The 85,180-nt window shown below is 37.9% G+C and carries 84 protein-coding genes (1 of these 84 running past the window's edge); 40 read left to right on the top strand and 44 right to left on the bottom strand.

Annotated elements, in window-relative coordinates; genetic code table 11:
- The 7 genes in view from AC4IFE_RS08380 to AC4IFE_RS08410 are tightly spaced (at most 7 nt apart) and all read left to right on the top strand, a layout consistent with a single transcriptional unit that may run on beyond the window.
- Positions 1–20, top strand: the end of a protein-coding gene (locus AC4IFE_RS08380; RefSeq protein ID WP_490756298.1) for a lysine N(6)-hydroxylase/L-ornithine N(5)-oxygenase family protein. It extends 1,297 nt beyond the left edge of the window; the window shows 20 of its 1,317 coding nt (coding positions 1,298–1,317); its start codon lies off the left edge, out of view; its stop codon occupies positions 18–20.
- 7 nt (positions 21–27) lie between these two features.
- Positions 28–1,842 (top strand): IucA/IucC family protein, encoded by a 1,815-nt coding sequence (locus AC4IFE_RS08385; protein ID WP_490756300.1) that lies wholly within the window; start codon positions 28–30, stop codon positions 1,840–1,842.
- Positions 1,839–3,242, top strand: a complete 1,404-nt coding sequence (locus tag AC4IFE_RS08390; protein WP_490756302.1) for an MATE family efflux transporter — start codon at positions 1,839–1,841, stop codon at positions 3,240–3,242. Before AC4IFE_RS08385 ends, AC4IFE_RS08390 begins: the two co-directional genes overlap by 4 nt.
- Before the next feature lies 1 nt (position 3,243).
- Positions 3,244–3,489 (top strand): acyl carrier protein, encoded by a 246-nt coding sequence (locus AC4IFE_RS08395; protein ID WP_062646915.1) that lies wholly within the window; start codon positions 3,244–3,246, stop codon positions 3,487–3,489.
- Between the two features lie 4 nt (positions 3,490–3,493).
- Complete coding sequence (locus AC4IFE_RS08400) at positions 3,494–4,882, top strand: AMP-binding protein (RefSeq protein ID WP_490756304.1); 1,389 nt, start codon at positions 3,494–3,496, stop codon at positions 4,880–4,882.
- Positions 4,869–7,331 carry a TonB-dependent siderophore receptor gene (locus AC4IFE_RS08405; protein WP_490756306.1) on the top strand — a complete coding sequence of 821 codons (2,463 nt, stop codon included), beginning with the start codon at positions 4,869–4,871 and terminating at the stop codon, positions 7,329–7,331. Before AC4IFE_RS08400 ends, AC4IFE_RS08405 begins: the two co-directional genes overlap by 14 nt.
- Position 7,332: 1 nt before the next feature.
- A complete protein-coding gene (locus AC4IFE_RS08410; protein WP_490756308.1) occupies positions 7,333–8,517 on the top strand; it encodes a PepSY-associated TM helix domain-containing protein in 1,185 nt (394 codons plus the stop codon).
- Positions 8,518–9,923: 1,406 nt separating this feature from the next.
- Here the strand turns inward: AC4IFE_RS08410 and pdxR are convergent.
- The gene (gene pdxR, locus AC4IFE_RS08415; RefSeq protein WP_490756309.1) at positions 9,924–11,411 is read right to left on the bottom strand and encodes a MocR-like pyridoxine biosynthesis transcription factor PdxR; all 1,488 of its coding nucleotides are present in this window, start codon (positions 11,409–11,411) and stop codon (positions 9,924–9,926) included.
- A 173-nt stretch (positions 11,412–11,584) separates the two neighbouring features.
- On the opposite strand from pdxR, the gene AC4IFE_RS08420 reads away from it, so the two are divergent.
- The 5 genes from AC4IFE_RS08420 (at position 11,585) to bioA (ending at position 16,357) form a co-directional block, all read left to right on the top strand.
- On the top strand, positions 11,585–12,208 hold the full coding sequence (locus AC4IFE_RS08420) for a hypothetical protein (RefSeq protein WP_490756311.1): 624 nt from the start codon (positions 11,585–11,587) through the stop codon (positions 12,206–12,208).
- Positions 12,201–13,301 (top strand): aminotransferase class I/II-fold pyridoxal phosphate-dependent enzyme, encoded by a 1,101-nt coding sequence (locus tag AC4IFE_RS08425; protein WP_490756313.1) that lies wholly within the window; start codon positions 12,201–12,203, stop codon positions 13,299–13,301. Before AC4IFE_RS08420 ends, AC4IFE_RS08425 begins: the two co-directional genes overlap by 8 nt.
- 3 nt (positions 13,302–13,304) lie before the next feature.
- A complete protein-coding gene (gene bioD / locus AC4IFE_RS08430; RefSeq protein WP_490756315.1) occupies positions 13,305–13,919 on the top strand; it encodes a dethiobiotin synthase in 615 nt (204 codons plus the stop codon).
- A gap of 2 nt (positions 13,920–13,921) precedes the next feature.
- Complete coding sequence (gene bioB, locus AC4IFE_RS08435) at positions 13,922–14,908, top strand: biotin synthase BioB (protein ID WP_490756317.1); 987 nt, start codon at positions 13,922–13,924, stop codon at positions 14,906–14,908.
- 126 nt (positions 14,909–15,034) lie between these two features.
- A complete protein-coding gene (gene bioA, locus AC4IFE_RS08440; RefSeq protein WP_490756319.1) occupies positions 15,035–16,357 on the top strand; it encodes an adenosylmethionine--8-amino-7-oxononanoate transaminase in 1,323 nt (440 codons plus the stop codon).
- Here the strand turns inward: bioA and AC4IFE_RS08445 are convergent.
- Entirely contained in the window at positions 16,311–16,628 is a 318-nt protein-coding gene (locus AC4IFE_RS08445; RefSeq protein WP_490756321.1) for a winged helix-turn-helix transcriptional regulator, read from the bottom strand. The two genes, bioA and AC4IFE_RS08445, sit on opposite strands and share 47 nt — an antisense overlap.
- Positions 16,629–16,718: 90 nt before the next feature.
- On the opposite strand from AC4IFE_RS08445, the gene AC4IFE_RS08450 reads away from it, so the two are divergent.
- Complete coding sequence (locus tag AC4IFE_RS08450) at positions 16,719–17,483, top strand: MBL fold metallo-hydrolase (protein ID WP_490756323.1); 765 nt, start codon at positions 16,719–16,721, stop codon at positions 17,481–17,483.
- Positions 17,484–17,571: 88 nt separating this feature from the next.
- Positions 17,572–18,279, top strand: coding sequence for a DUF421 domain-containing protein (locus AC4IFE_RS08455; protein ID WP_490756325.1), 708 nt, complete (start codon positions 17,572–17,574; stop codon positions 18,277–18,279).
- 54 nt (positions 18,280–18,333) lie between these two features.
- Here the strand turns inward: AC4IFE_RS08455 and AC4IFE_RS08460 are convergent, their stop codons facing one another.
- Positions 18,334–19,539, bottom strand: coding sequence for a CynX/NimT family MFS transporter (locus AC4IFE_RS08460; protein WP_490756327.1), 1,206 nt, complete (start codon positions 19,537–19,539; stop codon positions 18,334–18,336).
- Positions 19,540–19,611: 72 nt separating this feature from the next.
- On the opposite strand from AC4IFE_RS08460, the gene AC4IFE_RS08465 reads away from it, so the two are divergent.
- On the top strand, positions 19,612–20,394 hold the full coding sequence (locus tag AC4IFE_RS08465; RefSeq protein WP_490756329.1) for a helix-turn-helix domain-containing protein: 783 nt from the start codon (positions 19,612–19,614) through the stop codon (positions 20,392–20,394).
- 61 nt (positions 20,395–20,455) lie between these two features.
- On the opposite strand, the gene AC4IFE_RS08470 is transcribed toward AC4IFE_RS08465, so the two are convergent.
- A complete protein-coding gene (locus tag AC4IFE_RS08470; protein WP_306842645.1) occupies positions 20,456–20,800 on the bottom strand; it encodes a mannan-binding lectin in 345 nt (114 codons plus the stop codon).
- 422 nt (positions 20,801–21,222) lie between these two features.
- Entirely contained in the window at positions 21,223–21,819 is a 597-nt protein-coding gene (locus AC4IFE_RS08475) for a Crp/Fnr family transcriptional regulator (protein WP_490756331.1), read from the bottom strand.
- Between the two features lie 322 nt (positions 21,820–22,141).
- On the opposite strand from AC4IFE_RS08475, the gene AC4IFE_RS08480 reads away from it, so the two are divergent.
- The 3 genes from AC4IFE_RS08480 to AC4IFE_RS08490 all read left to right on the top strand — a co-directional run bounded on the left by AC4IFE_RS08480 (position 22,142) and on the right by AC4IFE_RS08490 (position 26,016).
- On the top strand, positions 22,142–22,750 hold the full coding sequence (locus tag AC4IFE_RS08480) for a hypothetical protein (RefSeq protein WP_490756333.1): 609 nt from the start codon (positions 22,142–22,144) through the stop codon (positions 22,748–22,750).
- A gap of 289 nt (positions 22,751–23,039) precedes the next feature.
- Positions 23,040–24,851: a hypothetical protein gene (locus AC4IFE_RS08485; protein WP_490756335.1), complete on the top strand. Its 1,812-nt coding sequence runs from the start codon at positions 23,040–23,042 to the stop codon at positions 24,849–24,851.
- A 220-nt stretch (positions 24,852–25,071) separates the two neighbouring features.
- Positions 25,072–26,016 carry an aldo/keto reductase gene (locus AC4IFE_RS08490; RefSeq protein WP_490756337.1) on the top strand — a complete coding sequence of 315 codons (945 nt, stop codon included), beginning with the start codon at positions 25,072–25,074 and terminating at the stop codon, positions 26,014–26,016.
- A gap of 108 nt (positions 26,017–26,124) precedes the next feature.
- On the opposite strand, the gene AC4IFE_RS08495 is transcribed toward AC4IFE_RS08490, so the two are convergent.
- Positions 26,125–27,972 carry a chloride channel protein gene (locus AC4IFE_RS08495; RefSeq protein ID WP_490756339.1) on the bottom strand — a complete coding sequence of 616 codons (1,848 nt, stop codon included), beginning with the start codon at positions 27,970–27,972 and terminating at the stop codon, positions 26,125–26,127.
- 306 nt (positions 27,973–28,278) lie between these two features.
- Here AC4IFE_RS08495 and AC4IFE_RS08500 point away from each other — a divergent pair, with 306 nt between their 5' ends.
- The gene (locus AC4IFE_RS08500; protein ID WP_490756341.1) at positions 28,279–29,271 is read left to right on the top strand and encodes an aldo/keto reductase; all 993 of its coding nucleotides are present in this window, start codon (positions 28,279–28,281) and stop codon (positions 29,269–29,271) included.
- 81 nt (positions 29,272–29,352) lie between these two features.
- On the opposite strand, the gene AC4IFE_RS08505 is transcribed toward AC4IFE_RS08500, so the two are convergent.
- From AC4IFE_RS08505 to AC4IFE_RS08525, 5 genes are all read right to left on the bottom strand, one after another.
- Entirely contained in the window at positions 29,353–30,156 is an 804-nt protein-coding gene (locus tag AC4IFE_RS08505) for an SDR family oxidoreductase (RefSeq protein WP_490756343.1), read from the bottom strand.
- Positions 30,157–30,233: 77 nt separating this feature from the next.
- Positions 30,234–31,892 (bottom strand): FAD-binding dehydrogenase, encoded by a 1,659-nt coding sequence (locus AC4IFE_RS08510; protein WP_490756345.1) that lies wholly within the window; start codon positions 31,890–31,892, stop codon positions 30,234–30,236.
- A gap of 171 nt (positions 31,893–32,063) precedes the next feature.
- Entirely contained in the window at positions 32,064–32,231 is a 168-nt protein-coding gene (locus AC4IFE_RS08515; RefSeq protein ID WP_426048419.1) for a lmo0937 family membrane protein, read from the bottom strand.
- Positions 32,232–32,416: 185 nt separating this feature from the next.
- Positions 32,417–32,818, bottom strand: a complete 402-nt coding sequence (locus tag AC4IFE_RS08520) for a DoxX family protein (RefSeq protein ID WP_490756347.1) — start codon at positions 32,816–32,818, stop codon at positions 32,417–32,419.
- Between the two features lie 172 nt (positions 32,819–32,990).
- Positions 32,991–33,965, bottom strand: a complete 975-nt coding sequence (locus AC4IFE_RS08525; RefSeq protein WP_490756349.1) for a polysaccharide deacetylase family protein — start codon at positions 33,963–33,965, stop codon at positions 32,991–32,993.
- A gap of 92 nt (positions 33,966–34,057) precedes the next feature.
- Between AC4IFE_RS08525 and AC4IFE_RS08530 the strand changes: the two genes are divergently transcribed.
- Both AC4IFE_RS08530 and AC4IFE_RS08535 read left to right on the top strand, forming a co-directional pair.
- On the top strand, positions 34,058–34,897 hold the full coding sequence (locus tag AC4IFE_RS08530) for an AraC family transcriptional regulator (protein ID WP_490756351.1): 840 nt from the start codon (positions 34,058–34,060) through the stop codon (positions 34,895–34,897).
- Between the two features lie 49 nt (positions 34,898–34,946).
- Positions 34,947–35,411 (top strand): NUDIX hydrolase, encoded by a 465-nt coding sequence (locus AC4IFE_RS08535; RefSeq protein WP_490756353.1) that lies wholly within the window; start codon positions 34,947–34,949, stop codon positions 35,409–35,411.
- Positions 35,412–35,416: 5 nt separating this feature from the next.
- Here the strand turns inward: AC4IFE_RS08535 and AC4IFE_RS08540 are convergent, their stop codons facing one another.
- Both AC4IFE_RS08540 and AC4IFE_RS08545 read right to left on the bottom strand, forming a co-directional pair.
- Complete coding sequence (locus AC4IFE_RS08540) at positions 35,417–35,908, bottom strand: hypothetical protein (protein ID WP_490756354.1); 492 nt, start codon at positions 35,906–35,908, stop codon at positions 35,417–35,419.
- Positions 35,909–36,054: 146 nt separating this feature from the next.
- Entirely contained in the window at positions 36,055–36,444 is a 390-nt protein-coding gene (locus tag AC4IFE_RS08545; RefSeq protein ID WP_490756356.1) for a Fur family transcriptional regulator, read from the bottom strand.
- An 87-nt stretch (positions 36,445–36,531) separates the two neighbouring features.
- Between AC4IFE_RS08545 and AC4IFE_RS08550 the strand changes: the two genes are divergently transcribed.
- Positions 36,532–36,870: a MerC domain-containing protein gene (locus AC4IFE_RS08550; RefSeq protein ID WP_490756358.1), complete on the top strand. Its 339-nt coding sequence runs from the start codon at positions 36,532–36,534 to the stop codon at positions 36,868–36,870.
- A gap of 12 nt (positions 36,871–36,882) precedes the next feature.
- On the opposite strand, the gene AC4IFE_RS08555 is transcribed toward AC4IFE_RS08550, so the two are convergent.
- The 4 genes from AC4IFE_RS08555 to AC4IFE_RS08570 all read right to left on the bottom strand — a co-directional run bounded on the left by AC4IFE_RS08555 (position 36,883) and on the right by AC4IFE_RS08570 (position 38,848).
- Complete coding sequence (locus AC4IFE_RS08555) at positions 36,883–37,491, bottom strand: DNA-3-methyladenine glycosylase (protein ID WP_490756360.1); 609 nt, start codon at positions 37,489–37,491, stop codon at positions 36,883–36,885.
- A 171-nt stretch (positions 37,492–37,662) separates the two neighbouring features.
- Positions 37,663–38,229, bottom strand: a complete 567-nt coding sequence (locus AC4IFE_RS08560) for a YciE/YciF ferroxidase family protein (protein WP_490756362.1) — start codon at positions 38,227–38,229, stop codon at positions 37,663–37,665.
- Between the two features lie 149 nt (positions 38,230–38,378).
- On the bottom strand, positions 38,379–38,609 hold the full coding sequence (locus AC4IFE_RS08565) for a hypothetical protein (RefSeq protein ID WP_490756363.1): 231 nt from the start codon (positions 38,607–38,609) through the stop codon (positions 38,379–38,381).
- An 11-nt stretch (positions 38,610–38,620) separates the two neighbouring features.
- Positions 38,621–38,848 (bottom strand): glutathione synthase, encoded by a 228-nt coding sequence (locus AC4IFE_RS08570; RefSeq protein WP_490756365.1) that lies wholly within the window; start codon positions 38,846–38,848, stop codon positions 38,621–38,623.
- A gap of 138 nt (positions 38,849–38,986) precedes the next feature.
- Between AC4IFE_RS08570 and xth the strand changes: the two genes are divergently transcribed.
- Positions 38,987–39,760, top strand: a complete 774-nt coding sequence (gene xth / locus AC4IFE_RS08575; RefSeq protein WP_490756367.1) for an exodeoxyribonuclease III — start codon at positions 38,987–38,989, stop codon at positions 39,758–39,760.
- Between the two features lie 10 nt (positions 39,761–39,770).
- Here the strand turns inward: xth and AC4IFE_RS08580 are convergent, their stop codons facing one another.
- The 4 genes from AC4IFE_RS08580 to AC4IFE_RS08595 all read right to left on the bottom strand — a co-directional run bounded on the left by AC4IFE_RS08580 (position 39,771) and on the right by AC4IFE_RS08595 (position 45,363).
- Positions 39,771–40,382: an alpha-ketoglutarate-dependent dioxygenase AlkB family protein gene (locus tag AC4IFE_RS08580; protein ID WP_490756368.1), complete on the bottom strand. Its 612-nt coding sequence runs from the start codon at positions 40,380–40,382 to the stop codon at positions 39,771–39,773.
- Positions 40,383–40,401: 19 nt separating this feature from the next.
- Positions 40,402–41,187: an XRE family transcriptional regulator gene (locus AC4IFE_RS08585; protein WP_490756369.1), complete on the bottom strand. Its 786-nt coding sequence runs from the start codon at positions 41,185–41,187 to the stop codon at positions 40,402–40,404.
- Positions 41,188–41,305: 118 nt separating this feature from the next.
- Entirely contained in the window at positions 41,306–44,173 is a 2,868-nt protein-coding gene (locus tag AC4IFE_RS08590; protein WP_490756370.1) for an AsmA family protein, read from the bottom strand.
- Positions 44,174–44,400: 227 nt separating this feature from the next.
- Positions 44,401–45,363 (bottom strand): beta-1,6-N-acetylglucosaminyltransferase, encoded by a 963-nt coding sequence (locus AC4IFE_RS08595; RefSeq protein ID WP_490756371.1) that lies wholly within the window; start codon positions 45,361–45,363, stop codon positions 44,401–44,403.
- A 177-nt stretch (positions 45,364–45,540) separates the two neighbouring features.
- On the opposite strand from AC4IFE_RS08595, the gene AC4IFE_RS08600 reads away from it, so the two are divergent.
- From AC4IFE_RS08600 to AC4IFE_RS08645, 10 genes are all read left to right on the top strand, one after another.
- Positions 45,541–45,711, top strand: a complete 171-nt coding sequence (locus AC4IFE_RS08600) for a hypothetical protein (protein WP_490756373.1) — start codon at positions 45,541–45,543, stop codon at positions 45,709–45,711.
- 305 nt (positions 45,712–46,016) lie between these two features.
- A complete protein-coding gene (locus tag AC4IFE_RS08605) occupies positions 46,017–46,589 on the top strand; it encodes a Crp/Fnr family transcriptional regulator (protein ID WP_490756375.1) in 573 nt (190 codons plus the stop codon).
- A gap of 38 nt (positions 46,590–46,627) precedes the next feature.
- On the top strand, positions 46,628–47,101 hold the full coding sequence (locus AC4IFE_RS08610; RefSeq protein ID WP_490756377.1) for a PaaI family thioesterase: 474 nt from the start codon (positions 46,628–46,630) through the stop codon (positions 47,099–47,101).
- Positions 47,102–47,185: 84 nt separating this feature from the next.
- On the top strand, positions 47,186–47,950 hold the full coding sequence (locus tag AC4IFE_RS08615) for a creatininase family protein (protein ID WP_490756379.1): 765 nt from the start codon (positions 47,186–47,188) through the stop codon (positions 47,948–47,950).
- An 805-nt stretch (positions 47,951–48,755) separates the two neighbouring features.
- On the top strand, positions 48,756–49,151 hold the full coding sequence (locus tag AC4IFE_RS08620) for a VOC family protein (RefSeq protein ID WP_490756381.1): 396 nt from the start codon (positions 48,756–48,758) through the stop codon (positions 49,149–49,151).
- A 151-nt stretch (positions 49,152–49,302) separates the two neighbouring features.
- Positions 49,303–49,632, top strand: coding sequence for an ArsR/SmtB family transcription factor (locus AC4IFE_RS08625; RefSeq protein WP_490756383.1), 330 nt, complete (start codon positions 49,303–49,305; stop codon positions 49,630–49,632).
- A gap of 90 nt (positions 49,633–49,722) precedes the next feature.
- Positions 49,723–50,187: an SRPBCC family protein gene (locus AC4IFE_RS08630; RefSeq protein ID WP_490756385.1), complete on the top strand. Its 465-nt coding sequence runs from the start codon at positions 49,723–49,725 to the stop codon at positions 50,185–50,187.
- 84 nt (positions 50,188–50,271) lie between these two features.
- Entirely contained in the window at positions 50,272–50,850 is a 579-nt protein-coding gene (locus AC4IFE_RS08635; protein ID WP_490756386.1) for a YdeI/OmpD-associated family protein, read from the top strand.
- Positions 50,851–50,868: 18 nt separating this feature from the next.
- A complete protein-coding gene (locus AC4IFE_RS08640; protein WP_490756388.1) occupies positions 50,869–51,282 on the top strand; it encodes a DoxX family protein in 414 nt (137 codons plus the stop codon).
- 50 nt (positions 51,283–51,332) lie between these two features.
- Positions 51,333–51,890 carry a DUF4256 domain-containing protein gene (locus AC4IFE_RS08645; RefSeq protein WP_490756390.1) on the top strand — a complete coding sequence of 186 codons (558 nt, stop codon included), beginning with the start codon at positions 51,333–51,335 and terminating at the stop codon, positions 51,888–51,890.
- A 261-nt stretch (positions 51,891–52,151) separates the two neighbouring features.
- Here the strand turns inward: AC4IFE_RS08645 and AC4IFE_RS08650 are convergent, their stop codons facing one another.
- Positions 52,152–52,487, bottom strand: a complete 336-nt coding sequence (locus tag AC4IFE_RS08650; protein WP_490756392.1) for a helix-turn-helix domain-containing protein — start codon at positions 52,485–52,487, stop codon at positions 52,152–52,154.
- Complete coding sequence (locus AC4IFE_RS08655) at positions 52,460–52,891, bottom strand: transposase (protein WP_490756393.1); 432 nt, start codon at positions 52,889–52,891, stop codon at positions 52,460–52,462. The genes AC4IFE_RS08650 and AC4IFE_RS08655 overlap by 28 nt, the downstream gene beginning before the upstream one ends.
- Before the next feature lie 795 nt (positions 52,892–53,686).
- Here AC4IFE_RS08655 and AC4IFE_RS08660 point away from each other — a divergent pair.
- Positions 53,687–54,187 (top strand): hypothetical protein, encoded by a 501-nt coding sequence (locus tag AC4IFE_RS08660; RefSeq protein WP_490756394.1) that lies wholly within the window; start codon positions 53,687–53,689, stop codon positions 54,185–54,187.
- A gap of 66 nt (positions 54,188–54,253) precedes the next feature.
- Here the strand turns inward: AC4IFE_RS08660 and AC4IFE_RS08665 are convergent, their stop codons facing one another.
- Positions 54,254–55,285, bottom strand: a complete 1,032-nt coding sequence (locus AC4IFE_RS08665) for a threonine aldolase family protein (protein WP_490756395.1) — start codon at positions 55,283–55,285, stop codon at positions 54,254–54,256.
- Between the two features lie 85 nt (positions 55,286–55,370).
- On the opposite strand from AC4IFE_RS08665, the gene AC4IFE_RS08670 reads away from it, so the two are divergent.
- The gene (locus AC4IFE_RS08670) at positions 55,371–56,024 is read left to right on the top strand and encodes a metal-dependent transcriptional regulator (RefSeq protein WP_490756397.1); all 654 of its coding nucleotides are present in this window, start codon (positions 55,371–55,373) and stop codon (positions 56,022–56,024) included.
- A 119-nt stretch (positions 56,025–56,143) separates the two neighbouring features.
- Here AC4IFE_RS08670 and AC4IFE_RS08675 read toward each other — a convergent pair whose 3' ends face one another.
- From AC4IFE_RS08675 to AC4IFE_RS08730, 12 genes are all read right to left on the bottom strand, one after another.
- Entirely contained in the window at positions 56,144–56,560 is a 417-nt protein-coding gene (locus AC4IFE_RS08675) for an EamA family transporter (protein ID WP_490756398.1), read from the bottom strand.
- A gap of 22 nt (positions 56,561–56,582) precedes the next feature.
- Positions 56,583–57,314 carry a phosphatase PAP2 family protein gene (locus AC4IFE_RS08680; protein ID WP_490756401.1) on the bottom strand — a complete coding sequence of 244 codons (732 nt, stop codon included), beginning with the start codon at positions 57,312–57,314 and terminating at the stop codon, positions 56,583–56,585.
- A gap of 81 nt (positions 57,315–57,395) precedes the next feature.
- Entirely contained in the window at positions 57,396–57,986 is a 591-nt protein-coding gene (locus AC4IFE_RS08685; protein ID WP_490756403.1) for an HD domain-containing protein, read from the bottom strand.
- A 19-nt stretch (positions 57,987–58,005) separates the two neighbouring features.
- Positions 58,006–60,429 (bottom strand): TonB-dependent receptor domain-containing protein, encoded by a 2,424-nt coding sequence (locus tag AC4IFE_RS08690; RefSeq protein WP_490756405.1) that lies wholly within the window; start codon positions 60,427–60,429, stop codon positions 58,006–58,008.
- A gap of 10 nt (positions 60,430–60,439) precedes the next feature.
- Positions 60,440–60,868 carry a PepSY-like domain-containing protein gene (locus AC4IFE_RS08695; protein WP_490756407.1) on the bottom strand — a complete coding sequence of 143 codons (429 nt, stop codon included), beginning with the start codon at positions 60,866–60,868 and terminating at the stop codon, positions 60,440–60,442.
- Positions 60,869–60,931: 63 nt separating this feature from the next.
- Positions 60,932–61,678, bottom strand: a complete 747-nt coding sequence (locus AC4IFE_RS08700) for a COG4705 family protein (protein WP_490756409.1) — start codon at positions 61,676–61,678, stop codon at positions 60,932–60,934.
- A gap of 47 nt (positions 61,679–61,725) precedes the next feature.
- Entirely contained in the window at positions 61,726–63,012 is a 1,287-nt protein-coding gene (locus AC4IFE_RS08705; protein WP_490756410.1) for a sensor histidine kinase, read from the bottom strand.
- A 3-nt stretch (positions 63,013–63,015) separates the two neighbouring features.
- Positions 63,016–63,693 (bottom strand): response regulator transcription factor, encoded by a 678-nt coding sequence (locus AC4IFE_RS08710; protein ID WP_490756411.1) that lies wholly within the window; start codon positions 63,691–63,693, stop codon positions 63,016–63,018.
- Positions 63,694–63,813: 120 nt separating this feature from the next.
- Entirely contained in the window at positions 63,814–64,980 is a 1,167-nt protein-coding gene (locus AC4IFE_RS08715; protein ID WP_490756413.1) for an aminotransferase class V-fold PLP-dependent enzyme, read from the bottom strand.
- Positions 64,981–65,116: 136 nt separating this feature from the next.
- Positions 65,117–66,256, bottom strand: a complete 1,140-nt coding sequence (locus AC4IFE_RS08720) for a hypothetical protein (protein ID WP_490756415.1) — start codon at positions 66,254–66,256, stop codon at positions 65,117–65,119.
- A 27-nt stretch (positions 66,257–66,283) separates the two neighbouring features.
- Entirely contained in the window at positions 66,284–67,186 is a 903-nt protein-coding gene (locus AC4IFE_RS08725) for a TssN family type VI secretion system protein (RefSeq protein ID WP_490756416.1), read from the bottom strand.
- A gap of 53 nt (positions 67,187–67,239) precedes the next feature.
- Entirely contained in the window at positions 67,240–68,157 is a 918-nt protein-coding gene (locus AC4IFE_RS08730; protein ID WP_490756418.1) for a type VI secretion system baseplate subunit TssG, read from the bottom strand.
- Positions 68,158–68,554: 397 nt separating this feature from the next.
- Here AC4IFE_RS08730 and AC4IFE_RS08735 point away from each other — a divergent pair, with 397 nt between their 5' ends.
- From AC4IFE_RS08735 to AC4IFE_RS08755, 5 genes are all read left to right on the top strand, one after another.
- Positions 68,555–69,346 (top strand): S1/P1 nuclease, encoded by a 792-nt coding sequence (locus AC4IFE_RS08735; protein ID WP_490756420.1) that lies wholly within the window; start codon positions 68,555–68,557, stop codon positions 69,344–69,346.
- A 301-nt stretch (positions 69,347–69,647) separates the two neighbouring features.
- The gene (locus AC4IFE_RS08740; protein ID WP_002979276.1) at positions 69,648–70,514 is read left to right on the top strand and encodes a sigma-70 family RNA polymerase sigma factor; all 867 of its coding nucleotides are present in this window, start codon (positions 69,648–69,650) and stop codon (positions 70,512–70,514) included.
- Positions 70,515–70,623: 109 nt separating this feature from the next.
- Positions 70,624–71,217, top strand: coding sequence for a hypothetical protein (locus AC4IFE_RS08745; protein WP_490756421.1), 594 nt, complete (start codon positions 70,624–70,626; stop codon positions 71,215–71,217).
- 3 nt (positions 71,218–71,220) lie between these two features.
- Positions 71,221–71,718: a GNAT family N-acetyltransferase gene (locus AC4IFE_RS08750; protein ID WP_490756422.1), complete on the top strand. Its 498-nt coding sequence runs from the start codon at positions 71,221–71,223 to the stop codon at positions 71,716–71,718.
- 18 nt (positions 71,719–71,736) lie between these two features.
- Complete coding sequence (locus AC4IFE_RS08755) at positions 71,737–72,855, top strand: FAD-dependent monooxygenase (RefSeq protein WP_490756423.1); 1,119 nt, start codon at positions 71,737–71,739, stop codon at positions 72,853–72,855.
- A 113-nt stretch (positions 72,856–72,968) separates the two neighbouring features.
- On the opposite strand, the gene AC4IFE_RS08760 is transcribed toward AC4IFE_RS08755, so the two are convergent.
- The 8 genes from AC4IFE_RS08760 to AC4IFE_RS08795 all read right to left on the bottom strand — a co-directional run.
- Positions 72,969–75,734: a multicopper oxidase domain-containing protein gene (locus AC4IFE_RS08760; protein ID WP_490756424.1), complete on the bottom strand. Its 2,766-nt coding sequence runs from the start codon at positions 75,732–75,734 to the stop codon at positions 72,969–72,971.
- A gap of 89 nt (positions 75,735–75,823) precedes the next feature.
- The gene (locus AC4IFE_RS08765) at positions 75,824–76,297 is read right to left on the bottom strand and encodes a DUF3347 domain-containing protein (protein ID WP_490756425.1); all 474 of its coding nucleotides are present in this window, start codon (positions 76,295–76,297) and stop codon (positions 75,824–75,826) included.
- Between the two features lie 118 nt (positions 76,298–76,415).
- Positions 76,416–76,796, bottom strand: a complete 381-nt coding sequence (locus tag AC4IFE_RS08770) for an HYC_CC_PP family protein (protein WP_490756426.1) — start codon at positions 76,794–76,796, stop codon at positions 76,416–76,418.
- Between the two features lie 187 nt (positions 76,797–76,983).
- On the bottom strand, positions 76,984–79,188 hold the full coding sequence (locus AC4IFE_RS08775; RefSeq protein WP_490756428.1) for a TonB-dependent receptor plug domain-containing protein: 2,205 nt from the start codon (positions 79,186–79,188) through the stop codon (positions 76,984–76,986).
- Between the two features lie 178 nt (positions 79,189–79,366).
- Complete coding sequence (gene kdsA, locus AC4IFE_RS08780) at positions 79,367–80,176, bottom strand: 3-deoxy-8-phosphooctulonate synthase (protein ID WP_490756429.1); 810 nt, start codon at positions 80,174–80,176, stop codon at positions 79,367–79,369.
- Positions 80,177–80,396: 220 nt separating this feature from the next.
- The gene (locus AC4IFE_RS08785; RefSeq protein WP_490756431.1) at positions 80,397–80,927 is read right to left on the bottom strand and encodes a DUF1697 domain-containing protein; all 531 of its coding nucleotides are present in this window, start codon (positions 80,925–80,927) and stop codon (positions 80,397–80,399) included.
- A 105-nt stretch (positions 80,928–81,032) separates the two neighbouring features.
- Positions 81,033–82,514 carry a DUF8728 domain-containing protein gene (locus AC4IFE_RS08790; RefSeq protein ID WP_490756433.1) on the bottom strand — a complete coding sequence of 494 codons (1,482 nt, stop codon included), beginning with the start codon at positions 82,512–82,514 and terminating at the stop codon, positions 81,033–81,035.
- Positions 82,515–82,615: 101 nt separating this feature from the next.
- The coding region (locus AC4IFE_RS08795) for a DUF2723 domain-containing protein (RefSeq protein WP_490756434.1) at positions 82,616–85,180 on the bottom strand (2,565 nt) is incomplete at its 5' end.

The following is an 85,180-nucleotide window of genomic DNA, read 5'->3' on the forward strand; positions in this document are numbered from 1 at the left end:
TATCAACTGTCAAAATATAACAGAACAATGAACACCAACTTAAAAAATAATACCATCAGCCAGGAAATCTGGCTACAGGCCAACAGAGATCTTATGGTTAAAACGATTGCGGAGTTAATGCATGAAGAACGGCTGAAACCGGTTGCCCTTACTCAGGATGAAGCCGGATTTACGGTCTTTAAACTGGAAACCGGAATTGGAAATATAGAGTATCAATTTCGCGGACAGGAAAGAATGATGGATTACTGGCATATTGATAAAGACAGTATCGAAAAAATCGAAAACGGTTTCAAGACCTCAGCGCTGAATATTCCCCAGTTCTTCCTTGAAATGCAAACCGTATTCGATCTGGATGCCAACACGCTGGCGAGATATACCGAGGAATTATTGCATACCTTATACTGTGATGCACTCATCTTATCCAGAGGGGTGATGTCATCAAAGGAACTGGCATCAAGTAATTATCAAACGGTAGAGCATCAGATGACCGGCCATCCGTGGGTCATCGTCAACAAAAGCAGGTTAGGATTTTCTCCTACCGATCTTGAAACGTTTTCTCCTGAAGCGGGAGAGGATTTAAAAGTCTTATGGCTGGCTGCTCATAAGGACAGATCAGCCTTCCAGTCACTGGAGCATATAAATCAGGAAGGATTTTACCGCTCTGAAATTGGAGACGAATTGTATCAGTCTTTTCAACAAAGACTGATTGATTCCGGAAAGTCTCCTGAAGATTACAATTTTATTCCCGTGCATCCGTGGCAGTGGGAACATAAGTTGAAGATTCACTTTGCAGGCGATATCGCATCCGGTATCTTAATTCTTTTAGGAGAAGGAAATGATATCTACAGCCCGCAACAGAGCATCAGAACTTTGTTCAATACAGAGCATCCTGAAAAAAGATATCTGAAAACTGCTGTTTCTATTTTAAGTACAGGAAATATCAGAGGACTGTCGCCTAAACAGATGAAAATTGCCCCTTCCATTACAGATTGGGTGAAAGGACTCATCAAAGACGATACTTATCTTGAAACAAAAGGAACCATATTTTTAGGAGAAGAAGCTTCTATTGCTTATCTGCATCCTCAATATAGCTCGATTGCCGGTGTTCCTTATCAATACAATGAATTTCTTGGGGCTTTATGGCGTGAGAGTGCTTCCAATTATTTACAGGAAGACGAAGAAATGTTTACCATGGCTTCCCTGCTCTTTGTAGATCAACATGGAGTTCCTTTGGTACAGGCTTTTGCAGAACAGGCAGGAATCAGTATTCAAGAATGGATCACAGATTATCTGGATGCCTATCTTACACCGCTGCTTCACATTTATTATACCCATTCTCTTTGTGTGACCCCTCATGGAGAAAACATCATGGTCGTATTGAAAAATGGAGTCCCGCAGAGAATTGTCATCAAAGATTTTGTAGATGATATTGTCCTGACCACAGAAGCAAGGGAGAAACTTCCTGATCACCTGGCAGACGGGCTAATCCAGTCTTCCAACAAGGAAAATGTTCCGTTGTCCATTCTTCTGGGTGTTTTTGATGCGTTCTTCAGATATTTATCCAATGTTCTGCATACCCATTCCAATTTTCAGGAAGAGACCTTCTGGACGCTTGTTCATGAGTGTATAGAGAACTATAAAAACGATAATCCTCATCTGAATGAGCGTTATGAAAAATATGACTTGTATGTTCCTACATTCAAAAGATTCTACATCAACAGTCTTCGTTTGAAAAACAACGGCTACAGTGAAAATAAAGCATTTGGTATTCCAAAGAAAGACGGTGCACTGCCGAATCCTTTGTATCAGATTGCCAATAAAAACTCTGTAGCGGCGGTATGAGAAAGTTTCTGCATCTTGTAAAAGAAGGATCTGTATTTGCGTACGGAGCTTTAGCGGGAAAAAAAGTAGAACTTACCTCAGGTAGTATCAACCGTTCTATCTTCAGCCTTGCCATTCCAATGGTAATGGAACTGGTGATGGAATCTGTTTTTGTCAGCATCAATCTTTTAATCATTGCAAGATTGGGAGATAAGGTCCTTGGGCTTGTCGGAATTGCAGACAACTACATCAATTTTGCCAATGCGATTGCTATTGGTTTGGGGATCGCTGCTGCAACGCTGACAGCAAGGAGAGCCGGAGAAAAAGATCAGGAAGGGATGAGCCGGACTGCCCATTACATCATATTGCTGGCATCTGCCTTTGCATTACTGATCGGCGGCCTGTCATTTCTTTTTGCCGGTGAGATTATCAGTTTCCTAGGATTTAATACAGGGATGGTAGATAACGGTCTTCCTTTTTCCAAACTGGTTTTTCTGAGTATCGGCCTGGTAATTCTGCGTCTGTCTATCAATGGTCTTTTCAGGGGAGCGGGTGATGCGGATCTGGCAATGAAGTCGCTTTGGCTTTGTCATATCTCCAGTATGGTCTTTGCCGTGGTTCTTGTGTTCGGATTGGGTTTTATTCCTGCTTACGGATTAATGGGACTAGCGTATGCTACCATATTATCCCGGTTGCTGGCGGTTTTATATCAATTCTTCATTCTTCTTACACGCAAAACCAGCGTCAATATCCTGGTGAAATTTCATCGTGACCTGCCTTTAATTAAGAAAATACTGAAAATTACTTTTGGCGGGCTGGTTCAGTATATCATTCCTGCTTCAAGCTGGCTGATTATGGTTAAAATCATCGCCACCTTCGGGACTACTGCTCTTGCAGGATACATTATTGCGCAGAGAATTGCTTCTGTTGCCACGATGCCTGCATGGGGAATAGGAAATGCAGCAGGTGTTCTTACAGGACAGAATTTAGGAGCCGGAAACCCTGACCGCGCAGAGAAAACGGTATGGAGAGCCGGAGGAATCAATATGACCTATTTGGTAGCCGTCGCTATATTCTGGCAGTTCGCTGCAGAATATGTGGTGACGTTCTTCACCAAAGAAGCCGAGGTAGCCAGATACGCCGTACAGTACATCCATGTGGTGTCTATGGCTTATCTCTTACTGGGCTTTACAATGGTGATCAGCCGTGCCCTTAATGCGGCCGGTAATATTATACAGGTAACCCTGCTGTACATGATCATGTTCTATGTGATTCAGCTTCCTTTGGCTTACCTGCTTGGGGTGAGGCTTCAATGGGAACTGAAAGGAATATTCACCGCTATTGTTTCCTCTGAAATTGTACTGGCTGTATTGTTCCTCATGATATTCAAAAATGGTAAATGGAAAACTATAAAAATTTAAAATGCACACAACAGACGAATTTTATGAAATTATCGCATCAGCAATCGCTGTGAAAAAAGAATTGGTAGACGAAAACCTTACGTATCAGGAAATTCCTGAGTGGGATTCCATGTCGCATCTGCTAATTGTAGAAGCTTTGGAGCAGTTCTACCGTGTCAAGTTTGACTTCAACGACATCCTTGAAATGGGAACCGTCGGAAAGATCCGCGAAAAAATGAAAAAATACGATGTACTCGTAGAAAACTAAGTATATGAAAATTTTAGAAAATGTAATTGCCAACAAGAACTTGTTGTTTACAGATGCTTCCACCGGTGCTTCCACGCCGGTTGGAACACTGTACCGTTCTTTAGGCCTTAATCCTGTAGAAAAAGGATTGATCTTTTTGTACAATGACAATCAGCTGCCCAGTATTGAGGTGCTTCTCAATTTCTATGGAACGGCACATGCCATTGCTGTTTTGGGACAGAAACTGCATCCGGAATTTAAAGAACGTCTGGAAGCGGAATACCGTCCCAAATATATTTTTGACCCCTCAAGAGAGGAGGTTCAGGGATATTTATTAAAGGAGTTTTCAGAAACGGTGAAAATCTTTGCTAAAGAAGATTACCAGCCGGAAGTGAATATTCACCCCGACATCAAGATCCTGCTGAGTACTTCCGGAACCACCGGAGTTCCGAAACTGGTGAAGCTTTCGGATGAAAACCTTTATCAGAATGCAGTGAGCATTCTTCAGTATATGCCGATTTTGGAATCTGATGTAGTTCCGCTCAACGTGCCGATTAATTTCGTGTACGGGTTTTCTATTTTTACCACCAACTGTATGCGTTCAGGAAGAATAGTATGTACTGACAAAGACATTATGCAGAAAGCATTCTGGGACGAAATGGAAACGTACGGGTACAGCACGCTGGGAGGCGTTCCTTATCTGTACGAAAATCTGAAAAGAATAGGATTCTTCAGAAAAGACAGCAGCAGCCTGAGGTATATGACCCATACGGGAGGCGTGATCAATGCTGAATTGAGGAAAACCATCTTCAACTACTGTCATGAGTTTGAAAAACAGTTTTTCGCTCAGTACGGACAGACCGAAGCAGGCGGAAGAATGGCTTATCTTACCACAGACGGACTCCTTGAAGAGGAAACATCTATTGGTACTCCTGTACACGGAGGAAGCTTCCGGATCGATCCTGAAACGGATGAACTGCTCTTTTTACATTCAAGCATCAGTGGAGGTTATGCCAACAAGCTTGAAGATCTTTCTACCTACGAGCAGCCTAAGGTTCTTCATACAGGAGACACGGGCAAAAGAGGGCAGAACGGACTCTATTACATCACAGGAAGGATCAAGCGGATCATGAAGCTTTTCGGGATCCGTCTCAACCTGGATGAGGTAGAGTTTATCCTTAAAAATGAGCTGGAAGGCAATACGGTGGTCTGTCTGAACGGCAATGACAAGAAGATCATTGTTCTGTATGACAATATCCATATTAATCCCCAGACCATTACGGAAATAATCAAGAATAAACTGCGCATCAACCCGCAGTACGTACGCACTGAACACATAGAATCATTTCCATTATCACAAAACGGCAAAATAAACTATCCTCTGTTACAAAATTTACAGCATGAAAACATTTAGAACCCTTATATTACTTTTACTTCTTGTCAGCTTCCCGTTTATCGTTTCTGCCCAGCAGAGTGAACGCGTTAACGGCAAGGTCATGCTGTCTGAAAAAGTGCCCGTAAAGAATGCACTTTTAAGGTTAGTGAATACACCATATCAGGCAAAAACCAATAATTTAGGAGAATATTATTTTGATAATGTGCCACCTGGAGAGTATACGCTTCAGGTGGTTTTAAATGACATTGAGCTGATGCGTGAACCAATTCGCATTGAAAAAGATGTCTTTGAAATTCCGGTGATTTATACCTCAGTAGAGAACAACGTGATTGAAGGAATTACAGTATATGCCGTAAGCAGAAATAAATTTCTGGACAAAGACAGTACCTCGGTTGCTAAGATGCCATTGAAAAACATAGAAAATCCACAGATGTATACAAGCATCAACCAGCAGATCTTGAAAGAGCAGCTTATCTATGATGTTTCGGATGCCTTGAAAAATGCTCCGGGTATCGTAAAAATGCAGGGAAGCGCCGGTAGAGCGGGAGACGGAAGTTTCTATTACAATTTAAGAGGTTTCCCTACCAGGGTTTCTATGGTAGACGGTGTTCCTGCAACGACCAATTCAGAAATTGATCCGGCGGATATTGAACGTATCGATGTGATCAAAGGACCTTCCGGAACTTTGTACGGAGGCGCCGTGAATTCTTTTGGAGGATTAATTAATGTAGTGACGAAAAAGCCGAAAGATTATTTCGGAGGTGAGGTTTCTTACCTTTTGGGAAGCTACAACCTGAACCGTGTGACAGCTGATGTATACGGCCCGGTCACGGATTCAAGAAAGACATTATTCCGTTTGAATGCTGCGTATCAGTACCAGAACGGATTCAGGGATTCTGAGTTCAGAAAATCCATGTTTGTGGCCCCAACACTAAGCTACCAGGTAAATGACCGTTTAAAGTTTAATTTGGGGGCTCAGATTTACACGTATGAAGGAACAAATACTCCTATTATTTTCCTGTCCAGAACAAGAAAATTTTTCGCAACGACCCCTGATGAACTGGGATTTGACTGGAAAAAGTCTTATTCCAATAATGATATGACCTTAAAAGCACCTTCCATCAATGTAAAAGCTGAGGTGAATTACAAAATCTCAGATCAGTGGACTTCTCAGACTTTGATCTCAAGAAACTACAGAAAAACGGAAGGATTGTACCAGTATCAGTTTATCAGGGGGAATACCAGCGATGCCCTTTTAGAGCGTAACGTACAGTGGCAGAATGCTGAGGGAGCCTCTACAAGTATCCAGCAGAATTTTAACGGAGAATTTAGAATAGGAAAAATTAAAAATAAGGTTCTTATCGGGTTAGACTATTTAAACCAGTCATTAAACAACAATAATTCTCCGATCGTTAAGTATGACACCATCAATGGACGAAATCTGACAGCTAAATATGGTATGATTTCCAAAGATCTGGCTCTTCAGAAAATACAGACTTTTACCCAGGCCGCCATCGAAGCTGGTATCAAAACCGGTAAATCACCTTTGGAAAGAAATACATTTTCAAGTAACATCTATGGCGCTTATATTTCAGATGCTCTTTATATTACAGATCGTTTAGTTACCTTATTAAGTTTACGTCTAGACCACTACGAAAGCAACGGGCAGTTTGATCTGAACACTAACGCTCTTAATCCTTCTTCACCAAAATTCAAGCAGACAGCATTGTCTCCCAAACTGGGCGTGTCGTACCAGATCTTTAAAGACCGTTTATCAGCGTATGCCAACTACATGAACGGCTTCAGCTACACACCTCCGGCGTCTCAGCCTCTTTCAGAATACAACGGAGATTTCAAACCGCAGAAATCCAATCAGTGGGAAGTGGGAGTGAAAGGAAATCTTTGGCGAAACAGTGTGAATTTCACCGTAGGATATTATGACATTCTGGTTGATAATATGTTAAGATTAACGGAAGTAATCCGCGACGGAAAAAGCTATAATATTACCATCCAGGATGGTGAGCAGAGAAGTAAAGGGATCGAAATTGAAACCATCCTGAATCCAATTCAGGGACTAAACATTATGGCAGGATATTCTTACAACGACAGTAAGTTTGTAAAAGCTGCTGCGAATGTAGATGGTCGCCGTCCGTCATCTTCAGGTCCGGCTAATGTATTCAATTCCTGGGTAAGCTATATATTGCCGATCAAAGGACTTCAGGGACTTGGATTGGGTTTTGGTGTTAACCGTGTCGGTGAGCAGATTACTGTTGATAACACAACTACCGGACAGTTTATATTCCCGGCTTATACTTTAGTGAATGCTTCCGTATCTCTTGAAAAAGAAAGGTACAGATTAGGATTTAAAATGAATAATTTAGGAAATGTACAGTATTTCGCAGGACAGGGAGTTGTAGTAGCCCAAATGCCTCGTAACTTTGTCGCGGAGGTTAGTCTTAAGTTTTAATATGAATTCTATACTAAGAAAGACAGCATATCAAGTACATCTATGGCTCGGGCTAACGTCCGGGCTTATAGTTGTCATCATGGCAGTTACCGGATGTATTCTCGCTTTTGAGAAAGAGCTGAAACATGCCATACACCCGGAAAAATATTTCATCAAAACCATCAAAAAAGAAAAACTCCCATTTTCTGAACTTAAATTGAAAGCAGAGCAGGCTCTTCCGGACAGTTTAAAGGTAAGCAGGGTAGAAATATCCTCCGATCCAACCCGAAGCTATGCGTTCCGCTCCCTGAAAATGGATAAGGAGGCTTTGACCTATTGGGGAACTTATATTCATTATTACAGAGTGTATGTAGATCCTTACACCGGAAAAGTGCTGGCAGTTGAAAATGCAAAAAATGATTTTTTTGAGATTGTGATGGATCTTCACCGCAGGCTTTTACTGGGTGAAAAAATTGGTAAAACGATTACAGGATATTCTACACTGATATTGGCTGTTATGCTTTTTTCAGGACTGGTCATCTGGTTTCCCCGTAAGATGAATAAGAAATCCCTGAAGGGCATGTTTCTCATTAAAACATCAGCCAAATGGAAAAGGGTTAATTATGACATGCACAATGTCCTGGGATTTTATACAGTTATTCCTTTGTGTGTTATTTCCTATACAGCTTTAATATGGAATTTTGAAGGTTTCGACAAATGGATCAAAACAACACTGAACAGAAAAGCCAAAACCGAACAGAAAGCCAAAAGCACAATTCCTTTCGAAGAATCTCCGGACCATAAAAATATTTTGAATATTGTCGGAAATAGGGTAGAACAGAGTCTTGCTGATAAAAAATCTGCACTCATCAGCTTTCCAAAAACAGAGGAAGGGACTTATTATGCTGAGGTGACGTATGGTAATAAGCAATACAAGAATGAACAGTTCAATTTTGATCAGTACTCAGGGAAAATACTAAAGCATCAATCCTACAAAGATAAAAATATCGGTAATGGAACGGCTTTAAGAGAAAGAAATTATGACCTTCATACAGGAAGTATATTTGGAATGACAGGCCGGATTGTATACCTTTTTGCAGGCATGATTGCAGCTTCACTTCCCATCACAGGATTCATTATTTATCTGAACAGAAAAAAGAAGAAATCCAAGAAAAAGAAAGCGAAGAAATTGATTCTCTCCAATTAAAAAAACAAAAATTTTAGATAAGTGTAACCTAGCTGTTACACTTTTTTTATTCTCAAAATCCTCTGTATTTCATAGATTCACACAACGCAAAATCTGTGTAAATCCGTGCCATCCGTGGTGAATTCAACATCAATATTGAAAATTAACCTTTACCAAAGAGTAAAATGATAACCAACTCTCATCCTGCGCTTTCTAAAACATTAAGATAAATGAAGAGAATAAGGTCAATTAAGAAAAATCAATGATTTTTTTAAGCTGTACGCCTTAAGCAAAGCTTAAACTTAATATTCTTAAAAGCTTAATAATCCTTAATGGTTTAAAAATATTTTTTCTCGAAGATTAAAATGATCAGCCAGATCTCCCTTTTATAATAAAGAAAATCAGAGATTTTCATAAAACTTAAGTGTACTTTTTACAGTAAGTTTTTAAACTTTAAATAAACTTAAGTGTTTCAAGAAAACTTTTGTGACTTTTGTGGTTGATATTTTTGCTTAACATACAGCTTCATAAAACGCAAAATCTGTGTAAATCCGTGCCATCCGTGGTTAATTCAACATCAATATTGAAATTGACCTTACCGAATAGTATATGATAACCAACTCTCATCCTGCGCTTTCTAAAACATTAAGATAAATTAAGGTAATAAGGTTAGTTAAGAAAAATCAATGATTTTTTTAAACTGTACGCCTTAAAGCAAAGCTTAAACTTAATATTCTTAAAAACTTAATAATCCTTAATGGCTTAAAAATATTTTTTTCCGCAGATTAAAAAGATCAGCCAGATCTCCCTTTTATAATAAAGAAAATCAGAGATTTTCATAAAACTTAAGTGTACTTTTTGCAATAGAATTTTAAACTTTAAATAAACTTAAGTGTTAAAAGCTTTAGTCTTTTTGTAGTTGATATTTTTGCTTTACATACAGCTTCACACAACGCAAAATCTGTGTAAATCCGTGCCATCCGTGGTTAATTCAACATCAATATTGAAATTGACCTTACCGAATAGTATATGATAACCAACTCTCATCCTGCGCTTTCTAAAACATTAAGATAAATGAAGATAGTAAGGTTAGTTAAGAAAAATCAATGATTTTTTTAAGCTGTACGCCTTAAAGCAAAGCTTAAACTTAATATTCTTAAAAACTTAATAATCCTTAATGGTTTAAAATATTTTTTCTCGCAGATTAAAAAGATCAGCCAGATCTCCCTTTTATAATAAAGAAAATCAGAGATTTTCATAAAATTTAAGTGTACTTTTTACAGTAAGTTTTTAAACTTTAAATAAACTTAAGTGTTAAAAGCTTTAGTCTTTTTGTAGTTGATATTTTTGCTTAACATACAGCTTCATAAAACGCAAACATCTGTGAAAGTCCGTGTCATCAGTGGTTAATAATCCTAAGGTAATTTTTACACTAATTTTCTCACATGATCAGAAAGAATTTCAATACTTTTTTCCATTTCTTCAAAGTTGAGATTGCCAAACCCCAACCTTATCGCTGTAAGATCTTTAGTCTGATAGAGTAGTGTTTTAGGAATAAAGAGATTGTTCTGAGCACAGTTCCGGCTCAGCTGCATCAGATTAATCGGAATAGTCCATTCCAGCCAGAAAGCAAGACCTCCCGATGGCTTTTGGAACTTTATCAATCCGTCTAAACTTTCTTCAAGCAGTTCTGCAAAATAATCTCGTCTTTCCTGATAAACCTTTAAAGATTTTTTCAGATACCTGTGTATTTCCCCTTCCTCAATCATTTCGCCCAAAGCCCTTTCCATTAAGATATCACCCTGGCGGTCTATGATTCCGAGATATTTCCTCATCTCAACCATCAGATTTTCCGGAGCGACAATAAAACCGGTTCTGAATCCAGGTGCCAATGATTTCCCAAAAGATCCGATATAAATCACCATCCCATTCGTATCTGCACTTGCCAACGGAAGAATGGGGCTTTTATCGTAATGAAATTCATAATCATAATCATCTTCAAGAATGATAAAGCCGTACTCGTGAGCAAGTTCCAGCAGCTCAAGTCTTCGCTGGGCACTTAAGGCGACGGTAGTAGGATAGTGGTGATGCGGGGTAAGATAAAGCATCCTTATTTTCTGTTTTTTACAGGCCTCCCGGACGCTCTCTACGATAATTCCGTCTTCATCTATGGGTATTGAAACAATATTAACTCCAGCTTTTTGAAAGATCATATTGACTGAAAAATAGCTCAAAGCACCTACCAATACAGTATCTCCGGCAGAAAGCAGAATTTCGGAAACAATATAGATACTCATTTCCGTGCTTCGGGTGATGAGAAGATTATTCTTTGAAATAGGCAGTCCGCGGGACAGATTAAGGTAATGTGACAGATGTTCCTTGAAAAATTCACTACCGTCGTTATTGTAGTGGCCCAGCATTTTCTGGTTGGATTTTCTTTTCAGAATAGAACTGTAAAACCTTGAATGCTGCCCAATCTGAGTAAGTCTGATATCCGGAACACCGTCATTAAAAATATACTCACAGTCCGAATGTTCAAAAGGATTGTCTAAAATATTAGAAGTTTTAAAAGAAAATCCGGTCGTTTCAGGATAGTTCTGAAGGCTGTTTTTCTCAAAATCTTTAACCTTTACCGGATTTTGCTGATTTTCCCCGATAATAAATGTTCCTTTGTTCGGCAGGCTTTCTACCCAGCCCTGTGCTGATAATTCATCATAAACCGCAACTGCCGTATTCCTGTGGATTTCCAGAACTTCACTGAAGGCCCTCGTTCCGGGCAGCTTGGTCCCGTAAGGCAAAAAACCTCTCTGAATAGCATTGATCAGTTGATTCGCAATCTGCATATAGATCGAAGCTTCGGCATTTCTGTCAATTTCTATAAAACTTTGATAAGGAATTTTAACCGGACTATCCATAATATTAAAACTGGCACCTTTTAATGGTCCGGCAATATACTAATTTTGGTTCAAAATAAATAAAAAGTTACGGGATACGGGTTACGAGCTTTAAAATCTCTTCTATAAGTCATGATCATCACCTCGAAACCCATATCTCGAAACCCGAAACCCGAACCAAAATTGATAAACCTATGGAATTTCAACAGCTCCTTGAAAAAATTGTACAGGATGGTGTAACCCATGCCAAATGGCTGAATACCCTTTCATTCATGGAAAATGCCGGTGCCAGAAAGATCTCTAAATGTGAGCATCCGGTTTCAGTAACTCTGATCCAGCTGAAACATGCTGCTGAAGAACACCGTCATGCTTATTATCTGAAAAAACAGATCGGCAAAATAGATCCTGAATTATGTAAAACCTATGAAGCAGCTGAACTTCTGGCCCCGGTCGCCACCCGGCAGTATCTTCACTCATTAGATATTAAGGCTTGCAGGTATCTTCAGACCGCATTTAATCTGAATAAAGAAGAACTCAAATATGCAGCTTATCTTTTTGTGACTTATGCTATTGAAGTCCGTGCAGATGAGCTGTACCCCGTTTACCAGGATATTCTGACCAAAGAATCTTCAAAAATTATGGTCAAATCTATTATTCTGGAAGAAGAGGGGCATCTTGAAGAAATGATTCATCAGCTCAATGAATTTTCCGCAGACTGGAAATTGCATGCAGAAAATATCCTGACGATAGAAAAAGAACTTCATGATCAGTGGATCAATGCCATAGCAGAAGAAGTTTCCCAATTAGACTATGCTTAAAAAATTTCAGGAAGCTCTCGACAAAAGAAAGGAGGCGGGAATACTAAGAACATTAAAGCCTAAATCAGCCGGCATTGATTTTTATTCCAACGATTATCTGGGCCTGGCAGGAAATAAAGAACTTCAGGCACAACTGCTTCAGAAAGTTCTGGAGAACCCTGCGCTTCTTTCAGGAAGCTCCGGTTCCAGACTGATCAGCGGAAACAGTCATATCGTTCATGAAACGGAACACTATATTGCCCAACAGCATCAATATCCTGCCGCTCTGCTGTTTCCTTCCGGATACAGTGCGAATCTGGCTTTATTTTCTACGCTGCCGGGCCGTCATGATACGATTATTGTAGATGAACAGATTCACCGTTCCGTTCACGATGCGTGCCGGATGTCTTATGCAAAGAAATTAAAGTTCAGGCATAATGATCCGGAAGATCTGGAAAGTATTCTGAAAAAACAGAGCAGCCCCAGTTACATTGCTATAGAAAGTCTGTATTCAATGGATGGAGACTTTGCGCCCCTTCAGGAAATTGCAGTTTTAGCGCAAAAATATAATGCAGCGCTGATCGTAGATGAAGCCCATGCTTTCGGCGTTTTTGGATACGGGCTGATTGAAAAACACCAGTTGCAAAATGATGTTTTTGCAGCCGTAATGACGTACGGAAAAGCTTTAGGAGCCCATGGAGCGGCTATTCTCTGTGATGAAACGGTGAAGTCCTATTTAGTCAATTTTGCTTCTCCTTTTATCTATACCACGGCAGCTCAGGACTTTTTATGGATAGCTATTAAAAGTGGCTATGAATTTTTAAAACTAAAACCAGAACTATCAAAAAAGCTTCATCAAAATATTGAAATCTTCAGAAATCAGAATATTGAAACACCTTCTTCAGAGATAAGCCCGATACAGGCTATAATGGTTCCGGATAACAATCAATTAAGAAACTTACAGACAGCATTATCCGGCAATGGATTTTTGACCTATGCCGTTCACAGTCCGACTGTAAAAACAGGAACGGAAAGACTCAGAATATGTCTCCACAGCTTCAATACAGAAGAAGATATTGTAAAACTAACGGGAATTATTAAAGATTTTATTTAAGCTATGAATCAACTATTTATCACAGGTATTGGTACTGAAGTAGGAAAAACAGTATGTTCTGCTGTTTTAACACAATATTTTAAAGCTGATTACTGGAAACCCGTACAGTCAGGGGACCTTGATGATACGGACACCCATAAAATACAATCCTGGACAGAAAATACAGTCTGCCATCCGGAAATCTACCGTCTTCAACTGGCTGCATCTCCGCATCAGTCTGCCAGGGAAGAAAATATAGAAATCAGTTTAGATCAGTTTCAGCTTCCCAAAACAGATAATAAACTAATCGTAGAAGGAGCCGGAGGGCTTATGGTACCGCTTACGGATGATATTTTTATCATCGATCTTATAGAAAAACTTAGCCTTCCTGTAGCGCTGGTAGTCAGAAACTATTTAGGATGCATTAACCATACTTTACTTTCTATCATGGCATTAGAACAAAAAAAACTTAAACTTGAATACCTGATCCTGAACGGGCCTTTTCCTCCTGATACGGAAAGAGTGATCTGTAATTTTATTAAAAGAGAAACCAGGATCATTCACATCCCTGAAATTGACCAGCCAACTAAAGCCAGCATTAAGGCTGCCGCAGAACAATTAACAAAAACAAAATTATGATAATGGACAAAAAAACAACCATCAGAAACAACTGGACGAAAGAGGAAATAGAAGAAATTTACCACCAGCCTCTGCTGGAACTGATCTATAAGGCATCAACCGTTCACCGGGAATGGCATGACCCATCAGAAGTACAGATTTCCACCTTATTATCCATCAAAACAGGAGGATGTCCTGAAGACTGTTCCTACTGTGGCCAGGCAGCCCGCTACCATACCAATATCAAAGTACAGGCACTGCTGCCAACAGAAACCGTTATTGCCCACGCCCAAAAAGCAAAAGACAGCGGTTCATCCCGCTTCTGTATGGCTGCCGCATGGCGCGAAGTCCGTAACAACCGTGATTTCGACAGGGTAATCGATATGGTAAAAGGCGTGAACGAACTTGGACTTGAAGTATGCTGTACACTAGGAATGCTTACCGAAGAGCAGGCCATCCGTCTTCAGGAAGCAGGTTTATATGCCTACAACCACAATCTGGATACTTCCGAGCAATACTATGAAGAGATCATCTCCACCAGAACATTCGACAACAGGATCAATACCATCAATAATGTAAGAAAAGCCGGAATAACGGTATGTTCAGGAGGAATTATCGGACTGGGAGAAACCCATAAAGACAGGATTTCAATGCTTTTGACCTTAGCCACTATGCCAAAACACCCGGAATCTGTTCCCATTAATGCATTGGCAAGAGTGGCAGGAACTCCGCTTGAAGATAATGAGAAAGTAGATACCTGGGAAATGGTACGAATGATTGCCACTGCGAGAATTGTCATGCCATCCTCAATGGTCAGATTAAGTGCAGGACGAATAGAAATGAATGAAACAGAGCAGGCATGGTGCTTCATGGCCGGAGCCAATTCAATCTTTACAGGAGAAAGAGAAACACTACTGGTAACTCCTAATCCGGGAGTTTCCGAAGATATGCAGATGCTTGAAAAACTAGGTCTGAAGCCGATGAAGATGAAGGAAAATAGTTGTTGTTAACGGAATGTGGAGTACCGGTTACAGGTTGTTGCCTTATAAGTTACGGGTTACAGGCTACTGTTGGCTTATAGAACTATCATCTCCACTAACTTCTAACCTCTAATTTCTAACTTCTAATTAAAAAAAATGAAAACATTAATACAAACCCTTCAGTCAAGAGACAAAGCCGTCAACTGGCATCCTTATACCCAGATGAAAACAGCTGGAGATGCAATTCCCATTATCAAAGGAAAGGGTGCTTATTTATATGATGATGAAGGGAAAAAGTATATCGACGCGGTCTCCTCCTGGTGGGTAACTTTGCATGGCCATGCTCATCCTTATATTGCTGAATGTGTTTTCCAGCAGCTGAACACTTTGGAGCAGGTTATTTTTGCAGGCTTTACGCATGAACCGGCTGTTCAGCTTTCAGAAAATCTGTTAAGACTACTTCCGGATAACCAGAAAAAGGTTTTCTATTCGGATAATGGTTCGACAGCAGTAGAGGTGGCCTTAAAAATGAGTATTCAATACGCCTGTAATCTTGGAAAAGAGAAGACCAAAATTCTGGCTTTCAGAAACGCATACCACGGTGACACATTCGGAGCCATGTCTGTGAGCGGGAGAAGTGTCTGGACAAAACCTTTCGGAAGCATGCTGTTTGAAGTGATTTTTATCGATACACCCAACGCAGAAAATCTGGAAAGCTTAAAAATGCAGATCAAGGATGTCGCAGAAGAAACAGCCTGTTTTATCTATGAACCATTGGTACAAGGGGCTGCAGGAATGCTGATGTATGAGGCCGAACATCTTGATGAGCTGATGAAGTTCTGCAGAAGCAACGAAATCCTGATGATACAGGACGAAGTATTCACGGGATTTGGGAGAACAGGAAAATTGTTTGCTGCCAATCATCTTACGGAAATGCCGGATATGATGTGCTTCTCAAAAGGACTGACCGGCGGAACGATGCCTATGGGAATCACAACCTGCTCTCAGGAAATTTTCATTGCTTTTTTATCTGAAGACAAATACAAGACGTTGTTTCACGGACATTCCTTTACCGCCAATCCGTTAGCCTGCACTGCAGCATTAGCCAGCATGGAACTTTTATTACAGGAAGAAACGTTAACGGCGATTGACCGCATCAGCAAACAGCATTCAGATTTTTCCAAAATTCTTTCAAAACATCCGGATGTTGAAAATGTACGTCAGACCGGAACTATTCTGGCTTTTGAATATAAAACTGATCAGAATACTTCTTATTTTAACCAGATCGGAAAGGTTCTGTATGATGAATTCATTAAACGCGGGATCATTATGCGCCCACTGGGAAATGTCATGTATCTGGTTCCGCCGTATTGCATTACTGCAGAAGATCTGGGCTTTATTTACCGGAATATTTTGGAGGTACTGGATACTTTTAAGACTCAAGATCATTTCCCCATGCATGCAGCTGATCAAGAATAGGACCTAATTTCCGGGCTTTATCAGTAAGCTTGTAATACACTTCAGGAGGAAAATTATAGACTTCAATCCGTTGAATGATATGATTTTCCTCCATCTGTTTCAGCTGCTCAGAAAGCACTTTCTTTGAAACTCTCGGCATTTTTCGCCATAATTCCACAAACCGCACCTGATCTTCCTCAAAAAGATTCTGAAGGATCAGTGGTTTCCATTTTCCGGAAAGAATATCCAGGCTTCGTCTGAGCCCGCAGTTTTTAAATTCTTCAAAATTCATCGTCACATGTTTTTATCGTTAACCTTTTGGTAACCGTCTATTATTTAGCCTTGATTGAGCCATAGCTTTGCAAGCACAAAAGTATACAAAATGAAACTAGAATTATGGCGCAATGCCACATTGCTTCTCCAGATCGGAGGAAAAAAGATTTTAATCGATCCTATGCTTGGAGAAAAAGGTTCTTTAGGGAAAATTCCGATGACGGATGACGAATTGGAGAATCCTCTGGTTGATCTTCCGTTCAGTGAAAAGGAATTAAAAGATAAACTGTCTACAATAGATGCCGTGGCTGTAACTCACCTTCATCCGGATCACTGGGACGGAAAAGCTATTGAGCTTCTGGATAAAAATATTCCTGTGATCTGTCCTGAGAGTATTTCAGAACAGATCGCCCAATCCGGTTTTAAAAATGTGATTGCCATTAAAGACCATATCATTTGGGAAAATATCAGCATCTCAATTACGGAAGGACAACACGGAACCGGAGAAATAGGGGAGAAAATGGGCAAAGTAAACGGATTTGTCTTTAAAACAGAGGATAAAAGCCTATATATTGTTGGTGACAGCATCTGGTATGAAGGAATTGCGGCAGAAATCGATAAGCATCAGCCTCAGCATATTATTGTTGCCGGAGGTGCAGCCACTTTTGTGGTGGGAGATCCTATCATCATGACCAGCGAAGACATCATTAAGCTTTGTGAATATGCACCTGATGCTTCCGTGTTGGTGACTCATCTTGAAGCAGTAAGCCACAGTAAGGAAAGCCGTGAATTTATTAAGAAAAAGATCATTGAAAACGGCTTGGAGAACAGATGCTTAGTCCTGCAGGATGGAACGGAATATTCTTATGATTAATTTAAAAGAGTTTAAAATCTATTAATCTTTAAGATGAAAGCTTTGGGAGATGGCTCATTTTTTGGATGCCTTCTCTAAATTAATCTCTATGCTATCCCTATTTCTCTTAGAACTCAACTGGAAAGAATTATTCCTGGGGCACGAAGAATGGTCTTTTCTCCTGGAAATTATTCTGCGGACTATGATCATGTTCCTGGCTATTATTATTGGCTTGAGAATTTTAGGAAAAAGAGGGGTAAAGCAGCTTTCTATTTTCGAATTGGTCGTTATTATCGGGTTAGGTTCTGCAGCGGGTGATCCCATGTTCAATAAAGATGTCGGTATTATTTCCTCCATTCTCGTTTTTATAGTTATCATCCTTTTATACAGCATTGTCACTTTTTTTATAGGAAGAAGCAAAAAGTTTGAGAAACTGGTGGAAGGAAGTTCTATTTGCCTGATCAAGGACGGTGAATTTGCCATTGAAAATTTTAAAAAAGAAAATCTGGGAAGTGATGAATTTTTTGCAGAGCTCAGGCTGAAAGGTGTTTCGCAGCTTGGACAGATTGAAACAGCTATTGAAGAAATTTCCGGTGAGATCAGTGTATTTTACTATGAAGATAAAGACGTAAAGTACGGCCTTCCTATTATGCCTGATTCATTAAAAAATCCATTGAAAAGAATTCATAAAGAAAGCCAGTATTCCTGTATCTTCTGTGGACATACCGAATTGAAAGCAGAAGGAGATACGGCACAATGTCCCAAATGCAAAAAGGATGAATGGATAGAAGCCAGCAACAGAAAAAGAATAACTTAAATTAGACAAAAATATTGTTAAAAGGACTGTACCAGAAGATACAGTCCTTTTATTTTAATCTTCAACACATTTATTCCTGGCCGCTTTCATTCCGAAATAAAACATCAGAATGACAGCAAAACTTAAAAAATAAAAAGAGCTTTTCCACGAAACGTCCCAATCATGAAGCTTCCCGAAGACCGGAGGCCCGAACGCAGCAATCAGATATCCCACAGACTGTGCCATTCCCGATATTTTTACCGCATTGGCACTATTTTTTGTCCTTGTTGAAAAAAACAGAATAGACAGGCTGAAAGATAAGCCATTAGAAATACCGATAATAACAGCATTGGCATAGATCCATTGTGACTGCAGCCATACAAACATCATCGTACTCCCGAACATCAAACTGCAGATAAGAACAATAAGAATCCGTTGATCCTTCATTTTACCGGCAATAATAGGAGCACAGAAAGTAATCGGGATCATGGTAATCTGAATGAAAAACAGAACCCATCCCGCACTTTCACCTTCCATCTTACAATCAGTGAGAAATGAAGGCAGCCATGCCATCATGCAATAATAAAATAAAGACTGCAGTCCCATAAATATACTGATATTCCATGCCTGTGCAGATTTAAACATATTAAAATCAGAAACACTTAATGCCGCTTTTGCCTGTCCCGGATTCTTTTTATTGAATACCAGTTCCAGAATAAGGACAAAAAGTCCCAGTCCGGCAATGATCAACCAGATTCCCAGCGAACCCCGCCAACCCATGCCCGTCCATTCTCCTATTCTTACACTGAAGCCTGACGCTAATGCCGCTGTAAGGTTCATGGAAACTGCAAAAATACCGGTCATCAGCCCGATCTGTTTAGGAAAATTATTCTTGATATATCCCGGAGTCACCACATTTCCGATGCAGATGCCCAAACCTATGAACACAGATCCCGCAAAAAGGGTCCACAGAGATCCGGTAATCCGGAGGAAAAGTCCGAAACTTAAAATTATCAGAGAATACATCAAAAACCGGCTGATACTGAATTTATGCGAAAATCTACTCACTAAAACAGAACAGGTTGCGAACATAAACAGTGGAATAGAAGTAAGCAGGCTCACCTGGAAGCTATCCAGATTCAGGGCATTCCGTATGTCACCCAATACCGGGGAAACTGAGATTATAGGTGATCTGAGGTTGCTGGATACAAGCATCACAACCAGTACATTGATCGCCATCAGAACGTAAGAAGCATTCTTTCTTGATTCACTCTTCATCATATAATTAATATTTGATACAAAATTAATTCAGTGGTTTTATTTAATTTTGCCAAAATATTAACCTAAAACGACATGAATCCTCACGATACTATAGATATCGACCAGCTGAAGAAACCGTATTTTGTCTGGTTTGAAGAAGACTGGCGGCACGATGATATCCTTCATGCTCACCAAAAAGGCCAGCTCGTTTATGTAGAAAGCGGATTCCAGTATATTACGGTCGACGGGAAGATCTACCTTCTTCCTCAAAACCACGCAGCCTGGATTCCTCCGGGTGCCATCCATAAAACCAATTCCCATTCGGAAAAAATTAAACTGATGATTATGTTCGCTGACGTAGAAAAAAGCAGTGTTTTTCATCATAATATTAATGTTTTTTCCGTTCCTCCTGTCCTGAAGGAAATGATAAAGTATGCAGAAAAATGGTCAAAAAACATTTCAAAAGATCCGGATGAAGCGCTTTTCTTACAGGCACTTTTTAATGAGCTTCCCCATTTTGTCGAACATTCCTTACAGCTTCATATCAGCCTTCCTGAAGATAAAAGATTGTCTAAGTCTATTGAATATCTTCACAACCATTACCAGGAAGACGTAAGAATGGAAGATCTGAGTGAAATTTCCATGCTTTCCTTACGTACATTGGAACGGATTTTTAAAAAAGAGACCGGTATGACACTGGCCAAATATCAGCAGATCCTGAGAATCATTAAAAGCCTGGAGCTCCTGAGCTCTGGTGACCATACCATTTCGGAAACAGCTTATAAAGTAGGGTACAGGAGTGTTCAGGCTTTCACAAGAAGCTTTCAGGCTGTCATGCTGTCCAAACCTACAGATTTTGTAAAAATCACCCGGTAATCTGTTGTAAAACAAAAATCTCCGGGGATAACCCGGAGATTCATACATAATCTAAATTTTCCTAGAACTTAAATACACAGCCGCAAACGCTCATTTTGCCTTCAACGACTGTAGTCCATTGTCCGTTCCATGTACCTCCGTAAGAAGCACAGATTGAAGGACATATTTCTTTTGCATCCTCGTTGCTCCAGATAGGTCCTGCTAACACGTCCATAGTATATTCTGTACTTCCTGACGGTTGCGTATCATATTCAACTTCGATAACGCTCATCTGACCTTCGACAATAGTGCTCCATTGTCCGGTGAATTTTCCTAAATGTGCCGCAGCAATACGGCCCCCGATTTTTTGTGCTTCATCATTGCTCCAAAGCGGACCTGCAATAATGTTGATTTTGAATGTTGACATGGTGTAATGTTTTTAAGTTGTTTAACATTACAAAGTTGTCACTTTAAAGAGATATATTATAGCGTAGAAAGTACCAAATTTATTATGCCGTATTTCTACTTAAATTTCAAAAAAGTAATAAGCTAAAATAAAAAAGGTCCCCCACAAGAGGAGACCTTAAAAAAACACAAATGATGAAAAAAAATTATTTCGATCCACAAATATAAGCAAAAATTGTATTATGCAAAACATCAGATAAGCATAAATATTAAAAAAGTATTAATTCTAATTAAAAATAATGGCCTGTTCAATAATACTTTTCTTACCAGAATACATGAAATTTAGTGATAATAAATTATCATAAAACAAAAAATTATCAAAAATATTTTAATAGTAAAAATTAGTTCAATTGTACTAATTTTATCAATTATTCCTCAAAAGAATCAATAAAATATCTTACCGTTCTGTATTCTTACTGTTTTTTCTTTCTCCATTTTCTTTATGACTCTTATGACAGTTTCTACACATAGGCCTGTAAGAGAGGCCAAATTTTGCCTGGTAAACGGAAACTGATAAGAGTATTTATCTGTGTACCGATTATAAGATTTCAGGCAGTCCATTACACGTTTTATTTTGGTTCCCGGATCTGGCGTAGAAAGATTGTTCATCATCACATGCCTGTAATACATTCTTTCCGCAGTATAGCTGCAGAGTTTCGGAAGAAGATCAGGTGAGCTTCTGATAAGTTCCATGAATTTATTCTTATCCAGTCTTATAATCTCACAAATGCCCATTGCTATTGCATTTACCGGATAAGGTTTTTCTATGAACAAAGAACTCTCCGCAATGCAATGTCCGTCAAAAGGAACGCTGTGGATAATTTCCCGTCCATCTTCATGGTAATTATTAATTTTTACCGTTCCGGTTTTAATCTGAAAATAATATTCAGGCTGATCATTTTCTTTGAAAATAACATCACCTCCTGCATAATTTATCAGTTCCGCCCCTGAGGAAAATAAAAGTTCTTCATCAATTATCATAGATTCATACCGCTTCTGGATTATAATTTAAAAATTAATCTGCCTTTACAGCTTTTAATTTTTTATTCAAAAATAATTATTACTTTATAAAAACACAATAGATCTCTAAATTTTTAACAGGTTCACAATAACATGACTAAGATCATAAAACAGGCCATTCATCTTCATTAATTTTAATACAAATAATTAAATCCATTTCTCCCGATACATTTAAGTTTTAACATCAGCCTCTCCAACGGGAGGCTTTTATTTTGAGCCGTTATGATCGTACTCATAAAGAATACCTCCCCATTTTTATAAATTAGTACAAAATCCAGTTAAGATGAAGCCCAAGCAGATCAACAGAGTTCCACAGCAGCAATCCGGCGGATTTCATGATACAGAAAGCCAGAAGCAGTTTGAGCCCGCATTCCTTCCACTTAAATTTGACATTTTGAAACAAAGGTTTTTTTCAGTGAGCCGGTGGAAAAGCTATTGCGGTGAAGGCTTTGCAGCTTTTAAACTCTTTGACTCCGAAGGAAAGGCTGCTGAAAGGCCACCTCAGAAAGGAGATTTCATGAGAATTGATATTCCCGGACCGGGAGAACCTGAAGCCAAAGGGTATGACTGGGTAGAAGTTACTGATATCTGTTTTCAGGAAGATAACTATTCCGAAAGCATTTTGATAACATGCAGCCCGTCCAGAAATCCTCAAGATAAAACAAATCAGCATATTGCTCACTTTTACAGCTCTAAAGCGACTTCTACTTTTATGATTGCAAGAACGCCGACTCATCTGAAAGCTGCAGTCTACGGACGAAATGAAACTCCCAATTTTAACGCCGGATGTATTGATGTCCTCAGAAATCTTATGGTTGCCGCAGGAGGAATGATGGGAATCTCCAAGATACAGTGGAAAAAACTGGCGGATGGATTTCTGGATTTTGAGTAACTCCATTTATTCTTAGTCAACAAAAATGTTTTAACAATTACGTTCTTATGCATAATTGTACCCATCCCATGCCCTGATTACCCTCCAAAAATAAAAAGCTGAGTATATACTTCAAAAGGATGATATTTAGCATATTTCCGATATTACAAGTGTTATTTAATGCATAGCTAATATTAAAATGATAAATTTAGATCAATTAAAAGTTTGGACTGAAGCACTCATTTCAATATGGATACGGCATTCCGGGATTTTAATTCATTCTCATTGAAAGAATTTTTATCGAAATAAAATGACACATAAACCATTACACAACTTCCATATTCCGGTAATGGGTCTGGCGTATACCATAGACAGTCCCATCCGTGTTGCCCAATATGGAATTTCTTCCGTGATTTCCATTATCGATGATGAGATCCTGGAGAAAATGAAAAACTTTTATAATAAGAAATTCAATCTTAATTATTTAGGAATTTCAACAAAAACAGAAGATTACAGGGCAAAAAGAATTACGGCTTATCTCGATATGGTAGATGATATCGTGAATGAAAAATTTGAATCTTTCAAACAGGAAATCACTAAGAACAGGGAGGCTTTAAAGAGCTTTATGGCCATCCTGCCCAATACTTCGGATCTGAAAAGCGGTCTTCAGAATCTTATGAGTCAAACAGACAGTTTTGGCTCAAACATTAAAAATTTTATTGAAAGCAATCTGAAGCCGGGAAGTATCGACGTCAATATTATGACGAAAGTTGACAAAGACAACTATAAAAAAAATGAGCAGCTTCCTGTGATATTTAATGATGCCCATGCGTCACTGCGTGGTTTTGCCCAAAGTAAACTATCTTCTTCCATGGTGCTTTCTGCAGGAATGAACCCGCGTTTATACAGCTATATTGAAGAATTCGACGATTTCTTTCCCGATCAGAACGGCATTTTAAAAAAGAAGATCATTCTGAAAGTGAGTGATTTCCGTTCAGCCATGATTCAGGGAAATTTTCTGGCTAAAAAAGGGCTTTGGATTTCAGAATACAGAATAGAATCCGGACTGAACTGCGGAGGACATGCATTTGCTACGGAAGGAATGCTGCTGGGGCCTATCATGGAAGAGTTTAAACAGAAAAAGAATGACCTTATCCAATCTGCGCATGCCTTAATGATTACCGCTTTGGAGCAGAAAGGAAAACATCCCGTTTCTGAGCCTCTCGAAATGAAAATTACAGTTCAGGGCGGAGTAGGAACCTCCGAAGAACACGAATTTCTGCTTGAAAACTATAAGGTAGACAGCGTCGGATGGGGATCACCATTTCTATTGGTTCCAGAAGCGACTTCTGTAGATACGGAAACTAGGAATCTGCTTTTAAGATCCGGAGAAAAAGATTTCTATCTGAGTAATATTTCGCCTTTGGGAGTGCCATTCAATACGGTTAGAGGAACATCCAATGAGTTGTTGAAAGAACAAAAGGAAGCCTCCGGAAAATACGGAAGTTCTTGCCCGAAAAAGCTTCTGGCTCTAAGCAAAGAGTTTTCACCGCAGGGAACGGGAACGTGTACCGCCTCTAAGAAGTATCAGGATATTAAGCTGAAAGAACTTCAGGCCGATCCTGAGCTTACTGCTGAAGAGTTTGGTAAAAGAAAGACCGAAATTACAGATAAAGCCTGTCTGTGTGTAGGATTGGTAAATGCTGCATATATGGAACAGAATCTGGAGATAAAAGGAGAAAAGCAAGGGGTTGTTATATGCCCCGGGCCTAACCTCGCTTTTTTTGATAAGGAAGTTTCTCTTTCCGAAATGGTAAAACACATCTACGGGAATGCCAATATCCTTCCGGATAACCAACGTCCGAATATGTTCATCAATGAGTTGAAAATGTATGTTGATTATCTTAAAAAAGAAATCAGCAATTCTTCGGCACAGATTACAAATTCCCAAACCAAAAAATGGAATGCGTTCAAAAATAATATGCTGGAAGGCATTGAATATTATCATCATATGTTTCATACATCCACTTTCTTTACAAGCGGATTGGAAACCATAAAACTGCAACTGCAGGAATATAAATTGATACTTACAGCCATTGAGATTCCTCAGGCTGAAAAGTAACAGTATTTTTTTAAATTGATAGATAAGCAGCTTTCTTTGTGAAGGCTGCTTTTTTTATGCTGATTCTGATATATCAGGCCCTGATTGAAAAGTGAAAAAGTGAGATAGAATGAGCCTTTTCATTTATAATAACTATAAGCCATATGTTTATTTTGAATCTGTAATCCTACATGATAATCCCTACCTTAGATTCTTCTAAAATTTAATTTCAATTTATTTTATGGAAAAAAGAAAGATAAAAAATACGGATCTGTCGATAGCACCTGTTAATTTCGGAGGGAATGTTTTTGGATGGACATTGGACGAAAAGCAGTCTTTTGATATATTGGATCAGTTTACGGATGCCGGGTTCAATTTTATTGATACAGCAGATACTTATTCCTGGTGGGTTAATGGAAAAGGTGGCCAGTCTGAGGAAATCATCGGAAAATGGATGAAAAGCCGTTCCAACCGTCAGAATATAGTACTGGCCACCAAGGTAGGATCTGAAACCAAAGAGCATGGTTTTGACATCAGCAAGAAACATATTTTAAAGTCTGTGGATGAATCACTTCAAAGGCTTCAGACCGACCATATTGATCTTTATTATACTCATTTTGATGATCATACCACTCCGGTAGAAGAAACACTTTCTGCATACGATGAGATTATCAAAGCCGGAAAAGTGCGTTATATTGCCGCTTCCAACCTTACCCCGGAACGTCTGAAAGCATCATTTAAAGCCTCAGAAAAAAATAACCTTCCCAAATATGTAGCTCTGCAACCGCATTACAATTTAATGGAAAGAGAAGGTTTTGAAAAAAACTATGCTCCGCTGGTGGAAGAATTTGGACTGAGCGTATTTCCGTACTGGTCATTAGCAGCTGGTTTCCTCACCGGGAAATACCGTACCGAAGAGGATCTTGGCAAAAGCCAGAGAGGAGAGGGCGTCAGAAAATACCTGAACCCAAAAGGTCTTGAAGTATTAAAAGCTCTGGACCAGGTAAGTGAAAAACATAAAACCACCCAGGGAACGGTTGCCCTGGCATGGCTTCTGGCCAATCCTTTAATCACTGCACCTATTGTAAGTGCAACGAGTGCTTCCCAGCTGGATACTTTATTCAAGGCTCCTAAGCTTATTTTGGATCAGGAAGATATTGAACTGCTTGATCAGGCAAGTCATTAATTCAGATGAAGTTAATAAAAATATCCGTTCAGTAGCTGAACGGATATTTTTTGTCTTTAGATCATAATCTTATGTAAGAACAGATTTTGGACTTCAAGGTTAAAAAAATTAATCAGAATATTCTTTCAAAAGCTGTCTGTAGCTCATCAGGATAGATGATTTTGATATAAACCCTATAAAATCATTACTCTCGCTGATTACCGGAAGCTTCCATACGCCGGTATCATCAAATATCTGAAGAATTTCCAACGGTTTATTGTCCCGGTAAATAACTGCAGGCGGAGCTTTCATAATTTGTGCAACCGTCATGGAGCTGTCTGTTTCTTGATTAAAAAGATAGGGACGGATATCATCCAAAGTAAGGATACCTTTCAGTTTTCCGGCCTCATCTGTTGCTGCAAAAATGTTTTTGTTTCCATTCTTTACCTTCTCGAATAATGTAGTGACAGAAGCATTTTCATTAATCGTTTCTGAATATTTATCTATAAAATCTTCAGTTCTCAAGGCAAAAAGCAGGTTTTTATCATGTTTGCTGGTAAAAATTTTTCCCTGATCAGCCAAAGATTGCAGTTCCGGGGAGATCGGGGAGAACCATTTTGCAATAAGATAAGAGATAATGGATACGATCATCAGCGGAATAAAAAGATCATATCCAAAACTGGATTCAGCGATCAGAAATATCGCGGTAAGGGGAGCATAGAGTACGCCGCTCATTGCTCCGGCCATTCCTACCAGAACAAGATTCGTCACCGGAACATCCGTAAACCCGATTTGCTGGCAGACTAATGCAAATAAATAACCCACTGTCCCTCCGGCAAAAAGTGACGGAGCAAAATTACCGCCGTTACCCCCGCTAAATATTGTGAATGATGTGGCAAAAGCTTTTAAAAGACATACCAGAACCAGAAATATAATAATGGTCCAGTCTCCGATCTCAAAATACCGGAAAAAACTGTTTCTGATAATAGAATGAGTACTTCCGTTCGTAAAAGCCTTCACCGTATCATATCCTTCTCCGAACAAGGGTGGAAAAAGAACACACAATAATGACAGCACCAGACCTCCGAACATAGCCTTACGCATCCTTGAAAGCTTAAGCCCTTTGATGAAATGTTCCACTTTTTGAGAAATCACTACAAAATAACGGGCATACAGTCCGGTTACAACTCCCAGGATAAGATAGTAAGGAACATTTTTATAGTTAAAAGGTTCTCTGGTATAAAACCTGAAAAGCACATCTTCCTGAAGCAGAATCCTTGATAAAAGGCTTCCGCAGACAGCAGCCACTACCAAAGGAATGAAATCTGTAAAGACAACACCCGTCAAAAGGATCTCAAAAGCGAACATGATGCCCGCAATCGGAGCATTGAAAGCTGAAGCAATACCCGCCGTGGCACCTGCAGCCAACAGCAAAGTCCTTTCCTTGTAGCTAAGCCTGTAAGTCTGTGCATAATTGGACCCGATGGCAGCCCCTGTAACTGCGATAGGGCTTTCCAATCCCGCAGAACCCCCAAGACCCACCGTCACAGCACTCTGAACGATCTGTGAATACATTTTTACAGAAGCCACAATACTTGAATTCTGAGCAATTTCATACAGAATTGCACCGATCCCTTTTCTGTCCTGACCTTTAAACAGAGTAAGAACAATAGCTGTCGTAAGCACAATTCCTAAAAAAGGAAAAACAATATAAAATAAGATCTGATATTCGAAATGAACCTTATGTGTAATAAAATTATGGATGGTATGCACAAGGGTTTTCAGCACCACTCCGGCAAGACCGGCAGTACAACCCACAAGTATTCCGGAAAGCACCAGAAACTGGTTTCTGCTGAGCCTGTTATTCAGCCAATGAAGGATAAGCTCATAGCTTCGGGCTTTTTCCAGTCCGTATTCCTGGAAGTCTCTTTTAAATTTAAGAAAGCTTAAATATTTTTTTTTATTGTGAATTTTCACTGGGAACCAATTTTAAAACCTTGATGGTTTCGTAAATTTAGGAAATATCTTTATAAATGTCTGCCCATACATTGTTGTAAAACTGCTAAATCCCAACACAATACAATGAAATTCAAAACATTATAGAAATTATAAATATTTCTTATAAATTTTAATTCTGTATTGTGAATGAAAGATTCAGCCGAATCTGTACTCAAATAAATATCAGCTGTAAATCTGCCATATGGAAGCAATACTATTTTGATGGTTACTTTACTCTGCATGATGTTTGCATTCTGTTTTTAACCAACACTTAAATATACTCATATGAAAACAGACATTTTAACAGAAAAGCACAGGTTAGGAATAGGAGGAGTTGCTATAGGAACAGCCTTTGAAGATATAACTGATGAGCAGGCCCGTGAGATATTACAGCAGGCTTGGGATGTGGGAATCCGTTATTTTGATACCTCTCCGTGGTACGGTCTTACAAAAAATGAAAAAAGATTCGGTGACTTTCTGAAGGATAAAGACAGGAATGAATTCGTATTTTCAACCAAAGTAGGAAGACTGTTCCATGAAGTTCCGGAATCTGAAGTTCCGCCCACCATGTGGAAGAAACCTCTGAACTACGATTTTAAACATGATTATACGGCAGATGCCATCAAAAGATCCATTGCAGACAGTTTACAGAGAACCGGGCTGAATCATATTGATATCGTATATGTTCATGACCTTTCTGAAGATCAGGTAGGAGATCGTTATCCTTATTTCCTGAAACAGGCAAGGGAAGGGGCATTCAAAGTTCTCTCCGAACTCCGTGACCAGGGCGTGATCAAGGCATGGGGAATGGGCGTCAATAAAATTGAACCAATCTTAGACTGTATTGATTCAGCAGATCCGGATATTTGTCTCTCAGCAACACAATATTCGATCCTGGAACATGAAGATGCCGTTGACAGGCTGCTTCCGGTGGTTAAAAAAGCCGGTGTAAAACTGGTTTCCGGTGCAGGATATAATTCAGGATATATTGCAGGAAGAGAAAGGTATAACTATAAGGATGTAATTCCTAAGGGAATGGCTGAAAAACGCGCCAGAATTGGGGATATCGCCAAAAAATATAATACCGATATTGTACATGCTGCATTACATTTTGTATTGGCTTCCGACGAATTTGCTTCCATTATTCCCGGAGCCAGCAGCCCGGATCAGGTTAAAGATAATGCGGAAGGTCTTGATGCCAGCATTCCGGCTGAATTTTGGAACGAACTGAAATCCGAGGGACTGATCTATGCAAAAGCACAGGTTCCTGGGTCTTAAAATAAATAATTTTGGATTACTAACTTTATTTCCAATCTGATATAAAAAACCTCTCATAACGGGAGGTTTTTGGATTTTTTTCTATACCACTTTGGCCTTACGGACAATCTTAGCCAGAAGAGAAGGAAAGAACCTCTTCAGGTAGGTTCCTATCACTTCCTGACCGCCAATAGATGCCTGATTTTTCTTTTTTTCTATAGCCGCAAGCATTTTTCTTGCAAACACATCTGCGGGCATCCCTTTGTTTGTGGCATCATCCATAGTTCCCTGCAGAGAACCGTTACCTGTTACTGCATTAATAGAAATATTAGTGTGTACAAAGCCGGGACAGATGATGGTCACTATAATTTTCTTTGTATATAATTCGGCACGCAGCGAATCAAAAAAGCCATGCAATGCATGTTTTGCTGCTGCGTAACTGCTTCTCATAGGGGCTCCGAAAACGCCCATCAGACTGGTTACTACAGCAATCTGTCCGCCGCCATTCCTGGTCATGTAGGGAAGCACAGATTTTGTAAGGGCCACGGTGCCTATATAATCAATATCCATCAAGCGTTTATCAACTTCTATATCAGTTTCCATTGCCAAGGAACGCTGAGACAGTCCTGCGTTATTGATGAGAATATCAATCTTTCCAAATTTTTCTACAGCTTCGGCCACAACATCCGGCATTTTTTTATAGTCTTCCAAATCCAAAGGCAGTACAAAAAAACGATTCGCTTCAAGTCCTGCCTTTTGAGCAACAGTATTCAGCTGATCTTTATTTCGTGACGAAAGGATAATTTTTGCACTGCTTTTCACTGCGAGCTCATTCACCAGAGCTTCCCCTATTCCTGATGAAGCTCCCGTAACCCAAACCACTTTATGATCAAAATAATTATTCACCTTTGTTTTTTTAATATTTTACTGTCTGATTCTTAAAATTCACTATTCAGCTGTGAAAAGAGTTCACCATTTGACCTTTAAAGCCCTGCTATATATTTTCCTGCTTTCATGCCTGAAAAAATACAGCCTCCGAGAAATGTTCCTTCCAGCGCCCGGTAGCCATGCATTCCGCCTCCGCCAAAGCCTGCAACTTCTCCTGCTGCGTAAAGCCCTTCTATCACCGTATCATCATCTCTCAAAACCTGTCCGTTAAGATTCGTTTTAATACCGCCCAGGGTTTTCCGGGTAAGAATATTGAGCCGTACAGCGATCAGAGGACCATTCTTAGGATCTAATATTTTATGCGGAGCTGCCACCCGGCCGAGTCTGTCACCTAAATAATTTCTTGTATTCCTTATGTAATTCACCTGTGTATCTTTTGAATATTTATTATCCAGCTCCCTGTCTCTGGCTTCGATCTGTGCTTTAATTTTCTCATAATTCAAAAGGGGAGTGCCAGACAGTTCGTTCATCTTTTCCACCAGGGTTTTCAGATCATCCGAAACAATAAAATCTTTTCCATGTTCTTTAAAAGCCTCTACAGGTCCCGGAGCTTTTTTTCCAAAAATTCTTCTCAGAAAAAGAGCATAATCTTTATTGGTAATGTCAGGATTCTGCTCTGATCCGGAAAGAGCAAATTCTTTTTTTATGATTTTCTGGGTAAGGATAAACCAGGAATAAGAAAATCCTGTTTCCTGTATATGCTTCAGGGTTCCAAGAGTATCAAATCCCGGCAGGAAAGGAGCGGGGAAGCGGTTTCCCCGGGCATCAAACCATAGAGAGGAAGGCCCGGGCAGTATTCTGATGCCATGTTTCGGCCATATCGGGTTCCAGTTCTGTATGCCTTCTGTATAATGCCACATCCTGTCCGGATTAATAATGTGTGCTCCGGACTTTTCTGCAATACCAATCATTTTTCCGTCCACATACGAAGGCACTCCGCAAACCATATTTTCCGGGGCCTTTCCCAATCTTTCCGGCCAGTTTTTTCTGACGAGCTCATGATTGGCTCCTATACCTCCTGATGCAATAATGACATGAGAAGCATGGTATTCAAATTGTGAAATTACGTTTCTGCTGGTAGCAACACCCCTTTCTTTATTATCATTTTCGAGGATATCACCTCTCAGGCCTGTGGTTTTATTATTTTCTATGATCAGTCCGGTTACTCTATGCCTGAATTTCATCTGTAAAAGACCTTTTTCTTTTGCTTCATACGCTTTATCTACAAAAGGCTTCACAACTCCTGTTCCGGTTCCCCAGCTGACATGGAAGCGCGGTACGGAATTTCCGTGGCCGGTTGCGGATCCGTCTCCACGTTCGGCCCAACCTACCATAAACATAAACCTGATCCCCAGTTTAGAAACATAATCATATTTTTCATAAGCTGCGAATTTCAAATAGGCTTCTGCCCATTTTCTGGGCCAGTAATCTTCCGGGCGGTCGAATCCGGCCGTACCTTTCCAGTCCTGAAGTGCCAGCTCATAAGAATCTTTAATTCCCATTTTCCGCTGCTGTGGTGAATTGATGAAAAACAGACCACCGAATGACCAAAATGCCTGCCCGCCAATATTCTGTTCAGTTTCCTGATCCAGAAGAAGCACTTTTTTTCCGGCAGCAGTAATTTCCATAGCAGCAGTCAGTCCTGCTAATCCTGTTCCCACAATAATAACATCAGGCTGGAATTTTTCTTCCATTGTATAGAATTGCTTTTGGTTATACTTACATAATAATATCTATAATAAATATATAAATATTTCAGATGTAAACCTTGATGATTTTATGATCAGATATTTCATCAGGATCAAAAAAAGGTCAGAAAAATTATTTCTGACCTTTTTATTTGTTATTCAAAGATTCAATTATTATCACAACGGTCTTTTACCGGAAATGATATTATAAAGTATTACAATAATGGCAATTACTAAAAGAACATGCACTAAGTAACCGGTACTCATTCCCGGTACAATATTTAACATTCCCAGAAGCCAGACAACGATACAAATGACGGCTACTAACCATAATAAATTTCTCATGACTCAAATTTTTTAATGTTATTGTTTTTATTAAATACATATTCCATGCCTTTATGAAGAAAAGCATCAATAATATTTAAAATGTGGTATCTATACTGTATTAGAATGGAAACAAATAATAATATTTCCTAAATCCATAAAACACACCTTCATAACGTTTGCAATTCTAATAAAATCTGAAGTATTTACTTTCTATTAAATGATTTCTGCTGATCCAGGGTATAGCAGTTATCTTCTATTCTGCTGATCAGGAGATAAAAGAAAAGGATATAGATCATTTGTATTCCCATAACTTCCCAGTTTTCAACGGTACTGCTTCCGAAAAGAAGTATGATGATCAACCCGGCACCGGCAAAATTTGCTAAACGGGTCTTAAAGCCAAGAATAAGCATTCCACCAATGATAAATTCCAGAAAAGGCAGGGTAGTACTGAATAAGTAAACCAATGGCTGGGGAAGCCAACTTTTTTCGAACCCTTTTGTCATTCCTTCAGCAAAAACGGAAAGCTTTGGAATTCTGGCAAGACCATGTCCCAAAAGATTTACACCCATCGATATACGCAAAAGGAAATAAGCTGTATTTTTCATAATGTTTATTTTAAAATTAATTTTTAGAGAAAGAAAATATGAAGAGGGAAATTATATGTCTGAAATTTAATTGACAATTCTTGATTGTTTATTTAGTTTTTACAGTGAGGTATACAAATAATTTTTGTCAAAAAGCCCATCGTAGCGCTCCTTTCATCTTCGTACTTTATATCTAATTATTATATTTTTCCTCACTGTTGTCTACCGGAGTTGCGGGATCATTCATTACCATTTTCGCAATATCATCCTTACGCATAAAAACAACTCCCTGTTTTTCTCTGGTGTATTTTATAAATTCATCCATAGCATGAACCATTGCCGGAGTTCCGCCAATCCTGTCATGGAAACTGATGCTCATCATTCTTCGCTTGGAAGCTCCTTCTTCATACAGGCGGTCAAACTCGAACTTCAGCTGAGCCAGAAACTGGTCCGGACTCCAGTGTTTACCTTCTATATTCACAATATCATTATTTCTGAGCGTATAAGGCATTACCACAAAGTTTTTACCGTTTACCTTAGTAATGAAAGGTTCATCATGGCTAAGATCATCTATATGATAAAGGAAACCAAGTTCCTGCAGAATTTTTAAAGTATTCGGACTTCTTCTGAGCCAGTTACAGTTGTAGCCTACTGCTTTTTGTCCTGTAATTTTTTCCACTGCATCTACGCCATCTTTTACAAAGTGCAGTTCATCTGCGTAGTTTTTGTTCCACTGGCTGTCCCAGGAAATACCGTGCGCAGCTATTTCATGACCTCCGCCGGCAATGGCTCTGGCAATTTCAGGATATTTTTCAGCAGCAGTACCTACAACATGGGAGGTTACTTTTATATCATACTTTTTCCACAGATCCAGCATACGGTAAATTCCTTCATTCGCTCCATAACGATACCAGGTTTCTGCTGCCAGATCCGGCTGGCCTTTGGGAAGCGGAGTTCCGCTGAAAGGGCTCTCAGCTCCTTCTGGCTGTCCTCCTGTTTCAAACTGCATTGATACTGAAATGACCAGCCGTGCACCATTGGGCCAGTATTTTTTAGACGCAGTTCCGGTTGCGGACTGTTTAGCCGTACTTTTCATATTCCCGTCAAAACAGGACACCAAAAGTATTGCAGATGCGATCAGGAAGACTGATTGTTTTAAATGCTTCATTTTAAAGAGTTTTTGTACTACAAAATTGAAGAATAAACGGATGACTTATATTGTAAAAATTTATGCTAAATTTGTAAAAATCCATTCATTTTATGAAGCGTATTGTCAATTTCAGTTCTTTCAATGTTTTCAGTATTGAGAAGGAAGCATGGGATATTGAATACCATAATCATAACTTCTATGAACTGATTGTGATAGAAAGCGGAACAGGAACACATTACCTGAACGGCATTACATTTACCTATAAAAAAGGGGATGCTTTTGTGCTAAGGCCGAGCGATGCTCATGAATTTTCTATAAAAAACAAAACCAGGTTCATTTATATAAAATTTACAGAACATCATATCTGGGAAAGTCTGCAGACGGATAAAAAAGCTGAGCTTAATAAAGTAGTCCGGCTGATGCTGGAAGACAGCTCATTCGTTTATGAATCGGCAATTACGAATAAAACAGACAGGAAACACCTGCTGCAGCTTGCGAGAATTCTTCTTTATGAATTCAGCAATAAAAGCATATACAGCAAAGAAACATCGGCAGATATTTTTTCGGCCATAATTACCATTCTGATCAGAAATACGATGAACAGCGGTGGCATGGAGCAGATCTCAAAAGGGATCAACCAGGCGGAAAGAATTCTCTATTATATCAATGTCAATGCAATGGATGCCAGCAAAATGAAGCTTGAAAATCTGGCAAAGGAATTTATGCTTTCCCGGAATTATATCAGCATTTATATTAAAAAGCAGACCGGATTTTCTATACAGCAGCATGTAATGCATCAGAAAATAAAAGCTGCCGAGAAGCTCCTGAAGCAGAGTAAATATAACATCAATGAAATTGCAGACCGGCTTGGATTTAATGATGCCAGCCATTTTAACAAGATCTTCCGGGGTTATAAAAATATGTCGCCATCAGCATTCAGGAAAAACTGACAAACGCCTGTTGGTTGCATATTCTTTAAAAATATTTTATCTTAAAGCTATGAAAACAAGCGCTGGTATTTTACTGTTTAAAAGAGAAAAAAATAGTCAGTATTATTTTCTGGTTCATCCGGGCGGTCCGTTCTGGAAAAATAAAGATGCTGGGGCATGGTCTATCCCAAAAGGTGAGTTTATGCCTGATGAAGATCCGCTGGAACGGGCTTTAACTGAGTTTAAAGAGGAAACAGGCCAGACGGTACAAGGAAAATTTACCGCTTTGTCACCTGTAAAACAGAAAAGCGGTAAAACTGTTTATGCATGGGCACTGGAGGGCGATATTGAAACAACAGGACTTTACAGCAATACATTACAGGTTGAATGGCCACCAAGATCGTCTAAAATGATTGAAATTCCTGAGGTAGACCAATGGGAATGGTTTGAATCAGAGGAAGCCAAAAGAAGAATCAATCCTGCGCAGGCCGCTTTCATAGCTGAACTGGAAAAAATCCTGAGTGATGAAAAATAACCTTTTTATTTTTTGATCCCGATAGCTTTCAAAGCATTAGCCGTCAGATAAATATCATTAAAAACCGTCAGTGATTCAATATCTGGAAATGCAGTTGACATCATATCGCTTTTATTAAAAGAAAGCTCAACGGTCTCATCATAAGAAGCTACTATTCTCACTACGGAATAGCCATTGTAAGCTATGGTAAAGCCTTCGAACAGACAGTTCCGCTCTGCAGTCTGGTAGCCGGCATATTCCTCAAATCCTGCAGTATCGGTTCGTTTTACGGTATTGTGATCAAGCGATTTCCAGGAAGCATAATTTTTGGGTTCTTTCAATACATTTCCGTTTGGATCCACAGGAACAAACATTCCAAGCGTCAAAGGTCGTCTTAGAAAATTAGCATAATTTTTCATCAGACGCAATGTCTGAAGATCGGCATATCCTTCGTTAGAGTAATACTCAATAACAAAATCTGTCATCGGAATCAGCTTGTGGGAAGCTTCGGTCGGCATAATTGGTGTTTTCTTTTATAAAAATAAAAATAATACTTTTATTTGCTTTACCAAACATTAATCTGCTTCAGGTACGGGAAAACCAATACTATGGCATTAAAAACATCCGGAAGCAAACAGATAATCTGGTGGCGCCTGTACAGATGTTACACTTTGGAACATTTCGGACATATCCCGCTCACTATAAAATTATATTCCTGAGCTATAAAAGCTGGCGGCAGACTGATATCAGGAACTACATTTTCGATACAGGTCACTGAATGGCATTCTTTACAGTTGAAATGAATGTGATTATGAAAATGCTTTTCCGTACTGCACTTTCCACTGCATTTCGCAAAATTGACAACTCCGTCGACATTAACAATTTTATGAATAAGACCCTCATTTTCAAGTCTCTCAAGCACTCTATAAATCGTCACTCTATTGCATAGATCACCCAGCTGTTTCTGAATATCTGGCTGTGAAAGAGCTATATCAGAATGATTAATGATATTTAAAATTTCAGTTTTAGCCTGTGTATTTCTGGTTTGCTTCATTTTTTAATGCAACAAAGTTGCGTTATTTAAAATATTATCTATACTTTTGCAACAAAGTTACAATAAGAAATTTAAATCTCCCTATTTATGAAATCGAAAATTCTTGATGCAGTAGGAATTTCTGCAGCGGTTCTGTGTCTTATCCATTGTATTGTTTTCCCTCTGTTAATGATCATTCCGTTGGGTATTTCCCACAATCCTTACATCGATCTTGCTTTCCTTATCATTGGTGCTGTAGTAGTCTATAGAGTGACCCAAAAAATAGCCAGCAACGGGCTTAAATTTCTGTTCTGGTTTTCTATTATCCTGATCTCAATTTCTGTTTTGGCAGATTTAATCTTTGAAATTCATATTCCTTTGATTTATGCAGGAGCAGCGGGATTAATTACAGGACATATCATTAATTTTAAGAATCACAAGCATTAACCGTAATGGTTCTCAGGATCTGGGCTTGCTTACATATCTGTTGCCCCTGACATAAAACCGCCAAGGCAGCAGTGCATCTTCCTGGGCATAGGCAACTCCAATCCGCGGACCTGAAACAATCTCATCAGGAGAGTATCTAATGCCGTGGTCTTCGATCCATATTTCGCCTCCGGTTAAATCTTTTTTATTAAAGGAACGGTCAATACCCAAAGCCTTAGCTGCTGAACCGGGTCCTGATGATATCGCGGGCTTAGAAGCCGGCATATTCCTTCTGAATTCCATAATTTCAGTTCCTATCAACGGTTCTACAGCCCTTACCAATACTGCATGGGGCTCGCCTTCAACGGAGCTTACGACATTAAAGAGATGATGGATTCCGTAACATAAATAAACATACGAAACACCGCCCTGGGTATATAATGTTTCGGTACGGCCGGTACGGCGGCCTCCATAGGCGTGGGAAGCTTTATCTATGACACCGAAATAAGCCTCGGTTTCTACAATGATCCCTGCAGTGATATCACCATTTATTTCTGTAAAAAGTACTTTTCCCAAAAGGTCTTTAGCCAGGAAAATAACATCCTGATTCAAATAATAAGAAAGTGGCAGCTTCAAATCCATTTATTGGTAAGTATTAGACAAAATTATACATCTGATTTTTATTATCAAAACGAAGGTAATTTCATTTACAAGATTGTATAGATTAATATGTGTATGTAATCCTTATCTTGTTAAGGTTAAGCAACAAAAAAGAGACCTTCAACAGGTCTCTTTAAATATATTGAATTGAGTTTACTTTGCCTTGGTATTAATAGCAGTATCTGCTATTTTAGTGAGCAGTTCATCACATTTTTTTTCTTCGTTAAGAGTGGCCAAAAGGTTTTTCAGGCATACTTTTTCTTTAAGAACTTTAGCATAAGCAGCCAGTGATCCATAGGTGGCAATTTCATAATGTTCCACTTTCTGTGCAGCGGCAATTATGCCTGCATCTCTTACGGATCCCACTTCAGTTTCTTCTATGATGCTTTTACCTTCATCTAATAATCCCTGCATGGCATCACATTTTTTGGCCTGGGCTTTTTTGCCGAGAGCGGCAAAACATTCTTCCAGCCTTTTCACATGAATTTCTGTCTCGTTAAGGTGCTGTTCAATAGCTGTTTTCAGTTTTTTGTCTGTTGCATTCTTATGCATTTTAGGAAGGGCTTTTACAAGAGCTTTTTCTGCCCAGTAAATGTCTTTCAGTGAATCTTCAAACAAATCTTTCAGCTGCTTGGCTGCATCTTTTTTAGCAGGAGTTTTTCCTGTTTTTTTGGCTGCGGTTTTCGGGGCTGTTTTTCTTGTTGTTTTTTTAGTTTCCATAATAATATATTTAGTGATTAATTATTTCGATGACGTAATATCTGCAATTATAAGACCAGCCTTTATTTTCAGGGTACCTATGTGGCATACGATAACAGCTATGGCCAGGGAAATTTATTCTTGGCAATGACCTAATAGGGAAGAGGTGATTAATCTTCCGTTTCTTTTTTAAAGCTCATCACTTCGTACTCATCATTCGAGCAGTATTTCTTACAGCTGCTGTCATTAAAGTCATCAGGATTTTTCGAAAAATCTTCTATGTATTTTGCGCTTTCTCCGGTATCGGCAGGTGCAATAATGATATGAAAATTCTGGAGTACAGATTTATCAGCTTTTTTTAAGGCTTCTTTTTTATATTCTAAGGCTTCACTATATTTCATAATCTTATTTTTTATTTTTCAAAAATAAGTCTGCCGTCGAATGGCTCACTCCATTTTATAAAGATACGGTCATTCAGTCTGGTAATCATGGCCTGAACTGTTTCAAATTCTCCGTTTTCGTTTTTTCTTTCAACGATAAGGTTTGATCCCTGGCCAATCTCCTGAATGGTAAATTCTAACTGATACTGATTTTCATTATTCAATACGAATTCTGCTTTTGTAAAATTTCTATTTAACATGGGATAATGTTTTATTTTTATTGTAATGAATAAATTATGCCAATATAATTCCGAATTTTATTTTTAGTAAAAAACATTCCGGGTGATGGAATAATTATTGCCTCCTAAAACAAATAAGCAGTTCTAAATCATCTAACTATGAAAATAGCAACGTATAATGTAAACGGAATCAATGGCCGCCTGCCGGTATTGCTTCAGTGGCTGAAAGAAGCCGGACCAGATGTTGTCTGTCTTCAGGAACTAAAAGCTCCACAGGAACGTTTTCCTTTAAAAGAGATCAATGCAGCAGGATATGAAGCGATATGGAGCGGACAGAAAAGCTGGAATGGGGTAGCCATACTTGCCAAGGACCTGGAGATCACGGAAGTTCAGAGAGTCCTGCCCGGAAATCCTGAAGATGTGCAGAGCCGTTATATTGAAGCTATTATTGACCAGATGGTGATATGCTGCCTGTATCTTCCCAACGGGAATCCTTATCCGGGACCAAAATTTGATTATAAGCTAGACTGGCTCAAACGTTTTAAAAAAAGAACTAATGAGCTTATCAAGATGGAACTGCCTGCAGTACTCATCGGTGATTTTAATATTATTCCTGAGCCCCAGGACGTTTATAAACCTGAACGCTGGGAAAATGATGCATTATTCAGGACAGAAGTCAGAAAAGCCTACAAAGATCTGCTGAATAAAGGCTGGCTTGATTCCATCCGTACGCTGTATCCTGATGAGACTGTGTACACCTTCTGGGATTATCTGTACAAGGCATACGACCGTAATGCCGGCATAAGGCTGGATCATATTCTTTTAAGTCCGTATCTTCATTCAGGCTTACGGGCCGGCGGTGTCGACAGTCATGTCCGTGGCTGGACAAAAAGCAGTGATCATGCGCCTGTGTGGATTCAATTGGAGAAATAAATACGTATTGCTATATTTCATGAACCAGGCGGAAGGTAAGGTTGATCCGTGGCTTCATGGGTTTTGCAGATTTGGCAATACGATGTTCCCAGTTTACCTGCAGATCTCCTTTCATGATCAGCAGGGACCCGTGCTGAAGCGGTAAGCTGTATTTATTACTATGGTCATCTGCTTTCCGGAAATCAAAATTCCTAACCTGACCGAGACTTACGGAAGCAATGACAGGGCGGTTTCCCAGCTCACTTTCTTTGTCACGATGCCATGCTACAGAATCGTTTCCGTCACGGTATAAATTCAGCAGTACAGAATTAAACTTACAACGGGATGACTGTTCTATCTGCTGTTTTAAAGAGAATAATTCAGGCAGCCATGGATTAACGTTGAAAGAGTTGCCGCCCAGCTGATAAGTTCTGCCTGCATCTCCATACCATGCTGTGAGTCTCGGTGTCAGAACCATTTTATCATACATTTTCTGGGTTCTCTGTTTCCAGGGAGCCGTACGAAGCAAAAGCTCCTCAAGCTCCGAGGCTTCATCTTCCGGCAGAAAATGTTCAGTATATTCCAGCAATTCTTTAGGGAACCGGAAATATTCATCTGAATTAAATAAGCTTAACTGATCCATTACACTGTTTATATCAGCTTTATTTAGATTTACGGCGTCCGGAAACTTTTTTGTCCAGCTGTTTGATATCCTGCTTCAGTTCACGGAACATTTCTTTAAAATTATAATTATCATAGTCACCGGGCTCGAAGTCTTCAGGAAAAATTCCTGATGCGTACTGCCAGATTTCCACAATTTCTTCAAAAGGGATATCATAGGGTTCGTAGAATGAATTATCGGCACTTACACAGATGGTATTTCCTTTTTTTTCTTTGAAACGTTTGTAGGTAATACCATCATTTAAGGTAATAAAAATATAGGTTTTCCCTGGTTTCAGCTCATCAATTCCTTCTACATATTTTCCTACAATATAAGATCCGTCCCGAAAAGGCGGCATTGAGTCTCCATCTGCCGGAAAAGCCCTGTATTTTCCGTTGGTGAGGAAGGGGAGAGCTATTCTCTGCAGGTTTTCAATATAGCCAACATCACTGTAACCTTCAAGATAACCCATTGAGGCTTTCTGCGGAATAATTTCAATGGTATCATTTCCCAGATCATCCACAGCTACCGGAAGGACAATTCTGTTGTCCGGAAGCTTCAGCATGTCTTCAACCGGATATTTAAGAATATCTACGGAGACCAGAAGATCAATACTGACATGAAAATATTTAGATATTTTTATCAGAAGCTCAATAGGAGGTTCCGAGACTCCGTTTTCATATTTGGAATACCGTACACGGGAGATTGCCAGGTCATTGGCTACGGATTGTTGGGAGAGGTCTCTTTTATCCCTCAAAAAGCGAATATTGTTTGAAAAAATTGACATTGATACAAAATATATCAACAAAAATACAAATTCCGATTAAAAACCCTATGCTTTTACAGTACAAAACTTATAAATCCCATGGAATCAACTTATTTTTTTTCTGTAAGTATTTATTCCGTTATTTTTCCTTAAGGTCACTGCTGATCTGCTTTTCCGCATTTTTTGCTTTTTGTTCCTGAGCCCGTTTCTCTTTCCGCTGCTGGCGTCTTGTCTTTTTCTCGGCACGTCTTTCTTCGCGAATCACTTTATTGGACTTTTTATTATACAGGGCATCAATAATTCCCTGTCCCGTTTTACTGAAGATCTTAATTTTTGGGTGGGCATGGGTTCCTGTCACAACGACTGGGAAACCGATCCATCCGCCCGGCGGCAATCCAACTCTTATTCTTAAATCCAATAATCCGTTGAAGCTTGTTGTTCCGCTTATGGAAGGTCTCAGCACGGAAACTTTAAAGGTAAACGGATCAATATGGATCAGGTTGTTTTTGATATGAGATTCAATATTTACTCCTTTCATGTCAGGATTATCAAAAGCCCGGGCTCCAATATTATCACCAACAGCAGAGAGCATTTTTAAATTTTTCACCTCTACATCACGGAGATTAACAATCCCACCGCCTTCCAGTGAGGGATAAATGGGCTTCATATTCTTATCAAAATCCCCTTTCAGTTTATAGTCCAGTGATACGATCCCTTTAACATTTTTTGCTGCAGTTACCATTTCACGCACCATCTCTATTTCTTTATAAGCACGCTGAACATCAAAGTCCTGAACTTTGAGAGCAATATCGTAATTAGCAGTCAGGGGAGACTCATCCTGGTAACGGGCATCAATGTTCATGCGGCTTCCGATGATGTCGAAGGAAGCATTTTTAAGATAAACCTGGCCTGTACTGACAGAAGCATTTCCTTTAAGATGATGAAACGCCAATCCTTTGAATTCAACTTTTTTTGCATTGGCTTCCAGGGAAACATCAAGGTTTTTCGGAATAATGACAACTCCGCTGCTTTGCGGATTTTCTACTTTTGCATATTCAACTTCTATGGACTTATCGGTATTATCTCCGTTTTTAAGGGCCATAAATTCATCAATAAGGATATAATTGGAGTTTAACCCGAATTTACCGTGAAGAGTGCCTTTTCTTTCAATAAAATAGTTGATGGTATTCAAAAGATAACCGTTTAATGCAAAATCGGATTTTCCATAGGTGGCCAAGAATTTTGTGAACCACATTTTTTCATTCTCAAACCGGAAGTTTCCCTCTCTGATAAAAAATGATTTTGGGAGATATTCTGTAGTTGCTTTAATGTTCTTTAAAATCAGAGTTCCTTTGTTGTCGAGTTTATTGTACTGCCCTTTTGTGGCATAGCTTTGACGGCCATTGAGCGAGAGATCTGCCATAATAAGTCCGCTGACATCAAATCCTTCTTTGGCAAAAACTTTATAAATTCTTCCGACATTCAAAACGCCTTTTGCCCGTACTTTGTACAGCAGATCTTCAAAATCCTGCAGATCTGCATTGACGAAAACAGGATTTCCTTCAAAATCAAAACTGAAAGGATCCAGCTTCACATCAAGGCTTCTGAAAGTACCGTCTGTATTGAGAATATTGGCTACCAAATTGATATTCTGTATTGGGTTGGGGTAGTATTTTGTTTTCACCAGACCATTTTTGAGATGAAGATAGCCGTCGGTTTTCGGAAATAGTTTTTTATCCAGACTGAAAACTCCATTGGCTTTAATGTTGGTATCCATCAATCCTCTCATATCAATATCTTTCAGACCTAAAGCCTGATCAAGCGTCTGAAGGTCTACAGCGCCTCTTATATCAGCATTTACCTGCATTTCATTCATGCCTTTGGTTTTCACATAAGCCCGGAAATTATTGTTCGGACCCAGATCAAAAGTGAGCTTTTTTAAATCTACAGCAAGCTGGTCGGTATCTAATGACAGCAGATCTATATTCAGATCCATATTCAGATGGTTCATCGGGACAGGTGCTTTTCCGTTGGAGACAAATCCATTTTTAACCAAAAGACGTACTTTGACTCTTGGCTTGATATTTTTAGGCTCACTGAACCTTCCTTTGATATGAAAATACAGATCACTGTTTCCTTCAATTTGGGTATCTTTTGCCCAGTCGAGATACTGTGGCGGCAATACAGAGATCATTTCACGGATGGTCGTTTTTTCCGAAGCGGCATTGATATCCATATTATATCCATCCCTGAGAATGGTTATAAAACCTATGAATTTTAAAGGGAGATCATTAATTCTCAATTCATTTTTCTTCAGGACAAAAGTTAAGGCATTGGTATTAATTCTTGTAATCAGGTCAGCATGCAATTTTTTTTGTCTGGCATAATAAATCCTGTTGAGGCTAAAATCCACTTTATCAATATCAAGATTGGTCTGAAGGTCGAAAATATCTTCACTCAAACCACCTTTTCCGGTATAGTTCAGGCCTTTGGCATCAACCAGAACTTTTGCAGAGTGATCTCTGTATCTGATATTCCAGTTTCTGAACTTAATGAGGTCCAGTTTTACAGATGCCCCTGTTTCTGTAGTGTCTTTGGGTTTTTCGGAAGGTTTTGAAATGTAAACGTTGTAGTTTGCCTCTCCCTTACTGTTCACAAAAACATTGGCATTGGCATCGGTTACATATATTTCATCAATTCTTACTTCACTGTTGAAAATCAGATTTTTAAGATTAATTCCTACCGCAACCTCTTTCGCCGTCAGTAAGGTATCATTTTGAAAAGGTTTTGAACCCTGTAAAACAAGATCATCCACTGAAACCGTCAGAGAAGGGAAGTGCCGGAAAAAAGTAAGATGTGTTTTTTTATAGTCGAGTTGGCCCGCAAGATGTTTATTGGCAAATATTTTTACCTGCTGAGAAATTGTTCCCGGAAAGAGTAGGGGAATAATAAACATCAAAAACAAAATGGCTGCTATTGAAATTCCTGTCCACTTTAGAATTTTCAAAATTATTTTTTTAAACTTTTCCATAAATCCATAATTTTGATTGGCTACCGTTACAAATCCGATAACAATAATTACTTATCGCAATCTAAAATCAAGCCATTTGATAAAAATTTTCATCCTAAAACAAAAAAGAAAAGGTTTCATATTGGCCAATAAAAAAACCTGACTGAATCAGCCAGGTGGTCTTTGAAATTGAGAAGATTTTTAAGATCTCAGTTCATCGGTTTTTAATTGAGGTGATTTAAGTTTTTGGCAATGCTTTTTATATCACTTATTTTTATCAGCGTTTTAAAGGGCTCATCATACTGATCCTTGATACATCCAATGATTTTGCTGTCTACATTATCATCGAACTTTCGGGCAAAAATAGGATTGCCAGTCTGCAGGAAATCCAGATCTGTTTCGGTGAAGGTTTTCGGTCTCAATTTAATATCCCCGTCGGGAATCCAGATGATTGCTCTTTTATCATCATCTACCAGGATACCATCAAAAGAAGTATTCATCAACACGGTCTGAAAGAAAGATTCATCCGCAATTAAGGTATTCAGGTAATAATCTTCAAATCTTTTCACTTCGGTGCTGTTGCAAAGAAACTCACAACAGCTTCTGGTGAGGATCATCCATTGCCCGCCAATATAGGGAATAACACCTTTCATGAAATCTCTTTTATGGGTTTCCTCCGAAATTTTATCTTCTGATTCTTCAAAGTAATTTTCAATCCTGTTCATGGTTTCAGGTCTGCTTTTCTTCTGATCAATAATTTTTATATAGTTCTTCCCATTGTTTTTTGACAGAAATTCTTTGATGATTTTTTGTGATTTCAAAGGATAATCCTGACCGCTCAGGTTGATAAAATAGTCCCATTCCATCTTCATGTCCAACAGATATTTTATTCCGTCCAGCTCTGCCTGAACCATGCTATAACCTCCCCAAACAACATTCTTGCTTTTAAGAATATGTACGTTGGGATATTTCTGCAAAAAGACGCTGATTTCCTCACCGATTTCCTGATTGGCTTTCTTATCGATGTGGATAAGATAAAAATTGGAAGGATCATAAAGGGCTTTGAAGAGTCGTTTGAATTGGCCAGGCAAACGATGTACCAGGATTAGGTACGCAATATTGATGGATTTCATCGGAATATTACCGATACTATGTCCATTACTGTCTTCAGGGTAAACATTTCGCATTTTATATTATTTAAAAATTATGAATGTTTACAACTTATTTTATAAAGTATTAATAGACATTTCCGTAAATATACAAAAAATCAATGATGTTTTTTGTATAATAAGCAAATACAATGCAATAGTTTGTCCTTAAAATTAAATTGGCATAGTTTTTCATATCATTTACTAAAAAAATGTATGAAAATAATTAAAACTATCGGAGCAGCTGTATTAATCGCATTATTTGTAGCTTCTTGTGCTCCCAGATTAAAACCTAATGGAAATCATGGACTTCCACCGGGACAGGTTAAAAAGGTAACTGGTGCGAAGTCAGCCAAGCATTACGCGCCAGGGCATTATAAAAAGTAAAATCAAACTCTCAATTTTAATTGGGAGTTTTTTATTGTATCCGCAGCTCAGTTTGTAGTGGGGAGCATAAATACTATAATTAGGCATGTCTGAATGATGCAGAAGTTTATTCAATAAATATAGTCTAAAGCCCAAAGCAAAAAAATGAATAATATATTCAATTTAACAAATACACAGTGTGATTTGTTCATAGTTCCTGCGATAAAAATTTCCATACATTTGCAAAACTGTTCGGAAATGTAGCAGTTTATTTAATACAGTGTCTGCGTTTAGTTTAATGCATTTTATGCCAAAATAATTGACAAATGAAAAAAATTAAGGACATAGTAAAAAAGTTGAATCTGGATGAATCGTTTTTAATTGATTTTGAAATGGAAGCAGAAACTTTGTACCTCGCAAAGAAGGAAATGTTTGTTAAAGAAGGCAGGTCTTGTAAATATATTGGAATTGTCAAAGAGGGAGCTCTATATGCTTTTACTTCTAAAGAAGAAAATCAAGTTGTGCACGATTTATATTTACCAGATTCCTTGATTACATATTACCGAAGCTTTTTAACGCAATTGCCTGCAAATGGTTCTATTCAAGCAGCTGAAAATTCTGTTATATATGCTTTTTCATTTGAAAAATACCAGTCTTTAATAAAATCAATAGCATGGCTAAAGTTTTTCAAGTATGCAGCTGACAGCTTATTTATCCGTAAATGTGCGCGTGAAAATTCATTCATGAAACTTTCCGCCCCGGAGCGTTACAAGCAGCTGAGGGCTCTACATCCCAGGGTAGAACAAATTTTTCCGCAATACAAAATAGCGTCTTATCTGGGTATAAAAGCTGAAACACTATCCCGGATTAAAAGTCTTGACCTACATCAAGAAAAATAGAATTAAGAAGGGGTAAATTTGCAGGAAACCTTTGATTTATGAAACAGATACCTGTATTGGAATACTTACAAATGTCAATTGATGGAAAATCTATTACTGATTTTAGTACCCTCCAAAAATATCCAACCGCTATTTCAGAAACATTAAAAATTACCATTTCACATATTGCTTTAGGAGAAGCTAAAACGGAGATAGAAGCTGATCCATTATTACATGGAAACCAACAGGGTACTGTTCATGGAGGACTGCTATGTGAATTGGCTGACTCGGCTATCGGAACAGCACATTCTACATTAATAGGCGAAGGAGAAAGCTTTACTAGCCTGGAGCTAAAAATAAATTTTTTCAGACCTGTTTGGAAAGACAAATTAACGGCATATGCAAAACCAATACAATCTGGGAAAACAATAACGGTTTATCATTGTGAAATTACAAACAGTGAAGGCAAAATCATTGCCTCGATAGTCAGTACCGTAATGACATTAACAGGAGAAAAAGCAAAAGGTCGATAAGAAACCGAAAAGCGTGATGAGATCCGCTGTCCCTATAGAAGGGTACTTCAAATTCAATATTATTTTTAAATTAAATATTATAACGTGATTAGACCTTATATTTTAGCTGAAACAAATTGGAAGGATATAAAACATACAGATTATGATTTGGCCATCCTGCCATGGGGAGCAACAGAAGCACATAACTACCATTTACCCTATGCCACAGATATTATTGAAGCAGACAATATTGCTGCAGAAGCGGCTAGAATTGCATGGGAAAGCGGAGCAAAGATTATCGTTTTACCTACTATCCCATATGGAGTAAATACGGGTCAAGCTGATATAAAGCTCGATATGAATCTTTATCCAAGTACACAATTTGCAATATTATCCGATATTATTGAAGTCCTTCAAAGAGCCGGAATCAATAAACTTTTAATCTTAAATAGTCATGGTGGAAATGACTTTAAATCAATCTTGAGAGAACTGGGTTTAAAATATCCCAAAATTTTTCTAAGCACCTGCAATTGGTTTCATGCATTAAATAAAAAAGATTTTTTTGAAAACCAGGGTGACCACGCCGATGAAATGGAAACAAGCCTGATTTTATATCTTGCCCCTCATTTGGTTCTTCCTTTAGAAGAAGCAGGTGAAGGTAAAGAGAAAAAGCATAAGATAAGAGAGTTTTCAGAGGGCTGGGCCTGGGCTGAGAGAAAGTGGTCACAAATTTCTGAAGATACAGGTACCGGTAACCCAAAGGCATCTACAAGAGAGAAGGGTGAAGATTTTTTTAAGGCAGTGACAATAAAAATATCAAATCTATTAATTTCACTATCAAAAGCCGATATAAACGATCTGTATGAATAAACAAATCGGCTCCAATAAAAACATGAAGAAAAAACATAATTATTTTAGAGCATACTGAATTAATGTGCACCTTGTAAAAACTGTCTGAAACTTGATTTACATAAAAGATGAGAGAACATAATATGTTTATTTGAAAAATAGAAAAACAGAAAATAAAAGTATGTAACGCGAGTGTACCATCATCTTTTATTAATATATGCCATCACGAACAATTTAACATAATATAAATTATAGGATAAATAATATTCCAATATTAAAAGAGTATAACCTCTTCAGATTCTGATATTTTAAAATTTTTCTGTCAGATATTCTTTAACGGATTCTGAGAACTCTTCTTTATTCATAAACTTCCAAAAACTTTTCCTTTTTCAATCTCGCCCAAAATAAATTTTGTTGTCACTGATGTGCCTTGTTATATTTTTATTCTCTGTAAACCGGTTAATTATTTTCTGATCAGCTGTGCATGGCTATACAGCATAAAAAATAATCTCCGAAAAAAATAATGACCGTACGGCAGCTCATGGTCATAAAAATAATGCTTGGGCAGTTCTCCATAAATTTTCCCTGTCATAAGATGATCATTGAAGCTGATGCTCTGTCAGCTCAACAAACATTTTTCAGCACTCACCACCTCTGTATTTATCGCTATTTTTTTTATAATAACTCCGCTCACTTCATTTACTGGTTGACTTATTTTTATCAATATATTATGTTAAATTGAATCCTAAATACAAAATCTTGCCTCATGGCAATTTCAGTTACTCCAAAAAGCAATACCTTTATTCTAACCAAAAAATAAAATAATATGAAACCTAAAATGATCTGGGCCAATCTTGGGGTAACCAACCTTGAACGTACCCAAAAGTTTTATACAGAACTCGGATTCAGACCGAATAATCCTAATTCATCCAATGAACTGGTCAGCTTTTTTTTCGGCGAAAATGAATTGATTATCCACTTTTTCCTGAAAGAAATACTGGAAGCCAATGTAAAAAATGTAAAATTTGGTGACTCTCAGACACCCAATGAAATCATTTTTACCCTTTCAGCAGAAAGCCAGGAACAGGCAGATCAATGGGCTGAGGAAGTCGTAAAAGCCGGCGGCACCATTGTTTCGGAACCGGAAAGCTTCGGAGACCATTATTATGGTTTTGTCTTCGCAGATCCTGACGGGCATAAGTTTAATGTATTTCATATGTAATTATAAGTAAGGAAAATAGATAGTATCTCTCGCAGATCAAGGCGATTTTGCAGATTTTCTATGCTTGCAAAAGTTTTAAATTAAAAATATTTTACAAAAAACTTGCGTAGTCAAATAACTTCATTTAAATTTGTAGTTAAATAGCTACACAATGAATTTAAGAAGAGATGTATTCCAGGCAATAGCCGATCCTACCAGAAGATCTATCCTGATGCTGGTGGCCGCGCAGTCTATGACCGCCGGTGCTATCGCTTCCAATTTCGATACCGCCAGACCTACCGTTTCCAAACATCTTCAGATCCTTACCGAATGCGAGTTGCTGAGATCTGAACAGAACGGCCGTGAAATTATCTATCACCTAAATCCCAATAAAATGAAAGAAATAGCCGATTTCATAGAACCTTTCCGACAGATGTGGGACGAGCGCTTCAATAAGCTGGAAAGCGTGATGAAAGCCATCCAAAACATGAGTAATAAGTAATAGGTAATGAGTAATCTTTTTATACTCTAACACACTCAAACTCTCCCACTCTAATACTCTCAAACTCTCTAACCCAAAACACTTAAAATCATGGAATTAAAAACAAAAATTCACGCCGAAGACGGTAAACAGGAAATATTCATCATCAGGGAATTCGATCTTCCGGTTGAACTTCTTTTCAAAGCCTATACCGAACCGGAAATTTTTGAACAATGGATGGGCACCAAAGTTCTGAAAATGGAGAACAGACCGCACGGAGGCTATCAGTTTCAGACCTCCAATTCTCAGGGCGATGTGGTTTTTAGCGCCAACGGAACCATCCATGAGTTTGTTCCCGGCCACAAGATCACAAGGACTTTCCAGATGGAAAATACGCCCTTCCCTGTTCAGATCGAATTTTTAGAATTTGAAAAACTCACAGACAGTACCAGCAAAATTACCATCCATACGGTTTATAAATCTGTTGATTTCAGGAACCAGATGCTGAAGCTTCCTTTCGCACAGGGCATTAATATGGCGCATAATCGTCTGCAGGAAATTTTTAAAGGAATTTGAGGTTAAAAGTTAGATACTGAATGTCAAATTTCTATATCCACCATTCTAATACACTCCAACCCTCCCACTCTAAAACTCAAAAACATGAATCCAAAAGTTGATTTTTTCTTTGATAACGCCAATCAATGGCAAAAGGAATTTGAAAAACTAAGAGCAATTGCCCTAAGCACCGAACTTGTGGAAGATTTAAAATGGGGTTGCCCCTGCTATACCTACGAAGGGAAAAATATTTTCTTAATTCACGGATTTAAAGAATATTGTGCGCTCCTCTTTTTTAAAGGTGCTTTGATGAAAGACCCTGATCATATTTTGATTCAACAGACTGAAAATGTACAGGCTGCAAGACAAATCCGTTTTACAGAGCTACAGCAAATTCTTGATTTGGAAAAAAATCTTCAAGCCTATATGTTTGAAGCCGTTGAAATTGAAGAATCAGGAGCTAAAGTTGCAATGAAGAAAACCAGGGAATTTGAAATGCCTGAGGAATTTCAGAATAGACTGGATGAAAATCCGGAACTCAAAGAAGCTTTTGAAGCCCTTACTCCCGGAAGACAGAGAGCTTACCTGCTCCATTTCTCTTCTCCAAAACAGTCCAAAACAAGAGAGGCCAGAATTGAAAAACACATTCCAAACATCCTTACAGGAAAAGGCATAAACGATTAATCTACAAAAAACTATTTTATGGAAACACAGAACAAATCACAAAAAAGAAACCGGATCATCTACTGGATCTTCACACTTTGGATGGCACTGGGAATGGGATCTACAGCTATTGTCCAGCTTATGAAAAATAAGGACGAACTTGAAAATTTTACGAATCTTGGTTATCCCGCTTACCTGATGATCATACTTGGAGTATGGAAACTGCTTGGCGTTATTGCCGTACTGATCCCGAAACTTCCGTTGTTGAAAGAATGGGCCTACGCCGGATTTTTCTTTGCCATGTCTGGAGCGCTTATCTCCCATATCATTGTGGGGGACACTTTTGGAAGGACTTTTCCGGCTCTGTTATTGCTTATTTTAGTTATTATTTCATGGTATTTCAGACCTGCAGACAGAAAAACACCTGTAATAAATTATTCAGAGCATGTTTAAATGATCAATAAGAAGTAAACATTTAAAATCAAACATTAATAAAAACTGATATGAGCCAAAAGAAACTAACAGCCGAACAGAGCTCAGAGCTTTTAAAGGTATTGAAAAACCGTTTTGAGAAAAATATGAACCGTCATAAAGGCCTGAATTGGGAAAAAATCCAGGAAAAACTGGAAGCAGCTCCCGAAAAACTATGGTCACTGAACGAAATGGAAGAAACGGAAGGAGAACCCGATGTGGTAGCCTATGACAAAAAAACAGATGAATATATCTTTTTCGACTGCTCCCCGGAAAGCCCGAAACGCAGAAGTCTCTGCTACGATTACCAAGCCTGGGAGTCCCGGAAAGCCAATAAACCGGAAAGTAATGTTATTGACAAAGCCGCTGAAATGGGCATTGAATTATTAACAGAAGAGCAGTACAGACAGCTACAGGAACTCGGAAAATTTGACCTGAAAACTTCCAGCTGGGTAAAAACTCCGGCTAATATCAGGGAAATGGGCGGTGCTGTTTTCTGTGACCGTCGTTACAATACTGTTTTTATGTATCACAACGGAGCAGATTCTTATTATGCCGCAAGAGGATTTAGAGGGTTATTAAAGGTTTAAAATTTAATCATATCCTTCTATAGATGATTTTCCTACCCGGGAAAATAAATTATCATTCATTATTATCTAGAGATAATGCATGATAAGAATATACTTCAATACCAATATAAAGTTTACTCATATCCGAAAAAACGATATCCTAAAAAGAGAAAAAGTCCGAATTTCGTTCTTAAGACGAAATTCGGACTCACTAAAACTTGTCCTGATGAGCCATTCTTATAGTTTATAAAAACTGGGTAACCCATCCCTTTTTCAGATATTTTAACCATAATTTTTTTTCCATTCTGCCACAGTATTTCTGCTGAGTTTAAAATGATTAGCTACCTGACTATTACTTAAATTGTTGGTCTTTTGATAATCAAGAATCTTTTGTATAGTTTCATTATCATATGAACGGTGTCTCTGGTTGAGGGAAATATTTTTCGCATTATTTCCAAAAATAATACTATTAATTCTGATAATATCAATGCTGGATAACCGTTCTTTAGATAATATTGTTTTACATTTTTCCATCTTTTCAGGATGTTTTAATTCTATAAGATCCAAGTAGATTCTTTTATAATCCGGCCTTAGTCTTTCCTGTATTTTTCTATCCATCTATATAATGTAGTTTTAGGAATTTTGTACTCATTTACAATTTGATATTTACTTTTTTTCCCGGTTTTAATGAGCTCTAGAATGAAGTCAATAATTTCTTTGGTATAAATATTTTTCCGAAATTCAGGCAGTGATGATTTCTCTTTACCAGAGTTTTCACCGTACTTCATTGAGGACTGCGAAGAGTATAACATTAAATGATGGGAATAGATCCTAAAGAAATCGTATTCTAATAATTTGCACCATTTTAAAACTAAATCTGTCGAAAGATTTTTCTGTGTCAACATTTCTTCCAAATCAGCTTCAGTACATTTAAAAAAGTTGCAGATACGAGGGATTTCTATCTTACATTCTGCTATACGCTGGTTGATAAGACTTCCTATATGTATTTCCTTGAAGTTCATTGTTTCTTTTTAATATCACAATAGACTTGATGGTTTAGCATTTTATTCATCATTTGTGTTTGTTATATAAAATCTGTGTTTTTACTTATATATTTATTGACATATTGTTTGGCAAATCAGCAATTGCCGTATAAGATCTTCTGAGTCTAAACACAAGCTGGAGAATTATTTCCCATAACTAAAATTGTTCAGGATATATAAGATTACAAAGGTATCTTTTCTTCTATGGAAAAAATAGAACACCAAACGTAATCACTCATAAACAGCTGATAAACAATATATAAACTGATAATGAAATTCGGAATTTTATTAATTTCACTAAAAAAAGCGATATGATCAACGTTGTAATAGTTTTTAATCCTTTCCTATAGCATCGCCCTTTTACACTTTACCATATATCTGATCTTAAAATGTTTTCTGGGAAATGCAGATTTTATATCATCTTCTGTAAAGTAAGCCAGGCAGGAATAAGAATGCCAGAATAGTTTGATGTATAAGAGGTTCTTCCTCCATAAATCCGTTTGTTATGAGGAATTTCTTGGTTTAGTAAAATTTGTCTTTAAGTGTTTTTTTCCTTTTCGGGTTAAACAGAAATACTAAAATTCGGAATTTGAGTATCACTGTCAATGCTGATTATCTTTATAGAATGATTTATTATATAATGCTCAATTAAAAGAATAATTTTCTTTTTTATGTTTGAAATAAATTTGTATTTATAGTAAATAGTAGTTAATATTTAAATACTATTATTAATTTAGTACACTGAAATTTGAATTTAATAAAATAACTTTAGGTATGAAAAAATTAATCTTACTGGGGTCATTATCGGTTTTTCTGATGAATTGTAATAAAAAAACAGAAACACCGGCTCCAAAAACTGAAACTGATACGGCAGCAGTCATTGAGCCTGTGGCAGATACACTGGGGCCAAAATCATTCTGCTATATCGGTGTTACAGGAAAAGACAGTGTTTTTGCCTCTATTGATGATAACCTGGGAACAATAACCGGGAAATTAGCGTATAAAAACAGTGAAAAAGACAGTTCTAAAGGAGATGTAACCGGCTTTAAGTCAGGCGACACCCTGAGATTAACCTATGAATTTCAGTCTGAAGGAACAAAAAGCAAAAGAGATATCTTCTTTATTCAGAAAGACAATACTTTAACAGAAGGAATTGGGGATCATAAAGACGAAGACGGACAGTCTAAATATGCTGACGAGAAGAAGATCAGCTATAAGGACGGACAAAAACTGGAAGCTGCAGACTGTAAAGTGGTTTTAAAAGCTCTAAAATAATATAAAAATCCATTATACTTCCTTATTGAAAAAGGTGGCTTTGAAAATTCTCAGCCACCTTTTTTACTAAAGCTCTTTCTGGATGATGCCTATAAAACGTTCTACCGCTTCATCACCCGTATTCCAGGAAGTAATAAGACGAATGGCAGAAGAGTTTTCATCTATTTTCTTCCAGACAAAAAATTCAAAGTGTTCTGAAAGGATTTTAATAAGATCATTACTGATAACAGGAAATATTTGATTCGTGTAGGTATCGGCAAGAAACTCTACTCCCTTTTCCTTCAGAGCATTTTTAATCTTCATTGCCTGCTGGTTGGCATGTCTTGCCAGATCAAAATACAGATCGTCTTTCATCAGTTCCATAAACTGGATGCCAAGAAGACGTCCTTTGGCCAGAAGCGCTCCTTTCTGCTTGATATTAAATGCAAAATCCGGTTGTAAAACCTGATTGTTAATAACAATGGCCTCTCCTATCAATGCTCCGTTTTTTGTTCCGCCCAGGTAAAAAATATCCGTCAGTTCTGCTACCCTTTCCAGGGTAAGATCGCTGATCTCAGAAGTAAGTCCATGCCCTAGCCTGGCTCCGTCCATAAACAGGTACAGCCCGTTCTGACGGCAAAAAACCGAAAGCTCTTCCAGCTCTTCAGCCAGATAAATTGTTCCCAGTTCGGTAGAGTTTGATATGTATACCAGCTTTGGCATGACCTGATGCGGAATATTACTGTGGGCTTCCAATACCGGAACAATGTCTGAAGGCTTAAGCTTACCGTCTGGTGTCTCAATGCTTAAAACTTTGTGACCTGTAGCTTCGATAGCTCCTGTTTCATTATTCAGGATATGGCCCGGTGCTGCAGATATTACACATTGATATGGCCTTAGAACGGAAGAAATCACAATCAGGTTCGCCTGTGTTCCTCCGGAAACAAGATAAACCTCCGAATCCGGATTATTAATTTTTTCTTTGATCAGTTTTTTTGCCTGCATAGAATACTCATCTTCGCCATATCCGGCCTGCTGCTCAAAGTTAGATTTTAAAAGTGCTTGTAGAATATTCGGGTGACATCCCTCGGAATAATCGTTTTTAAAAGAAAATTTCATAGGGTAAAATTAAAAAAAGTTAAAATAACAAGGCCCGATTTTACATAATATTTTGTTAGATTTGTATTGAAAATCATCTAACATTTTGAGAACAACATTAACAGAAGAAAATTATCTGAAGGCTTTGTTTCATTTAGTTGACAATGAAGGAAAAGTGACAATCAATGAGCTTAGCAAGTTTTTGAATGTAAAAATGCCGAGTGTCAATAACATGATGAAGAAGTTTGCCGACAAAAAATGGGTTGTCTATGAAACGTACAAACCGCTGGTGGTTACAGAAAACGGAAAACGTGAAGCGGCACTGGTAGTCCGAAAGCACAGACTGACTGAAATGTTTCTGGTAAAAAAGATGAACTTCGGCTGGGAAAATGTTCACGAGATCGCAGAACAGCTGGAACATGTCCATTCACAGATCTTTTTCGATAAAATGGATGAAATTCTGGATCATCCTAAATTTGATCCGCACGGAGAACCTATTCCTGATAAAGACGGAAATATTATTGCGCAGGATCTGCAGAAGCTAAGTGCCTGCACAGTGGGAGAAACGGTAATATTTGCTTCAGTTACGCTTTCAGACGACGGCTTTTTAAGTTATTTAAATGAAAGAAAACTGCTTTTGAACACTAAGATCAAGATCGTTAAAATCGAAGATTTTGATAAATCCATGACCATTGAGATCGGAAATTCTAAAGAAATACTCAGCAGAAAAGCCACAGAAATAATACTGGTGAAGAAATAAAATATTTGGTGGCTTCGCGAGCGTCAGCCACCAGATTTTAATATCGGGTTCAAACCAAAATGGGACAAGTTGTTTGTTTCAGATTATAACTGATTGATTTTAAGTGTAGCCATTCATCACTATTTCATAGCAAACACAATAGTTCCACTGATAATTAGCAGAGCTCCGATTGCTGTTTTTAGCGTTAATGTTTCTTTAAAAAATAATACCGATAAAATGATGGCTATTGCAACACTTAGCTTATCTACAGAAGCAACCTGTGATACTTTTCCGATCTGCAATGCTTTGAAATAAAACAGCCACGATAATCCTGTTGCCACTCCTGAAAGAATCAGAAATATAAGGTTCATTTTTGATATCGACCCAATATCCTTTGCTTCACCTTTTATAAATACAATACTCCAAACCACAACAAGAATTATGATGGTTCTTATACCAGTTGCAAGATTAGAATTGATGCTGGATACTCCCATTTTGGCAAAAATGGCTGTGAATGCCGCAAACAATGCCGACAATAATGCATAATAAAACCACATGTTTTGATAATTTTAAAATTATTTAAAAAGTTTTTACGAAGCCTATCCCTACGCTTTTATCCTGATAAAATGGCATTACCATGGTTGCTGTACTTTTATTCTGACCTCCCAACAGATTATTAATCTTAGGATATAACCAATAAGCCAATTCTGTGGAAAGTATCCCAAAACCTGCGCCTGCTACTACATCTCCTACCCAATGTTTATTATTCAGCATCCTGTAAACTCCTGTAAAAACAGCAAACGAATATCCTGAAACTCCCAGCCAGAAATTCGTGTCTTTATATTCTCTGAACATAAATTGTGCAGAAGCAAATGCAATGGCTGTGTGGCCTGAAGGAAATGATAATTTATTGGATTGATCGGGTCTTTCTTCCTGAACAATATGTTTTAAAGGAATTGTAACTGCTGATGTGATCAACATTGAAGTTCCATAGATAATGCTCCTGTCTTTAAAACCATGTTTTCCCTTTACTCCGGCTGCATTTAATCCATAAACCAGAACTGCAGGTGCAAACTGAGTATAATTATCCAATCTGATATGATCAGGCTTGTGTTCATTAATTTCATCTCTGGTGGAGAAGTTCAATTGCTTAAGGCTATTAACGGACAAACTGGCGACTCCGTAACCAATAAGTGCGGCAGGAATGATTAATCTTTTATAATTTAAATGACTTTCAGTATTCAATGCAACAATACCGTCTTTCTTTGGCTCCTGAACCTGAATGGTATCATTGCTTGTTTGTGCAGTCATTTTTCCACAAGAAAAAATCAATATGGAAAGGCAGAATGCTGTTTTTTTAGTGAATTTTGACATCTTAGTAAGTAATAGATTTTAAATTTGTTCAGAACAGTTCATTAATTGAACATTCACTTCTTTAAATTTGGTAAGTATTTTTTTACCATAATCCGTATAATATTCATGATCTTTAAGAAAATTACAATTCTTTACCAACCATTCTTGATCTGTATAAGCCAGTCCAAGATATATTTCAAACTCTTGTCGTATTGCTTTTTCATACTTAGGATAATTCGGAAGTGTCAAATGATATAGATCTGCATCGCACAGCACTTTTTCAATTAAAGAAGAAGGTTTTGGCGGGTATTTTGTAGAATCAATACAGTTTAAAACAGTATCAACAAAATCTTTTTCGCATCCGAAATTTTCTAAGAAATTCTTTGCTATTTTTTTACTTTCTTCCTCATGACCAATATAGAGATTCGCATATCCGCAGTCATGAAACCATGCTGCAACCAATAAGACAGTCATACTTTCTTCCGACAGATTGCTTTGTGTACCAATTTCCCGTGCTGCATCCACTACATCATAGGTATGGCCGATACCGTGAAAAGAAAGATTTTCAGAAAGGTTTTCCGAAAGAAATAATATCATATACCTGTTTACAGACTCTAGTAAATTATTCATGTCAGCATTGAGTTTTTTATTAAAATTTATAACTATAACCTAATCTTACAACCTGCGTCTCATAATAATCATTGCTTGTATAAGCAAAACCATTTCCCTGGATTTTTTTCTTGATTGCCATAGTGTTCAGCAAATCGGTTGCATTCAAAAATATTTCCCCTTTTCCGTTTTGGATTGATTTTTTCACCCCCAGATCCATTGAAAATCTCGAACCTGTTTTCCCTTGCGGAATAATATCCGGAGCCAGGTAAACTGCAGTTAATTGTGCATCAAACCCCATAGAAAATTTAAAAATGTTATTCAGTTTTACATTTCCGGAAATAGCTGTTTCCCGCTTGGCAAAAAATATATTGGACTGCGGATAAAGGTTTTCCACCGAAAATGCATCGATCTGATTTCTGTAAATATTTCCATTGATATTAAAAGAATACGCTTTCGAAACTTTTTGATTCCAGATCATTTCCAACCCTGAATTATAACTTTTTCCGGCATTTTGAAATACAGCATAAATCAGGGTGCTTTCAGGAACAATACTTGAGATTCTGGTAATTGTTCCGTTAGCAAAACGATGGTATAACGCTGAATACAGATAGCCGTTACTCCAATTATACTTGTGCCCCAATTCAATTGAATTGGTAAACTGAGGTCTTAATTGCGGATTTCCCACCTTAATGATTTCGGCATCGTCATATTTAGGGAATATTCTGATATCAACTTCATTCGGCCGGTCCACTCTCCTGTTATAAAATACAGATAACTTGTTGTGATCGTTTAATTTATAAGCCAGTCTTAAGTTTGGAAACGGCTGTGTATAATTATAACTGTCACTTTTATATGTCGGATGATTGGGATTCACATCGTACTGAATTTTAACATATTCCAGTCTTACACCAAGTTCCGCTTCCCATTTTTCGTTTTCGAAAATATAATTGCCATAAACAGCAGGAATCAACTCTGTATAATTTGCCCAACCTCCTGCATTGGCATCCAAAACTGAGTTTGTACCGGGAATAAAGTTCATATTTGTAGGAATACTTCTGTTTCTCAGTTTAATTCCTGTTTCGATGCGTCCATATTTCAGAGGTTTCACATAATCAATATTAAAATCATAAACCTGTTCGTCAGATAATAATTTAAAGGCATCTGTCCCTGTTGAAGCCGGCAAATAATTGTCGTAAAAATATTTCTCATCCTCTCTGTGAAATGTGTAATTGAATCCGATATTCAATAAATGTCCTGCCTCTTTGAACTTATGCTGATAAGAAGCTGTTGCCATTATTGTGGTTTTCAATTCATCTTCCAAAAACTGCCAAAGTCTAAGGCGTTGAGATAGATCTCCGTTAAAAAATGGTTGGTCTCCATGATCTATAATTTTCTCACCTCCGTACAGCCCTGAAATCGTTAGTGTGTTGTGAGAATCAATATTCCAGTCGATTCCGGCTTTTGTAGTAAGATAATTTGTATTTCTGTTTCTTTTTAGTTGTGACTTAATGACCGTTCCGTCATCATAAGTTCGGGTTACAAATTCATTTTTATTAAGCGTTTCCTTATATAAATTATCTGCCTGGAGAAAAATATTAACCTTATCTTTTCTGTAATTTAATGAAACTGATGGGTTAATTTTTGGCGTAATAGTATATTGAGGCCTTATCGTTGGCAGATTTTCTTTTCTTACCCAATAAGAACCCGTACCGTACGTAAAACCAATTTTCCCGTTCCAGCCGGTCTGTTTATTTTTCTTCATCATAATATTGATGATTCCTGCATTTCCGTTGGCATCATATTTTGATGAAGGATTGTTGATGATCTCAATTTTATCAATCGCAGAAGTCGGAATATTATCCAGTCCGCTCTGACTTCCGAAGCCAGTTAAAGCTGTTTGTTTGCCGTCAATTAAAACCGTTACTTTATCATTTCCACGCAGCTGTACTTTTCCTTCCTGAATGGTCACGCCTGGTAAATTTTGCATGCTTTGCAAAACAGAACCTCCGCTTTGGCTGATATTATCGGAAACAGAATATGTTTTTTTATCGAGCTGATCGCTGACTTCATTCTTTTTAGAAGCAGTTACAACGACTTCCTCAATTTTTGTTTCTTTTTCTTCCTGCGGTTCAAGTTCGATAACCGGAATTTCCAGAAATTCTGAAAGGCTTCCTACAAAAAGTGTCTGAGTCTGCTTTCTAAATCCCGAATGTAAAAACTCCAGCTGGTAGTTTCCGGGTTTGATTCCCGTTAATGAAAATCTGCCTTCTTCATCGGTTATCGTTCCGGCAACAAATGCAGTGTCTTTTCCGGTTCTTGCAATTACATTTACATATGATAATCCTGACAGTCTCAGTTTATTTTTTACATTTCCGGAGATTGTAACAACAGCCACCTGTGCAAAGGCGATTGAAGAAAATAGCAGCATTACTAAAAACGGTAACAGCTTGATCCTATACATCTTATTCAGTTTAGTCTTTTTTTTCCTTTAAGAATTTTCCTTTATTGTCGAAAATCAGATCTTTTCCGCTTATTTCTGCTTCATAGGTAAGGATGCCTTTTGCATCTGTAATTTTCGCTGCTCCTTTTATATTCTGATTAGGGTAATTTTTGTTGATATATGCTTTAATAGGTGCAGAAAGAGAGTTACTGCCTATTTCTGATTCTGTTTCAAGAATGTTACCTGAAGGAGTGATCACAACAGAAGTCTCCGTTCCTTTTATCCTGAAGCCTGCTTCATAATTACCATCTTCCTTTTCCCATTTTATCTCTCTGGCCGTTGGAAATTGTTTCTGAAAACCTTTCTGAACAGATGCAGGAACATCTTTCTGCTGAACTTTTTGTGCATTAACCAAAGCTACAGCTGTAGCTGTTGTCAATAGGAATACTAACTTTTTCATTTTAATTAAATTTTTAATTTGTAAAGCAATATTCAGGAATGAATTAGAATAAATTTTGAATTTTTAGTTTTGACTATCTTTCTTTTGCTTTTGATGTGAAATAATAATCATCAGAAATAACAGACCTAAAGAAACTAATGAAGCATATAGTGTACTGAGATTTAATCCACCTTTTAAAATAGGCTTAGTAAGAAAATCCCCGAAAGTTGCTCCAAACGGCCTCGTAAAAACAAAAGCAACCCAAAACAGCAGAACATGATTGAACTTTGTAAAATAATGAAGCAGAACAACAATAAGTATGACAGCACCCGTGATCAAAGCTCCGTCTAAATAGCTATATCCTAAATTATCACCCAGAAAATCTCCAAACGCTGTTCCCAGACTGTTGGAGAAAAGAATAGCTATCCAGTAAAAAATTTCTTTATTTCTTTCAAAGACCGGATATACTTCAAGAGTATTATATTTTTTATACCATAAGAAAAGCGTTATCAGAAGACCGCTTACCAGTATTAAAGTCCCCAATAAATACCCGGTTTTCAAAGTTCTGTCTATAAAATCAGAAATTTCTGTCCCCAGTGTGGTCGTTCCTATAATTACCAGCCAGTAAATGACCGGAATATATTTTTTTACATTCAGCTGTATTGAAATAATGATGATGAAAAATAAGAGGGTAATTCCTATTCCAACAATATAGCCGAGGTTAAGTGTCATAGAAATAAAATCTCCCAAAGTTTCCCCCAGTGTAGTTGCTGTTATTTTCATCAGCCAGAAAAGTAGGGTTACAGCTGCTACCTTATTTAGCATTTTCATGTTTTTCTTACAAATCTGATATACAATTTTGTAGAAATTTGGAATGCTTAGAACAGGACAGAAAAAATATGCAGATTATTTTCGAATTTATAGCTGATTTTCCATTGATGAAATTTGCAAATTTCACTGATTATTGCCAATCCTAAACCACTGCCGTTATGATCAGCTGAAAGCTTGGAAAACCTCTTGAATAAAAATTTTGTATTTAATTTTTCTGTTCCGGAATTAGTAACTTCAAGCCCATAATCTGTCAGTTTCACCGAGATTGATCCGTTAGGCGAAGTATGGCGAATTGCATTCAGTATCAGATTATTAATAAGGACTTCCGTTAAACCAGTGTTTCCACTTACTTTTACATGTGATGAAATATTTTCATTAACTGCAATGTTTTTTTGATCAAAATGTTCCTGTAATATTTCCATACTTTGATGCAGTAAACCATCAAATTGAATAATTTCAGAATTATCAAACTGGCTATTGTCAATTTTGGCCAGCAACAAAAGGTTTTTATTAATTCTGGAGCTTCTTGTCAGGGCTCTGTTCATTTCTTCAGCAATGTGATATTGTTTTTCTGTGAGATCTTCGTCTTGTAGTAAAATATCAAGTTTGTTTTTAAGAATTGCCAAAGGAGTTTGCAACTCATGAGAGGCATTTTCTGTAAATTCTTTCTGTGTTTTAAATGCTGAAATATTATGATCGATCAGTTTACCTAAAGATTGATTAAGTTCTTCAAATTCTGTTGTATCAGTTTGATCAAATTCGATTTTTGTCTGGCTGTTGAGATTAAATGTTTTAAGCTTCTCCAAAGTATTTCGGAATGGTTCCCAGACTGAAGCTGAAAGTCTTTTGTTTAGAAACAATAAACCAATAACGATAAGAATAAAGAAGAAAATGGTTACCAAAGCAATAGCAGATACGGTTTCCTGAGATTCTTCAATATTGGTTTCAACGGTAAAAAGGAAAGGCTTATTATTAATATAAATCACTTTCATTAAACATCTATATCGTTCTGTTTCAGGTTCTGATGCAAACGTTTTCTGCTTTTCTACAGTAAAAAACACATCTTTTTTCAGATTATTGTATAGTATTTTTTTAATATCGGTTCCCGGTTGGATCTGATTCCAAAGCACCAGACTTTTTTCTAATTCCTGATCAGAAAGCTTCAGACTATTAAATTCATAAGCCGTTTTTTCTGCGATTGTCGCATTATGTTCATCTAATTCACCCTTCCAAATGGTATCAATTACAAAATAATATACAGGAATACTAATGACCAGAATAATAAGGACATAAATAATGAATGGCTTTGTAGTCTTGCTTAATAGTGGTTTCATAGGTTAGTTACTTTCCCATTTATATCCCGTTCCGTACACCGTTTTCAGATAATGATCACATCCGGCATCGTATAATTTCTTTTTCAGATTCTTTACATGTGCATATACAAAATCATGATTGTCCAGCATATCTGCAAAATCACCGGACAGATGCTCTGCTAAAGTGCTTTTGGAAATTACCTTATTTTTATTTCCTATAAAATAAATCAACAGATCGAACTCTTTTTTCGTAAGAGTAATTGTCTTATTATTAATTGAAACAGTTTTGGCTAAAAGATTGATCTCTATTTCATTCTGCCTTACAACATTTGAATTGTTGAATTGTTTTCTGCGGATAATAGAATAGATCCTGGCCGTTAATTCGGAAAGATGAAAAGGTTTGGTAAGATAATCATCAGCACCCAGTTGTAAGCCTCTTACTTTATCATCCAAAGCGTTTTTCGCAGATATAATAATAACACCATCCTGTTTATTTTGCTTTTTCAGTTCTTCTAAAATAGTAAGTCCGTTTCCATCAGGAAGCATAATATCAAGCAGAATACAATCATAATTAAAAGTCTCTATTTTGTCCATTGCGTCACTAAATGTCGTTGCAAACTCACATAAATAGTTTTCTCCGGAAAGATATTCGGAGATACTTTTTGCCAATTCTGTTTCGTCTTCTATTATTAAAATCTTCATTTTTACAAATCTATAGTTCAATTTTGAAGAAATTCTGAATTAATTGTTTGGGGTAGAATGTGATAAGAGATTAAAGCTCCTATACAACCAGCAACATCATGCCTGATTTTTGGCTTAAAGTCAATATTCCAACATTTTTACCACACTTTCAATTTCATCGGAAGTATTAAAATAATGCGGGGAAAGGCGAATAGCTCTATCCAGATTTTTCAATGTAAAATCTATAAGTGCATTGCTTTTATTACTTACTGAAAAATACACATTGTTCTCTTTCAGTATTTTATAAATATTTTCAATGCTGTTGTCCGGGGCACAAAAAGTAACTATACTGCATAAATTTTTGCCCTGATCCAATATTTTGAAACCCTTATTATGAAGCCCTTCCCTTAAGCTTTCCGCCAGTTTTCTGTTATAGTTCTCAATATTCTGCAGACCAATTCCGTTTGCATATTTTAAAGCTTCTGCATATCCTAAAAGCGAACTGACAGAAGTTTCCCAGTGTTCAAATCTTTTTGCCGTTTTAAGCAATTTGTAATCATCGAATTCTGTCCATTCTGCACCTGCCATATCCAAAAATACCGGAGCCATATTCTTTTCTAAAACCCTGTCCGAAACATATAAAAACCCTGTTCCTCTGGGTCCGCGCATAAATTTCCTTCCCGTGGCAGTCAGAAAATCACATCCTATTTTTTCAACATCCACAACCAGCTGGCCAACGGATTGGCAGGCATCAACGAGATACAAAACATCATACTGGCGGCAGATCTTGCCTACTCCCTCCACATTCTGGATCAACCCGGAATTGGTCGGAATATGAGTGACGGCAATGAGTTTTGGATTATGCTTTCTAATCAAATTTTCAAGATCTTCCAGGTCCAGTTCATGGTCAGAAAGCCTTTTAACCCTGATCAGCTTAACTCCCCGCTTTTTCTGCAGCGAAAAGAAAGCCATCTGATTCGAGATATAATCGTCATTGGTTGTAATAATACAATCGCCATCTTTGAATTCAATACTGGACAAAGCTTTAGCATAAGCATCGGTAGAACTGACTGTAAAAGCAATATTATCGGGTTGGGTATTGATGAGCCTGGCAGCTTCTGTATAAAACAGGGCAAGCCTTTCCGTACTCCTGTCAGCTGCTCCATAAGCACCGTGTTGCTGCTCCAAAAAAATATAATCAGTCATTGTTTTCACTACAATTTCCGTCATCAATGATCCTCCCGCACTGTTTAAAAATATTTTATCTGCACAGCCAGCCGTGTCTTTTCTTATGGTATTAAGATCCATGTTCTGTTTTATTTTGGAATTGATTATTATCTGAGTGAACTAACAAACTTACCAGTTATATTCTACAGCTTTCTATATTTTATACATAAAAAAATCCCGAAAATTTCAGTCCGGGATTTATATTCAATCATTTTTATTAATCTAAAACACTCCAGCCTCTTTTCGGATTGGTATTTGAAGAAACTTCCTGTTCATTAACAATAATGTTTTCTTTTCTCTGACCGATATAGTCAAGCTCGCTTAATTTAGAGAAAATAATTTCCAGACTGCGCAGCATCTGCTGGATATACAATAATGGTTCTCCACAATTATGATGGTCATAATTGGTTTCTGCTACGATAGAAAGCTGATTCAGTAAGGTATGCGGGGCAATTTCACTCCATTCTAAGCTGTAGTTCAGCATTTCTTCCAGCTCAGCAGGAACCAGAAGCTGGGTTGAATTGTAAAGATGAAGGGCTAATTTTGCAAATGCCTCGATCAAAAATACAGGCGGCTGCCACGGAATAATGTTTCTGAACTGGAAATACATATCTCCAAAAGTATTCACCATGGTAGTACATAAGAACTTCACGTTCTGCGCCAACGCGGTATTTTGGTTTTTGTGAGATGCTTTCTGAATGATCTTGAAAGCATACTGCTGCAGATTTCCTATTGATTTGGCATAGCTGCTGTAGTAATCTATCAAAGCAGGATGACTCTGGATAGAGGTACACGGCGGAATAAAATTAGAATCTACCTGGGCAATATTGGCTCTCAAATCTACTTTTCCGATGATAAGGTAGTTTCCTCCGGAATAACTGCTGTTCAGTGAAGTAACCGGAAGAAGCTCAATATGATGATTCGGCTGTGCGTTTGGATGGCGGGGCGGAATTTCCTCCGGGTCAATATCTCCAAAAGGTACCTTATCAAAAGGATTTACAGAAATCAGGATATAATAATCACCGTCCGCCTGCTCCTCGCTCATAGATTTTGCCAGTGATTTCACGCTTACTCTTCTGTCGCTCAGATCTATACGATACCCTGCCATGGTAACAGCGCTGCATCTTTTGATAACAAGCTGTACGTCATTGGTAGCCGTATTATGAACATCAAAGATTGTTTTGTCCGTAAACTCGTTGGAAATAGGCAAAAGCCCATAGTTATATGTAGTGATTCCCAGTGAGCTGGAATCTCTTATTGTGTCAATTAAAAAATTATCCTGATCATTAAGATGTCTCTGGGAAACTTTCATCCCGTCTACCCAATTGATCGCAAAATGCTTAATAGGCTGTATCATAGTTAATACTTTTTAAATTTTCTGTGATTATGATTTTTTCAATACTCCTTCTTCCTCATGCTGGATGACTCTTTTGCAGATCACTACTTCATTTTCTAAAATGTTGTTCGTTGAGATATCCTGGTCGAAATCAATATATTTTCTAAAGCTGAAAAATGATTTTTTAGTATAGAAAATCCAGTAATAAGGCTCTTTTTCTATATCTGAAAGATGAATAATGGAATTTGGATTTTTATGATTATAGTCGTCCACGACCCTGTAGAACCAGTCTCCAAAAGTTACTCCCGTCGGAAGCGTTTTGGCTTTAATCCTGAATCTGTTGGAATCTTCAAGGTTTTTGCTCAGCTCAACGTTCAATACCATTAATCTGTCAAAATCTGCCCCTTCAAAGTCCGGCAGTTTCTGGTCAGGAGAATATCTCCATGTTTTATAGATATCAAAAGGAATGCTTATAAACTGTACGTAACAGTAATAAAATACCATGGGAACAACAAAGATCAGCATACTTGTAGCAGCCATTACAGCATAGCCTGCGCCTTTGCTGATCCAGTTAAAGATCAGTGTAAACAGATATCCTCCAAAAGCAATACACGTTAATGAAAGTATGGATTCAAACAAAATACTCATACCTACAGAGTCAATATGCTTTCTGAAGTACTTATGCAGTAAATTAACATGAATAATACCAAAAATAAGATAAATAACCTGTGCAATAAGGTACCAGTAAGGATTAAAAAGGTTTCCTGCAAAACCAAAAAAGCCTGGTAATGCGAGACATAAACCACACAGAAGGACATATATGATAATTACTTTAATTTTGATCGCAGGTTTGTTTCTTCTGATGATCCCAAGAATGACCATCAAAATCACCGCGATTAAAGGCATTAAAATATACCTTAAAAAAATACCTTTTACTGATGAAATTTCCATTAGTTTCTTTTCAAATTTATACTTTGTTGGTAGTTGTAAATATAATAAATTATTTAGAGAAATGTAGAGTATCCAAGACGGCTGGCATTTCTTTCATCGTCTTCAAGACTGAATGAATATTCCTCTTTTTCGGTAATAAAATTTTCCTCCACATCTACCGTTACCGGGAGAAAATAATCGTATAAAGCCTGCAGAATATTTCTGAACGGGCTTCCGGAAATATACTTTTTCATTTCTGTATAAGGGATAGGTCCTATATTCACTACCCAGTTCCGCTGTCCGTCCATATGTCTTCCGCTGGGAATATAGGTAACTCCAAGTTTGGAATTTCCCAGCAACATGGAATCGTCATTTCTTTCTATTCTGTCAATAATATTCGGGGCAAAAGTAACTTCCACCGGCACCTGAAGAAAAGCGGTCATGCATCTTTCAAACCATTTCTTATCTCCTCTTATCTGATGAAAAAAGGGTAAAATATAGATAAAAATATAGGCATTCTGCTTATCAAGCATTTTTATAAGAGGCCAGAGCTCACTTACCGTTTCCAAAAGCGTATCCGTACTGCTTGAAATATCAAATTCAGATTCCTTAAGCAGAGAGCTTATTTCCGTAAAAAAAACTTCCAGCTCGAAAGGACGGAAAAATTTACGGGCATCCTCCTCTACTCTTTTCTGCTTACGGATCTCACGTACTACAGAATCCACATTCTTTCTGGAAGCTCCCAGAGACGGCGGATGAAACAGCCCTTCCGGAAGATAATCATAAATACCTTCTCTATAGGTTTCTATGGTGAACACTTCCTCATCAAATCCTAAATAGCTGCTCGAAATACTTTTGATATCCTTAAGGTAAGCCCGGTCATTGATCCCGATTCGTTCTATAAATATATTGCTTACCGCCCGATGATACTTCAAAAGATTTACCGCCACGGCTTCAGCTTTGAAGTCGGTCTGCAGTTTATTGTAATACATGTCTACAATATTATTCTCATGCATAGTGTTTCTTGTGATTGTGACTTGTAAAGATAATATATCTCATAAGTTTGAAAAAATAATTTGGCTATAATTTTATTTTAAAAATACTAATTTATTGACATTAAAAGGAATATTCCGTGACAAATTCCGTAAAAATACGGTAATAACCACTTACCTATGTATGAGGTTCCGGGTTTAAAGTTAATTTTATCAGCTGATATGCAGACTTTTACACCTGTTTAGTCATCATTTTAGACACTATTTAGAATTTTGTTCTGCATTTCTTTATTCAGATTAATTTTTATTAATATACTTTGAAATAAGAAAATGACGATAATTGATGCAGGTTCCGAAAGCGGAACGTATCTTTGCAGCTTGTAAAATGTTATTTATAATGAAAAGTATTTATTCTAAAATTCTGATTTTAGCATTCATTTCATCTTCACTTTATTCTTATGCATGGGGACTTACAGGGCACCGCGTTATTGCAGAAATCGCAGAAAACCATCTGTCGGGCAAAGCAAGAAGAGAAATAAGAAAAATAATGGGTAAAGAACATCTTGCCTATTGGGCAAACTGGCCGGATTTCATCAAATCCGATACTACAGGCGTCTGGAAGCAGGCTTCATCATGGCACTACGTAAATATTGATCCCATGACGGATTTTAAAGTTTTTGACCAAAACCTGAAGATGCAGGCTGGCCCAAGTCTTTATACACAGGTAAACACTTTATCCAGCCAGATTAAAGACGAAAAAACTTCTGAAAAAGACAGGAAAATTGCCCTGATCTTCCTTATCCATATCATGGGAGACCTTTCCCAGCCCCTTCACGTAGGAAGAGCCGAAGATCTAGGAGGAAACAAAATCAATGTAACTTATTTCGGGGACAAAACCAATCTTCACTCTGTATGGGACGGAAAGTTGGTAGATTCACAGAAATACAGCTATACGGAATATGCCCGCCTTTTAGACATTAAATCTAAGGAAGAAGTAAAACAGATCCAGGCCGGAACTGTAGAAGACTGGCTATATGATTCTCATAAAATAGCGAATAGGATCTACGCACAAACTCCAAACGATTCAAAATTATCATACGATTATCAGTATAAATTCAATGATACGCTTGAAAGACAGCTTCTTTACGGAGGACTGAGGCTGGCCAAACTGTTGAATGATTTGTTTTAATAGTTTTGAGTTCCAGTTGCTGGTAAATAATTCAAATCATAACAAGCATTTTTAATTTTTAATTATTCATTCTTCACTATAACGCGGGACTTCAGTCCCGCTTTTTTGTTGGAGAGACTAACATAATTGATGTCTAACGTCCCTTATCTTAGTTCTTGATTCTTGATTCCTGACTCTTGGCTCTTGGCTCTTGGTTCTTTCCTCTCTACATCTAAAATTAAAAAATAATTAAAACTGATGTAACCTTTTTACCACTTCATACGTATAATATATAGTAACTCTTTTTTGAGGATAAAAATAGATGAGACAATTAAAAATCACTAAGCAGGTTACCAACAGGGAAACTGCTTCATTAGACAAGTATTTGCAGGAAATTGGTAAAGTGGAACTGATCACTGCGGACGAAGAAGTAGAACTGGCACAAAGAATACGTGCAGGCGACAGAGCAGCACTGGAGAAATTAATCAAAGCCAACCTTCGTTTCGTAGTTTCTGTATCTAAACAGTACCAAAATCAAGGTCTTTCTTTACCGGATTTAATAAATGAAGGTAACCTAGGACTGATGAAAGCAGCAAAAAGGTACGATGAAACTAGAGGTTTCAAATTTATCTCTTATGCGGTATGGTGGATTCGTCAGTCAATTTTACAGGCTCTGGCTGAACAGTCAAGAATTGTAAGGCTTCCGCTGAATAAAATCGGCTCCATCAACAAAATTAATAAGGCATACGCTCACCTTGAACAGGAAAATGAAAGACCACCTTCTCCGGAAGAGCTGGCTGAAGTTCTTGATATGAGCGAGGAAGATATTAAAGAATCTATGAAAAACTCCGGAAGACACCTGTCCATGGATGCACCTTTAGTAGAAGGTGAAGATTCTAATCTTTATGATGTATTGCGTTCAGGAGAATCTCCAAGTCCGGATAAAGATCTGATGCTTGAATCTCTTCAGATTGAGATCGAAAGAGCATTGAATACTCTGACGCCAAGAGAGGCTGACTTAGTAAGACTGTACTTTGGACTGAACGGGAAACACCCGATGACCTTAGAAGAAATCGGTGAAACTTTCGATCTTACAAGAGAGAGAGTACGTCAGATTAAAGAAAAAGCAATTAAGAGACTAAAACATAATACCAGAAGCAAGATTCTGAAATCTTATTTAGGTAAATAATTTTAGCGTAAAACAATGTATGCGGAGTCTGGTTTCAGGCTCCGTTTTTTTTGTAACAATTTTAATATTATCTTCAACTAATAAGCGATAAAACCCAATCTAAAAACTTATGAAAAAAATACTTTTCGCTTCAGCTTTGGCACTCTCCATACTTTCATGCAAAGAAAATAAATCCAGAAATGCTCCGGCTGTGGAAAATGCCGTGGATAATGCAGAATCATCCGTTTCAGGTTCTTTTGAAAGTTATCGTAACGAAAATATGGTCGATAAGATTTATTTCGAATTGATTAAAAATAATAAAAACCTGAAAGCTCTGGATGACAAAATCGTAAAATTATATGAAGAAAACAGAAAGGTTCAGGCAATGTATGCTGAGACCCTTCATAAATCAGAATCTTTTTATATGGATGCCCTTAATAAGGCTTCTTCCATTAAAGATTCCCTTCTAAAGCAGCAGCTGGAAAAAGAAATCAAAATAAGTTCAGACCAGTATGATCTTAGAATCAGTAAAGTTAAAGAGCTGATCGCCAGGATTGATAAAAACAGTGATGACATTACCAATCTGTACACTGCTTTCAAAATCAGGAAAACACTTCCGGAAATTGAAAAATACCAGAAATCACATCCTCTGAAAACTGACAGTCTGGAAAGTTTCATCAACAAACAGAATCGATTGCTGAACGAACTGAAAAATTTGAAATAAAAAATGAATTACACCACAAAATGGCTTACGGACACTACCCGGACGGAAGAATTGGTCGATTTTTTTATTACCCATAAAACAGATTCTTATATCTCTCACGGAGAAATCATTTCCGGGAGAGCCTTAGATTCTCACCACTGGAATCCGGATCTTAAAACCATATTGACCCATCAGTTTGCCTCTGGTTTTAACCCGGATCATTCTTCAAAATTAAATATCCTGATCGCTGAAAATGATGAAGGAAGCATTATCGGAATGCTGGTTTTCAATATCATTCATGGATTCAAAAATTATGCAGTACTGGAAGACATGCTTTTAGATCAGTCGCTCAGAGGGCAATCGTTGGGAAGCACCCTGCTGGAAAAGGCTGTGGAAGAATCCAAAAACTGGAATATCAGCTTTATGATGCTGGAAAGCGGGATCGGCAATACAGAAGCTCACCATTTTTTCAATAAATACGGTTTTAAAAAAGTATCTGAAAATTATATTTTAACCTTTTAAAAAATCCAACCGATTCTGATGAACACCATTTCAATTATAGGAGCCGGAATCGGCGGACTGGCTTTGGGAAATATCCTGAAACAGCACTCATATGATTTTACCATCTTCGAAGCTGCTCCGGAAATAAAACCTGTAGGAGCCGGAATCATGATGGCTGTTAATGCCATGCAAATCTTTGACAGATTAGGATTAAAAGAAAAGATAGAACATGCGGGAAATAAGATTCATGGAATTTCCATAACCGATGAATCTTTAAAACCTATCACAAAAACCAGCATTCCTGCGCTGGAAAAAAAATACAGCTCCTGTAATGTAGCCATTCACAGAGCTGAACTGCATAAAATCCTGGCTGAAAATATTGGTTATGAGCATATTAAGCTTAACCATTCTTTAAGCAGAATCGAAAAGAATGAAAATTATTCTTTATATTTTGAAAACGGAGAACAAACGGAAAGTAACATCATTTTTGGGGCAGATGGCATAAAATCCAGGATCCGAAATCAGATTTTGAATACTGGAACTATCCGAAATGCCGGACAGAAATGCTGGCGCGGGATGGTAACATTGGATTTACCACAGCAGTTTGATCAGGAAGCCATCGAAATGTGGGGAAAAGGAAAGCGCTTCGGTTTTGTGAAGATTTCAGAGAAAAAGGTATACTGGTACGCTCTGATCAATCACAATAAGCATAAACGTTATTTTGATCTGCCCGAAAATTTTAAAGAATTTCATCCTCTTGTTCTCAATATTATGGAAGCGACTTCGGAAGAGAACATTATTCTGAATGATATTACAGACCTGTCTCCTATTCCATCATGGCATTCTGAGAATCTGTGCCTGATCGGAGATGCTGCCCACGCAATCACTCCGAATATGGGACAGGGTGCCTGTCAGGCTATTGAAGATGCCTATATCATTGGAAGATTACTGGAGAACAGCAAAGATTTCAATGCTGTTTTTGAAGAATTTCAAAAGATAAGAAGGAAAAAGGTAGATTATATTGTTAATACCAGCTGGAAGATCGGAAAAATTTCGCAGTGGGAAAAGGGGAATACCGTACGTAATTTCTTTATGCGATTGATTCCTGATATCACCAATCAGAAACTGGCAGAAAAGATTATCCGGCTGGAAATGTGAGCCTGATACACGTTGTATCCTTGTCAAGGTTTAAAACCTTGACAAGGATAAAGTAACCAAACCCGAACTTAGGTTAAACTGTAAAAAAGGCTGCCAAATAAGGCAGCCTTCATTTAGTAAGTTAGGGTAATTCCGGCTCCCCAGCCCATTTCATTATCATAATTTCCGGAAACGGAAAACCATTTCTGTACAATATATCTCAATCCGGTTGAGAATTCTCCGTCTGAATTCAGAGAAAAATTTCCTCTTATTCTTCTGGAAATCGGAATATCTTCCCTGCTCAGCTCCAACAGGACTTTTCCGTTATGATCCACACTGGCATCAGCTGTAATCAGCATAGGTAAAAGATACTGTACCCCAACCATGAAAGCATATTTGTCTTTTGAAGCTTTTTGCTGTCCGAACCATGATTTTTTTCCATGGAATTCCATTCCCATATCTTCTGTCATCTGCCTTTCCATGATCTCATGATTTTTCTGAATTCGGAAACCGGCATACGGAAGTGCCCACTGGAATTTCCCAAGGAATCTTCCGACTTTCATACTTCCTTCAAAATGGTCAAAATCCCAGTTGGAATGAAACTCGTTCTGGTTGGCCCATCTTGGCCCGAACATCGTCATGGTTTCTGCATGTATTTTATTGCTTGCTATATCCAGCATAGCCATTGAGCTGATCATCTGATTGTCTTTCAGGAAATTTTTCCAGGCCAGCTTTTTGTCAGGCAGCTGTGGATTGGGCTTTGAGTTTTCGTAGCTGAATATTCTTCCCATTCCGGCCATCATATGGTAGAGAATATGACAGTGGAAAAACCAGTCGCCATCCTGGTTGGCCGCAAATTCAATGGTATTGGTTTCCATCGGCATGATATCCACTACATTTTTCAGCGGGGAATATTCTCCTTTTGAATTGATCAGCCTGAAATCATGGCCATGAAGGTGCATCGGGTGGCGCATCATGGAGTTATTATACATGGTGATTCTCAGGATCTCTCCTTTTTTAACCAAAATCTTATCTGTTTCGGTGACTGTTTTATTATCCAGCGTCCACAGATACTGATTCATATTTCCTTCAAGGGTAAATTTAAGTTCTCTGACATTTTCACCGCGAAGAATCGTCTTTTCAGGAGATTTTAAAAGATTGTAGGACAGCCTTTTAATCGGTTTTTCTTCCTTCATATCCATTCCCTGGTGATTTTCATGCCCGTTCATAGATTGATCTTCTTCCTTAGTTTTAGCTCCCATCATTTCATTCATGTGCTTCATTGTCATTTTTCTCTGGCTTTCGGAAAGTTCAGGATACATCACTTCATTCATATCCATCATCTGGTTGCCCATCGTCATGTTCATCGGCTTCATATTCCCGCTCATTTCCATCATGCCGTTCATCATTTTCATTCCTTCAAAAAGCATCAGCCTTGGAAGATTGGGCGCCTCCACTTTTTCACCGGAACCCAGCCACAGTGAAGCATGTCCTACCCTGTCCTCTGATGTGGAACGGAATTCAAAACTCTTGTTTTCAGGAATGGTTACCTCAATGTCATACGTTTCTGAAACTCCGATGATGAGGCGGTCAACTTCCACCGGAACCACATCGTTCCCATCATTTCCTATTACTTTTATTTTCCCGCCGCCATAATTCAGCCAGAAATAGGTGGACGATCCTCCGTTCGCTACTCTTAACCTTACTTTATCGCCGGCTTTCAGATTGGAATAGTCAGAGCTTGGCAGTCCGTTAATGAGGAATTTATCGTAATAAACATCGCTCACGTCCATAGCTTCCATCCTTTTCCATTCATTCAATGCTTTTGTCCCGAAATTCCCGGATTTAATGGCTTCCCAGTAACTTTGCACTGCATTTTTTTTAATGGCGTACCAGTCTGTATTGGCCATATGAAGCCTTCTCGCGATCTGCATCGGGTCTTCATCGCTCCAATCGCCCAATAATACAGGGATTTCTTTGGTATAAGACGGTTTAGGATCGCCTTCTCTTTTATTGAATACCAGGATTCCGTTCATTCCTATCTGTTCCTGCAAAGCTTCATGAGAATGGTACCAATACGTTCCGTTTTGAGAAACCCTGAATTTATATAAATGAGTTTCCCCGGGTGTTACGGGCTTTGTAGTAAGGTACGGAACCCCATCCTGTTCATTGGGAAGGATCACTCCGTGCCAGTGCAGTCCCGTATTTTCCTTAAGCATATTGTGGAGATAAATTTCTGCGGTATCTCCTTCTGTGAAGTATAAGGTCGGAGCCTGCAGCTTTCCGTTGATTGCAATGGCTCTCCGGCTTTTTCCTGTAAAATTGACGACCGTATCTTTTACGTAGAGATCATATCTCACTGTTTTGCCACCAAAAGTAACCTTCCCGTTTTCAGAATTTCTTTTGAATACAGGCTGATTTGTTTTTGGTTCTACCGCCGTATGCTGATGTTTTTCTTTTTCAACCAGTTCCATTCCACATTTCGGACACTTCCCCGGTTTGTCTGAAGTGACTTCGGGGTGCATCAGACAGGTGTAAACAACATCAGATTGGGGTTGGGGCTGAGATTTAAAAGGCTTAGGATTAAGTTTTACTTCAGGCTTATTTTTTCTGACTTCTTTTGGCTTTGTATTAACCTTAGCCTTAGGCTGAATTTTAGCATTATCCTTATTGGTCTTAATTTCTGAAGGCTTTTGCACTGCTTTCTTCTCGGGTTGTGGTACAGCTTTAGTTTTTACCACAACAGTTTTCTTTACCAGCGTCATTTTGCACTTGGGACAGTCTCCGGGTTTGGGAGATACTACCTCAGGATGCATTGGACAGGTATAATAGGTTTTCGCTGTTTGTGCGAAAGTAAAGACAGAGAACAAAAGCACCAGAAATATGATAAGTTTTTTCATAATATTCCGAACTTTTTAAAAGATACATAGCTTAAAGCTGATTACAATTCAAGCTATGCAACTTATTGTTTTAAAATAAAATACAATAATTAATTTATTTCTGACTTTACACTTCCGCAAGAAAGCATAGATTTTCCGTAGTAAGGATTAACGATCTGTTTTTCATCGCTTAACCAGCTGGAATCAGCCATTGGACAATATTGTACGTAAACCGGCTTTTCTGAAAGTTTAAACTCTTTTGTCAGGGCGATCATGTTCTCAGAAAGATTGGAAAAGGTTTCTCTCTGAGCGGTAATATTCCGGGCATCCGAGATCACGGTGGCATCTTTTCTTAAAATATTAAGATTACCTTCTGAAACGATTTTATAATCAACCGCTGAAGCTGTTTTGATGAATTCTTCTGCTGCTTTTGAGGTTTTATCCGCATCATCAGAAGCCAAAGCTGATTTGATGGCAATATAATTCTGATACAGTTTTGAAACCTGAGCGTCTTTTTTAGACTGTGCAGAAAGTGAAATAATGGAGAATAAAGATAATGCTGCTGTAATGATATACTTTTTCATTGTTTTAAATTTTAGAATTAATTTTTAATAAAGAATAATTGAAACGCATGCATCATGCGCTGAACCGTGTTGTCCACGAAGGAATGCTCATCTGAACACTACAGACAACAGACGGATCTTAAATTCTAAAATGACAATGATTGATATAGATGGGAACCGGCCTGTACTCGGGCGGCCCGTTGATTCTTATTTGGGTAAATTTTGCAGCTGAAAAAGATTTGTCAACAAAGAAAAACTGTTGTTGCGTTAAAGCCGGAACGATCTGACTTAAAAAATTAATCACCAGCAGATCAGATTTCTGGGAATCATCTGCTTTTACTACTTTAATTTCAGTCTTACAACATCCTTTTTTTTCTTTAACACCACATTTGCCACAGATATCTGAGGTTTTCTGGCTTACGGAAACAAATTCTTCCATACAGAAATGTACACTGAAAGCCGCTCCGGAAGAAAATCCAAAGTAGAAAACAGAAAACAATATGGCAAGAAACTTTTTCATTGATAAGGCAAAGGTAAAAATATCCCGGAAACCGATGTTATAAAATTCTGTATACTTGTTATAAAATTCTGCCTAATGAAAAAACTTCTGAATATTCAGAAGCTTTTTTATTTTTTATATCGCAGATTGAGCACATGTTATTGGCGGCCAAATTCTAATTTCTAAAATCTAACTTCTAACCTCTATCCTACAATTTGAATTCAAGTTTTACATTGAAAAAACGTCCTGTAAGACGTACCGGAACCGGATACATTACACTTGAGTTGTAATCCGTGATCCATTGGTTGGCAACAGTATTGTTAATATTAAATGCATTAAACACCTGAACGCCTAACGTTAATTCTTCAAAATTACCCCAGAAACCGGAACGCTTTTTCTTGTCTTTAGAATCAATGAATACTTTTGAAAGTCCTAAATCGACTCTTTTATAAGCCGGCAATGTTTTCTGATACTGATAAGGATCCGTGAAAACAGGTGCCCCGTTTGGAAGCCCCATCGCATATACCAATGTAAGGTTGACGCGCATTGAAGGGAATTTCGGCATATAATCCTGGTAGAACATCGCAAATCTGAATCTCTGATCGGTAGGTCTCGGAATATTTCCTTTTCCGTCAATATTTTCGTAAACTCTCGCATAACTTGCAGACAACCATGAATCTACACCCGGAACAAATTCCCCGAATAATCTGGTATCGATTCCGTAAGCATAGCCTGAAGCATTATTTTTTCCTGAATAACGGATTCTTACATTATCCATATAATAAGGAATCAGATCATCCATTTTCTTGTAATAGGCTTCTGTAGTCAGCTTGAACGGACGGTCATACATATAGAACTCATAGTCGTTGGCGAGAATTAACTGCATGGAACGCTGAGATTTTATATCGGAATTGAAGTTTCCGTCAAGGTCCTTGATTTCTTTATAAAAAGGTGCCTGGTAATAGATCCCTCCGGAAAGCTTGAAAAGCATGTCCGTATCCCAGTCAGGTTTTATCGCAAACTGGAATCTCGGTGAAAAGATCGTTTCTTTATTAAAGCTCCAGTTTGAAACTCTTGCTCCTGCATTTACAAATACTTTGCTGGCACCCCAGTAAAATTTCTGAGAATACTGAGCATACGCAGAAAGTCTTGAAGGCTCTATTTTATTTTTTCCTGCGATCTGGTAAAACAGCTCCAGATCTCCCGATTCTCCAGTCCGGGGATCATCAATCGGGCGTGGAATACTGTACCCTGCGTTGTCTACCAACTTCCATTCGTTGGTATTGTCATTCAGGTTTTCTTTTTCGTATTTAAATCCGACTTCAATATCGGTATTGATATTGGGAGAGAATTTTGCTCTGAACTGTGTTCCGTATGTTCTTACAAACAGATCGTTTCTCGCATGCTCTATCTGTCCGCCACCATCAAAAGAAGGGTTCGGAGCTCCTGTCACAAGATCAAAAGTCTGGATTTCATAGCTTGAAGCAATAGAATAATATTCTTTTTCTCTGTTCTGGTAGGTAAAGCTGTCCAATGTAAACTTCCATTGGTCTGAGGGCTTATAGTTCAGGGAGAAAGTTCCCATCATATTTTTGTACATATCCTGCTCCCTTCCGCCATAGCCAATGTTTACGGTAATCGGCTGCTGCAGGCTCCCAAAGGTGACACTCTTGGCTTTTGGAACCATTTCATAATCGTTCTTCGAGTAATACCCGATGAACGACATGGAGAATTTATCATTGAGATGGTAGTTGATATAAGACTGGAAATCCCAATAGGTAGGGTTAAAATCCGTATCCTCGTTCAGTGTATTCAGAACTAAATTGGTATTCCTGTATCTTCCTGAAAATAAAGCAGTCAGTTTTTTATTTTTAGATGCCAGACCTGCTGTCAGTCTTCCTCCTATTAAACTTGCTTCCCCGGAAAGTTCAAATTTTTCAGGCTCGCGGTAGTAAATATTCAGGGCTGAAGACATTTTATCTCCATATTTCGGCTCGAATCCTCCGGCAGAGAAATTGACCGTCGAAACCATGTCAGGATTAATGATGCTCATCCCTTCCTGCTGTGAGTTTCTGATCAGAAAAGGCCTGTAGATCTCAATATCATTGATGTAAATAAGGTTTTCATCATAGTTTCCACCTCGTACCATATATTGGGAAGACAATTCGGTATTAGAGTTTACGGAAGGAAGGGTTTTAAGAAGACCTTCAATTCCTCCCCCTATGGTAGCGATTCCTTTTGCATCTTTTGCAGAGATTTTCACATTGGTAATGTCATTTGTTTTCCCGATCACTTTTTTCTGGAAAACGACTTCCTCAATATCGGTAACTCTATCCGCAGTATCTTTTTTTCTGTTTTGAGAGAAAATCAGCACGGGAACCATAAGGCTTAGTGGTAAAACTAGTTTTTTCAAAAGAAATGCTTTAAAATTTCAAACGTGAATATATAAATTTTATTTTAACTTATTTAAACTTTATTTAACATTTCAGATCCTGAAAGTTAAAATCAACCAAATATTGTATTTTAAAAAGTTTCCTTTTCAATATAACATCTGGAAAGCAAATTTTTGAATTTAAATAAGTCTTAAAAAATTATAAGACTGCTTCTCTGACTCTTGTTAATTTTTGCAATAAATCCTCTAATAAATCTAATCTTAACATGTTGGCTCCGTCTGATAAAGCAGTTTCCGGTGTAGGATGAGTCTCAATAAAGATTCCGTCTGCTCCTACAGCAATTCCTGCTTTGGCTACCGTTTCTATAAGATCTGGTCTTCCGCCGGTAACTCCGGAACTCTGGTTAGGCTGCTGCAATGAATGCGTAACATCCAGAATAACCGGTGCATACTCTCTCATGGTAGGAATACCTCTGTAATCTACAATCAGGTCTGTATATCCGAAAGAATTTCCTCTCTCAATAATAGCTACTTTCTGGTTATTGGAATCTGTAATTTTCTGAACAGCAAATTTCATTGATTCCGGAGAAAGGAACTGCCCTTTTTTAAGGGTTACGCATTTTCCTGTTTCTGCTGCGGCCACCAAAAGATCGGTCTGGCGCACTAAAAATGCAGGAATCTGAAGCACATCAACATATTGTGCAGCCAATGCGGCATGCTCATTTTCATGAATATCTGTTGTCGTTGGAATATTAAAGGTCTCTCCTACTTTTCTAAGAATTTCAAGGGATTTTTCTTCACCGATGGTTGTAAAAGAATCTACACGGCTCCTGTTTGCTTTTTTAAAGCTTCCTTTGAAGATATATGGAATATTGTATTTATCTGTTATGCTGATTACTTTTTCTGCTATTCTCAATGCCATATCTTCGCCTTCAATGATGCACGGGCCGGCAATAAGGAAAAAGTTTTTTGAATCTTTGTGATGGATATTATCTAAATACTGGATCATTTTTATATAAATTAAAAAGTTCAGTAAAAATACTTATAAAGTTTCAGAATCGGAAATTATTTGAGATGGAAGATTAGAATTAGGGTTTAGGGTTTAGGGTTTAGGGTTTAGGGTTTAGGGTTTAGGGAAGATAGCAAGTTTTGAAAAGATTAAATCATCGGTTATCATAATTTAATAAAAACATAATAATCTGCAAAATCAGCGAGAATAGCAATCGGTATTATGAACTCATTTTTTTCAGGATCTTTTCGAAAGTATTGATATTGCGGCTGGTGAACTGGTCTTTAAGGCTTTTCTTTCCAAGAACTTTACCAAAAGAAGAATCTAAAGTATTTCCTTTCGGGACCTGCCAGTAAAATATTTCCCCGACGATCTCGGCTTTCTCATTTTCAGTTTTGGAAGCTGCTTCAAATTCTGCATTCAAAACATTTTCTACTCCGGGATTTCCTACAAAGGCGTAAATATGAAGATCATCTTTTTTCCCAAAAGGAATGCTGTTCCAGAAAACCTCCGTTTCTTCCTGTGATTTTATAAATAAGAAAGCTTCATAAGAAAAACGGTCAGACATCGCTTTTTCTAAAATCTTCTTTAAATCTCCGGCGTTTTTATCAGAAGTGAACACAATATTTCCGGAAGCCAGAACTGAGCTTACATCCAGCATTCCTGCGTCTTTAAAAACCTGGCATACATCAGCCATTTTCATATTGGTTCCTTTTACGTTCACACCACGGAGAAAAGCACAGTATTTCATTTTTCAGGTATTAGATAATAGGTATTAGGTTGCAGGGTTTAGGGTATAAGAATGTGTTTCTTCCCTATTTCCCATCAATCTTTAAATCTTGAATTATTCAATCTTTTAATCATTCTTAATATACAAATTATAATCTGTTCCGGATGGCTTAAGATGATAAATTTTTTCCAGGATAGGGTTATCGCTTTTCAGATTATCTTTTATCCTGAATTCTTTCATCAGCTTGTAATGGGTCTCATAATACACGGCATCATTTCCTTCAAATAAATTCTTATAGGAAAGAAGATATTTCGGCTTCCTGCTTTTTACGGTATTGATCCAGTAATGAGCTTTATCTTTTTTTATTTCTGTCTGGATCTGCTTATCTACCAATCCTACTTCATCAATCGTTTTTAATCCTGAAAAATATGGAACATAGCCCGCAGGTTCCAAAAGAATCCACTGGTTTTTATCTTTTTCGAAAGTATCCAAAAACAGTCCGATCTCTCTGCGGTAATTCCATTCTCCGTTTCCTGTTGCAATGGCATGTATGGTTTGGAAAGCCAGCATCGGAACTATATAAAATGTGGCTAATAAGGACAGCCATACATTTCTTTTCTCTTTCTGCTCAAGAACAAAAATAAGGATCGGAACAAAAAGCAGAAGCTGGGGCACCCAGTAGTACCAATCGAATAAGCTTTTTTGAGAGATAAAAATAATCTGCTTTACCCAACCGAAAATAAAAATCATCCATAGAAAATAATTTCTCTTTTCTCTCTGTCTTACAAGATAAATAAAGCACAGCAGCTCAAAGATCAGAATAATGATGGTGACCGGATTGAAGTTTCCCGGAAGTTTAAGCATTCCCCAGAAATTGCCGAAGCTTACCAGAAAATAACTGAGATTTTGTGCAAAAGTGAAATCATGTTCATAAAGAAGCTTTTTGGCTACAATGGTATTATTAACCAGCTCTCCAAAATACAGCCAGTTAAAAGACAAAACGGATAAAACACCCAAAATTCCTCCGAAAACATATGGCCATCTGATTTTTCTGTTCCAAAAAACATCAACAAGAAAGACAATACCTAAAAAGATTACCGTATCAATCCTTGTAAACATGATTAAAATGGGTAAGAGAATCATTGCCCATCTTTTGTTTTTGCTGAAACCGTAATACAGAAGCGCCATTTCCAGAAAGAAAAGTATCCCGTATTCCATTCCAAGAATGGAAATCTTAATGGAAGGCGGTAATATTCCAATCAAAAATATAAAAATAGCTTTATGCCACGGATTCTTAAGGGTCAGATGTGCAAGGAGCAATGTTCCTATGGTAAAAAGTATGGAATTGAAGACCAAAAGCGGTTCAATAAAATATTCTTTACCGAGGATCAGATTGAAAAGGTAGGATACAAAAACATACAGATGTGTGGTAGAAGCTGAAATTTTGGTTTCTCCGTTGAAACCTATTACTCCATAATCCAACAGGTTCTGAGCAACCCTCCAGGTAATGAATGCATCTTCCTGGATATAGTGAGTCAATAAAAAGAGAAGTTTAAAAACAACCGTAAAAATTACGGCATAGATTGGGAGTCTATTATTTTGAGCCATCACGCATTTTTAATGTCACAAATATAATCTTAAATTTATGAATCCCATGACAAAAAAAACAGAACTAAAAGTTCTGTTTTTTTTAATATTTGTTAATATCCTTATTCTGTTGCTTTAATAATCGCCGTGGTGATCTGTTCCTCCTTCTCTTTTGAATAGGTAGAATCAAAAGGCTCCATCACATCAAACAAATACTGGTAGAAAGGTGAAATCTTCTGTATATTTTCAGATTCTTTCCTGGCCTTTTCTTTACCCATCTGCTGAAGATCTTTGAGGAAAGTATTGAACTTCTTATCAATTGGTTCTATAGATTTCACAAGGTAAGCATAAGCTTTTTCGTTCTGTCCCAGCTTTTTATAAGCATCTGTAACAGCGGCTACCACAAGAGAATACTCCATCGGTTTGGATCTCATCTGTCTTCTTGCAAAATTCTGATCAGCTGGTGAAAGGCTCAGATAATAATCATATTCCTCAAAAATACCTTTTTTCAGAAGCTCTGCCAGCTGAAGTCCTTTTTTCTCCTGTCCTGCAATGATATATCCGGTGACCATAGAACTCAATGAACGCGGATCATTAAATTTCTCAGCAGGAATTTCTTTTGAAGCAAGGTCTAATAATTCTATCGCTTTGGCTTTCTGTCCCTTTAATGCCAGTGCTGAAGCTGCTCTGCTTGCTGACATTCTGTAGCTCATAATATTTGAAGTAGCAGTTTCATCAAAATGAGTATTCAGATCTTTAAAATTCCCCCATCTGAAGTTCTTTACAACGTTGTAGAGGGAGTTGGTATCTACCCTGCCCATATCTCCGTCTTCATTAGGAGCGGTATGGATAGGAACCAGTCTGTAACTGAATCCGTCAAACTGAAGATATTCATTCAGGTAGAAAACATTTTCACTGTCATAGATTCCTCCTGATGAGAAGTTGATGGGACGCTTCCAGTCGAAATTAGCCAGCATATCCAGCATGATCAGGTTGTTTTTATAAAGGGTGTTTCCTTTGTAGGTGATCATGATCTGGTTCACAACATCCGGAAGATCTGCCTGGGTGATGATTCCTGCTTTTAAAGCATTTTCTTTGTTGACAGGAAGAATGAATTTATTTACCGGAAGAATATTGTATTTCTCGAATTTCTCTTCCCCGAAATACATTTTCAGAAGCTCATCCTTTTCAGGAGATTTGAATTTAATAAAATCAACAGCCTCTTTCAATGTCAGTGAATCCTGTGTAAGGTATTTTCTGAAAGCTCCAAACTGAGTATCAGGAACACCCTGTTCTTTAAGCATAGAGAAAACGCCTTCCCAGTCTTCTTTTTTCATCATGTAGATCTGGTCGTTTACACCGTCTCTGTAGTCTTCGTGAGTCAGTTCGCTCGGAATTCCTGCTGCATTATATGTTTTTCTTTTAATCTGATCCAGGTTCCATGGAGTTGAAGCAAGGGTAAAGTTAACCACCTTCACATCATCTCTGAATCTTTCTGTTTCCTGGATTGCCCAGACTGGGTATGTATCATTATCTCCATAAACGAATAAAATATCATTCTTAGGAAGTGACTTTAATACTGAATAAGCATAGTCATAAGCAGTATATCTGTTACTTCTGTCATGTACATTGTAGTTCTGGAACCCCATCATAAAAGGCACGCCCAATAAAATGACACCTAAGGCGATGTTTGCTCCGTTAGATTTTACCTTAGACTGGATAAACCATAAAATAGCTCCGGCTCCAAGACCAATCCAGATCGCAAATGCATAGAAGGAGCCTACCATTGCATAATCCCTTTCTCTCGGCTCGAATGGCTTTACGCCTGTGTAGAAAATAATTCCGACACTCGTTAAAACAAATAATGAAAGCAATGCATAGAATCTTCCAAAATCCCTGTTTAGCTGGAAAAAGAAACCGATCAGCCCCAAAATCAACGGTAAAAAGAAGAATTTAACCGTACTTTCATTCTTGAATTTAGCCGGCATTTTATCCTGGTTTCCAAGTAAGGCATTGTCTATAAAAGGAATTCCGGAGATCCAGTTTCCTTTGGTGTTTTCCATATTCCCTTCAAGGTCATTCTGTCTTCCCACGAAGTTCCACATCAGGTATCTTACGAAGTAATACCCATTCTGGAAGGTTATGAAATAATCCATATTCTGAGCCAGTGATGGCTTCTGAACATTGATCAGGTTGTAAGGTTTCACTTTAAGATAATCGGCTGCCGTAATGGATTTGTCTTCATATTTAGCTCTCAACTCATCAAAGATCTGCTTGGCCTGTGGATTGTCTGCCACTTCTTCATTGGCATAATTGAAGGTGAAATCCGGAGCGCCGTACATGGATATGTAGTTTGCCATCACGTCTTTGTCTTCATTGAACATTCTTGGCATTAAGCTGATCTGAGACTGACTGAATGTATAATTGAACCTGTCCCCTGTTTTTCTGTAGGTCCCGGTTTTTTCATCCTTTTCGTAGATCTCACCGGTTTTTTTAGTCTTGAAACTACCATCCTCATTCTTCTCAATTCCGTTCGCATCAAGGAAAGCGGTATAGTTTTGACCGTAAATAGTCGGCCAGTCACCGTACTGCTCCCTGTTATAATAGTCAAGCATACCAATGGCAGTATCAGGATCATTAAGGTTCATCGGAGGATTCGCATTGGCTCTGATAGGAATAACCATCCA

The sequence above is a fragment of the Chryseobacterium sp. UF-81 genome, assembly GCF_058245105.1.

What these genes read in the sequence shown, in the direction of transcription:
- AC4IFE_RS08680 (WP_490756401.1), bottom strand. Translation starts at nt 57,314, where the DNA reads ATGACTGCACAAACAAGCAATGATACCATTCAGGTTCAGGAGCCAAAG.
- AC4IFE_RS08635 (WP_490756386.1), top strand. Translation starts at nt 50,272, where the DNA reads ATGAATCCAAAAGTTGATTTTTTCTTTGATAACGCCAATCAATGGCAA.
- bioA (WP_490756319.1), top strand. Translation starts at nt 15,035, where the DNA reads ATGAAAACATTAATACAAACCCTTCAGTCAAGAGACAAAGCCGTCAAC.
- AC4IFE_RS08540 (WP_490756354.1), bottom strand. Translation starts at nt 35,908, where the DNA reads ATGCCGACCGAAGCTTCCCACAAGCTGATTCCGATGACAGATTTTGTT.
- AC4IFE_RS08480 (WP_490756333.1), top strand. Translation starts at nt 22,142, where the DNA reads ATGAAGCCCAAGCAGATCAACAGAGTTCCACAGCAGCAATCCGGCGGA.
- AC4IFE_RS08665 (WP_490756395.1), bottom strand. Translation starts at nt 55,285, where the DNA reads ATGAAATTTTCTTTTAAAAACGATTATTCCGAGGGATGTCACCCGAAT.
- AC4IFE_RS08570 (WP_490756365.1), bottom strand. Translation starts at nt 38,848, where the DNA reads ATGTTAAATAGAAATTTTACAAAAGCAGAATTCGTATTGAATAATGAA.
- AC4IFE_RS08600 (WP_490756373.1), top strand. Translation starts at nt 45,541, where the DNA reads ATGAAAATAATTAAAACTATCGGAGCAGCTGTATTAATCGCATTATTT.
- AC4IFE_RS08695 (WP_490756407.1), bottom strand. Translation starts at nt 60,868, where the DNA reads ATGAAAAAGTTAGTATTCCTATTGACAACAGCTACAGCTGTAGCTTTG.
- AC4IFE_RS08755 (WP_490756423.1), top strand. Translation starts at nt 71,737, where the DNA reads ATGAACACCATTTCAATTATAGGAGCCGGAATCGGCGGACTGGCTTTG.
- AC4IFE_RS08725 (WP_490756416.1), bottom strand. Translation starts at nt 67,186, where the DNA reads ATGGAAATTTCATCAGTAAAAGGTATTTTTTTAAGGTATATTTTAATG.
- AC4IFE_RS08630 (WP_490756385.1), top strand. Translation starts at nt 49,723, where the DNA reads ATGGAATTAAAAACAAAAATTCACGCCGAAGACGGTAAACAGGAAATA.
- AC4IFE_RS08660 (WP_490756394.1), top strand. Translation starts at nt 53,687, where the DNA reads ATGAAAAAATTAATCTTACTGGGGTCATTATCGGTTTTTCTGATGAAT.
- AC4IFE_RS08760 (WP_490756424.1), bottom strand. Translation starts at nt 75,734, where the DNA reads ATGAAAAAACTTATCATATTTCTGGTGCTTTTGTTCTCTGTCTTTACT.
- AC4IFE_RS08585 (WP_490756369.1), bottom strand. Translation starts at nt 41,187, where the DNA reads ATGTCAATTTTTTCAAACAATATTCGCTTTTTGAGGGATAAAAGAGAC.
- bioB (WP_490756317.1), top strand. Translation starts at nt 13,922, where the DNA reads ATGGACAAAAAAACAACCATCAGAAACAACTGGACGAAAGAGGAAATA.
- AC4IFE_RS08720 (WP_490756415.1), bottom strand. Translation starts at nt 66,256, where the DNA reads ATGATACAGCCTATTAAGCATTTTGCGATCAATTGGGTAGACGGGATG.
- AC4IFE_RS08420 (WP_490756311.1), top strand. Translation starts at nt 11,585, where the DNA reads ATGGAATTTCAACAGCTCCTTGAAAAAATTGTACAGGATGGTGTAACC.
- AC4IFE_RS08675 (WP_490756398.1), bottom strand. Translation starts at nt 56,560, where the DNA reads ATGTGGTTTTATTATGCATTATTGTCGGCATTGTTTGCGGCATTCACA.
- AC4IFE_RS08465 (WP_490756329.1), top strand. Translation starts at nt 19,612, where the DNA reads ATGAATCCTCACGATACTATAGATATCGACCAGCTGAAGAAACCGTAT.
- AC4IFE_RS08765 (WP_490756425.1), bottom strand. Translation starts at nt 76,297, where the DNA reads ATGAAAAAGTATATCATTACAGCAGCATTATCTTTATTCTCCATTATT.
- AC4IFE_RS08400 (WP_490756304.1), top strand. Translation starts at nt 3,494, where the DNA reads ATGAAAATTTTAGAAAATGTAATTGCCAACAAGAACTTGTTGTTTACA.
- AC4IFE_RS08460 (WP_490756327.1), bottom strand. Translation starts at nt 19,539, where the DNA reads ATGATGAAGAGTGAATCAAGAAAGAATGCTTCTTACGTTCTGATGGCG.
- AC4IFE_RS08500 (WP_490756341.1), top strand. Translation starts at nt 28,279, where the DNA reads ATGAAAACAGACATTTTAACAGAAAAGCACAGGTTAGGAATAGGAGGA.
- AC4IFE_RS08520 (WP_490756347.1), bottom strand. Translation starts at nt 32,818, where the DNA reads ATGAAAAATACAGCTTATTTCCTTTTGCGTATATCGATGGGTGTAAAT.
- AC4IFE_RS08740 (WP_002979276.1), top strand. Translation starts at nt 69,648, where the DNA reads ATGAGACAATTAAAAATCACTAAGCAGGTTACCAACAGGGAAACTGCT.
- pdxR (WP_490756309.1), bottom strand. Translation starts at nt 11,411, where the DNA reads ATGGATAGTCCGGTTAAAATTCCTTATCAAAGTTTTATAGAAATTGAC.
- AC4IFE_RS08790 (WP_490756433.1), bottom strand. Translation starts at nt 82,514, where the DNA reads ATGGCTCAAAATAATAGACTCCCAATCTATGCCGTAATTTTTACGGTT.
- AC4IFE_RS08490 (WP_490756337.1), top strand. Translation starts at nt 25,072, where the DNA reads ATGGAAAAAAGAAAGATAAAAAATACGGATCTGTCGATAGCACCTGTT.
- AC4IFE_RS08510 (WP_490756345.1), bottom strand. Translation starts at nt 31,892, where the DNA reads ATGGAAGAAAAATTCCAGCCTGATGTTATTATTGTGGGAACAGGATTA.
- AC4IFE_RS08705 (WP_490756410.1), bottom strand. Translation starts at nt 63,012, where the DNA reads ATGAAACCACTATTAAGCAAGACTACAAAGCCATTCATTATTTATGTC.
- kdsA (WP_490756429.1), bottom strand. Translation starts at nt 80,176, where the DNA reads ATGATCCAGTATTTAGATAATATCCATCACAAAGATTCAAAAAACTTT.
- AC4IFE_RS08745 (WP_490756421.1), top strand. Translation starts at nt 70,624, where the DNA reads ATGAAAAAAATACTTTTCGCTTCAGCTTTGGCACTCTCCATACTTTCA.
- AC4IFE_RS08690 (WP_490756405.1), bottom strand. Translation starts at nt 60,429, where the DNA reads ATGTATAGGATCAAGCTGTTACCGTTTTTAGTAATGCTGCTATTTTCT.
- AC4IFE_RS08450 (WP_490756323.1), top strand. Translation starts at nt 16,719, where the DNA reads ATGAAACTAGAATTATGGCGCAATGCCACATTGCTTCTCCAGATCGGA.
- AC4IFE_RS08715 (WP_490756413.1), bottom strand. Translation starts at nt 64,980, where the DNA reads ATGGATCTTAATACCATAAGAAAAGACACGGCTGGCTGTGCAGATAAA.
- AC4IFE_RS08525 (WP_490756349.1), bottom strand. Translation starts at nt 33,965, where the DNA reads ATGAAGCATTTAAAACAATCAGTCTTCCTGATCGCATCTGCAATACTT.
- AC4IFE_RS08735 (WP_490756420.1), top strand. Translation starts at nt 68,555, where the DNA reads ATGAAAAGTATTTATTCTAAAATTCTGATTTTAGCATTCATTTCATCT.
- AC4IFE_RS08640 (WP_490756388.1), top strand. Translation starts at nt 50,869, where the DNA reads ATGGAAACACAGAACAAATCACAAAAAAGAAACCGGATCATCTACTGG.
- AC4IFE_RS08580 (WP_490756368.1), bottom strand. Translation starts at nt 40,382, where the DNA reads ATGGATCAGTTAAGCTTATTTAATTCAGATGAATATTTCCGGTTCCCT.
- AC4IFE_RS08515 (WP_426048419.1), bottom strand. Translation starts at nt 32,231, where the DNA reads ATGAGAAATTTATTATGGTTAGTAGCCGTCATTTGTATCGTTGTCTGG.
- AC4IFE_RS08605 (WP_490756375.1), top strand. Translation starts at nt 46,017, where the DNA reads ATGAAAAAAATTAAGGACATAGTAAAAAAGTTGAATCTGGATGAATCG.
- AC4IFE_RS08770 (WP_490756426.1), bottom strand. Translation starts at nt 76,796, where the DNA reads ATGAAAAAGTTTCTTGCCATATTGTTTTCTGTTTTCTACTTTGGATTT.
- AC4IFE_RS08485 (WP_490756335.1), top strand. Translation starts at nt 23,040, where the DNA reads ATGACACATAAACCATTACACAACTTCCATATTCCGGTAATGGGTCTG.
- AC4IFE_RS08750 (WP_490756422.1), top strand. Translation starts at nt 71,221, where the DNA reads ATGAATTACACCACAAAATGGCTTACGGACACTACCCGGACGGAAGAA.
- AC4IFE_RS08655 (WP_490756393.1), bottom strand. Translation starts at nt 52,891, where the DNA reads ATGAACTTCAAGGAAATACATATAGGAAGTCTTATCAACCAGCGTATA.
- AC4IFE_RS08390 (WP_490756302.1), top strand. Translation starts at nt 1,839, where the DNA reads ATGAGAAAGTTTCTGCATCTTGTAAAAGAAGGATCTGTATTTGCGTAC.
- AC4IFE_RS08530 (WP_490756351.1), top strand. Translation starts at nt 34,058, where the DNA reads ATGAAGCGTATTGTCAATTTCAGTTCTTTCAATGTTTTCAGTATTGAG.
- AC4IFE_RS08410 (WP_490756308.1), top strand. Translation starts at nt 7,333, where the DNA reads ATGAATTCTATACTAAGAAAGACAGCATATCAAGTACATCTATGGCTC.
- AC4IFE_RS08470 (WP_306842645.1), bottom strand. Translation starts at nt 20,800, where the DNA reads ATGTCAACATTCAAAATCAACATTATTGCAGGTCCGCTTTGGAGCAAT.
- AC4IFE_RS08565 (WP_490756363.1), bottom strand. Translation starts at nt 38,609, where the DNA reads ATGAAATATAGTGAAGCCTTAGAATATAAAAAAGAAGCCTTAAAAAAA.
- AC4IFE_RS08645 (WP_490756390.1), top strand. Translation starts at nt 51,333, where the DNA reads ATGAGCCAAAAGAAACTAACAGCCGAACAGAGCTCAGAGCTTTTAAAG.
- AC4IFE_RS08425 (WP_490756313.1), top strand. Translation starts at nt 12,201, where the DNA reads ATGCTTAAAAAATTTCAGGAAGCTCTCGACAAAAGAAAGGAGGCGGGA.
- AC4IFE_RS08595 (WP_490756371.1), bottom strand. Translation starts at nt 45,363, where the DNA reads ATGCGAAATGTTTACCCTGAAGACAGTAATGGACATAGTATCGGTAAT.
- AC4IFE_RS08610 (WP_490756377.1), top strand. Translation starts at nt 46,628, where the DNA reads ATGAAACAGATACCTGTATTGGAATACTTACAAATGTCAATTGATGGA.
- AC4IFE_RS08700 (WP_490756409.1), bottom strand. Translation starts at nt 61,678, where the DNA reads ATGAAAATGCTAAATAAGGTAGCAGCTGTAACCCTACTTTTCTGGCTG.
- AC4IFE_RS08730 (WP_490756418.1), bottom strand. Translation starts at nt 68,157, where the DNA reads ATGTATTACAATAAACTGCAGACCGACTTCAAAGCTGAAGCCGTGGCG.
- AC4IFE_RS08685 (WP_490756403.1), bottom strand. Translation starts at nt 57,986, where the DNA reads ATGAATAATTTACTAGAGTCTGTAAACAGGTATATGATATTATTTCTT.
- AC4IFE_RS08385 (WP_490756300.1), top strand. Translation starts at nt 28, where the DNA reads ATGAACACCAACTTAAAAAATAATACCATCAGCCAGGAAATCTGGCTA.
- AC4IFE_RS08395 (WP_062646915.1), top strand. Translation starts at nt 3,244, where the DNA reads ATGCACACAACAGACGAATTTTATGAAATTATCGCATCAGCAATCGCT.
- AC4IFE_RS08710 (WP_490756411.1), bottom strand. Translation starts at nt 63,693, where the DNA reads ATGAAGATTTTAATAATAGAAGACGAAACAGAATTGGCAAAAAGTATC.
- AC4IFE_RS08620 (WP_490756381.1), top strand. Translation starts at nt 48,756, where the DNA reads ATGAAACCTAAAATGATCTGGGCCAATCTTGGGGTAACCAACCTTGAA.
- AC4IFE_RS08560 (WP_490756362.1), bottom strand. Translation starts at nt 38,229, where the DNA reads ATGGAAACTAAAAAAACAACAAGAAAAACAGCCCCGAAAACCGCAGCC.
- AC4IFE_RS08625 (WP_490756383.1), top strand. Translation starts at nt 49,303, where the DNA reads ATGAATTTAAGAAGAGATGTATTCCAGGCAATAGCCGATCCTACCAGA.
- AC4IFE_RS08785 (WP_490756431.1), bottom strand. Translation starts at nt 80,927, where the DNA reads ATGAAATACTGTGCTTTTCTCCGTGGTGTGAACGTAAAAGGAACCAAT.
- bioD (WP_490756315.1), top strand. Translation starts at nt 13,305, where the DNA reads ATGAATCAACTATTTATCACAGGTATTGGTACTGAAGTAGGAAAAACA.
- AC4IFE_RS08475 (WP_490756331.1), bottom strand. Translation starts at nt 21,819, where the DNA reads ATGATAATTGATGAAGAACTTTTATTTTCCTCAGGGGCGGAACTGATA.
- xth (WP_490756367.1), top strand. Translation starts at nt 38,987, where the DNA reads ATGAAAATAGCAACGTATAATGTAAACGGAATCAATGGCCGCCTGCCG.
- AC4IFE_RS08545 (WP_490756356.1), bottom strand. Translation starts at nt 36,444, where the DNA reads ATGAAGCAAACCAGAAATACACAGGCTAAAACTGAAATTTTAAATATC.
- AC4IFE_RS08650 (WP_490756392.1), bottom strand. Translation starts at nt 52,487, where the DNA reads ATGGATAGAAAAATACAGGAAAGACTAAGGCCGGATTATAAAAGAATC.
- AC4IFE_RS08445 (WP_490756321.1), bottom strand. Translation starts at nt 16,628, where the DNA reads ATGAATTTTGAAGAATTTAAAAACTGCGGGCTCAGACGAAGCCTGGAT.
- AC4IFE_RS08455 (WP_490756325.1), top strand. Translation starts at nt 17,572, where the DNA reads ATGCTATCCCTATTTCTCTTAGAACTCAACTGGAAAGAATTATTCCTG.
- AC4IFE_RS08405 (WP_490756306.1), top strand. Translation starts at nt 4,869, where the DNA reads ATGAAAACATTTAGAACCCTTATATTACTTTTACTTCTTGTCAGCTTC.
- AC4IFE_RS08550 (WP_490756358.1), top strand. Translation starts at nt 36,532, where the DNA reads ATGAAATCGAAAATTCTTGATGCAGTAGGAATTTCTGCAGCGGTTCTG.
- AC4IFE_RS08555 (WP_490756360.1), bottom strand. Translation starts at nt 37,491, where the DNA reads ATGGATTTGAAGCTGCCACTTTCTTATTATTTGAATCAGGATGTTATT.
- AC4IFE_RS08535 (WP_490756353.1), top strand. Translation starts at nt 34,947, where the DNA reads ATGAAAACAAGCGCTGGTATTTTACTGTTTAAAAGAGAAAAAAATAGT.